General features: G+C 41.5%; 122 protein-coding genes, 1 other RNA gene, 1 pseudogene and 1 riboswitch (1 of these 125 running past the window's edge). Of the genes and pseudogenes, 103 read left to right on the top strand and 21 right to left on the bottom strand.

Going from position 1 to position 115,343, the window contains the following annotated elements; all coding sequences use genetic code 11:
* The 11 genes from aroA to EDD68_RS04195 all read left to right on the top strand — a co-directional run.
* On the top strand, nucleotides 1-876 hold the 3' portion of the coding sequence (gene aroA / locus EDD68_RS04245; protein WP_132371002.1) for a 3-phosphoshikimate 1-carboxyvinyltransferase. Its footprint begins 414 nt before the window's first position; the window shows 876 of its 1,290 coding nt (coding positions 415-1,290); its start codon lies beyond the left edge, outside the window; it ends in the stop codon at nucleotides 874-876.
* A gap of 68 nt (nucleotides 877-944) precedes the next feature.
* Nucleotides 945-1,808: a hypothetical protein gene (locus EDD68_RS04240; RefSeq protein WP_132371001.1), complete on the top strand. Its 864-nt coding sequence runs from the start codon at nucleotides 945-947 to the stop codon at nucleotides 1,806-1,808.
* A gap of 17 nt (nucleotides 1,809-1,825) precedes the next feature.
* Nucleotides 1,826-3,076 (top strand): tetratricopeptide repeat protein, encoded by a 1,251-nt coding sequence (locus EDD68_RS04235; protein WP_132371000.1) that lies wholly within the window; start codon nucleotides 1,826-1,828, stop codon nucleotides 3,074-3,076.
* Between the two features lie 42 nt (nucleotides 3,077-3,118).
* Nucleotides 3,119-3,670: a ReoY family proteolytic degradation factor gene (locus EDD68_RS04230; RefSeq protein ID WP_132371099.1), complete on the top strand. Its 552-nt coding sequence runs from the start codon at nucleotides 3,119-3,121 to the stop codon at nucleotides 3,668-3,670.
* Nucleotides 3,671-3,932: 262 nt separating this feature from the next.
* Nucleotides 3,933-4,394: a DUF2487 family protein gene (locus EDD68_RS04225; protein WP_165902057.1), complete on the top strand. Its 462-nt coding sequence runs from the start codon at nucleotides 3,933-3,935 to the stop codon at nucleotides 4,392-4,394.
* A 138-nt stretch (nucleotides 4,395-4,532) separates the two neighbouring features.
* The gene (locus EDD68_RS04220) at nucleotides 4,533-5,045 is read left to right on the top strand and encodes a Rieske (2Fe-2S) protein (RefSeq protein WP_132370998.1); all 513 of its coding nucleotides are present in this window, start codon (nucleotides 4,533-4,535) and stop codon (nucleotides 5,043-5,045) included.
* Between the two features lie 3 nt (nucleotides 5,046-5,048).
* Nucleotides 5,049-5,723 (top strand): menaquinol-cytochrome c reductase cytochrome b subunit, encoded by a 675-nt coding sequence (gene qcrB / locus EDD68_RS04215; RefSeq protein WP_132370997.1) that lies wholly within the window; start codon nucleotides 5,049-5,051, stop codon nucleotides 5,721-5,723.
* A 33-nt stretch (nucleotides 5,724-5,756) separates the two neighbouring features.
* The gene (locus EDD68_RS04210; RefSeq protein ID WP_132370996.1) at nucleotides 5,757-6,533 is read left to right on the top strand and encodes a menaquinol-cytochrome c reductase cytochrome b/c subunit; all 777 of its coding nucleotides are present in this window, start codon (nucleotides 5,757-5,759) and stop codon (nucleotides 6,531-6,533) included.
* 63 nt (nucleotides 6,534-6,596) lie between these two features.
* Nucleotides 6,597-7,175 (top strand): lipoprotein heptaprenylglyceryl N-acetyltransferase LhaT, encoded by a 579-nt coding sequence (lhaT, locus tag EDD68_RS04205; RefSeq protein ID WP_132370995.1) that lies wholly within the window; start codon nucleotides 6,597-6,599, stop codon nucleotides 7,173-7,175.
* A 64-nt stretch (nucleotides 7,176-7,239) separates the two neighbouring features.
* Complete coding sequence (locus tag EDD68_RS04200) at nucleotides 7,240-8,031, top strand: sporulation protein YpjB (RefSeq protein ID WP_132370994.1); 792 nt, start codon at nucleotides 7,240-7,242, stop codon at nucleotides 8,029-8,031.
* Nucleotides 8,032-8,067: 36 nt separating this feature from the next.
* On the top strand, nucleotides 8,068-8,754 hold the full coding sequence (locus EDD68_RS04195; protein ID WP_132370993.1) for a zinc metallopeptidase: 687 nt from the start codon (nucleotides 8,068-8,070) through the stop codon (nucleotides 8,752-8,754).
* 203 nt (nucleotides 8,755-8,957) lie between these two features.
* On the opposite strand, the gene EDD68_RS04190 is transcribed toward EDD68_RS04195, so the two are convergent.
* Entirely contained in the window at nucleotides 8,958-9,836 is an 879-nt protein-coding gene (locus tag EDD68_RS04190) for a YitT family protein (RefSeq protein WP_132370992.1), read from the bottom strand.
* Between the two features lie 152 nt (nucleotides 9,837-9,988).
* Here EDD68_RS04190 and EDD68_RS04185 point away from each other — a divergent pair, with 152 nt between their 5' ends.
* From EDD68_RS04185 to EDD68_RS04100, 18 genes are all read left to right on the top strand, one after another.
* Entirely contained in the window at nucleotides 9,989-10,351 is a 363-nt protein-coding gene (locus EDD68_RS04185; RefSeq protein ID WP_132370991.1) for a nucleotide pyrophosphohydrolase, read from the top strand.
* On the top strand, nucleotides 10,344-11,138 hold the full coding sequence (dapB, locus tag EDD68_RS04180) for a 4-hydroxy-tetrahydrodipicolinate reductase (RefSeq protein ID WP_132370990.1): 795 nt from the start codon (nucleotides 10,344-10,346) through the stop codon (nucleotides 11,136-11,138). The genes EDD68_RS04185 and dapB overlap by 8 nt, the downstream gene beginning before the upstream one ends.
* 11 nt (nucleotides 11,139-11,149) lie before the next feature.
* Entirely contained in the window at nucleotides 11,150-11,563 is a 414-nt protein-coding gene (mgsA, locus tag EDD68_RS04175; RefSeq protein WP_132370989.1) for a methylglyoxal synthase, read from the top strand.
* Nucleotides 11,564-11,568: 5 nt separating this feature from the next.
* Nucleotides 11,569-12,699 (top strand): N-acetyl-alpha-D-glucosaminyl L-malate synthase BshA, encoded by a 1,131-nt coding sequence (gene bshA, locus EDD68_RS04170; RefSeq protein ID WP_132370988.1) that lies wholly within the window; start codon nucleotides 11,569-11,571, stop codon nucleotides 12,697-12,699.
* Nucleotides 12,700-12,701: 2 nt separating this feature from the next.
* Nucleotides 12,702-13,907 carry a CCA tRNA nucleotidyltransferase gene (locus tag EDD68_RS04165; RefSeq protein WP_165902056.1) on the top strand — a complete coding sequence of 402 codons (1,206 nt, stop codon included), beginning with the start codon at nucleotides 12,702-12,704 and terminating at the stop codon, nucleotides 13,905-13,907.
* A complete protein-coding gene (locus EDD68_RS04160) occupies nucleotides 13,883-14,875 on the top strand; it encodes a biotin--[acetyl-CoA-carboxylase] ligase (RefSeq protein ID WP_132370986.1) in 993 nt (330 codons plus the stop codon). The genes EDD68_RS04165 and EDD68_RS04160 overlap by 25 nt, the downstream gene beginning before the upstream one ends.
* Nucleotides 14,875-15,711: a 3-methyl-2-oxobutanoate hydroxymethyltransferase gene (gene panB / locus EDD68_RS04155; RefSeq protein ID WP_132370985.1), complete on the top strand. Its 837-nt coding sequence runs from the start codon at nucleotides 14,875-14,877 to the stop codon at nucleotides 15,709-15,711. Before EDD68_RS04160 ends, panB begins: the two co-directional genes overlap by 1 nt.
* A 3-nt stretch (nucleotides 15,712-15,714) precedes the next feature.
* Nucleotides 15,715-16,587, top strand: a complete 873-nt coding sequence (gene panC, locus EDD68_RS04150) for a pantoate--beta-alanine ligase (protein WP_132370984.1) — start codon at nucleotides 15,715-15,717, stop codon at nucleotides 16,585-16,587.
* Between the two features lie 12 nt (nucleotides 16,588-16,599).
* Entirely contained in the window at nucleotides 16,600-16,983 is a 384-nt protein-coding gene (panD, locus tag EDD68_RS04145; protein ID WP_132370983.1) for an aspartate 1-decarboxylase, read from the top strand.
* A gap of 246 nt (nucleotides 16,984-17,229) precedes the next feature.
* Nucleotides 17,230-19,977 (top strand): ATP-dependent DNA helicase DinG, encoded by a 2,748-nt coding sequence (dinG, locus tag EDD68_RS04140; protein WP_132370982.1) that lies wholly within the window; start codon nucleotides 17,230-17,232, stop codon nucleotides 19,975-19,977.
* 60 nt (nucleotides 19,978-20,037) lie between these two features.
* Entirely contained in the window at nucleotides 20,038-20,829 is a 792-nt protein-coding gene (locus EDD68_RS04135) for a ComEC/Rec2 family competence protein (RefSeq protein ID WP_132370981.1), read from the top strand.
* Between the two features lie 194 nt (nucleotides 20,830-21,023).
* Nucleotides 21,024-21,191 (top strand): YpmA family protein, encoded by a 168-nt coding sequence (locus tag EDD68_RS04130; RefSeq protein ID WP_132370980.1) that lies wholly within the window; start codon nucleotides 21,024-21,026, stop codon nucleotides 21,189-21,191.
* A complete protein-coding gene (locus EDD68_RS04125; protein WP_132370979.1) occupies nucleotides 21,157-21,681 on the top strand; it encodes a cell wall elongation regulator TseB-like domain-containing protein in 525 nt (174 codons plus the stop codon). Before EDD68_RS04130 ends, EDD68_RS04125 begins: the two co-directional genes overlap by 35 nt.
* A 42-nt stretch (nucleotides 21,682-21,723) precedes the next feature.
* Nucleotides 21,724-22,908 (top strand): pyridoxal phosphate-dependent aminotransferase, encoded by a 1,185-nt coding sequence (locus tag EDD68_RS04120; protein ID WP_132370978.1) that lies wholly within the window; start codon nucleotides 21,724-21,726, stop codon nucleotides 22,906-22,908.
* 15 nt (nucleotides 22,909-22,923) lie between these two features.
* Nucleotides 22,924-24,216, top strand: coding sequence for an asparagine--tRNA ligase (gene asnS, locus EDD68_RS04115; protein WP_132370977.1), 1,293 nt, complete (start codon nucleotides 22,924-22,926; stop codon nucleotides 24,214-24,216).
* Between the two features lie 156 nt (nucleotides 24,217-24,372).
* Complete coding sequence (locus tag EDD68_RS04110) at nucleotides 24,373-25,053, top strand: DnaD domain-containing protein (RefSeq protein WP_243646746.1); 681 nt, start codon at nucleotides 24,373-24,375, stop codon at nucleotides 25,051-25,053.
* 12 nt (nucleotides 25,054-25,065) lie between these two features.
* Nucleotides 25,066-25,728, top strand: coding sequence for an endonuclease III (nth, locus tag EDD68_RS04105; RefSeq protein WP_132370976.1), 663 nt, complete (start codon nucleotides 25,066-25,068; stop codon nucleotides 25,726-25,728).
* Nucleotides 25,725-26,057, top strand: coding sequence for a YpoC family protein (locus EDD68_RS04100; RefSeq protein ID WP_132370975.1), 333 nt, complete (start codon nucleotides 25,725-25,727; stop codon nucleotides 26,055-26,057). The genes nth and EDD68_RS04100 overlap by 4 nt, the downstream gene beginning before the upstream one ends.
* A 175-nt stretch (nucleotides 26,058-26,232) precedes the next feature.
* Here EDD68_RS04100 and EDD68_RS04095 read toward each other — a convergent pair whose 3' ends face one another.
* Nucleotides 26,233-28,809, bottom strand: a complete 2,577-nt coding sequence (locus tag EDD68_RS04095; protein WP_132370974.1) for a penicillin-binding protein 1A — start codon at nucleotides 28,807-28,809, stop codon at nucleotides 26,233-26,235.
* 16 nt (nucleotides 28,810-28,825) lie between these two features.
* Nucleotides 28,826-29,404, bottom strand: a complete 579-nt coding sequence (gene recU / locus EDD68_RS04090; protein ID WP_279388232.1) for a Holliday junction resolvase RecU — start codon at nucleotides 29,402-29,404, stop codon at nucleotides 28,826-28,828.
* A 99-nt stretch (nucleotides 29,405-29,503) separates the two neighbouring features.
* On the opposite strand from recU, the gene EDD68_RS04085 reads away from it, so the two are divergent.
* The 9 genes from EDD68_RS04085 (at nucleotide 29,504) to EDD68_RS04045 (ending at nucleotide 35,113) form a co-directional block, all read left to right on the top strand.
* Nucleotides 29,504-30,454 (top strand): DUF2515 family protein, encoded by a 951-nt coding sequence (locus tag EDD68_RS04085; RefSeq protein WP_132370972.1) that lies wholly within the window; start codon nucleotides 29,504-29,506, stop codon nucleotides 30,452-30,454.
* 328 nt (nucleotides 30,455-30,782) lie between these two features.
* Nucleotides 30,783-31,094, top strand: a complete 312-nt coding sequence (locus tag EDD68_RS04080) for a hypothetical protein (protein WP_132370971.1) — start codon at nucleotides 30,783-30,785, stop codon at nucleotides 31,092-31,094.
* A gap of 10 nt (nucleotides 31,095-31,104) precedes the next feature.
* On the top strand, nucleotides 31,105-31,452 hold the full coding sequence (locus EDD68_RS04075) for a DUF1798 family protein (protein ID WP_132370970.1): 348 nt from the start codon (nucleotides 31,105-31,107) through the stop codon (nucleotides 31,450-31,452).
* A gap of 75 nt (nucleotides 31,453-31,527) precedes the next feature.
* On the top strand, nucleotides 31,528-31,929 hold the full coding sequence (gene cdd, locus EDD68_RS04070; protein ID WP_132370969.1) for a cytidine deaminase: 402 nt from the start codon (nucleotides 31,528-31,530) through the stop codon (nucleotides 31,927-31,929).
* Nucleotides 31,930-32,022: 93 nt separating this feature from the next.
* Complete coding sequence (locus tag EDD68_RS04065; RefSeq protein ID WP_132370968.1) at nucleotides 32,023-32,274, top strand: CotD family spore coat protein; 252 nt, start codon at nucleotides 32,023-32,025, stop codon at nucleotides 32,272-32,274.
* Between the two features lie 75 nt (nucleotides 32,275-32,349).
* A complete protein-coding gene (locus EDD68_RS04060; RefSeq protein WP_132370967.1) occupies nucleotides 32,350-32,892 on the top strand; it encodes an SLOG family protein in 543 nt (180 codons plus the stop codon).
* 85 nt (nucleotides 32,893-32,977) lie between these two features.
* The gene (gene gpsB, locus EDD68_RS04055; RefSeq protein ID WP_132370966.1) at nucleotides 32,978-33,271 is read left to right on the top strand and encodes a cell division regulator GpsB; all 294 of its coding nucleotides are present in this window, start codon (nucleotides 32,978-32,980) and stop codon (nucleotides 33,269-33,271) included.
* 79 nt (nucleotides 33,272-33,350) lie between these two features.
* An RNA gene (rnpB, locus tag EDD68_RS04050) (RNase P RNA component class B) lies at nucleotides 33,351-33,736 on the top strand.
* 237 nt (nucleotides 33,737-33,973) lie between these two features.
* Complete coding sequence (locus EDD68_RS04045) at nucleotides 33,974-35,113, top strand: THUMP domain-containing class I SAM-dependent RNA methyltransferase (RefSeq protein ID WP_132370965.1); 1,140 nt, start codon at nucleotides 33,974-33,976, stop codon at nucleotides 35,111-35,113.
* A 322-nt stretch (nucleotides 35,114-35,435) separates the two neighbouring features.
* On the opposite strand, the gene EDD68_RS04040 is transcribed toward EDD68_RS04045, so the two are convergent.
* Nucleotides 35,436-36,281 carry a manganese catalase gene (locus tag EDD68_RS04040; RefSeq protein WP_132370964.1) on the bottom strand — a complete coding sequence of 282 codons (846 nt, stop codon included), beginning with the start codon at nucleotides 36,279-36,281 and terminating at the stop codon, nucleotides 35,436-35,438.
* Between the two features lie 219 nt (nucleotides 36,282-36,500).
* Here EDD68_RS04040 and EDD68_RS04035 point away from each other — a divergent pair, with 219 nt between their 5' ends.
* Both EDD68_RS04035 and EDD68_RS04030 read left to right on the top strand, forming a co-directional pair.
* Nucleotides 36,501-36,974, top strand: coding sequence for a hypothetical protein (locus EDD68_RS04035; protein ID WP_132370963.1), 474 nt, complete (start codon nucleotides 36,501-36,503; stop codon nucleotides 36,972-36,974).
* Between the two features lie 132 nt (nucleotides 36,975-37,106).
* Nucleotides 37,107-38,609 carry a carboxypeptidase M32 gene (locus tag EDD68_RS04030; RefSeq protein WP_279388231.1) on the top strand — a complete coding sequence of 501 codons (1,503 nt, stop codon included), beginning with the start codon at nucleotides 37,107-37,109 and terminating at the stop codon, nucleotides 38,607-38,609.
* Between the two features lie 49 nt (nucleotides 38,610-38,658).
* Here EDD68_RS04030 and EDD68_RS04025 read toward each other — a convergent pair whose 3' ends face one another.
* The 4 genes from EDD68_RS04025 to EDD68_RS04010 all read right to left on the bottom strand — a co-directional run bounded on the left by EDD68_RS04025 (nucleotide 38,659) and on the right by EDD68_RS04010 (nucleotide 41,804).
* Nucleotides 38,659-40,269 (bottom strand): b(o/a)3-type cytochrome-c oxidase subunit 1, encoded by a 1,611-nt coding sequence (locus EDD68_RS04025; protein WP_243646754.1) that lies wholly within the window; start codon nucleotides 40,267-40,269, stop codon nucleotides 38,659-38,661.
* Between the two features lie 86 nt (nucleotides 40,270-40,355).
* Nucleotides 40,356-40,862, bottom strand: coding sequence for a cytochrome c oxidase subunit II (locus EDD68_RS04020; protein ID WP_132370960.1), 507 nt, complete (start codon nucleotides 40,860-40,862; stop codon nucleotides 40,356-40,358).
* Nucleotides 40,863-40,890: 28 nt separating this feature from the next.
* A complete protein-coding gene (locus EDD68_RS04015) occupies nucleotides 40,891-41,028 on the bottom strand; it encodes a cytochrome c oxidase subunit 2A (RefSeq protein ID WP_132370959.1) in 138 nt (45 codons plus the stop codon).
* A gap of 230 nt (nucleotides 41,029-41,258) precedes the next feature.
* Complete coding sequence (locus EDD68_RS04010) at nucleotides 41,259-41,804, bottom strand: hypothetical protein (protein ID WP_132370958.1); 546 nt, start codon at nucleotides 41,802-41,804, stop codon at nucleotides 41,259-41,261.
* 143 nt (nucleotides 41,805-41,947) lie between these two features.
* On the opposite strand from EDD68_RS04010, the gene EDD68_RS04005 reads away from it, so the two are divergent.
* From EDD68_RS04005 to EDD68_RS03990, 4 genes are all read left to right on the top strand, one after another.
* On the top strand, nucleotides 41,948-42,721 hold the full coding sequence (locus EDD68_RS04005; RefSeq protein WP_132370957.1) for an SDR family NAD(P)-dependent oxidoreductase: 774 nt from the start codon (nucleotides 41,948-41,950) through the stop codon (nucleotides 42,719-42,721).
* Nucleotides 42,722-42,823: 102 nt separating this feature from the next.
* Nucleotides 42,824-43,915: a type III polyketide synthase gene (locus EDD68_RS04000; RefSeq protein ID WP_132370956.1), complete on the top strand. Its 1,092-nt coding sequence runs from the start codon at nucleotides 42,824-42,826 to the stop codon at nucleotides 43,913-43,915.
* A complete protein-coding gene (locus EDD68_RS03995) occupies nucleotides 43,915-44,433 on the top strand; it encodes an isoprenylcysteine carboxyl methyltransferase family protein (protein ID WP_165902055.1) in 519 nt (172 codons plus the stop codon). The genes EDD68_RS04000 and EDD68_RS03995 overlap by 1 nt, the downstream gene beginning before the upstream one ends.
* A gap of 66 nt (nucleotides 44,434-44,499) precedes the next feature.
* On the top strand, nucleotides 44,500-45,333 hold the full coding sequence (locus EDD68_RS03990; protein ID WP_132370954.1) for a sulfurtransferase: 834 nt from the start codon (nucleotides 44,500-44,502) through the stop codon (nucleotides 45,331-45,333).
* Nucleotides 45,334-45,588: 255 nt separating this feature from the next.
* Here the strand turns inward: EDD68_RS03990 and EDD68_RS03985 are convergent, their stop codons facing one another.
* Entirely contained in the window at nucleotides 45,589-46,290 is a 702-nt protein-coding gene (locus EDD68_RS03985) for a queuosine precursor transporter (protein WP_132370953.1), read from the bottom strand.
* Between the two features lie 193 nt (nucleotides 46,291-46,483).
* Entirely contained in the window at nucleotides 46,484-46,684 is a 201-nt protein-coding gene (gene cspD, locus EDD68_RS03980) for a cold-shock protein CspD (RefSeq protein ID WP_132370952.1), read from the bottom strand.
* Between the two features lie 351 nt (nucleotides 46,685-47,035).
* Here cspD and EDD68_RS03975 point away from each other — a divergent pair, with 351 nt between their 5' ends.
* The 3 genes from EDD68_RS03975 to EDD68_RS03965 all read left to right on the top strand — a co-directional run bounded on the left by EDD68_RS03975 (nucleotide 47,036) and on the right by EDD68_RS03965 (nucleotide 50,117).
* On the top strand, nucleotides 47,036-48,493 hold the full coding sequence (locus tag EDD68_RS03975; protein WP_132370951.1) for an NAD(P)/FAD-dependent oxidoreductase: 1,458 nt from the start codon (nucleotides 47,036-47,038) through the stop codon (nucleotides 48,491-48,493).
* A 113-nt stretch (nucleotides 48,494-48,606) separates the two neighbouring features.
* On the top strand, nucleotides 48,607-49,470 hold the full coding sequence (locus tag EDD68_RS03970; protein WP_132370950.1) for a DUF72 domain-containing protein: 864 nt from the start codon (nucleotides 48,607-48,609) through the stop codon (nucleotides 49,468-49,470).
* Entirely contained in the window at nucleotides 49,467-50,117 is a 651-nt protein-coding gene (locus tag EDD68_RS03965) for an HD domain-containing protein (RefSeq protein WP_132370949.1), read from the top strand. The genes EDD68_RS03970 and EDD68_RS03965 overlap by 4 nt, the downstream gene beginning before the upstream one ends.
* On the opposite strand, the gene EDD68_RS03960 is transcribed toward EDD68_RS03965, so the two are convergent.
* On the bottom strand, nucleotides 50,114-51,205 hold the full coding sequence (locus tag EDD68_RS03960; RefSeq protein ID WP_132370948.1) for a C40 family peptidase: 1,092 nt from the start codon (nucleotides 51,203-51,205) through the stop codon (nucleotides 50,114-50,116). The two genes, EDD68_RS03965 and EDD68_RS03960, sit on opposite strands and share 4 nt — an antisense overlap.
* A 216-nt stretch (nucleotides 51,206-51,421) precedes the next feature.
* Here EDD68_RS03960 and EDD68_RS03955 point away from each other — a divergent pair, with 216 nt between their 5' ends.
* The 6 genes from EDD68_RS03955 (at nucleotide 51,422) to EDD68_RS03930 (ending at nucleotide 54,703) form a co-directional block, all read left to right on the top strand.
* Entirely contained in the window at nucleotides 51,422-52,378 is a 957-nt protein-coding gene (locus EDD68_RS03955) for a thymidylate synthase (protein WP_132370947.1), read from the top strand.
* 26 nt (nucleotides 52,379-52,404) lie between these two features.
* The gene (locus EDD68_RS03950) at nucleotides 52,405-52,893 is read left to right on the top strand and encodes a dihydrofolate reductase (protein ID WP_132370946.1); all 489 of its coding nucleotides are present in this window, start codon (nucleotides 52,405-52,407) and stop codon (nucleotides 52,891-52,893) included.
* A 116-nt stretch (nucleotides 52,894-53,009) separates the two neighbouring features.
* Nucleotides 53,010-53,216 carry a twin-arginine translocase TatA/TatE family subunit gene (gene tatA, locus EDD68_RS03945; protein WP_132371097.1) on the top strand — a complete coding sequence of 69 codons (207 nt, stop codon included), beginning with the start codon at nucleotides 53,010-53,012 and terminating at the stop codon, nucleotides 53,214-53,216.
* Nucleotides 53,217-53,244: 28 nt separating this feature from the next.
* Nucleotides 53,245-53,442: a twin-arginine translocase TatA/TatE family subunit gene (gene tatA, locus EDD68_RS03940; protein ID WP_132370945.1), complete on the top strand. Its 198-nt coding sequence runs from the start codon at nucleotides 53,245-53,247 to the stop codon at nucleotides 53,440-53,442.
* A 173-nt stretch (nucleotides 53,443-53,615) separates the two neighbouring features.
* Nucleotides 53,616-54,371 (top strand): twin-arginine translocase subunit TatC, encoded by a 756-nt coding sequence (gene tatC, locus EDD68_RS03935; RefSeq protein ID WP_132370944.1) that lies wholly within the window; start codon nucleotides 53,616-53,618, stop codon nucleotides 54,369-54,371.
* A gap of 110 nt (nucleotides 54,372-54,481) precedes the next feature.
* Nucleotides 54,482-54,703, top strand: a complete 222-nt coding sequence (locus EDD68_RS03930) for a YozE family protein (RefSeq protein WP_132370943.1) — start codon at nucleotides 54,482-54,484, stop codon at nucleotides 54,701-54,703.
* A 15-nt stretch (nucleotides 54,704-54,718) separates the two neighbouring features.
* On the opposite strand, the gene EDD68_RS03925 is transcribed toward EDD68_RS03930, so the two are convergent.
* Nucleotides 54,719-55,051: a YolD-like family protein gene (locus tag EDD68_RS03925; protein ID WP_165902054.1), complete on the bottom strand. Its 333-nt coding sequence runs from the start codon at nucleotides 55,049-55,051 to the stop codon at nucleotides 54,719-54,721.
* Nucleotides 55,052-55,151: 100 nt separating this feature from the next.
* On the opposite strand from EDD68_RS03925, the gene EDD68_RS03920 reads away from it, so the two are divergent.
* From EDD68_RS03920 to EDD68_RS03865, 12 genes are all read left to right on the top strand, one after another.
* Nucleotides 55,152-55,352, top strand: a complete 201-nt coding sequence (locus EDD68_RS03920) for a transcriptional regulator (RefSeq protein WP_132370941.1) — start codon at nucleotides 55,152-55,154, stop codon at nucleotides 55,350-55,352.
* Between the two features lie 121 nt (nucleotides 55,353-55,473).
* The gene (locus EDD68_RS03915; protein WP_132370940.1) at nucleotides 55,474-56,622 is read left to right on the top strand and encodes an exonuclease SbcCD subunit D; all 1,149 of its coding nucleotides are present in this window, start codon (nucleotides 55,474-55,476) and stop codon (nucleotides 56,620-56,622) included.
* Between the two features lies 1 nt (nucleotide 56,623).
* Entirely contained in the window at nucleotides 56,624-59,728 is a 3,105-nt protein-coding gene (locus EDD68_RS03910) for an AAA family ATPase (protein WP_132370939.1), read from the top strand.
* Nucleotides 59,729-59,759: 31 nt separating this feature from the next.
* The gene (locus tag EDD68_RS03905) at nucleotides 59,760-60,008 is read left to right on the top strand and encodes a DUF2584 family protein (RefSeq protein WP_132370938.1); all 249 of its coding nucleotides are present in this window, start codon (nucleotides 59,760-59,762) and stop codon (nucleotides 60,006-60,008) included.
* A 412-nt stretch (nucleotides 60,009-60,420) separates the two neighbouring features.
* A complete protein-coding gene (locus EDD68_RS03900; protein ID WP_132370937.1) occupies nucleotides 60,421-61,119 on the top strand; it encodes a uracil-DNA glycosylase in 699 nt (232 codons plus the stop codon).
* Between the two features lie 166 nt (nucleotides 61,120-61,285).
* Nucleotides 61,286-61,948 carry a VrrA/YqfQ family protein gene (gene vrrA / locus EDD68_RS03895; RefSeq protein WP_132370936.1) on the top strand — a complete coding sequence of 221 codons (663 nt, stop codon included), beginning with the start codon at nucleotides 61,286-61,288 and terminating at the stop codon, nucleotides 61,946-61,948.
* A gap of 82 nt (nucleotides 61,949-62,030) precedes the next feature.
* The gene (gene msrA, locus EDD68_RS03890) at nucleotides 62,031-62,996 is read left to right on the top strand and encodes a peptide-methionine (S)-S-oxide reductase MsrA (protein ID WP_132370935.1); all 966 of its coding nucleotides are present in this window, start codon (nucleotides 62,031-62,033) and stop codon (nucleotides 62,994-62,996) included.
* Between the two features lie 298 nt (nucleotides 62,997-63,294).
* Nucleotides 63,295-64,347, top strand: a complete 1,053-nt coding sequence (locus EDD68_RS03885; RefSeq protein WP_132370934.1) for an AbrB family transcriptional regulator — start codon at nucleotides 63,295-63,297, stop codon at nucleotides 64,345-64,347.
* Nucleotides 64,348-64,349: 2 nt separating this feature from the next.
* Complete coding sequence (locus EDD68_RS03880; protein ID WP_132370933.1) at nucleotides 64,350-64,835, top strand: GNAT family N-acetyltransferase; 486 nt, start codon at nucleotides 64,350-64,352, stop codon at nucleotides 64,833-64,835.
* A 21-nt stretch (nucleotides 64,836-64,856) separates the two neighbouring features.
* Nucleotides 64,857-65,567 (top strand): DNA/RNA nuclease SfsA, encoded by a 711-nt coding sequence (gene sfsA, locus EDD68_RS03875; RefSeq protein WP_132370932.1) that lies wholly within the window; start codon nucleotides 64,857-64,859, stop codon nucleotides 65,565-65,567.
* A 71-nt stretch (nucleotides 65,568-65,638) separates the two neighbouring features.
* On the top strand, nucleotides 65,639-65,845 hold the full coding sequence (locus EDD68_RS03870; RefSeq protein ID WP_132370931.1) for a DUF6501 family protein: 207 nt from the start codon (nucleotides 65,639-65,641) through the stop codon (nucleotides 65,843-65,845).
* Between the two features lie 33 nt (nucleotides 65,846-65,878).
* Nucleotides 65,879-66,250 carry a VOC family protein gene (locus EDD68_RS03865; protein WP_132370930.1) on the top strand — a complete coding sequence of 124 codons (372 nt, stop codon included), beginning with the start codon at nucleotides 65,879-65,881 and terminating at the stop codon, nucleotides 66,248-66,250.
* A 246-nt stretch (nucleotides 66,251-66,496) separates the two neighbouring features.
* Here the strand turns inward: EDD68_RS03865 and EDD68_RS03860 are convergent, their stop codons facing one another.
* The gene (locus EDD68_RS03860; RefSeq protein ID WP_132370929.1) at nucleotides 66,497-67,687 is read right to left on the bottom strand and encodes a M14 family metallopeptidase; all 1,191 of its coding nucleotides are present in this window, start codon (nucleotides 67,685-67,687) and stop codon (nucleotides 66,497-66,499) included.
* Nucleotides 67,688-67,852: 165 nt separating this feature from the next.
* Here EDD68_RS03860 and EDD68_RS03855 point away from each other — a divergent pair, with 165 nt between their 5' ends.
* The 3 genes from EDD68_RS03855 to EDD68_RS03845 all read left to right on the top strand — a co-directional run bounded on the left by EDD68_RS03855 (nucleotide 67,853) and on the right by EDD68_RS03845 (nucleotide 72,864).
* Nucleotides 67,853-68,089: an indolepyruvate ferredoxin oxidoreductase subunit alpha gene (locus EDD68_RS03855; protein WP_132370928.1), complete on the top strand. Its 237-nt coding sequence runs from the start codon at nucleotides 67,853-67,855 to the stop codon at nucleotides 68,087-68,089.
* A 73-nt stretch (nucleotides 68,090-68,162) separates the two neighbouring features.
* A complete protein-coding gene (locus EDD68_RS03850; RefSeq protein WP_132370927.1) occupies nucleotides 68,163-69,128 on the top strand; it encodes a P1 family peptidase in 966 nt (321 codons plus the stop codon).
* Nucleotides 69,129-69,216: 88 nt separating this feature from the next.
* Nucleotides 69,217-72,864 carry a dynamin family protein gene (locus EDD68_RS03845; protein ID WP_132370926.1) on the top strand — a complete coding sequence of 1,216 codons (3,648 nt, stop codon included), beginning with the start codon at nucleotides 69,217-69,219 and terminating at the stop codon, nucleotides 72,862-72,864.
* A gap of 82 nt (nucleotides 72,865-72,946) precedes the next feature.
* Here EDD68_RS03845 and EDD68_RS03840 read toward each other — a convergent pair whose 3' ends face one another.
* Nucleotides 72,947-73,732: a histidinol-phosphatase HisJ family protein gene (locus EDD68_RS03840; protein WP_132370925.1), complete on the bottom strand. Its 786-nt coding sequence runs from the start codon at nucleotides 73,730-73,732 to the stop codon at nucleotides 72,947-72,949.
* A 180-nt stretch (nucleotides 73,733-73,912) separates the two neighbouring features.
* Here EDD68_RS03840 and hisZ point away from each other — a divergent pair, with 180 nt between their 5' ends.
* Genes hisZ through hisC form a run of 9 tightly spaced genes read left to right on the top strand, consistent with a single transcriptional unit; the run spans nucleotide 73,913 to nucleotide 81,591 of the window.
* Nucleotides 73,913-75,184, top strand: a complete 1,272-nt coding sequence (gene hisZ, locus EDD68_RS03835; protein WP_207902534.1) for an ATP phosphoribosyltransferase regulatory subunit — start codon at nucleotides 73,913-73,915, stop codon at nucleotides 75,182-75,184.
* Nucleotides 75,185-75,195: 11 nt separating this feature from the next.
* The gene (gene hisG, locus EDD68_RS03830) at nucleotides 75,196-75,861 is read left to right on the top strand and encodes an ATP phosphoribosyltransferase (RefSeq protein ID WP_132370923.1); all 666 of its coding nucleotides are present in this window, start codon (nucleotides 75,196-75,198) and stop codon (nucleotides 75,859-75,861) included.
* The gene (gene hisD, locus EDD68_RS03825) at nucleotides 75,842-77,128 is read left to right on the top strand and encodes a histidinol dehydrogenase (protein WP_132371096.1); all 1,287 of its coding nucleotides are present in this window, start codon (nucleotides 75,842-75,844) and stop codon (nucleotides 77,126-77,128) included. The genes hisG and hisD overlap by 20 nt, the downstream gene beginning before the upstream one ends.
* 41 nt (nucleotides 77,129-77,169) lie before the next feature.
* Entirely contained in the window at nucleotides 77,170-77,754 is a 585-nt protein-coding gene (gene hisB, locus EDD68_RS03820; protein WP_132370922.1) for an imidazoleglycerol-phosphate dehydratase HisB, read from the top strand.
* Nucleotides 77,755-77,790: 36 nt separating this feature from the next.
* Entirely contained in the window at nucleotides 77,791-78,402 is a 612-nt protein-coding gene (gene hisH, locus EDD68_RS03815; protein WP_132370921.1) for an imidazole glycerol phosphate synthase subunit HisH, read from the top strand.
* Nucleotides 78,399-79,106 carry a 1-(5-phosphoribosyl)-5-[(5-phosphoribosylamino)methylideneamino]imidazole-4-carboxamide isomerase gene (hisA, locus tag EDD68_RS03810; RefSeq protein WP_132370920.1) on the top strand — a complete coding sequence of 236 codons (708 nt, stop codon included), beginning with the start codon at nucleotides 78,399-78,401 and terminating at the stop codon, nucleotides 79,104-79,106. Before hisH ends, hisA begins: the two co-directional genes overlap by 4 nt.
* A gap of 3 nt (nucleotides 79,107-79,109) precedes the next feature.
* On the top strand, nucleotides 79,110-79,871 hold the full coding sequence (hisF, locus tag EDD68_RS03805; RefSeq protein WP_132370919.1) for an imidazole glycerol phosphate synthase subunit HisF: 762 nt from the start codon (nucleotides 79,110-79,112) through the stop codon (nucleotides 79,869-79,871).
* Nucleotides 79,871-80,533, top strand: a complete 663-nt coding sequence (hisIE, locus tag EDD68_RS03800; protein WP_132370918.1) for a bifunctional phosphoribosyl-AMP cyclohydrolase/phosphoribosyl-ATP diphosphatase HisIE — start codon at nucleotides 79,871-79,873, stop codon at nucleotides 80,531-80,533. The genes hisF and hisIE overlap by 1 nt, the downstream gene beginning before the upstream one ends.
* Nucleotides 80,534-80,535: 2 nt before the next feature.
* Nucleotides 80,536-81,591 carry a histidinol-phosphate transaminase gene (gene hisC / locus EDD68_RS03795; RefSeq protein ID WP_132370917.1) on the top strand — a complete coding sequence of 352 codons (1,056 nt, stop codon included), beginning with the start codon at nucleotides 80,536-80,538 and terminating at the stop codon, nucleotides 81,589-81,591.
* A 281-nt stretch (nucleotides 81,592-81,872) separates the two neighbouring features.
* Here the strand turns inward: hisC and splB are convergent, their stop codons facing one another.
* Nucleotides 81,873-82,898, bottom strand: coding sequence for a spore photoproduct lyase (gene splB, locus EDD68_RS03790; protein ID WP_132371095.1), 1,026 nt, complete (start codon nucleotides 82,896-82,898; stop codon nucleotides 81,873-81,875).
* A gap of 55 nt (nucleotides 82,899-82,953) precedes the next feature.
* Nucleotides 82,954-83,148 carry a hypothetical protein gene (locus EDD68_RS03785; RefSeq protein ID WP_132370916.1) on the bottom strand — a complete coding sequence of 65 codons (195 nt, stop codon included), beginning with the start codon at nucleotides 83,146-83,148 and terminating at the stop codon, nucleotides 82,954-82,956.
* A 163-nt stretch (nucleotides 83,149-83,311) separates the two neighbouring features.
* Here EDD68_RS03785 and EDD68_RS03780 point away from each other — a divergent pair, with 163 nt between their 5' ends.
* From EDD68_RS03780 to EDD68_RS03740, 9 genes are all read left to right on the top strand, one after another.
* Nucleotides 83,312-84,688 carry an aspartate aminotransferase family protein gene (locus EDD68_RS03780; RefSeq protein ID WP_132370915.1) on the top strand — a complete coding sequence of 459 codons (1,377 nt, stop codon included), beginning with the start codon at nucleotides 83,312-83,314 and terminating at the stop codon, nucleotides 84,686-84,688.
* A gap of 10 nt (nucleotides 84,689-84,698) precedes the next feature.
* Nucleotides 84,699-85,553 (top strand): MurR/RpiR family transcriptional regulator, encoded by an 855-nt coding sequence (locus EDD68_RS03775; protein ID WP_132370914.1) that lies wholly within the window; start codon nucleotides 84,699-84,701, stop codon nucleotides 85,551-85,553.
* Between the two features lie 125 nt (nucleotides 85,554-85,678).
* Nucleotides 85,679-87,142, top strand: coding sequence for a spore germination protein (locus EDD68_RS03770; protein WP_165902052.1), 1,464 nt, complete (start codon nucleotides 85,679-85,681; stop codon nucleotides 87,140-87,142).
* A gap of 13 nt (nucleotides 87,143-87,155) precedes the next feature.
* On the top strand, nucleotides 87,156-88,232 hold the full coding sequence (locus EDD68_RS03765; protein WP_132370912.1) for a GerAB/ArcD/ProY family transporter: 1,077 nt from the start codon (nucleotides 87,156-87,158) through the stop codon (nucleotides 88,230-88,232).
* Nucleotides 88,229-89,362, top strand: a complete 1,134-nt coding sequence (locus EDD68_RS03760) for a Ger(x)C family spore germination protein (protein WP_132370911.1) — start codon at nucleotides 88,229-88,231, stop codon at nucleotides 89,360-89,362. The genes EDD68_RS03765 and EDD68_RS03760 overlap by 4 nt, the downstream gene beginning before the upstream one ends.
* A 131-nt stretch (nucleotides 89,363-89,493) precedes the next feature.
* The gene (locus EDD68_RS03755; protein ID WP_132370910.1) at nucleotides 89,494-90,177 is read left to right on the top strand and encodes a L,D-transpeptidase family protein; all 684 of its coding nucleotides are present in this window, start codon (nucleotides 89,494-89,496) and stop codon (nucleotides 90,175-90,177) included.
* A gap of 26 nt (nucleotides 90,178-90,203) precedes the next feature.
* Nucleotides 90,204-91,151, top strand: coding sequence for a UV DNA damage repair endonuclease UvsE (uvsE, locus tag EDD68_RS03750; protein WP_132370909.1), 948 nt, complete (start codon nucleotides 90,204-90,206; stop codon nucleotides 91,149-91,151).
* 134 nt (nucleotides 91,152-91,285) lie between these two features.
* Nucleotides 91,286-91,373: riboswitch (cyclic di-GMP riboswitch) on the top strand.
* A 109-nt stretch (nucleotides 91,374-91,482) separates the two neighbouring features.
* Nucleotides 91,483-93,201: a diguanylate cyclase domain-containing protein gene (locus EDD68_RS03745; RefSeq protein WP_132370908.1), complete on the top strand. Its 1,719-nt coding sequence runs from the start codon at nucleotides 91,483-91,485 to the stop codon at nucleotides 93,199-93,201.
* A gap of 121 nt (nucleotides 93,202-93,322) precedes the next feature.
* A complete protein-coding gene (locus EDD68_RS03740; protein ID WP_132370907.1) occupies nucleotides 93,323-94,267 on the top strand; it encodes an FtsZ/tubulin family protein in 945 nt (314 codons plus the stop codon).
* 80 nt (nucleotides 94,268-94,347) lie between these two features.
* On the opposite strand, the gene gltC is transcribed toward EDD68_RS03740, so the two are convergent.
* Entirely contained in the window at nucleotides 94,348-95,250 is a 903-nt protein-coding gene (gltC, locus tag EDD68_RS03735) for a glutamate biosynthesis transcriptional regulator GltC (protein ID WP_132370906.1), read from the bottom strand.
* A gap of 141 nt (nucleotides 95,251-95,391) precedes the next feature.
* On the opposite strand from gltC, the gene gltB reads away from it, so the two are divergent.
* Together gltB and EDD68_RS03725 are read left to right on the top strand one after the other, a co-directional pair.
* Nucleotides 95,392-99,954, top strand: coding sequence for a glutamate synthase large subunit (gene gltB / locus EDD68_RS03730; protein ID WP_132370905.1), 4,563 nt, complete (start codon nucleotides 95,392-95,394; stop codon nucleotides 99,952-99,954).
* An 18-nt stretch (nucleotides 99,955-99,972) separates the two neighbouring features.
* Nucleotides 99,973-101,454, top strand: coding sequence for a glutamate synthase subunit beta (locus tag EDD68_RS03725; protein WP_132370904.1), 1,482 nt, complete (start codon nucleotides 99,973-99,975; stop codon nucleotides 101,452-101,454).
* 587 nt (nucleotides 101,455-102,041) lie between these two features.
* Here EDD68_RS03725 and EDD68_RS03720 read toward each other — a convergent pair.
* The 3 genes from EDD68_RS03720 to msrA (EDD68_RS03710) form a co-directional block, all read right to left on the bottom strand.
* A complete protein-coding gene (locus EDD68_RS03720; RefSeq protein ID WP_132370903.1) occupies nucleotides 102,042-102,521 on the bottom strand; it encodes a spore coat protein in 480 nt (159 codons plus the stop codon).
* A gap of 136 nt (nucleotides 102,522-102,657) precedes the next feature.
* On the bottom strand, nucleotides 102,658-102,924 hold the full coding sequence (locus EDD68_RS03715; RefSeq protein WP_132370902.1) for a hypothetical protein: 267 nt from the start codon (nucleotides 102,922-102,924) through the stop codon (nucleotides 102,658-102,660).
* Nucleotides 102,925-102,956: 32 nt separating this feature from the next.
* A complete protein-coding gene (gene msrA, locus EDD68_RS03710) occupies nucleotides 102,957-103,487 on the bottom strand; it encodes a peptide-methionine (S)-S-oxide reductase MsrA (protein ID WP_132371094.1) in 531 nt (176 codons plus the stop codon).
* A gap of 263 nt (nucleotides 103,488-103,750) precedes the next feature.
* On the opposite strand from msrA (EDD68_RS03710), the gene EDD68_RS03705 reads away from it, so the two are divergent.
* Nucleotides 103,751-104,356, top strand: coding sequence for an alpha/beta hydrolase (locus EDD68_RS03705; protein WP_132370901.1), 606 nt, complete (start codon nucleotides 103,751-103,753; stop codon nucleotides 104,354-104,356).
* Between the two features lie 138 nt (nucleotides 104,357-104,494).
* On the opposite strand, the gene EDD68_RS03700 is transcribed toward EDD68_RS03705, so the two are convergent.
* Complete coding sequence (locus EDD68_RS03700) at nucleotides 104,495-104,713, bottom strand: spore germination protein (RefSeq protein ID WP_132370900.1); 219 nt, start codon at nucleotides 104,711-104,713, stop codon at nucleotides 104,495-104,497.
* Between the two features lie 509 nt (nucleotides 104,714-105,222).
* Between EDD68_RS03700 and EDD68_RS03695 the strand changes: the two genes are divergently transcribed.
* The 14 genes and pseudogenes from EDD68_RS03695 to EDD68_RS03635 form a co-directional block, all read left to right on the top strand.
* The gene (locus EDD68_RS03695) at nucleotides 105,223-105,336 is read left to right on the top strand and encodes a YjcZ family sporulation protein (RefSeq protein ID WP_132370899.1); all 114 of its coding nucleotides are present in this window, start codon (nucleotides 105,223-105,225) and stop codon (nucleotides 105,334-105,336) included.
* Nucleotides 105,337-105,588: 252 nt separating this feature from the next.
* Nucleotides 105,589-105,699 (top strand): YjcZ family sporulation protein, encoded by a 111-nt coding sequence (locus EDD68_RS03690; protein WP_132370898.1) that lies wholly within the window; start codon nucleotides 105,589-105,591, stop codon nucleotides 105,697-105,699.
* A 40-nt stretch (nucleotides 105,700-105,739) separates the two neighbouring features.
* Entirely contained in the window at nucleotides 105,740-105,856 is a 117-nt protein-coding gene (locus EDD68_RS03685) for a YjcZ family sporulation protein (RefSeq protein ID WP_132370897.1), read from the top strand.
* A gap of 805 nt (nucleotides 105,857-106,661) precedes the next feature.
* Nucleotides 106,662-107,066 carry a nucleotidyltransferase substrate binding protein gene (locus EDD68_RS03680; protein WP_132370896.1) on the top strand — a complete coding sequence of 135 codons (405 nt, stop codon included), beginning with the start codon at nucleotides 106,662-106,664 and terminating at the stop codon, nucleotides 107,064-107,066.
* A gap of 333 nt (nucleotides 107,067-107,399) precedes the next feature.
* The gene (locus EDD68_RS03675) at nucleotides 107,400-107,660 is read left to right on the top strand and encodes a hypothetical protein (protein WP_132370895.1); all 261 of its coding nucleotides are present in this window, start codon (nucleotides 107,400-107,402) and stop codon (nucleotides 107,658-107,660) included.
* Between the two features lie 455 nt (nucleotides 107,661-108,115).
* Nucleotides 108,116-108,895, top strand: coding sequence for a class I SAM-dependent methyltransferase (locus EDD68_RS03670; protein ID WP_165902050.1), 780 nt, complete (start codon nucleotides 108,116-108,118; stop codon nucleotides 108,893-108,895).
* 269 nt (nucleotides 108,896-109,164) lie between these two features.
* Entirely contained in the window at nucleotides 109,165-109,536 is a 372-nt protein-coding gene (locus tag EDD68_RS03665) for an iron chaperone (RefSeq protein WP_132370893.1), read from the top strand.
* A gap of 1,009 nt (nucleotides 109,537-110,545) precedes the next feature.
* Nucleotides 110,546-111,460 carry an NAD(P)-dependent alcohol dehydrogenase gene (locus tag EDD68_RS03660; protein ID WP_132370892.1) on the top strand — a complete coding sequence of 305 codons (915 nt, stop codon included), beginning with the start codon at nucleotides 110,546-110,548 and terminating at the stop codon, nucleotides 111,458-111,460.
* A gap of 292 nt (nucleotides 111,461-111,752) precedes the next feature.
* Complete coding sequence (locus EDD68_RS15500; protein WP_243646745.1) at nucleotides 111,753-111,962, top strand: hypothetical protein; 210 nt, start codon at nucleotides 111,753-111,755, stop codon at nucleotides 111,960-111,962.
* Nucleotides 111,934-112,169, top strand: a pseudogene (locus tag EDD68_RS03655) (GNAT family N-acetyltransferase); the annotation flags it as partial. The gene EDD68_RS15500 and the pseudogene EDD68_RS03655, both read left to right, overlap by 29 nt.
* A gap of 55 nt (nucleotides 112,170-112,224) precedes the next feature.
* Nucleotides 112,225-112,566 (top strand): YobA family protein, encoded by a 342-nt coding sequence (locus EDD68_RS03650; RefSeq protein ID WP_132370891.1) that lies wholly within the window; start codon nucleotides 112,225-112,227, stop codon nucleotides 112,564-112,566.
* Between the two features lie 37 nt (nucleotides 112,567-112,603).
* A complete protein-coding gene (locus tag EDD68_RS03645) occupies nucleotides 112,604-113,122 on the top strand; it encodes a hypothetical protein (protein ID WP_132370890.1) in 519 nt (172 codons plus the stop codon).
* Nucleotides 113,123-113,380: 258 nt separating this feature from the next.
* Complete coding sequence (locus EDD68_RS03640) at nucleotides 113,381-114,598, top strand: MFS transporter (RefSeq protein ID WP_165902049.1); 1,218 nt, start codon at nucleotides 113,381-113,383, stop codon at nucleotides 114,596-114,598.
* 180 nt (nucleotides 114,599-114,778) lie between these two features.
* Nucleotides 114,779-115,343: hypothetical protein (locus tag EDD68_RS03635; protein WP_132370888.1), on the top strand; the 565-nt coding region annotated here is incomplete at its 3' end.

The following is a 115,343-nucleotide window of genomic DNA, read 5'->3' as shown; positions in this document are numbered from 1 at the left end:
GATGGGAGAGAAAAGGGGAAATATTTTCCGATCAGCATTCGAGGCACAAACCTTAACCCAATCACTTATACCCTTCCCGTTCACAGTGCCCAGGTGAAGTCAGCTATTTTACTGGCTGGACTTTTTGCGGAAGGTCGCACGACAGTGATTGAGCCCGTTCCTACCAGGGACCATACCGAGAGAATATTGCCTGCTTTTGGAGGAGAAATAAAGAGGAATGGCCAGTATATCTCGATTGAGGGCGGTCAGGAACTTAAGGGAACCCGCTTTACGGTTCCAGGCGATTTATCATCTGCGGCCTTTTTTATAACTGCATCAGCTTTAGTTCAGGGAAGTGATCTCACCATTAAACATGTAGGGCTGAATCCAACCCGTACCGGAATCATCGACCTTTTAAAACAAATGGGTGCACCCGTAGAAACGAAGGTCACCGAAAAAATCGGAGAGGAGCCAGTCGGGGATATCAGGATTCAGGGAAGCCCATTAAAAGGTATGAAAATAGAGGGTGAAGTCATCCCCCGGGTAATTGATGAAATCCCGTTGATTGCTCTTGCCGCCACCCAGGCAAATGGTGTAACAGAGATACGAGATGCAAAAGAGCTCAGATATAAAGAAACCGACCGGATACAGGCAGTTGTCGATGTATTAACAAAAATTGGGGCTGATATTCAAGAACTGAAAGACGGAATGGTGATCAATGGGCCTGTTACCCTAAAGGGGGGGACAGTTTCCTCTTATCATGATCATCGGATTGGCATGATGGCTGCCATCGCCAGCTTTATTTCAGAAGGTCCCGTTACCATTGAACATCCCTCGTGCATTAACATATCCTATCCACAGTTTTTTCATCATCTGAATCAGTTAAAGCAGGAGTAGTTAGCTTCATTCATATTTTTAGACAGGCCTTCATACTCTGTACAAACGAAAGGAAGGGAGTATAGAGTGTGAAGGCATATTACTGGGATCAGGTGCTGGTCTGGAATCAGGAATCGTGGGTGAAGAAAGACCTATTATTTGGCCAGGAACGGTTTTATCCCCCTTCATTCAAGCACCATTTTACGATTCGAGAAATCACTTCATCTCACTTCTTTTTGACCCCTGGAAAAGTTTACACCGATCTGGAGTTTCCTTTTTCTGATCAGAAAAAACGTTTCATGCATGCCCGCCGGTATCTTTACAGGGGAGCCTCTCTTGTTATTGCTATTTATCCTTTGCCAGTCGAAAAAAACATCTGGAAATGGCACTTTCAACAATATATACAGGCACTTTCCGATATCCCAATCGATTACACGGTCGTGCCCAAAATCAATATCAAATTTTTAACCCAGGAAATGATTCGATTTTTCTCCCTTCAAAAAATTCCTTTTATTGCGGTATGGGCAGATTCTGAAGAGGACTTACCGGAAAAATGGGAATGGCTCTATCAGGAACAAAAGCTGTTTCGGATTCCTTTTGCGGTCTTTCAGGATGAATCCCAGGATATGCTAAAAGCATTTTTGAAGGACTGTCAGTTTCTTTTGCTGTCTGACGATCTTTCATTTTTCCCTTTGTCCCGTTCCTCACTGATTCAAACCGGGATTGCACCCCGAAAAGGGGACCTGAACCCAAATGGTTTAACCGACTTTAATTTGTACGAGATGAAATATAAGCATATTGAGACGGATTCCGACAAAGTTTTTTTCCATAAAATTTCACCCTATATTACTATCATGCGGGGAAACATGATAAAATTAAAGCAAACTGTTGATGATAGGAAAGGTGCTGGCCAATTTTTTAAGATATCTTTACCACAACATTTCCAGCTGTAAAAGGAAGGGTGTTATGAATGCAGCAAATTGAACAGGCAATCATGAAAGCCGAACAGGGGGATATTGAAGAGGCCATAAGCTTATTAAGAAATTATCAGAATATAGCCAGTGATGATGAAAAATTTTCAATTGCCCAGGTTTACCAGCAATGGGGGCTCGTCGATCATGCTTTGCCCTTACTTGAGGAGCTGCATGCAGCCTATCCCGAAGAGGAGGAGGTAACCCTCTCTCTTGCTGAAGCATATACGGATTTAGATCAGGATGAAAAAGCCCTTGAACTTTTAAATCGATTTCAGGAAGAAGATGAAGGTTATCTGCAGGCGCTCATTCAGTCGGCAGATCTTTATCAGTCCCAGGGGCTGTTTGAAGTAGCTGAAAACAAGTTGTTTAAGGCAAAAAGGATGGCACCTGATGAGCCGCTTATTGATCTGGCTCTCGGTGAACTGGCCTTCCATACCGGCGACTATAAAAAAAGTATTCCGCATTACGAAAAGGCTATAAAAAAAGGGAGAATGTACGGGGAAGTTGATGTGAAACTCCGTCTGGCAGAAGCCTTCGCTGCCATCGGAGAAATTGAAAAAGCCATAGAGTTTTATAAGGACGTAAAAACAGAATCACCAGATGTATTATTTCGCTATGGATTTACCGCTTATCAGGGAGATAGAAATGAGATGGCTATCGGCATCTGGCAAAAACTTTTAGACAGAGATCCGTATTATCACTCGGTATACCCTTTGCTGGCAAAGGCTTATGAGGAAGAAGGGATGCTTAAAGAGGCCTATGAAACCCTGAAGAAAGGCTTAATCTATGACGAATATAATAAACAGCTGTACTTTCTGGCAGGAAAAATCGCATTAAAATTAAATCAGCATGAACGGGCAATAGAGCTAGTGGAAAAAGCTCTGTCCATAGACCCCGGCTATAAAGAAGCCGTCTTGTTTTTAATTGAACATTATAAAAAGAATGAAAACCATAAACGGATAAAAGAAATGCTTACCGATGTGATCAAAATGGGGGAAGATGATCCCCTGTATTATTGGGAACTTGCCCGGGCAAATTACGAAATAGAAGCGTATGATGATGCATTAAACAACTACCGTGAAGCATATAATTCTTTTACAAACGATGCAGAGTTCCTTAAAGAATATGGGTATTTTCTTGTTGAAGAAGGGAGGATGGAAGAAGCCAAAAACATATTGCATAAATATGTAAACATAGAACCTCACGACAGGGATGTGGAAGAATTTATCAGTCGAATGGAAACTTAATGCTCTAGTTCCGGTCGGATGGAAGGAGGGCTGGTGAAAATCATGACCGTTTCCACTTATGAAAAAAAGAAGTTTATCCAGTGGTTTTTAAATCATTACCAGATGAAGAGGAGAGAAAGCGTCTGGATATTAAATTATATCATGAATCACGAAAAAGTTTTGGAACATGTCCATTTCGTCCAGGAAGCCAGGCTGTGCCCACGGGGTGTAGTGATGTCCACTAAATGTGTCAATGACCCTCCATTTCGATTTTATAAAGAACAAATCATGACGACTGATCCAGAAAAATCATTTCACGATATTCGCCTTAACGATATGGAACCGATCTATATTCAACTCAACTTTAAAAATGCTGCCCGCCATCCCCGTTATGCTGTTGTGCTGGAAGAAAACCCGTTTCTCCCTGATGATTACTATATCACGAAGCAGGACCGAAAATTAGCAGAAAAATTTCTAGATCAGGTCCATTATGATTTCCAGTTAAAACAAATTCAATCAGAGATCGATCGGGCACTTGATGAAGGGGATAAAGAAAAGTTCCATAAGCTGATTGAGAAAATGAATGAGCTGGTTGACCATAAATGTACACCTTAAAACGAGGCCTCCTGAATTTGCAGGGGGTTTTTTACATACCATTAAATCGAAGAAACCTGGTGAATATCGGAAAAAACAAAATGAGCACCCGAATCCCCTAAAATCCTGTCAAGATGGGGAGATGTCGTTAAAGATAACAGAGTTAAGTTATGATATAGTATAGTTGTTCTGAAATCTGCTGATGAACAAAATGAATGAGGAAAAATGGTTGAATAGAATTTTTGAATGGGTGCAGAAAATAGTAAAACGAGGTGTTTTAAAGATGAAATGGACCAGGCAGGATTTGAAAAGCTATATACAGGCTAAAGCGTATGTGGATACCGTTCTTGTTCCGCTGATTCCTGTATCATTTGAGAAAATGGATGAAGACATGATCGCCATCGCCTTCCAGAAAGAAGTTCTTGACATCATGGTCCTTGAGCTGGAAAAAGAGTTTAAAGGAAGGATTTTAGCTCTTCCCCCATATATTTATGAATCCATTGATCAGGATGAGGTCAGACGGCTGAATCGATTTACAGAAAAAATGGACAAGCTTCCCTTTCGCCATATTTTCTACATATCCTTTGATCAGGGGTGGAAAGTGAAAGAAAAAGACCTTGACGGAACATTAATCTGGATCCCGGTTGCAAAAGACGGGGATATTCATGCAAAAGTAACACAAAATATGGTTAAGGACCATATTCAACAGATCAGGGATTTAATCAAAAATTATTGGAATAGTTAAAACATTTGTAAAATCTTTGACAAAATGTGAATTTTATTGACCGGTCTAAAACTTTACGCTATCATGGTAATGTCCTAGTAAACATGTGTACAAATACGACCCTGTTCGTTGCAATACATGAATAGAGGGGGGAAAGGAATGAGCGAAGATAAAAAGAAGCAAGTTTCCCGTCGCCAGTTTTTAAACTATACGCTGACAGGTGTGGGAGGCTTTATGGCTGCTGGAATGCTGTCACCGATGCTTCGTTTTGCAATTGATCCTGTTTTGAAAGCCCAGGGTGGAGGAGATTTTGTAGCGGTTGTTGAAGTCGACAAAATCACGACTGAACCGCAGCGCTTTGATTTCACGATTGAGCAGGTCGATGCCTGGTATGAATCTGAAGTGACAAAATCTGCCTGGGTGTTTAAGCAGGAGGACGGAAGTATTCTGGCCCTGTCACCAATCTGTACCCATCTAGGTTGTGTGGTGAGCTGGGAAGGCAGTGAGAATCATCCGGAGCGTTTCTATTGCCCGTGTCATGATGGCCTCTATTATAAAGATGGAGTCAATGTGCCTAATACGCCGCCTACAGAACCATTACATGTCTATGATTACAAAATTCAAGACGGTATGCTTTATTTAGGTAAAGCCAAGCCAAGAGAGGAGGCGTAATACATGATACAAAAATTATATGACTGGATTGATGAGCGTGTAAATATTACACCGCTCTGGCGAGATATTGCCGATCATGAAGTGCCTGAACATGTTAACCCTGCGCATCATTTCTCTGCATTTGTCTATTGTTTTGGCGGACTTACCTTTTTCGTCGTTGTAATACAGGTTTTATCCGGAATGTTTTTAACCATGTATTACGTGCCTGACATCGAGAATGCCTGGGATTCCGTCAAATACCTGCAGACACAGGTTGCTCATGGACAGATTGTACGCGGAATGCATCACTGGGGCGCAAGTGTAGTCATTGTCATGATGTTTTTACATACGTTGCGTGTTTTCTTCCAGGGTGCTTATAAAAAACCACGAGAATTAAACTGGATCGTTGGGGTTTTAATATTCTTTGTGATGTTAGGACTTGGTTTTACAGGTTATCTGCTCCCGTGGGACAACAAAGCATTTTTTGCCACTCAGGTAGGTTTGCAGATTGCGGAAAGTGTTCCTTATATTGGAGAGCATCTGAAAGTCCTATTAGCCGGAGATCCTGAAATCGTAGGTGCGCAGACCCTCACACGGTTCTTTGCCATACATGTTTTCTTCTTGCCGGCTGCATTATTTGCTTTAATGGCCGTGCACTTTGTTTTGATTCGCCGTCAGGGTATCTCTGGACCACTGTAAGATTGAGATCAGTTCCATAAAGGAGGGAATACTGTGCATAGAGGTAAAGGGATGAAGTTTGTCGGGGATTCCCGTGTCCCTGCAACCAGAGAAAAGTTTATTCCAAAAGATTACTCAGAATATCCCGGTAAAACAGAGCCGTTCTGGCCTAATTTCCTATTAAAAGAGTGGCTGGTAGGGGCTGTGTTTTTGATCGGTTTCCTTACGTTAACGATCGTAGCACCTTCTCCTTTAGAAAAGGAGGCAGATCCAACTGATGCGGCATATATACCTCTGCCTGACTGGTATTTCTTGTTCTTATATCAGTTTTTGAAATATGACTTTGCCAGCGGGGATTATGTCGTCATTGGAACGGTTGTTATTCCGGGGCTGGCTTTTGGAGCATTGCTGCTTGCTCCATTCCTGGATAAAGGAAAAGGACGCCGGCCGCATCAACGGCCAATTGCGGTTAGCATGATGTTAATCGGTGTGATTTCGATCATCTGGTTAACCTATGAAGCTGTTGCCCATGTGAATTGGGAAGAACGGGCAGAGATGGGTAAAATTGTGGAAGAAGTGGAAATTGACCAGACGGATCCGGGATATGAAATATATTCAAACCAGAGCTGTATCAACTGTCACGGAGGCAATCTTGAAGGTTCACCTGCCGGTCCGACACTGGTAGGTACGGGTCTTACTGCCGATGAGATTGCCGATATTGCCGTAAATGGTGTCGGTGGTATGCCTGCGGGACAATTTAATGGTTCTGATGAAGAACTTCAGCAGCTGGCTGAGTTCATCGCAAGTTACAGCGAAGAAGGCGGACATTAATCGTAAGAGAAGCTGACTAATTCTAGTCAGCTTTTCTTATACTTATTTAAAGGAGTTATAGGCATGTTTAGAGGAATTTTGATGGACAAAAGGGTCCTATTTACACTTTTTATGGTAAACTTGCTGGGTACCATTTATGGTTATTACTGGTATCGATGGCAGCTAGAAGCAACACCCCCGGAGTTTTTTATCTTCGTCCCGGATAGTCCAACAGCCAGCCTTTTTTTTGTCATTGTCCTTCTGTTCTTTTTACTTGGTCGCAATGTTCCATACATTGAAGCCCTGGCATTTCTGACTTTGTTCAAGTACGGAATCTGGGCAGTGGTTATGAATGTATTGACGCTATATATTGAAGGTTCACTTGAATGGGAAGCTTATATGCTCATTGTTTCGCATGGTGCAATGGCCATACAGGGACTTTTATATGCTCCTTTTTACCGAATCAAAATGCGCCATTTAACCGTTGCAGCTATATGGACATTGCATAATGATGTAATTGATTATGTATTCGAAATGATGCCCGTCTATCATAGTCTGACGACCTATATGAATGAGATCGGTTACTTTACATTCTGGCTGAGTATACTGTCTATCGCTGTTGTATATTCCTTTTCTGTAAGGCGGACTGTCTTCCGCCATTAGTTCTAAAACCCTCTCCTGAAGCATATTTTGTTAAAGAAGGATCCGGGAGAGGAGTCGTCACAGCATGAATGTAAAGCAGATTTTGTATATCTTGCTCATTGGTATCAGTCTGTTTATGTTAACGAATGAATTTCACACTGTTTTATCTGCTTCTAAAAGACAAGCTGTCGAGGAAAAATGGTATCAGTTTATCGAGTTCGTTGAATCCGGTTCTTTTAAAACGGCTGGAAACATGCTCGATGAAGCCTGGCTCAATGACATTCTGTTATTGTACGGGGATTTATATGAGTCAAAACACCAATATGCAGCAGATGTCTTTCATCAAACGAAAAAAACGTTGTTGAAAACATCAGTTGATCGACAGAAAAAGATGGAGTCAGCGAGAACATTGATCTTAATGCTGTATCCTGCTATGTTTAATGATGGATCCCTGCATACTTTTTGGAAAGATAAAACCACAAATGCTATATACGACGCTCTGGAAAGCCATCCCGACCAATTCCATGAAAAGTTTGTTCGTGCGGCAACATTATATCATCAAATATTCCCATCTTTAGTCATCCAACACCCGCTGGATCGCCTGGATCAGTTTATGAACATTCACTCGAAACTATCAGTGCTCATGAAGAATCCTGATCCTCAAAAACAGGAAAAGATTCTGTTCGATATGCTTCGTACGATGGAGGAAACCGATCATAAAGAAAAAGAAAAGGAGAATTTTTCATTTCTATGGATGATTTTCACAATAGGTGGATTAATTATTTTGACATTAATGTATGCATCATGGAAAAAATATAAAGGAGAAAAAAATCGGGAACAGGACAAAAAAGTTGACTCAGACTATAAATCTGACTAAAATTGACGTTAGATTGATAAAATGGAGGAGTGGCCTATGTCATTAAGTGCATATCTGATTTATTTTGTAATATTGCTCGTTTTGCCGCTATGGGCAAATATGAGAGTAAGAAACACCTATAAAAAATATTCCCAGATTGAAAATTCTTCAATGATGACCGGTGCGCAGGTAGCAAGAAAAATTTTGGATGAAAACGGACTTTACCACGTAAAAATCGAGGAAGTCAATGGAATGCTGTCGGATCATTACGATCCCCGCTCCAAAGTCGTACGATTGTCATCACAAAATTACCACGGACATTCTCAGGCGGCAGCTGCTGTTGCTGCCCATGAAGTGGGACATGCGATTCAGGACGCTCAGGAATATGCTTTTCTTCGTTTTCGTCATGCCCTTGTACCGGTTGCCAATCTTGGTTCCAACATGTCGTTTTTCTTAATTCTTGCAGGTATGTTATTAGAACTGGCTAATCTATTCCTTGTCGGGATTATTTTTATGGCGGCAGCCGTTCTGTTCCAGCTGGTCACATTACCTGTTGAGTTTGATGCTTCCAACCGGGCAATGAATCAGCTTGTTGCAACCGGCGTGATCAGAAGCAATGAGGAGCGGGAGACGAAAAAAGTGCTCAATGCCGCTGCTTTAACCTACGTTGCAGCAGCAGTTGTAGCCTTACTTGAACTGCTTCGTTTTGTACTGATGTTTGTTGCCATGAATAATGAAGAATAGTGAAACCCTGATTGGAATGTATCCAATCAGGGTTTTTTTGTAAGCCAATGTTAAAAGGGATATTCCTCTTGATTTTTCCTAACAGGAAGTCCTCCAGTTCAGACTGAGAGGACAGGCCACTTTAGATCTGATGTGCCCTATTATCCTCTCCGGGAACCCTCCAGTGGACCTGGCCACGGATAGTCAGGTCGCTTCCGCTTTTCTCATTCTGTAATTGGATTTTTATTTTCATCCAGTGTGAATCCTTCTCCGAGTACATCATGTACTGTTCCGACGGCTACAAACGCATGTGGATCGATTTCTTGAATGATGTTTTTCAGTCTGACGATCTCATTTCTGCCTACCACACAATAGAGCACATCTCGTTTTTCACCGGTAAAACTTCCCCGCCCTTCAAGTACCGTTACACCACGGTCCATATCATGGATAATTTTACGGGCAATCTCATCACTGTTTGAGGATATAATGGTCGCTCCTCTGGCAGCATAGGCTCCTTCCTGTATGAAATCAATGACCCTTGCTCCGATAAATACAGCTACAAGGGTATACATTCCTTCAAGGGGCTCAAGGTAAAGCAAAATGGATGCAATGATGACAGCTGCATCAAAAAGAAACATGGTCCGTCCCATGCTCCAGCCGATATATTTATGTACCAGTCTGGCAATGATATCAACACCGCCTGTTGTTCCGCCATAGCGAAAAATAACCCCAAGTCCTACTCCGACAAATATTCCCGCATACAGGGCGGCTAATGTCATATCTTCCTGGAGGGAGATGAGAGATAATGGGTACTTTTGAAAGATCCACAAAAACAGTGACACGGCGAATGTTCCAATTATTGTATAATAAAAGGTATTCCGCCCAAGAAGTTTCCAGCCGAGAATAAAAACGGGTACATTCAACAGGATATTCGTAATGGCCGGATCCCAGCGAAGTAAGTAATACAATAGTAGAGTAATTCCGGTAAAACCGCCTTCAGCTAAATTATTTTGTATATTAAAATGAACGATGCCAAATGAAAAAACAGCTGATCCAATTAATATAAAAATGAGATTTTTCACCTTTAGTCCAAGTACTTTCATGTCTACACCTCCAGTTGTTGCTGACACTTCATTCATTATAGACAATGGGAAAAAAATGAGCAATAATGAATAAATGATTTGTCAAAATACCGCCTTTTGGCTAACATGAAAGATGATAGCAAGATATGGTTTTTAAATGAAAGAGGGATTCGATGGGTGAAAAAAAAACATGTACAACGGAAGACATGCAGAAACGTGTGGATCAATACATATCACAGTTTAAAGAAGGATATTTTTCTCCATTAAGCATGCTGGCTCGATTAACTGAAGAGATTGGAGAGTTAGCCAGAGAAGTCAATCATTACTTCGGTGAAAAACCAAAGAAAACAACTGAAAAAGAAAAATCCATTGAGGAAGAACTGGGTGATTTGATATTTGTCATCGTTTCGTTTGCTAATTCCCTCAACATTGATATCAGTGAAGCCTTTGATCGGTCGATGACAAAGTTTGAAGTAAGGGATCATAACAGATGGACAAGACTCGATGAACAAAAGGAGGACACAACCCATGATTAAAATCATCGTAGCTGGCCCAAGGGGGAAAATGGGAAGCGAAGCATTGCGTTTAATCGAAAAAACGGATCATTTTGAACTGGTTGGGGCCATTGACCGTAAATATAATGGCAGAAAAGTCAAAGAGATTACCGGATTGCCTCCATTTGATGCCCCGATTTATACCAGTGCTGAACAGGCGCTGCACGAGCTGGAGCCTGATGTATTGATCGATCTGACCACACCGGATGCCGGCTATTACCATACACGGTTAGCCCTAGAAAATAACGTGTCACCGGTTGTGGGTACGACGGGATTTTCCCAGGAACAGCTGAATATGCTTGGACATCTCGCTGAAGAAAAAGAAATCGGTGCCGTCATTGCACCTAATTTTGCTGTAGGGGCAGTATTGATGATGCAGTTTGCCAGGTGGGCTGCCAGATATTTTCCGGATGTTGAAATAATTGAAAAGCATCATGACCAAAAACTGGATGCTCCATCCGGAACAGCTGTCAAGACAGCGGAACTGATTCAGGAAGTAAGATCAGAAAAACAGCAGGGTCATCCCGATGAAAAGGAAATCGTAAAGGGTTCAAGAGGAGCAAATATTCATGGTATGCATATTCATAGTGTACGGCTTCCGGGACTTATTGCCCATCAGGAAGTCATTTTTGGAGGTACAGGCCAGACCCTTACTATCCGCCACGATTCGTATCATCGGGAGTCCTTTATGACAGGAGTAAAGCTTGCTGTGGAACAGGTGAGAAAACTCAATGGACTGGTATACGGACTTGAAAATTTATTAGAATAGAGGAGAAACGCATGAAAATTGCTTTAATTGCCCATGACCAGAAGAAAAAAGATCTGATCCATTTTGTAACAGCATACCGTCCGATCTTTGCCGAACATGAGCTGTATGCCACGGGGACAACCGGCAAAAACATTCAGGAGTCCACAGGACTAGACATTCACTGTTTTCAGTCCGGCCCACTAGGAGGCGATCAACAAATCGGGGCGTTGATCGCTGTCGATCAGCTGGACGTTGTCATCTTTTTTCGGGATCCACTGACCGCACAGCCCCATGAACCAGATGTGAATGCCCTTCTCCGGCTGTGTGACGTGTATCAAATTCCGCTTGCGACGAATATAGCAGCAGCAGAGATTATGATACATGGCATAAAACGTGGAGATTTTCACTGGAGAGATATTGTGCATCAGACAAAGGAACAAGGGTGAAGAACATGACAATCAAAATCGGAATAGCCTGTTATGCATCGGTAGGCGGATCTGGAATCATTGCTACCGAACTGGGAAAAATGCTTGCAGAAAAAGGCTATGAAATCCATTTTATTTCTTCAGATATGCCTTTTCGGTTGAATCGGGTTTATTCAAACATCTATTTTCATGAAGTTAAAGTTAACAATTATCCTGTTTTTCAATATCCTCCCTACGATCTGGCACTGGCGAACAAAATGGCAGAGGTCATTGACCGGGAGGAATTGGATATCATACACGCCCATTATGCGATGCCCCATGCTATCTGTGCTATTCTTGCACGGCAGATGATCAAACAAAACATTAAAATTGTAACCACTTTGCACGGTACAGACATAACGGTGCTTGGCATTGATCCTGGTTTTAAAAAAATGATTCAATTCGGAATTGAACAGTCAGACTGTGTTACAGCTGTTTCAAACAGTTTGAAAGAACAGACTGAAGAAATGTTGGACATTGAAAGACCCATTGATGTGGTCTACAACTTTGTCAATGAACAGGAATCTGTACAAAAACGAAATGACGAACTCAAATTCCAGTACGGCATTCAGGAACATGAAAAAGTAGTTATACATATATCCAATTTCAGAAAAGTCAAAAGGGTCCCAGATGTCATCCGGGTATTTAAACAAATATCCGAACACATTCCGTCAAAATTGCTCCTTGTAGGGGACGGACCTGAATTTTGTACCGTCAATCAGCTTGTAAAGAATTTAAAGCTGGAAGAGCATGTTTTGTTTTTAGGAAAACAGGAAAATATATTTGAACTGCTTTCGTTTGCTGATCTAAAACTACTGTTATCTGAAAAAGAAAGTTTTGGGCTGGTTCTTCTGGAAGCCATGGCCTGCGGAGTTCCCTGCATTGGGACGGATGTAGGCGGAATACCGGAAGTGATTGCTCATGGTGAGACAGGATATATTTGCCCGGTCAACGATATTGAAGGGGTAAGTGATAAAGCTTTATCCCTGTTATCGAGTCAGGAATTGTGGAAACGGTTTTCACAGTCCTGTGTTGAGCGAGTAAAGGAGCATTTTCATTCAAACAAAATTATCAGTCAGTATGAGAACATTTATCAGCGTCTGCTTGAGGATGATTGATGATGGAACAACCGTTTAAAGAAGCATTGCCGATCTTGCATCAGCTGGAGAAACAAGGGCATCAAGCCTATTTCGTAGGCGGTTCCGTTCGGGACTATTTGCTGAAGCGTCCGATAGGAGATATCGATATTGCTACAAGTGCTCTTCCCCGGGAAGTACAGTCCATATTTAAAAAAACAATTCCTGTTGGAATAGAGCACGGTACGGTACTGGTCCGTTATCACAATCAGTCATATGAAGTGACCACCTTTCGGATTGATGGTGATTACCAGGATTTCCGCCACCCAGAGCAGGTCGAATTTGTACGGGATATTCAGGAGGATTTAGCCAGAAGGGATTTTACTATAAACGCTATTGCCATGGACAGTCAGGGAAACATTATAGATCCTTTCAATGGCATGAGAGATATGAAAGAGAAGTTGCTGCGAACCGTTCTTCATGCTGATGACCGCTTTCAGGAGGACCCCCTTCGGATGATGCGGGCAGTCAGATTTATCAGCCAGCTTGGTTTTCATCTCGATGATCATACGAAGAAAGCAATGAAAAAACATGGTTTTTTATTGGAGAAAATCGCTGTGGAACGGAAGGCGGCAGAACTGGAAAAACTGTTAAAGGGAACGCACCTGCAAAAATCATTTCAGGTCATAAAGGATACAGGGATACATTTTTATTTACCTGTATTCCAACAGGACTCCGGCCTTATTGACAAGTGTTTGGAGATGATGACTGACCCTGTCGAGACTTTCTATGAAGGTATTGCCAGGTTGCATTTTATCAATACCCGTCATTCTGTTGAAGAATGGATCAGGGAATGGAAATTGTCAAATAAAATTAAAAACCGAAGCAAACAGTTGGCCAGGGCCTATCAATGTTTCAAAAAGAGAAAGCTGGATAATCGATGCTTGTATTTGCTTGATCTGGATATGATCCCTTCGTTTGTTTCTCTGATCAATGCTTTTGCAACTGACGATTCCATGAAGGAAACGGAAGTAAAAAAGAGATATGACTCCCTTCCCATATACAGCCGTAAGGACCTTAAAGTTGATGGCAACCAAATCAGACAATGGCTTCCTGATAAGAAACCAGGCCCCTGGATCAATACAGTCTTAACACACGTGGAAAATAAGGTTCTCACAGGGGAACTAAAAAACGATGTGGAACAGATAAAGGAGTGGGTGTTTCGTTGGAATCGACAAGAAGGAAATTAATTGATTTATTGTCCCGGTATCCTGATGAATTTGTTTCCGGACAGGTTTTATCAGAACAATTAAACATTACTCGTTCAGCAATCTGGAAACATATGAAGGAGCTTGAAAAGGATGGATATGTGATTCAATCGGTTCCGAGGAAAGGCTATCGCATCTTAAAAAATCCGGATAAACTGAGTGCCAATACGATTCAATGGGGATTATCAACAAACTGGCTCGGTTCCAGAGTTATTTTCGAAAAGACAACGGATTCTACTCAGGTGATTGCACATCATCTTGGAAGGGAAGGTGCACAGCACGGCACGGTTGTCGTTGCAGATGAACAGGTGAAGGGAAGAGGACGTCTCAATCGTACCTGGTATTCTAAAAAAGGGGACGGTATCTGGATGAGCCTGATTTTAAGACCGGAAGTCGAACCACAGCAGGCTCCGCAATTGACTCTGTTAAGTGCAGTTGCGATCGTAGAGGCACTCGAAGAAATAACAGATTTGGCATTCTACATCAAATGGCCCAATGATATTTATGTACATGATCACAAGATCGCAGGAATTTTAACAGAAATGCAGGCTGAACAGGATCAGATCAACTATATCGTTCAGGGAATCGGCTTAAATGTCAATCAGAACAGAGAGGACTTTAACATGATATCCGATAATGAGCCGACGTCATTAAAAATAGAAACGGGGATGGCGTGGAATCGGAGACCATTGATACAAGTCATTCTTCAACAGATCGAACGGTTATATGAAAGGTATCTCAAAGAGGGATTCCTTCCAATTAAAACGATGTGGGAAGAAAGGGCTTACAGGCTTGGGCAACCGATCATGGTATCAAGCAAAAATCAAAACTGGCAGGGCATCTTTAAAGGAATCGACCAGGATGGTGCACTGATAGTTACCGATCAGAAAGGCCGGGATCATGTGCTATATTCAGCGGAAATTAACTGGAGATCAGGAGGTCATGAATAATGAAAAACCGGATTAAATTACAAAAAATGAAAGAAAACGGGGAAAAAATTACGATGATCACTGCTTATGACTACCCATCAGCAAAACTTGCTCAGGAAGCCGGGATTGACATGATACTCGTAGGTGACTCACTTGGTAATGTGGTATTGGGCTATGATTCCACGATACCGGTTACGGCAGATGACATGATTCACCATGGAAAAGCGGTCAGACGGGGCGCGGACGATACCTTTGTCGTGATTGATATGCCGTTTATGACACTGCATGTTTCCATGGAAGATTCAATGAAACATGCTAAGCGAATCATTCAGGAAACCAATGCTCAGGCTTTGAAGGTGGAAGGGGCAGACGAAAACGTTCTGGAAGTGATCGAACGGTTGACTAAAGCGGGAATTCCAGTAGTAGGTCATCTCGGTCTGACACCTCAATCTGTTCATGTCCTCGGCGGTTACAGGGTCCAGGGAAAAACAAAAGAAGATGCAGAACAGCTTATCGAGGATGCCCTGAATGTCCAGAAGGCTGGAGCAATCGCTTTAGTGCTCGAATGTATTCCGTATCAACTTTCTAAAATTGTCACAGAAGAACTGTCGATTCCAACCATCGGAATTGGTGCTGGGCCCTACTGTGACGGTCAGGTACTTGTCTATCATGATATGCTCACTTATGGAGTGGATCGGGTAGCCAAATTTGTGAAGTCGTATACTAACCTTAATCATCCTGTTAAGCAGGCGATTAAAACGTATATCAATGAAGTGAAATCAAACGAATTCCCTGATAAAGAATTTTCTTATGCCATGGAGAATGATGATGTAAACGCACTCTACGGAGGTAATTAGACCATGAATGTTTTCCGTAAAGCAGAAGATATGCAGGCCTATTCACTTAAAAAACGAAAAGAAGGAAAATCCATTGGTTTTGTTCCGACCATGGGTTACTTGCATGAAGGGCATATCCACCTGATTCGAAAAGCACGGCAAACAGATGATATCGTAGTACTGAGTATTTTTGTCAATCCGCTTCAGTTTGGGCCCTCTGAAGACTTTGAACGGTATCCAAGAGATGAGAAAAGGGATTTGGAAATGGCTGAACAGGAAAAAGTGGATGCGGTGTTTATTCCCGATACAAAAGAAATGTATCCCGGACCGATGTCCATTCAATTAACGGTTAGAGATCGGACGGACGTGTTATGCGGCAAATCCCGGGAAGGGCATTTTGATGGTGTAGCAACTGTTTTAACAAAGTTATTTCATCTCACCCAGCCCAACCGGGCTTATTTCGGACTGAAAGATGCTCAGCAGGTGGCGGTAGTAGATGCACTGATTCACGACTTAAATTTTCCTATCGAGCTGGTTCCGGTACCGACCGTAAGGGAAGAAGATGGTCTGGCCAAAAGCAGCCGGAATGTTTATTTAAATGGAGAAGAGAGGAAGCAGGCCCCCTATTTGTTTAAGGCCTTAGAACATGGACGTTTCCTTGTCAGAAATGGGGTAAACAACCGTGAGACGATAATAAATGAAGTAAGAAACTTCATAAAAGAGCATACTCATGGTAAAATAGATTACGTTGATTTGCTCACATATCCAGAATTAAAACCTCTGGATGAAATTGATGAGCGTGTGATCCTGGCAGCTGCTGTATATTTTGATAATGCCAGGTTAATCGATAACTTGATTTTTCATCCGGACGGAGAATTAACCTATGATCTAAAATAGGAGGAAAATGATATGTTCCGCACCATGATGAATGCTAAAATCCATCGTGCCCGCGTGACTGAAGCAAATTTAAATTATGTGGGCAGTGTAACGATTGATGAATATATACTGGAACAGGTTGGTATTTTGCCACACGAAAAAGTTCAAATTGTCAATAACAACAATGGAGCAAGACTGGAAACCTATGTTATTCCCGGCGAACGGCATAGCGGTGTAGTATGTTTAAATGGAGCAGCAGCACGCCTCGTTCAAGAAGGAGATATTGTCATTATCATTTCCTATGTTACCCTTTCTGAGGATGAATTAGCCAGTCATCACCCGAAAATAGCAATTATGAATGAAAAAAATGAAATCGATGAACTCATCGAAGCTGAACCGCCTCTTACCGTTAAATAGTTATGTCCGCTTTGTTTTTGCTGAATCAAAAAGATGAACGGTCTGCCCCTTGCTCTTACTTGCAAGGGGTTTATTATTCATGTTAAAAGCCCTATCATGCGAACGGAGACATAACCTGCATCGTGGCATGATCGGCTTTATCCTGTCAGCAGCAAGTGTTTTCCAGATTTATCTCAAATTGTTTTTGCTGCTGTGTCATTGTAGTCAGATTCATTTCCAATGCTGAACTGAAAGCAGGTGAAAAAATTGAATCGATTTGTCGTAGTCGATTTAGAAACCACCGGCCAAAGTCCTGTAAAAGGTGCACAGATTATTGAAGTCGGCATGGTACGGATTCATCGAGATAAAATGATTGATCAATTTTCATCTTACGTGAAACCTGATCACGATATTCCGAATTTTATTACTAGTCTGACTGGTATTACCAATGAACAGGTTAGAGATGCACCGAATTTTGAAGAAATTGCAGAATATATATTGGATTTCATCGATGAGGATGATTATTTTGTCGCCCACCATGTTGAATTTGATCTTGGGTTTTTAAATGATGCATTGAAACAACATGGATTCAGGACTATAGAAAATCGGATTATCGATACTGTTGAGCTGGCAAGGATTTTTGAACCTATGGCGCCGGGATATAAACTGTCGCACCTGGCTGAGCATATGGGGATTGTCCATCAAAACCCCCACAGAGCCTTATCGGATGCCTGTGTTACAGCTGAAATTTTTATACGGTTAATGAAGAAAGTGAAAACATTGCCGGCAGAAACACTGGAACATTTGTACCGAATATCCGGGAAACTGAAAAGTGACCTTTCCTTTATTTTATCCGATTTGACGGACGAAAAGCGCTTTTCCCTGGAGGAACGGAAGGATCTTGAAATCTATCGGGGGCTGGCCATTAAAAAATATACCAGACCGTTAACAACCGAGCGCCATGTTCCATGTACATTTGGAGAACTTCTCGATGATACGTTCAACGAACAGGGGTTGCTAAGCACTCATTTAAACCAGTTCGAAATCCGTGACGGGCAACGCAGGATGAGCGAAATCATCTTTGATGCTTTTATACAACATACCCATGCAATGATTGAGGCGGAAACAGGAACCGGAAAAACACTGGCATACCTTCTTTCTGCCCTGTATTATGCTGTTTACGAAAATACAAGAGTAATCATTAGTACCTACACGACCCAGCTTCAGTCTCAGATTATGGATAAGGAAATCCCTTTGCTGAAAAAGATTTTTCCGATACCTTTCAATGCCGCTTTACTCAAAGGGAAACGACATTATTTGAGCCTGAACAAATTTGAACAGGAATTGCAGAAACCGATTGATGAAGATAACTATGATGTAGTACTCACAAAGGCGATGATACTAGTCTGGCTTACTGAAACAATGACAGGAGATGTTGATGAAATTCAGCTGCCTTCCAGCGGAAAAATATTTTGGAAAAAGGTCAATGCGGAAGCAGACCTTCATATTGATCCGAAATCACCGTGGTTTTCTAAAAATTTTTACCAGCGGGCCAGGGAACAAGCGCAGAAAGCCGATGTGATCATTACCAATCATGCACTGCTGTGTACCGATTTAACAAATGACTATCCGTTTTTGCCACCCTACCGGTATGCCGTCATTGACGAAGCCCACCATCTGGAAACGTCGGCAACCAAACATTTTGGTCTCCAGGTGGATTATGTATCCATTCAATACTTGCTGTCTGAACTGGTTGATCTGGCAGAAAATCATCGCCTGACAGGGACATTGGAAATTCTGGAATACATTCAAATGGGAAAAGAACGTGCTGACGAGCTTTTTAGCTATTTATATCAGTTTGTACTGAATTCCTGTGAGGATCATGTAACATCCAACGATGTGGGGCGTCTTCAATATGTGTTCCAACCGCAACAAATCGATTGCATTCATGATATTCTAGAACTGACCAATCGATTTCTTTCTTCATTGAAACAGATTGAAAAGTGGCTTTTGAAAATAATGGACCAGTCTTTTGATGATGAACAATTGCAGGAAGCGATCGAAAAAAAACGGGATGAGATTTTTTCATTAATGGAACACACAGAAAATTTCATGAAATATGACGGACAGAAACAGGTGAAATGGATTGAAATTGAGGCTACAGGTGCCAAAAACGCCGTATATTTATACAGCGAACCAATTTCAGTCGCTCCGCTGCTGCGGAAACATTTTTTTGATCAAAAGGAAAGTGTCGTTTTAACCAGTGCTACCTTAACAATGAACGACTCATTTACCTTTATGCAGAACCAGTTCGGTCTTTCTGAAGAACAAGTTATGGCCAGGAAAATACCGTCACCTTACCGTTACGACAGACAGGTAAAGCTGATGGTACCGAATGATTTGCCCCATATCAAGTATGATTCTGAGAAGGATTTTGTTGAAGCGGTAAGCCAGTCCATTTATCAACTGGCACAGCTGACACAGGGGAGGATGCTTGTATTATTTACGTCATATCAGATGCTGAAAAAAACGTATTACGCCTTGAAGAACATGATGATGGACCTGGAATTTGTTCTTATCGCACAGGGAATATCAAGCGGAAGCAGGAGCCGACTGCAAAAAAATTTTCAGGCATTCGAACAGGCCATATTATTTGGAACAAGTTCTTTCTGGGAAGGTGTGGATATTCCAGGTGATGATTTAACTTCTCTTGTCATTGTTCGCCTTCCCTTTGATCCCCCTGGTCATCCAGCTTATCAGGCCAGATCTGCTTTTTTAAAAGAAAAGGGGAAAAATCCATTCATGAATCTCGCTTTGCCTCATGCTGTCATACGATTTAAACAGGGATTCGGCAGGTTGATCCGTTCCAGTACGGATAAAGGGGTTGTATTTGTCCTAGATCAACGCATAATTTCCTCAAGATATGGCAAATATTTCATCGATTCCATTCCGGATGTGCCTGTCTTGAAAGGAAGCATCCAGAAACTGTTACAGGAAGTCAAGGATTGGTTATGATATATCATAAGAATCCCGCACACCCTATTTATGTAGAGTAAAGTCAGGGTGTGATCTTATATGAATAAATGGTGCCTATGCCTGATCATTTTGGTGATTTCAGGTTTAATCCCGTTTGAAACAGCTTTGGCAGAGAGTTATACGAAAGAGAATGAGGCTGTTTTTACTTTTTTTTCACTCCCTGATGGGGAGTCGATGCTTATAACCACCAGTGATAAACACATTCTGGTTAATACCGGTTCAAAAAAGAGTGAAAAGGCACTGCAGGAACAGTTAGACGAGTTAAAAATCAAGCACATTGACTCGCTGATCTTAACCACACAGGAATCCGATGTCTGTGCAAATACACAACGTTTGGTGAAACGTTACAATATTAATGAAGTCATCGTTTCTGAATCTTTACGTTCAAACTGCTACCGCCATGGAAATCAACGAATGTTTTCAACGGTAAAATGGAAAAAGGGGAAACATTATGAGCTTAGTCCGGGACTTCTTTTTCGTGTCATGAAGCAAGATGATTCTGAACGCATGTCCTTATATATTACATTCGGAAAAACATCCATCCTTTACATGGCTGAGGGAAATGAAGCGATTGAAAAACAGATTGAAGCACACCCGATTCAAGCTGAAATTATTAAAATCCCCGAATATGCTAGCAAAAATTTTCCCGGGGTTGATTTTCTTCAAAAAATTGACCCCCACATCGCCATCATTTACAGTATTGAAGAGATTCCGTTCAATGAGGCGCTTATTGAACGGCTTAGTGAATCATGGATTGATGTATATGTGCTTAAAAAAGTCGGAACAATCCAGATCAGAAGCGATTTAAATAATTATGAGTTCATGAAATAAGTGCTCACCGGGTTGTGAGCACTTATTTTAAAGATGGGTATGGGTTAGGTGATAAATTTTTAAAATTAGGTTCTTGTACTGAATAAATTATTGTTATAATAATTAAAGTGTGTCACTGTTTTTTCATTCTTAGTTTGTGTTGTAATGACGGATGTATGCCGTGTAAATTTTTCATTGAAAGTGGAGGTTTCATGATGAATGAAAACGTTCAAGTTTTATCCACTGTCCGTGTAAAAAATTCAGAAGATCTTTATAAAATTGTTGACAGTTTAAACCGGACCCTTAAAGAACAAAATTTAATGTTTGGATTAGCATTGGATGATGATGATGAGACAGCAATCTTTACCATTTACCGAACGTAAATTTGTGATCTGGCTGATTGCATTTATTTTTTTCCTTTCTGCCAGTATATTCATTTATTTTTTGGTTATTTCCTTCATGGCAGAGCAGGACAGAGGGGAAACATTTGCTGATTCCGTCAAGTCTGCCCTTGACCGGACAGAGCTGGAGCATGTGGATGAGATCATGAGGTTTAACGGGAAAGTTCCTTATGATGTCATAAAAGGCAAAACGGGTGACGGGGAACACATATTTGTTTTTGTGCCTGTGATGGAAGGGGAAGAAATGAAAGTCATATACGAGGATGATGGATATAGCCGAGAAGAAATCCTTGGAAAATGGCAACAAACATGTCGTGAGTGTGACCTTATACAGCTGACCCCGGGTTATGAAAATGGACAAACGATGTGGGAGTTGATCTATACTGACAACAAGGGTCAATATGTATTTGAGTATTACCATTTTCATTCAGGAAATATGTATGAACAGTTTATTTTAAGACAAACCCAATAACGATATTTCTATTTATTACACAAATAAAGGGGCGTGTATATCATGGAACTGGCAAAACGTGTACAGTCGCTGACTCCATCAAGCACACTGGCCATCACTGCGAAAGCAAAAGCTCTTAAAAACGAGGGGCTGGATGTCATCGGTCTCGGTGCTGGCGAACCGGATTTCAATACTCCAAAATTTATTCTCGATGCTGCTTATAAAGCAATGGAAGAAGGGAAGACGAAATATACTCCTTCCGGCGGTTTACCAGAGTTAAAACAGGCCATAGCTAATAAGTTTGAAAGGGATCAGGGGCTTACATATCATCAAGATGAAATCATCGTTACGACCGGTGCAAAACATGCTCTTTTTACGCTGTTTCAGGTTTTACTAAACCCGGGCGATGAGGTCATTGTTCCTGTTCCGTACTGGGTGAGTTATCCCGAGCAAATTAAGCTGGCAGAAGGTACACCTGTTTTTGTAGAGGCAACTGAAGAAAATGAATTTAAATTAACCAAAGAACAGGTTGAACAGGCGATTACCTCTCGGACGAAAGCGATCATTATCAATTCACCGAGCAATCCGACTGGTGTCATGTATACAAAAGAGGAATTAAAGGCCATTGGTGAAGTGTGTTTACAACATCATGTCCTGATGATCTCGGATGAAATTTACGAAAAGTTAATTTATGGCGATGAAGAGCATACATCCATTGCACAGCTTTCTAATGACTTAAAAGAAAATACCGTGATCATTAACGGGGTATCTAAATCCCATTCTATGACAGGCTGGCGAATCGGGTATGCTGCTGGACCTGAAAAAATCATTAAGGCCATGACGAATCTCGCATCCCATTCCACATCAAACCCGACAAGTATTGCCCAGTATGCAGCACTTGCCGCTTATACTGGTTCAGATGAAGAGATTGAACAGATGAAAGAGGCATTTCAGGAGCGGCTTGAGAAATTATATGAATGGATTATTGATATTCCAGGAATCAGCTGTGTCAAACCTAAAGGTGCCTTTTATTTGTTCCCGAACGCTAAAGAGGCGGCAATCGGCTGTGGGTTCGAATCAGTGGATGACTGGGTCAAAGCGTTGCTTGAAGAGGAGTTAGTCGCACTGGTTCCCGGATCTGGCTTCGGTTCGGCGGATAATGTTCGTTTATCTTATGCCACTTCACTGGATCAGCTAGAAGAAGCAGCAAAACGTATCAAACGATTTGTCAACAAACACTCACGATAATTGGAGGGAAAAACCGTGAAAACAACGATTGATAAGGTACATGAACATGTAGGAGAAGAGGTAACATTAGGCGGCTGGCTTGCCAATAAACGTTCCAGCGGAAAAATAGCTTTTCTTCAACTCCGTGACGGCACAGGATTTATCCAGGGAGTTGTAGTAAAAGCGGAAGTGAATGAAGAAACATTTGAACTTGCAAAGCGCATCACTCAGGAATCATCTTTATATGTCACAGGGACGATTGTGAAGGATGAACGCTCACCGCTGGGCTACGAAATGCATGTCAAGAAACTTGAGCTCATTCATGAAGCTGTGGACTATCCGATTACACCAAAAAATCATGGAACTGAATTTTTGATGGACCATAGGCATCTATGGCTTCGTTCCCGAAAACAGCATGCACTCATGAAGATTCGGAATGAAGTCATTCGGGCTACCTATGAATTTTTCAATGAACAGGGATTCATCAAAGTGGACCCGCCGATTTTAACTGGTGCATCTGCCGAAGGGACAACCGAGCTGTTCCACACCAAATATTTTGACGAGGATGCCTACCTCTCACAAAGCGGTCAGCTCTATATGGAAGCAGCGGCTATGGCATTTGGAAAAGTATTTTCATTTGGTCCGACGTTTCGTGCAGAAAAGTCCAAAACAAGACGGCATTTAATTGAATTCTGGATGATCGAACCTGAAATGGCGTTTATGGACCATGAAGACAGCCTTGAGCTGCAGGAGCAGTACGTCAGCTACATTGTCCAGTCTGTCCTGAAAAATTGTCAGATTGAACTGAAGACGCTGGATCGGGATACGTCTAAACTGGAAAATGTTCAGGCACCTTTCCCGCGGATTACGTATGATGATGCCATTAAACTCCTGCACGAAAAAGGATTTGACGACATCGAGTGGGGAGAAGATTTCGGAGCTCCTCATGAGACCGCAATAGCGGAAAGTTTTGACAAGCCTGTATTTATTACCCACTATCCGGCCAAAATTAAAGCCTTTTATATGAAACCAGATCCGGATCGCCCTGAAGTGGTGCTGTGTGCCGATTTAATAGCACCTGAAGGCTATGGCGAAATTATCGGGGGTTCCCAGCGTATCGATGATTTAGAGCTCATGGAAAAACGGTATGAGGAACATCACCTCCATGGTCCAGCTTATGAATGGTACCTGGAATTAAGAAAGTATGGAAGTGTACCCCATTCAGGATTTGGACTTGGTCTGGAACGTACTGTAGCATGGATTGCAGGCATAGAGCATGTCCGGGAAGCCATTCCGTTCCCTCGTCTCTTAAACCGCCTGTATCCTTAAATGATACATTGCTGAAATGATCCCGGTAAGCGGACAGTCATGATGTCCCTGACCGGGGTTTTATTAATATTAGAGACAAATCAGCTGTACAAAATTTATTTTGTTATCTTTTGTCGGAAACAAAGATGTTATAATGGATGTTGAGGTGAATATCCATTGCAGAACCTATATATGTATGACCGGATTATACAGGATCAGATCAATATTCCAGAACAATTGTTGAGCAAATATTTGGACTTAGGGTTGAACGAAACCGAATTAGTGATTATTTTACATATTTATCGTTTTCATTTGCGGGGAAACGATCTGCCTTCACTTGAGGAACTCAGCCAGTTCATGACACTGGAGGAGCAGGATATTGCCAGATGTTTAAGTCAGTTAAAAAAGAAAGGTTATCTTGATATTATTCGACAAAATCAAGGGAATCTCATTGATGAACGATATACCCTTGAACCTCTTTTCAAAGCGATTTATGCAAACAATGACAAAAAAATTGGGGAAGAAGATCATATAGCAAACCTTTTTATTTTGTTTGAACAAGAATTTGGCAGAATTTTGTCCCCAATCGAAATTGAAACCATTAATCAATGGCTGGACGAGGACGGTTTTCAACCGGCTGTCATTAAAGCAGCTCTAAGAGAGGCCGTATTGATGGGCAAATTGAATTTTCGGTATATTGACCGAATATTAAATGAATGGAAAAAGAAGGGCGTTCAGACCGTCCAGGATGCGAGGAAAGCCAGCAAGGCCTTTCATACAAATTCAAAAGAGAAGACAGGAAAGAAACATAGCAGAGATACATCGGTTTATTATAACTGGCTGGAAGATGATGCATAAGGAGGGAAAAGCATGCTTAACCAAAAACAAATTCGTGACTGCCTGGATCAGATGGGAAAAATGTTTCCGGAAGCAGCATGTGAACTGAAGCATTCCAATCCATTTGAGCTGCTGATCGCAGTTGTCTTATCAGCACAGTCTACCGATGCCCTGGTCAATAAAGTAACAAAAAATTTGTTCAAAAAATATAAACAGCCGGAGGATTACCTGGCTGTGTCTCTTGAAGAATTGCAAAATGATTTGCGTTCCATAGGCCTGTATCGAAATAAATCCAAAAATATTCGTAAATTGTGCGAGATTTTAATTGAAAAGTATAATGGGCAAGTCCCCCAGGAACATTCCGAACTCGTTAAACTTCCAGGAGTGGGCAGGAAAACAGCAAATGTAGTTGTTTCTGTTGCTTTTGGCCAGCCGGCCATCGCTGTGGACACTCATGTGGAAAGGGTATCCAAACGTCTGGGTATCTGCCGCTGGAAAGATTCAGTCCTCGAAGTGGAGAAAACATTAATGAAAAAAGTTCCGAAAGACGAGTGGAGCATTACACATCATCGGATGATCTTTTTTGGCCGGTACCATTGCAAGGCGAAAAATCCAAACTGTGATTCCTGTCCGCTGCTGGATCTATGCAGGGAAGGACAAAAACGGATGCGTAAACAGGAGAAAGCGACCCAATGAATCATGACGTAAAAAAGATTATTGACGAGTGGAAGAAATATGAACATGATTCCAGCGGGAACATTCGTGCCGAAACGATAAACATCTACATCCGAAAGTTTAAACAAGCACTGTGTCTTCTAAATCAACTTCCATTTCCCGAAAATGATTCTTTCGATCCGTTAATTGATCAAATGGACTACAAACCGTTAAACATAAAGGAACGATTATCCTTTATTGAGGGCCGATGCGGACAACGACTATCATATATTCAACTCCGGGAATGTTTCCGTGAGTTAGAAAAGATGGAAGCAAGGGTGAGAGTACTTCATCGAACCAATCCAAAATAGGAAGAAAACAGGCTGATTGACGGGGGCATCAGGATACCCCAAAATATAGCTGACTGTAGATCATAGCAAAACAAGCCTGGGCCATACGCGAAAATGGCTCAGGCTTGTTTTGATTTTGCCTTATGATTTCAGGAGAGGATGGTTAAAAATGATTTGCCGAATATATTTAATTGATTTAATTATGGTTATTTTGGACGTTTTCGTTCGTTGACTGGCCAGATTCCTCATTATCTTCCTGATTCGGTTCATCATCATCGCTTCCGTTATGATCTTCTTCCTGATTGCCGTCCTGACCAGAATCACCGTTATTGTCCTCCTCATTCCCGTCCTCTGCCGGGTTTTCATTCCCTTCATTATGGTCTTGATCACCTGATTGCGAATCGTCTCCATTTATAATATCGTCAATAATCTCTTCAATCGACTCATTATCTGGGACATCGATTTGAACCTGAGAAGGTTCACTGCGGCTATCTGGATTGTCACTGCTGACCACCGTTACTTCAAATGTGTAAGTCTGTCCCGGTTCCACATTGGTAATGAAGATGGACTGTTTTTCAGTTGTTGCAATTACTTTCATCGGTTGTTCGTTCATGGCTGCCTGGATTTCAAAGATATAGTCCTGTTTTTCTTCATCTGAATCATCATTGTACTTCCAGCTTAATTCAATGGCATTTTCTTTCTCGTTGTATTCTGCATTTAGTTCCTTGACCGGGTCTAACTTCCGATACTTCTCTGATACTTCGTCAGGTTCAGTTCCTTTCACAAATAGCTCATATACAATGAGCTCCTGTGGCGTAAATTCTCCGGGCAACTTAGGAGGCCTTGTGCCTTTTTCAATACCCACTTCAACTACGCTATCTGGTTTTGCAAAATCTTTTGTTTCTTTGTCTTTAGAGATTTCGGTCATGATATATTTAAAAAGTATTTCGGCTATTTGTGTGTTTGGTATATTGCGTTCATCCCGATACCCGGTCCAGATGGAAATCGTGTAGTTTGTTGTATATCCACTAAACCAGGAGTCAGGGGTCACGTCATCTCCACGGTTAGTGGTTCCGGTTTTACCTGCAACAGGAAGCCCGTTGATATACGCTTCTGTTCCAGTACCCTGTGTAACGACTGTTTTTAGCATATCTGTGATCATATAGGCTGTTGCATCAGACATAGCGACAACCGGATCTGGTTTAAAGTCAATCGTTTTTCCGTTCTGGAACACCACTTTGCTAACAGCATACGGTTCATTGTAAATGCCCTCGTTTCCAAAGGAGGCATAAGCTCCTGCCATCTCTATCGGTGTGACGTGGATTCGACCGCCGCCGATGGCATCTGCTTCAACAATTCCTTTTTCAGGGATATCAATGCCAAGCTGATTGATAAAGTTTTCGGCATATTCGAGACCAACTTCCTGCAGGGCTTTTAATGCCGGTACATTAATGGAATCCTTTAATGCTTCACGCATGGACATCCAGCCCTGGTGCCGGTCGTTCCAGTTGTGAATAGGGTCGCCATTGGTATACTTATACTCTTCGTCTTTGATTTGGTGATAAGTGGACCATTTCAATTTCTCAATAGCAGGTGCATAATCGATTAATGGTTTCATGGTGGAACCGGGCTGACGTCCGTCTCCATCAGCAGCGAAATTCCAGTCGGCACCGATCCCTTCTTTTCCGTTTCTTCCTCCGCCAATGGCCCGGATCGCACCGGTCTGGGTATCAACTACGGCTATTCCGGTCTGGAATTCATCATCCGGAAATGAAACAGGACTCTCTTCGCTTAGCATGAATTCCACGTATTCCTGGGCCCTGGTATCAAGAGTCGTGTAAATCTCAATCCCGTCCGTATAAATATCCACTTCATCGCCAAGCTTTTCCTTAATTTCGTCTAAAGCAACTTCCAGAAAATCCTCATAGGGTATACTGGTCACATAATCGTCTACGACCAGCTCTTCAACGGTGACTTCTTTTGCTTCTTTCGCCTCTGCTTCACTGATTTTCCCGTGGTGGACCATTAAATCAAGAACAAGATCTTTTCTTTCCTCTGCTTTTTCTGGATTGTCAAAAGGATCATAAACATTCGGCAACTGAGGAATGCCGGCAAGGAGGGCAGCCTCGGGCAGGGTTAACTCATTTAAATCCTTCTTGCCAAAATAAACCTCAGATGCTTTGGCTACCCCATAAATCGAATTTCCATAATAAATTTTGTTTAAATACATGGTTAAAATATCTTCTTTGGAATAGTTCATCTCCAGCTGCATGGCGAGCCAGACTTCCTGGACTTTGCGTTCTAGTTTTTTTTCCCGGGATAAAAAATAATTTTTGACTACCTGCTGGGTAATGGTACTTGCACCCTGGGATCCATATCCGTCTGTGACATTAGCCCATACGGCGGCGCCGATACGCCGGATATCAAATCCTGAATGATCAAAGAAACGGGCATCTTCTGTTGCTATAACCGCATCGATTAAAACATCCGGCAGATCATCGTATTCAATTTTTGTCCGTTTTTGCGTACCTAAATCAGCGATCAAGTTTCCTTCCATATCATAAATTTTTGCAGAGATCGGATCTGATAATTTAGATGCATCCAGTTTTGGAGCATCTGCAATATACGTAATAAAAAGTCCAAGAACCCCCAGACCTGAGATTGTCAATAACGCCAGTAAAGTCAGAAATATCTTCTTTTTATTCCACTTTTGCTTTTTCTTAGCTTTTCTCTGACTTCTCCTCTGTACCCTTGAATGGCCATTATTTGCCATTTTTTATCTCCTCCATTTAAAAATACAGTTTGTTCACAACTGACAAATAATCAACCCTTGCATGAAAACGAAAAGGAACAGGATGTCCGAATCGGTTCACATGATCGTAAGAAAGGGATTTTCTTCCCCCATGAAATTGCCTGTCCCAGGCAGAAAACAAATCATTTGCCGGCAATAAGAACGTTTCTTCTTTTGACGAAAACCTTACCAGCAAGAAGCAGATTCCCCCGTGTTCCTGAACAGCCCTCATATGCTCGATCTGATGCTCATGGATATTGCTGAGGGGCAGGGAAGAGCCTTTTGTTTCTTTAGCTTCAAAGTCGATATATTTTCCTTTATAAATTCCGTTATAGTCTGTTGTTGATGGCTGCTTGAAGTAAGCTTCACGAATGACAGCAGCGCTTCGTTTCGGATAATCTACTGTGACGATCTGTACAGGTGTTGGTTTTTTGTGAATAACAGCCTGATTCGATTCCAGGTAATATTCATTCGTCTGGTTGATATCCTTTTCGAGGGTCATACCGCGATTTCCGTAAGAAGTCGGTTCAGCTGATGGACTGTTAAACGTTTTCTTCATTCCGTTTGGATATTTCAATTTGCTCACCCCATCTGACAGTATCATATCAAATATTAAATCAAAAAGATAAGGAAAAACTAAAAAATATATGAAAGAACCAGATTGGGGGATTCAATCATGAGCAAAGAATTATATAAAAAAATCAGACGCACAACAGATGATCAGAACCGGACCAATATCACGAGAACGAAGGCTTATTTGAATTTTTACCTGCACCACCCCGAAATCAGATGGGCATTTCTTGCAAGTCAGGTATCAAGAAACGCCGGCTGGAACATGACTGATTTAAAATCGGCCACTTACCGAAACTTGCTTTCTGAAAAAATGGCCCGCCATTTATATATGACGTATGAGAGAGCAAATTGGTTCATTTTTTCTGACGCTTTTCCACAATTACTTATATATCATTATTCTGTAAAATATAGAACTCCTGTTTTTGACCTGCTTACGAACTTTCAAGTATCCCGGTTCATGGATGAAGAATGGCGCCGCTTCTATGAAAAGAAGGACCAGAACCGCCTGCTCACAGCCCTGATCATCAATGAACAAAATGTAATCCAAAAACCCGTCATCGAACATCCCCATTACCAGCATGCAGTATTCCGACGTTTGCCCTATTTATTCCAGGATCGCTGCCATCTCAATGGGGTCTTTTTTCCAACTATGCAGGGAGATTTATACGGATTCTTTATCAAAGGATTTACAAAAGTGGACCGGAGAATTGCTACCGGGAAGAAACTTGCGAGCCTTTTATTTCATCCGAATCTTCATGAACAATTTTTCGCATTTGCCACCTCCGTTGAACCTGATGGTCGCAGGAGGGAATATGAACAATTTATGGGTGAAAAAATGATTGAAACAAACCAGCTGGAGAACTTATATTCAGTTATTCCCCATCAAAACCTGGTTCGCAGAGACTGGAGAAATGTACAGAAAGTAAAGGCCAAATGGTGGAAGCCGGAACGGGTAAAAATAAAGAACATAAAAAGGAAATTTTACAGAAAGAGAAAGTTGTTGAGTATCCTTGCTAAAGGGATCCGGGCGATTAAAAAAGTGGATAACCCGTAAAAACTGGTTATCCACCCGAATTCAGGTAGACGGTCGATTTTCTCCTTCTAATTTTTTATTTCCATTTGCATTCCATGGCTTCCAGTCTGGCTTTTCCTTACGAGGCTTTTTTCTGTTCAAATTCTTTTTTGGATCAGTCAAGATCGTCCCTCCTTTCGGTAACGATAGTATTTGTAGTATTGAACAGACAGCTGAAAAAGATGTCCTTTTTCCGTGTATAAAATCGAATGTCATGTTTTATTTTTTCTAGTTTTGTCATGTATAAAGGAATAGGTCTTAATAAAAAAGAATACATGCAATAAGAATATAAAGATGGAGGGATTCTGAGATGAGTACGGCTTTAAAAAATTCATATTTAGTAAATCGGAAGGGAAAGGTGACCAGGTACGAATTTGAAAAGGAAATCTCAAACTTGTATAATCGCCTGCAGGACGTTGAGGACAAATTAACTCAGAAGGCTGATGATGTCGTAATTACTATGGCCTTAAACCACCGTAGAGAGATCGATCAGCTTCAAAAACAATTGAATCAGTTACAAAATGAGCTCAATCGTATTAAAATGGAAAGGGAAATGGATAAATCAAAGGAAAATGTTCAAAAGCCATCCATCTTCAAACGGTTTTTCAGCAAAACAAAATGAGGGTGAAAATATGGATGTATTCGATCTGATTGACCGGCTCGAGACGGATTTGTTAAAAGCGGGCCTTGATCGGTATGAACAAAAGGAACCGGTTGATCGAAAAAACCGCGAATCATTTTTAAAGGTGAAACAGGAGACTGAACCGATCTTTCAGCTGATTCATCTATGGGAAGAGACAGTCGAGAAAGAGATTCACCGGCTTCCGGTGTTTCCCAATCAAATCAAAAATACCAGGGACAATATGGAATTATTATTGATGCACAGTTATTATAAAGATGTAAGAAAAAAACGGTTTATGGAACTGTACCATTCGATTAGATATGTATTTAACCAGATCCAAAAATGCCAGTTAAACTAATAAATACTTTACAGAAATACCATGATCATATATGATAGAATCCCAATTTTTAAAAAGAGAGGTCGGCGTTCAACCATGGACCACGTTCAATTAGTTCAAAAAGCTGTCGAAGCGAGAAATGATGCCTATGTTCCGTATTCTCAATTTGCCGTCGGTGCAGCCATTCTTACCAGTTCCGGAAAGGTTTATCGTGGATGCAATATCGAAAATGCGGCTTATCCTGTCACATGTTGTGCAGAGCGGGTTGCCATTTTTAAAGCGATTTCTGAAGGTGAAACAGACTTTAAGGAACTAGCTGTTGTTGCGGATACAGAGCGCCCGGTCCCTCCATGTGGATCGTGCAGACAGGTCATGAGTGAGTTTTTTAGCAGAGATACTCGGATTCATATCGCTAATCTAAAGGGCGATGTCAGGACAGTTACGATTGAGGAATTATTGCCATTTTCATTTTCTTCTCAGGATTTAATCAAGGAATAGATATCGTAAAAATAGGTTGATGACTTAGTACATGTCTCCTTTCTTTATAATATAGTAGTTAGTGAACCGTCTATTAAGAAAGGAGTTGTTAGGATGCATGCCCATCACAACCCATGTGTACCTCCGTGCAAACAGATTGTGTACCCTACCAAGCATGCAGTAAAAAATAATTATATCCCATACGAAGTAGATCATATTCATCCATCCCATACAACAATAATGAACCACCATGTCGTGCACAATAAACATTATTATCCTCATACCACTTCCGCAGGCAATACATGCTCGAATGTTCATTACAACATGGGTCCTGCCCCACAACCGTATGGGCCAGTGAGAAGATAGGTTGACCAAAATTTTCTAAAGGGCTGAGTACATCTCAGCTCTTTTTTGTTATAATAAAAAAAGGTGAGAAAAACTATGAAAGTATTAACGATAACGGGTTACAAACCACATGAAATTGGCATTTTTCATATGAAGGATCCTAAAATACAAGTCATTAAACATCATATCAGACAACGACTGCAGGCATATATGGAAGAAGGACTGGAATGGGTTTTGATTTCAGGGCAAGCAGGAATCGAACTCTGGGCTGCCGAAGTCGTCATTGCCATTCCTTCCTTAAAACTAGCTGTTATTCCGCCCTTTCAACATCAGGAGGCTGTCTGGAAAGAGGCCTGGCAGGAAAAATACCACTCCATCATACAGCAGGCTGATTTTTTTCGTCCGCTGGTCCAGAAAGGATATGAAAGCCCCCATCAGTTCAGGCAGAAAGATCAATGGCTGATTTCTAAAAGTGACGGGTGTCTTGTGATTTATGATGATCAGCTGGAAGGATCCCCAAAATATTTTATTCAACAATTGGAGAAGATGAAACCTCATTCCGGATATATTGATGAACGCATAACGTTTTTGAATCTGGAAGAGGCAGCGAGGGAACTGAGTGAACAGGAACATTTTTAACCGAATACGGACATGTCATTGACTTTAGGCACATATTTTGAAAAAATATAAGATAAAGTTGTTATACAATCGGGGTGAAAGGTATATGATGGAAAAAACACAATTAAATACAAAAGAAATTTTAGATAAAGATTTTAAAGTATCGATCCGGGGCTATAACCAGGAAGAAGTAGATGAGTTTTTAGATATCATCATCCAGGATTATGAAACGTTCCAGCAGGAGATTGAACGTCTGAAAAATGAAAACGAGCGATTAAGAAAGCAAATGAATCAGCCAAAAAGCAATTCCAGTCAAAGTGCCGGACAGGTGAATTATGACATTTTAAAGCGCTTATCCAATCTGGAAAAAGCGGTATTCGGCAAACGGTTTGCCGATTAATTCCATTGCATTTGAACGTAGATATGATATAATGAGATGTTGCGTTAAAACATAATAACTGTACGGTCAAGGTGAATGAATGCTTGGGTAATCGCTGCGTGGTCTGGCCATGCAGAGGAAAGTCCATGCTCGCACAGGCTGAGATGCCTGTAGTGTTCGTGCCTGACGAAACCATAAGTCAGGGCAGCTCTAATGGAGCTGACGGCAGGGAAGGCTCCTAAGTCCTTTCGGGGATAAGGTGCTTGTACCTTGAAAGTGCCACAGTGACGAAGTTCAGCTGGAAACGGCTGAAGTGGAACGAGGTAAACCCCGCGAGCGAGCAACCCAAATCATGGTAGGGGCACTCTCCTGAGGGAAATGAACCGGCAGGAGAGACAGGCATTTGCCTGTAGATAGATGATTACCACCGGAGTACGAGGCTGACCACCGTTTGCAGTACGAAGGTACAGAACATGGCTTACAGAGCATTCATGGGTCCTTATATCCGTACTGATGTTTACAATCCCTATCTAAGCGCCTGTTTCCCGTTTAGATGGGGATTGTTTTTTGCCTCAGAATTTGTGAGAATAGACGAGAATGGGAACCTTCATGTAAACCACTGTGATGACAACAGTTATGCCGGATTACATGGTTCAAGGTACATCATCAAAAAAATCGAACAAATATATCAAGTCTGAAATTCAAAGAAGGGGAGAATAAGTCATGACCGAACCTTTAACGTTAATTGCAACCTCAGCCATGGGGCTTGAGTCTGTAGTTGGGAATGAGGTAAGAAACCTTGGATTTGACGATGTAAAGGTGGAAAATAGCCGGGTGGTCTATACTAGCGATCTTTCAGGCATTCCCCGAAGCAATTTATGGCTGCGCTCGGCTGACCGGGTCAAGATTCTGGTTGGTGAGTTTACAGCAACTTCCTTTGAAGAATTGTACGACCAGACAAGAGATCTTCCCTGGGAGCATTATATTCCGGAGAATGGAGAAGTACCTGTCATCGGAAAATCTGTTAAATCAAAGCTCTATTCCGTAAGAGATTGTCAGTCCATTACAAAAAAAGCCATTGCAGACCGTCTGATGCAAAAATATGGACTGGCCACCAGACTCCCGGAGGATGGTCCCGTTTATAAAGTTGAGGTGGCTTTGTTAAAAGATAAAGCCACTTTAACTATTGATACATCCGGTCAGGGACTGCATAAAAGAGGTTATCGGGTAAAACAGGGAGATGCTCCATTAAAGGAAACTCTCGCAGCTGCTTTAATCCAACTAACAAACTGGACGCCGGAATATCCCTTAGTTGATCCATTTACGGGTTCTGGAACGATTCCAATCGAAGCCGCTCTAATTGGACAGAATATCGCACCTGGCTTTAATCGGAGTTTTGTTTCAGAGGAATGGGATTTCATTCCGAAAAAGTTCTGGGATGATGCCATCATTGAAGCAGAGGACCTGGCCAATTATGATCAAAAATTGGAAATTTCAGGTTTTGACATTGATCACCGTATGGTTGAAACGGCAAAGGAAAATGCGATGGAAGCAGGACTTGCGGAGCTGATCAACTGGAAGCAAATGCAGGCAGCTGATTTTCATCCGAAAGTGCCAGATGGTTACTTAATCGGTAATCCTCCCTATGGGGAACGAATTGGGGAAAGGAAAAAAGTAGAACAACTGTACAAAGATTTAGGGAAGATCATGTCTGAACACCCGAGCTGGAGTGTTTATATTTTAACTTCCCATCAACACTTTGAGAAATTGTACGGAGAAAAAGCAACAAAGAAACGGAAGCTATTTAATGGATTTATTCGGACCGATTACTACCAGTATTTCGGAAAAAAGACGGAAGGATAAAATGACCGCAAAAAAGCATAAAGGCTAGGACAGACAGCTGTATATGATTTTGCCAGGCCGGGACAAAACTGAAATAAGAAAGAAATATCCGAACAACATTCAATCGTTAGATGAATTTGTTCGGATATATTCACAGTTCTTCATTCTCTTACTTCGCTTCCGCAACAGCTCATCTATTCTGTCTTTAAGGATTTTTCGCAAGAAGAATTCTTCTCATGTTGAATTTGTGAATGTCAGACTGTTCGGCCGTGTTTTTCATTTGTTCATGCTTTTGTGCCCCATCTTCTCAGCTTTTTAATCCTATCCTGTTTCCATGCCGGCCTTAGATTTTACTGGGTTTTGGATGAACCATCGGTATAGTATCGTGGACAGGAAGGGGAGCTGGAAACAAGAAAGGTTTTGGTCCATAAGCCGGGGGACTGGCAACATAGTTGAACAAACCTTTACCATCCATACTTGGCCCATTAGCCCATCGGCCTTTTTTACTTTCCTCTCCCCGGGAAAAGTTATAAAAATCATAGGAGACTTCCTGCTTCTCAAGGGAGCGAGGGAAGGTAGCAGGGACCACCAGATCACATTCCCGCTGTTCAATTTCAGAAATAGCTGCAATCCATTGATTCTGGTGCATCGTATCCCGGGCAATCAGGAAGGAAAGCATGTCTTTGACACCAGAATCATCGGACAGCTCATATAATCGAACAGCCTGCAAGCGGCCGTGGGATTCTTTTGTCAGATTATCCCTAAAATCGGCTAACAGATTCCCACTTGCCCCTACATAACTTCCTGACCAGAAATTTCCTGCACTATCTGCAGGCAGTGCACCGAGTCCGCTGACAATGACATGCTGAGGATTTCTGCCCCCAAGGGCCGCCTCAACCAGCGGGTCTTTGGCTGCTTCTTCCTGTACATCTACCGGTGCGTCATCGAGAAGCCTGGCGATCATCGTGACCAGCATTTCAACATGAGCCAGTTCTTCGGTTGCAGTGTCTAAAAGTAAGTCCCGATATTTTTTATCAGCCCGGCTATTAAGTCCTTGAAACAAATATTGCATGGCCACCGTCATTTCACCATAATGCCCGCCTAGAATTTCCTGCAACTTTTTAGCATATACAGGATCCGGACGTTCAGGGGCAGCGTCATATTGCAGTTCTTTTATATGGAAAAACACGTAATCACTTCCTTTTACTTATTGCTAGGTCAGTGTCATGAACATTTTATGTTAGAAAAATAGTTGTGTGACGATCTATTGGTGCAATGTATAAGGACAGGTACGATCATTGGATTGACAATGATATATAAATTCGAATCGTAAAAGGCTATAATGATAATAGCAGGAACAGGGAAAGAAGGATGATAACGGAGGAAGATTGAAGAAAGGAGGGATTGTGTGAATAGAAAAACACAGTTGATGTGGTTGCCTTCAGCGGGATTTGGAATTGGAGGGATCGTTGCTGCATACAGTGGTGACTTATTGATTTATGGACTTGGAATGATGGGATTTTTGGGAGGAGCAGCTGTAGGTTATGCCAGAATTGGTACGGTTTCATCGGCATTATTGTCAGGGTTATACGGAGCAGTCGGTTTTTTTGTCGGCTTTTATGTTTCTTTCTTATTGGTTTTAGATGTTTGGGAGCCGCCTTTACATTACTTCTTTATGGGAATCATCAGCGGAGCCATCGGCGGGGCATTCATTGGTCTTTCATTGAGACAAAAGAAGGCGATAGTCCGAATAGGATTGGGAGGAGCTCTGGCCTTTGGGGCAGGGCTGTCCTTATTAAATGTTGTTAACAGTCCTATCATTTTTGCTGTTTCGATGATGATTGGCGGAGGGATTTTGTCTTTGTTTTTAAAAGATCTATAGCCACTGGACACAACTCCTCCATTTTTAAATAATGTAGAAGGGTAAAACGTGTTCCTGAAGAATAAATTTGAATAAGAAGGTCTGTTTCAGAAAGGTTTAAAAAGAATCCATCAGAAATAGGGAGTGAGTCTTTTGTCAAAAACGTATACCAAAACGGAAAAAGCATTTTTAACCTACCTGAGAGAAATCAAGGCTTATCATGAAGCATTAAGCCTTATTTTCTGGGATTTGCGGACAAAAGCACCGAAAAAGGGTGTGAAAACAAGGTCAGAAACCATTGGAATCCTTTCCAGCAAAGTACACCGAATGACAACCTCTGATCGTATGAAGGAGTTTATTGATCAGTTAAAGGATGAGACGAAAGATCCAATCATACATAAAGCGGTGCTAGAATGCGAAAAAAAATACGAGAGAAGTATTAAGATTCCAGAAGATGAAAATAAAGAATACGTAACCCTTCAATCTCAGGCTGAGTCAGTATGGGAAGAGGCCAGGGAAAAGTCGGATTTTGAAATGTTTAAGCCTTATCTTGAAAAGTTGGTTGATTTTAATATTAAATTTGCAAATTACTGGGGTTATGATCAGCATATTTATGATACCCTGCTGGATATTTATGAACCTGGAATAACGGTTAAGCAGCTGGATGAAGTTTTCCCAAAACTGCGGACATCCCTTGTCAACCTTTTAGAAAAAGTAAAAAGATCAAAAAACAAACCCGATCCATCTGTTATACTTCAGAAATTCCCGAAGGAGGATCAGAAAAGATTTACGCTGGAAATACTGGAACAGATGGGATATGACTTTGAAGCAGGAAGACTGGACGATACGGTTCATCCTTTTGAAATTACTCTCAACCAACAAGACGTCCGCATTACGACAAGATACGACGAAAACGATTTCCGCATGGCTGTGTTTGGAACAATCCATGAGGGAGGGCATGCATTATATGAGCAAAACATCAGTGATGAACTGGAAGGAACACCCCTCAGCTCGGGAACATCCATGGGGATTCATGAATCCCAGTCCCTCTTCTGGGAAAATTATGTAGCCAGAAGCAAGGCCTTCTGGAAACGGTATTATAACACGTTTAAGCGGTATGCTCCGGAGGAATTTCATTCTATTCCGCTGGATATGTTTTATCAATCCATTAATGAAGTCAGGCCTTCCTATATCCGGATAGAGGCTGATGAAATGACATATCCGCTCCATATTATGATCCGTTATGAACTGGAAAAAGCACTAATCAGTCAGGATATAGATGTCAAAGATTTACCGGAACTATGGAATGATAAAATGGAAGACTATTTAGGGATACGACCTCGGAATGACAGAGAAGGGGTACTTCAGGATGTGCACTGGTCAGGTGGAAGTTTCGGATATTTTCCATCCTATGCATTAGGATATATGTACGGGGCCCAGCTCCTTCATGCTATGAATCAGTCTTTTGATGTCAATCAGGCCATTGAAAATGGGGAATTAAAAAAGATAAAAGAATGGCTGACAGTACAAATTCATCAATACGGGAAGATGAAGGAGCCCCTTGATATTTTGAAAGACGTGACAGGCGAGACGTTAAATCCGGATTACCTCGTCCGTTACCTCGAGAAAAAATATCAGGATATTTATCAATGGTAAAAACCATAAGGCTTTCTCAGTTGAGAAAGCCTTATGGTTTTATGATATTTTAATTGTAGCCAATTGGCCATTTGAATGGCGGTGATCCCGGAGGTGAATTCTGAATAATATCGATAAATGGAATGGTGTAGGCGAAAAGAATTAGAGCAACCGCAAGGCCAATCCACAACTTCCAGTTTTCAAATACCATAGGCGTCGGCAGCGCATCTTCTGCTGTTTCCGCCATTGGAAATTCTTCCTGACCTTTTGGTGCAAAGAATGTCATGTATACGAAAATATAGACCATCAGAAGGATGCCGATGAACAGGATGCTACCTCCGATCGCCTGGGCATACTGATATCCAATCCATTCCATTGCCTGTTCACTGCCGCCGTATTCAGAATAGGAGGAACGTCTGGGAGCACCGAGAAGTCCCGCGATATGCATCGCTCCGGACATGATAAACATGCCGATTGACCATACGATGGTTTGAATAATGCCAAGACGGTTGATATGCGCATTTAACTTTCGTCCAGTCAATACAGGAATAAGCCAGTATGAAATACCAAAGAACGTTAGAATAACAGTTGTTGCCAGGGTTAAATGAAAGTGCCCGGTCACCCAAATCGTATTATGCACCACCTGATTTAACTGGTGAGACGCATTGATTAACCCGCCGGCACCAGCTGGTACAAAAGCAAGCATTCCAACAAACGGTGCAAAAAAGCGAACGTCTTTCCAGGGAAGTCCCCTCATAAATCCAAATAAACCGGTATATCCTTTTGCCCGTCCTGCAGATTCAAAAGTTGCAAACATGGAGAAGGCTGTAAGCAATGACGGAATTGCGACAGCGAATGTTAACACAACCTGAATATATTTCCAGAATGGATCAATACCCGGTTCCAGCAGCTGATGGTGAAAACCTACTGGTATTGAAAACAACAGGAACATAATAAAGGCCAGGCGTGCCAGTGAATCACTGAAAATTTTTCCACCAATAATTTTTGGTATAATGGCATACCAGGCCATATATGCTGGCAAAAGCCAGAAATAAACGAGCGGGTGGCCGAAATACCAGAACAAGGTGCGGCTGACGAGCACATTGATTTCATCCACCAGTCCCAGAGACCACGGGATCAGCTGGATGACGACGGTTGCAGCCACGCCAAGAGTAGAAATAAACCAGATAATCATATTGATAGCTACCATAAAGGCTAACAGTGGAGACACTTCGCCCCGATGCTGTTTTTTCCATTTAAAAAATTGGTGCAGGTTCACAAATACTGCAATCCAGCTCCCAACAACAACAAGTGCTAATCCAATATAAAACAGCGGATGTGCCTGAAGGGGAGCATAAAATGTATATAATACGTTTGCTTTTCCTAATAAAATCATCACAGCTGTTACAACGGTTCCGATCAGCATCACATAAAAACTAATCCATGCCCATTTTCGTTCACCGTCAGACATGCCAACGGTTTTGCTCATCAATGCATACTGAAAACCGATGATGAAAAAAGTGGTTAAAACTAGGGCAAGAATCACTCCGTGTACCGTGAGCACCTGATAATAATCAATTCCAAAAGGAAGGGTCATTTTACCTGTTCTCACCAGTACCTGCAGTAACCCCATTAGTCCTCCGATTAAGAGGGAAATAAAGGCTACGTACATATGAGCCATAGACAGCTTTGCGTCTTTTGCGGGAAGTCCTGCTTTTCGGGCTAAAAGCCCCTGATCAGCCGGTTTTGACGCTGTTGAATGGTTCATCATTCTTCATACACCTCCACAGTCGCATACATTAAGTGGTGACCTGTTCCACAATACTCATTACATATCAGGGTATATGTCCCAGGATTATCCATCGTGGTTTCATATTCACTGATATATCCAGGTTCAAGCATCATGTTTACATTGGTACCTGCCAGTTCAAAACCATGAATGACATCACTGGTTGTGGCCTGGAAAGTGACTTTGGCACCAGCTGGGATCCGAATCGTTTTCACTGGTGCACCGTTTTCATCTTTCCCCAGATCATAGTTAAACGCAGATGCAAGGATATTGACCACATATTCGTTTTCCCCAACCTGATTCAATCCCAGATTTTCCTCTTTGAACGCTTCGTGGGCCTGAACATTTTGCGGATCGATGGTCACCATGCAACTCGGAGGCTGACTGCCCTGGTAAAAGGCCCCGATTCCTAAGATAATCAAGAAAGCAAGTAGGGCACCTGTACCAAAAATAATCCAGATCTTCTCATACCGATGAAGATGCATAAACTTATCCTCCTAACCAAGCATTTTTTTATCTAGCGATGAAAATTCCCCAAACGCCAAACCATGAAATGATAAGAAACGCAGCAACAAACATCACTGCAACCATAGTCCCCTTTAGGTTCGGCTCATGAGCAGAGTTGGACGTTTTGCCCGTTTGCTTTGCCATATACATCCCCCACTCCTTTCAGTTAAAGTACATGTACCATGTTGTACCAGATACATGTTCTACTTTTATCTTACATTTTTCGAGTGATCTGTGGTATGTTTATTGCTAAATATTCACAAATTGTTCAATATGTCGGAGGGAAATAGGGGAAATCATAAATATTTTCATTTGTGCAATCATTAAAAACGGCCAACTCAAGTATGAGTTGGCCGTTGCGGTTAAAAGCTGGCTCAGCTAAGCTCTTTTGCCATATCAGGTACTAAAAGACCTGCTTCCTCAAAAATGGAGCCGAATTTTTCCTGAAAGCTGTCAAATGCTTCTTGAGCTGCCGTAAAGTCAGGCTCAGTCTGGCTTTCGTCAAGTGCGTTTATGCGTTCCTGAAAATAGGTTTTTAAATCTTCTAAAGAGTCTTCCAGAGAGCTCTGCACTTCCTCTGTGTAAGTGCCGGAAACTTCAAAAGACTCCAGTTTGGAAAGAGCTTCTTCAGCTGCGGTTTTAGCTTCTTCGGCAGCCGCTATAAGTGCTTCTTCTTCTGGCTCTTCTTCACCATTCAATAAAGCGTCATATTCAAGTATGGTCTGATTAAGAACACGAAGTTCAGAGATTAAGTTCATCTGAGTATCCAGAAGAGATGATTTCAATTCATTTTCGTCAACTTCCGTCACATCATTATTATCATTTGTCTGATCTTCTTGAACATCTTGTCCTTCATCATCAGCACACCCTGCAAAAAGTAAAGCTGAAGATAAGCCGATAGCCAGTAGTGCTTTTTTCATTATGAATCCCCCTTTTTCTTACAAAACTTGTAACATTGAGTATATTATAAGAATTGACCGTAAAAGTAAATAATTTGTAAAAATGTTATAATAGAATAAATATTTCAAGAAATCAAAATATTTGACAAAGAGGTGTGATTGACATGGAACAATATTTGCCCCATTTTCATTTGCGGGGAAAACTGGCAGCTGTAACCGGTGCTACAAAAGGGATTGGAAAAGCAATTAGTACCGCTTTTGCCGAGGCGGGGGCAGATGTCTTATTAATTTCCAGAAGCGAATCCGATTTAAACCGAGTGAAAGAGGAGTTAAAGCAGTATGGCGGAAATATATATACCATTTCTGGAGACGTCCAGCATTATAAAGCGATCATCGAGAAAATAGAAGAAAAGAGAATTGGCGCATCCATTGATATATGGGTGAACAATGCTGGAATCAATATTCGCAGCAGGGCAGAAGAGGTAACTGAAGATGAGTGGGAAGTTATCGTCAATACAAATATGAAGGCGGCTTTTTTTCTGACCCAGTATGCCGCCAAACAAATGAAAGATAAAGGGTATGGGAAAATTATCAATATCTCCTCAGTTGCAGGACATGTGGCATTGAGAACCGGGGTTGTTTATGGAATGACAAAAGCAGCTTTGATCCAGATGACAAAAACATTAGCTCTGGAATGGGGGAAAGATGGAATTCGGATTAATGCCATTGGTCCATGGTATTTCACGACATCATTAACAGAAAAATTGCTGAAAGATGAGGACTATGTGAATGAGATTATTCACCAGACCCCTTTAAAACGAATAGGGAAACTGAATGAATTAACTGGAACAGCTGTGTTTTTAGCTTCTGAAGCGAGTGATTACATAACTGGACAAACGATTTTTGTTGATGGCGGAATGACGATTTATGGATTTTAATACAAAGGGAAAAATGAATAATTGATTCTGCCGGGAGGGAAAATATATCCAGAATACTATACCTGATAAAGGCACAACGATTTGAAAAAGGATGAGAATTTCATGGCATATATTCTTTCCGCAGGCGTCAGCATCCCTGAGTACCGAATCCGGCAGGAACAGGCAGAAGAAATGATCAAAGATATCTTCCCACGATCAGAAAGGGAGATCGAAAGGCTACTCCCAGCCTTTAAAAATTCACAGATAAAAGAACGGCAGTTTGTCGTACCTCTAGAATGGTTTAAAGAAGATCATGCATTTCATGAGAGAAACCAACTATATGAGCATGAGGCTGTCACACATGCGGTATCGGCTATCCGCAATTGTTTAACCAATAACATATTGTTGAATCAACAGGTGCGTCCTGAAAAAATAGACTGTGTCATCTTTGCATCGAGTACCGGTATAGCGACCCCTTCCATTGACGTCCGATTTATGAATGAATTGAACTTCCGGAATGACACGGTGAGGATGCCTATCTGGGGACTGGGATGTGTTGCCGGGGCGTGCAGTTTATCCAGAGCATATGAATGGCTGCAGGCGAATCCTGAAAAATCTGTTCTGGTAGTATGCCTGGAATTCTGCAGTTTGGCCTTTCAAAAAGACGATCACCGAAAAAGCAACTTTATCGGTACGGTCCTGTTTGGCGATGGGGCAGCCAGTGTCCTTCTCGCTGGTGATCGATCTCCCTTAATCCAGAAGGGAGGAAGGCAAGTTCCAAAAATTATGGCAGCGAGCAGTAAGTTTAAAAAGAATGCCCTCGATGTGATGGGGTGGGAAATCAGAGAAAAAGGATTCTATGTCATATTTGCCAAAAGCATTCCCCGGCTGGTCGAAACGTTCTGGAAACATCATTTTAAGGAATTTCTAAATAAAACTGAAGTGAAAGAGGGGGATCTTTCCTATTTTATCGCCCATCCCGGGGGGATAAAGGTGCTGGAGGCATATGAACGGGTCATGACGGAACCCGGAGATAAGCTGAAATATTCCCGCGAAATCCTGCATCATCATGGGAATATGTCATCCCCAACCGTCCTTTACGTTTTGAAAAAAGTGATGGAAGAGCAACAGATGAAGGGAAAGCAGAGCATCCTGACTGCTCTGGGTCCGGGATTTAGTTCAGAGTTGCTGTTATTGGAGTGGAAGTCAGTATGATGTACATGCTCTTATGGATTGCTGTCATCATACAGCGTCTCACAGAAGTTATGATCGCGAAACGAAATGAGATGTGGATGAAAAACAGAGGGGGCATCGTCATTCATGAACCGCTGTATAAATGGATTGTCACAGCCCATGTGCTATTTCTGATCAGCCTGTTTTTCGAAAGCTATGTTCGTCATCAGCATTCGGCTCCCATTCCCGTTATCTATTTAATCTTTTTCCTGGTTTTGCAGGGGGTGAGAATCTGGTGTTTACGTTCACTTGGGCGATACTGGAACACAAAAATTGTCGTTTTGCCCGGTGCCAGACTGAAAAAAGTGGGGCCATACCGTTTTTTTAAGCATCCGAATTATTTTGTGGTAGGACTTGAGTTCATTGTACTTTCCCTGGTTTTTCATGCTTTTTTGACAGCTGTCTTATTTCCTGTCATTCACGCGATCCTGATGTATGTTAGAATACCGGAAGAAGAAAAGGCTTTAAAGATATATGATAAAGTTGAATATGGAAGGTAGATCCCTTTTTAGCACAAAAAGAAAACCGTAATAATATTATGCAAACTTAAGGGAGAGGTGAAATGGATGAAGGTGGTAAAAGATCTATCCTGGTGCTATGAAAAATGGCGATCAGGGCAAGATGTAGTCTTTGCGGATTGCAGGTTTGACCTCCATGATCCGGACAAGGGTATTGAACGGTATCGAAAGGGTCATATTCCTTCTGCTGTTTATTTTGATCTGGAAAAGGACTTAAGTTCAGAGGTAAAGGAAACAGGAGGTAGACACCCGCTTCCCCGTATGGAAGATTTTGTTGAAACATTACAGCAAGCTGGGATTTCCAGCGATACAACAGTGATTGCCTATGATGATAACCATGCTTTTGCTTCACGGTTTGTCTGGCTTTTAACGTTTCTTGGTCACGAGAACGTCTATCTTTTAAACGGTGGAATCAAGGCCTGGAAAGAGGCCGGATATCCAGTTGATCAGGACATGACACCCAGGAACAAAACAACGTTTAAAGCAAATGTCCATAAAGAGTTCGTTGCTGATCAGGATGATGTGAGAGAACGACTTAACCATGAAAACGTCGCGATAGTAGATTCCCGCAGTTATGAACGATATGCAGGAATACATGAACCGATCGATGCAAAAGCCGGGCACATCCCTGGAGCTTTGAACTATTTCTGGATGGATCTATTTGATGAACGGGGGTTTTGGAAAGAGCCTGAACAACTGAAAGAACATTTTTATCAACTAAACAGTTATGATGAAATCATTGTTTACTGCGGGTCCGGAGTAACAGCTGCACCCAATGTTATCTCGCTATGGGAAGCCGGTTTTCAACATGTCAGGCTATATGTTGGAAGTTTCAGTGACTGGATTTCAAATCCAGAAAACAAAATTGATACCTGTAATTAAAAAGAATCAGGGGAAAAACCAGAAAAAAGAAAGATCCGAGCGATACTCATTTGTCCAGAATATCGTTCGGATTTTTTTCTGGGGTCAACATACTGTGCTTTTCATAGATGTGGCCTCAGGTTTTCCAGGAAACTCATAGGACTTTTTCACACGTACTGTTCCCGCAGAAACCTGTTCATGTTGACTACAATCATATTTACTTTAGCCATTTGGTTTTTGCTCGTCTTTTCCATCGCTACCCGCTTTTATTTACCATTACACCTGCTGTTCATTGGGATTGAATGTTTGGTTATGCATATGTTTGGCGGCGTAAATAAACGGGGTATCGAGGGCAGAGACTATAAATTTGATCAAATAAGTAGATAAAAATATTTCCACCCATATTTGAAGCGAAAACATTCCCCAGAAGGCAATGATGCAAAAGACCGCAGTATCAACGAACTGACTGATCATCGTGCTTCCGTTGTTTCTTAGCCATAAAAATTGATCCGAAGTGAATTTTGATTTTATTTTTTGATACAGCCAGACGTCAAAGTTTTGACTGATGACGTATGCTACCAGACTACCTGCTGCAACCTGGGGCACAAGATCAAACAGTGCTGCAAGGGCTTCCTGAACGGTATCATCTGATGAAGGGATAAACATCAGAGCAATCTGCATCATAACTGTCATGGAGATTAACGTGAAGAATCCAAGCCATACTGCCTTTTTCGCTTCCTCTCTTCCGTATTTCTCATTTAATATATCTGTAGCGAGAAATATGGTGCCATACATGATGTTTCCAAGGGTAGCTGTCACACCGAACAACTCCACTACTTTTAAAACCTGTATATTGGCTACAACAGTAGACATGCCAATCCATACAAACAGACCGGCTTTGCCGAACATCCGATAAATGATCAGAATAAGTGAGAAATTTACTAGAGCAAAGATAAGCCATAGCCATTCATTAAACATGATCTGCGACCTCCTTTCAAGTAAAAGGCGATGTATTGTGACGAATGTAAAAGGGTTTTCCTAACGAACATTCATTTTACTTGAACTTTTCGCATATATCAATATTTGCCTGTCATCATCGTTTTCAATTAAAGATAGCGGCACATAAAAGCGGCAACCGCAAATAGCGGTTGCCGCATCAGTGGTTCAACGTTTATTTTTTTACAACATTAGCTGCTTGAGGACCGCGATTGCCTTCAACGATTTCAAATTCTACTGCCTGACCTTCTTCCAGGGTTTTGAAACCGTCTTCCTGAATAGCAGAGTAGTGTACGAATACATCGTCTCCGCCTTCTACCTGAATAAATCCATAACCTTTTTCAGCATTGAACCATTTAACTACACCGTTTTGCATAAGTAAAATCCTCCTAAAACCTTTCACATAAATGTGGTAATTTCACAAACAAGATGCAGGTTCCAATAAAAAAAGGTAACTCCTATAGAAGTGAAGGACCACAAAATTCATTCACTTCTATAGAAGTTACCTGCCTTTTATGAATCCTTACACCTTCTTTGCTTGATGTAAGTATAGCTTAATAAAAAGGAGGTGTCAAGAAAGAAAGAATCAAAGTTTGACTGGCATCAACAAAGTAAAACACGAACATTAATTTAATATAAACAAAAATAGTTCGTATATAGTGTTGACTTAACTATCCGCCTTTGTTACAGTTACTTCGGAGATATAACGTCGGGAGGCTAGTATGACATGAAAAAATATTACGATGTGATTATTGTTGGAGGCGGACCGGCAGGGATTTTTGCTTCTTATGAGTTGTCTGAAAAATTACCAGAAGCGAACATTTTGCTGATCGACAAAGGGCATAATATTTATAAGAGAAGGTGTCCCATTTTAGAAAAAAAATTATCAAAGTGCCCGCCTGCTGCAGGAAAAAAAGCTTATCCAGGCTGTCTTCCAGCCTGCTCCATAACGAGCGGATTTGGCGGAGCAGGAGCCTATTCAGATGGAAAGTTTAATATAACCAGCGAATTCGGTGGATGGATGACGGATTACCTTTCAAAAGAACAGGTGCTCTCTCTCATTCATGAAGTGGACCAAATGAATTTAAGACATGGCGCTACAAGATCCATCACGGATCCTCTCACTCCAGAAGTGAAAAAAATCGAACGGAAAGCCTATGCAGCTGGATTGAAGCTATTAAGAGCCAATGTCCGGCATCTTGGCACAGAACAAAACCTGCAAATTTTACAGAGCATCTATGAAACCTTGAGAGAGCGTATTGACATGCGCTTTATGACTGAAGTTAAAGATATTATTGTGAATAATCACAACGTTCAAGGTGTGATTTTATCAAAAGATGATGAAACCCTTTATGCGGACCATGTCGTCATGGCTCCAGGAAGAGATGGTTCCAAATGGCTGAGCCGTTTATTGAAAACATATGGCGTTCCCATGAAAAATAATCAAGTTGATATCGGGGTACGTGTAGAAACATCAGATATTGTCATGGAAGAGATCAATGAACATCTGTATGAAGGAAAATTTGTGTTTAACAGTTCGGTTGGAACCAGGGTGCGCACGTTTTGCAGTAACCCGGGCGGTCATGTTGTGGTGGAAAACCATTCAGGGACGATGCTCGCCAATGGTCACTCCTATAAAGATCCCGAGTTAGGAAGTGGCAATACCAACTTTGCCCTTTTGGTATCCCATCAATTTACCGACCCCTTTTATGAACCCAATGAATATGCCCATGAAATCTCCAGGCTGGCCAACTATTTATCTGGAGGAAGCATTATTGTCCAAAAACTGGGTGATTTCATGAAAGGAAGACGATCTACTGAAAAACGGATCCGCGAAGGATTTATTGAACCAACATTGAAAGAAGCTGTTCCTGGTGATCTTGGGCTCGTACTGCCCTATCACACAATGAAAAGTTTGCTTGAAATGATTGAAGCCCTTGATCAGGTGACTCCTGGAATTGCATCCGAGCACACCCTGTTTTATGGAGTAGAAGCAAAATTTTATTCGGCAAGGCCTGAAGTAGACGAACAATTTGAAACGCCTGTTCGTGGACTTTTTGTAGCGGGAGACGGAGCAGGTATTACCAGGGGGCTTGCCCAGGCGGGGGCCAGCGGATTGTGGGTTGCCCGGCAAATTTTAAAACGATTGAGTGTAAGCTCAGGTGAGAATGCGGTAAAATCTTAACTTCTGGGATGGAAGCACCTGTCCGTTCTGGTGCTTTCTATTTCAAAAAGTCCTCTTTTTGGTAAAATAAATAAAAATATGTTTTCAAATGAGGGATTCAGGAGGTTATACGCTTGTCTATACATATCGGTTTAACAGGCTGGGGGGATCATGACTCATTGTATCATTCTAATATATCCCCACAGGAGAAACTGGCGGTATATGCTTCCTTTTTTCCTGTAGTAGAAGTGGACACCGCCTTTTATGCCATTCAGCCTGAAAAAAATTATGAAAAATGGGTGAAAGAGACACCCGAACATTTTTCTTTTGTGATTAAAGCTTATCAAACCCTGACCGGCCATGACCGGAAATCTGTGACAAAGGATGAATTCAGAGCCGTTATGGATCAGTATCGAGAATCCATTGAGCCGGTTTTACAATCCGGGAAGCTGAACAGTATTCTGTTTCAGTTCCCGCCATGGTTTGATCTGAAAAAAGAACACGTAAACAGGCTTCGGGTTATTCGGGATTATTTTTTCGATCTGCCGCTGGCCCTTGAATTTAGAAATCGGACCTGGTTTTCCCCGCAATATCGGCAAAAAACACTGCAATTTATGAAAGAAGAAAAATGGATTCATACGATCTGTGATGAACCCCAGGCCGGGGAAGGTTCCGTGCCTGTTGTCCTGGAACCAACCCATCCGGAACGCACGCTCATTCGTTTTCATGGAAGAAATGTGCATGGGTGGAATCGAAATGGACGGCCGGACTGGCGAAAGGTACGGTTTTTGTACCGTTATAGTATAGAGGAACTGTCTGAATGGTCCAGATGGATTAAACAATTACAAATAAAGACGAAACACATCACGATACTGTTCAACAATAATTCCGGAAAGGACGCAGCAGACAATGCTAAACAGTTGATGAACCTGCTGAATATTCAATATAAAGGGTTAAACCCGAGGCAAATGGATTTATTTGATGGAGGATTAGCATGAATTTCGAGGAAATGTTAGTTCAAACAGAAAAGTGGATGGAAGACGTATTCAGTCATGAACCGACCGGTCATGACATCTGGCATATGAGAAGGGTCAAAAAACTGGCCGAACATCTTGCCCGGCTGGAAGGGGGAAATTTATTTATCTGTCAGATGACGGCTCTTCTCCATGACTACCCGGATGAAAAATGGAATGATGATCCGGATCAAGCCTATCAAGACATCATTCGCTTTTTAAGGAACCTTCAGCTATCTACAAATCGAATTGATCAAATCCTGTTGTCCATGAAAAACATTTCTTATCGGGGAAATCATCGGGTGCCAGAAACCCTGGAAGGAAGAATTGTTCAGGATGCTGACAGACTGGATGCCATGGGGGCCATAGGTATTGCCCGAACGTTTGCGTATGGAGGAAAAAAGGGACAGCTGATTCATCATCCAGCTGTCCCCTTACATCAATTGTCCAATGTTGAATATGGCTCGAATGACACAACCATTCAACATTTTTATGACAAGTTGTTAAAATTACCTAAACTGTTAAACACAGAATCAGCCCGAGCCATCGCCATTAAAAGGCATGAATTTATGAAAAGCTTTTTGGCCCAATTTTACCGTGAATGGGACGGGGAGGACTACCAACCTCTTTAATACTGATTGACTCTTCTGGCTCCAAGATAACGGTTTTTCCAGTATGAATTGCTTAAACTGCTGATTGTTACGCCATCCAGACCGGCATGGATAAACTTTCCGTCTCCTAAATAAATCCCAGCGTGAGAGGGGCCCGGTTTATAGGTTTCAAAAAAGACGAGATCCCCAACACTTGGTCTTTTCAACGGGAGTGTAGAGGACCAGATTTGATCCACCGTCCTCGGGAGACTCACCCCGATGCTCTGGTAAACAAACTGCAAATAACCGCTGCAGTCAAACCCTTGAGGTGACTCTCCTCCCCAGACATAAGGTGTACCTAAATAGGCTCTGGCTGTTTGAATTAATCGGCCGGTACCCTGACTTGCATGAGTTGGAGAAGTGCCGATGTTTCCATTAGTCTCACTGGAAGCACTGGTGTTTGTGGCGGTATTGGTTGCTGTATTTAAATGGTTTGCCAGCGGTGTTATGTTTGATGTTTCTTGATTTTTAAGGAGAATGACTTTTTGTGATATTCGTTTTTGATCACCCGTATAAAGCACCTTGAAAAAATCTTCGTCTACGGTTGATTGAATCGGCAAATCATAAATTGTCTGAAATTGCGTAACGGCTTTTTTTGTCAACGGACCATATATGCCATCGATTTCACCTTCGTATAAACCAAAGTAATAAAGGGCTAACTGAAGACTTTCAACATCTTTGCCCCGGCTTCCGGGATAGATGGGTCCATCAATCGATTTCAAGGATTCCAGATAATAATCTCTTTCCATTTCCATTAATTGATGGATCGTTTCCTTATTCGCACGTCCTGTTATGTCAAGGTTGTATCTTCTTTGAAATTGTTTGACGGCATGCTCGGTTTTAATGCCAAATTTCCCATCTGTTGTGCCTTCATACAATTTGATGCGTTTTAATTTTTTTTGCAGTGCGTGCACCGCTTCATCATGCATGCCAAACACAAGACTTCTGGATTCGGTTAACTGATCATTTTCCTGAAGCGGCCCTGCCATGTAATAGAAAAATGGCTGTGAAAGGGCAAAACTGCATGCTACGGTTCCAAGAACGGCGGGGTGTTTCTGTACAAAAGTCATACAAACACCACCTTTTCACAGAGGATCACTTAAAGTATATGGGACTTTTAAAAAAATATGCTGGATGTGCCCCATGGCTAAAACGTGCTGTGATAAAATAGATGAAAAAGATTTGTCTGGGATACCACCTCTGAAAGGATTTTTTGTAAGAAGCATTTCAATGATGTTACATTTTCATTTCATACATATTTTGTGAATGGTAGAGGAGGACGTTACATGAGTAAAAGTGAACAAGAATATTTGAACTTATGCAGTCATGTGCTGGAAAATGGGCATAAAAAGGAAGATCGGACAAGAACGGGAACGATTTCTGTTTTTGGCTACCAGATGCGCTTCGATCTTCAGGAAGGGTTTCCGCTGTTAACGACAAAGCGGGTTCCTTTTAAGCTGATTGCCAGCGAACTTTTGTGGTTCATCAAAGGCGATACGAATATCCGCTACCTCTTGAAGCACAATAATCATATATGGAACGAATGGGCCTTTAAAAAATGGGTGGAAAGCGATGGATATAATGGTCCGGATATGACGGATTTTGGGCTTCGTTCTCAGGAGGACGAATCATTTAACCGAGAATATGAGAAACAAATGGGCATCTTTACAAAAAGAATTCTTGAAGATGATGCATTTGCCGAAAAATACGGAGACCTTGGGAATGTATATGGAAGCCAGTGGCGAAACTGGAAAACATCATCAGGGGAAACGATAGACCAGCTGAAAGATGTCATAGAAACCATTAAACATCATCCATATTCCAGAAGACTGATTGTCACTGCCTGGAATCCTGAAGATGTGCCTTCCATGGCACTGCCGCCATGCCATACTTTGTTTCAATTTTATGTAGCGGATGGAAAACTGTCCTGCCAGCTTTATCAGCGAAGTGGAGATATTTTCCTTGGCATTCCGTTTAATATTGCCAGCTATTCACTGCTGACACACCTCATTGCCCATGAAACAGGGCTGGAAGTAGGAGAATTCGTGCATACGATCGGAGATGCCCATATTTACTCGAATCACGTTGATCAGGTCAAAACCCAGTTAAGCCGCGCCCCCCGACCATTGCCGACATTGAACATCAACCCTGATGTCCGATCGATATTTGATGTTGAGCTGGATGATCTGTCCATTGAAGGATACGATCCTCACCCTGCCATAAAAGCACCGGTTGCGGTATAATGAGTATGAAAAGGAGAACATGCAAAATGATTTCATTGCTTGTAGCTATGGATCAGAATCGGTTGATTGGCCGTAATAATCAGCTTCCCTGGCATTTACCCGAAGATTTAAGATATTTCAAAAAAACAACGATGGGCCATACGATTGTAATGGGTAGAAAAACGTTTGAATCCATTGGAAAGCCTTTACCAGGACGGGAAAATATGGTGATGAGCAGAAACAGGAACTTTCAGCCAGAAGGATGTGTCGTCATCCATTCCTGGGAGCCGGTCATGGAGAGAAACAGCAGGAATCCGGATCAGGAAATCTTCGTTATTGGCGGCCAGAGACTGTTTGAACAGGCCATAGCATTTGCGGACCGAATGTACATAACCGAAATTGACGAACAATTTGAAGGAGATACGTATTTCCCTGCCTTTGATCCATCAGAGTGGCAGCTTATTTCAAAAACAAAAGGCAAAAAAGATGATCAAAACCCTTACGACTATTCCTTTTGTGTATATGAAAGAAAGTGAACTTTTTGTTAACTTTTAAAAAACATTTGCAAACCGCATTAAAATTCGCGAAAATAGATAGAGACTATTGATCATGTTCAGGACTGTTTAGTTAACGAATTCCCCCACGGAAGGTGATAACAATGCAAGTTGGCGTGCCAGGTTTGATTTTAATTCTGGTTATTGCTTTGATTATTTTCGGCCCGAAAAAATTGCCTGAATTAGGCCGGGCTGCCGGTCAGACGTTAAAGGAGTTTAAACATTCCACAAGGGAACTCACTGGCGATGTGACAGATGAAGTGAAAGAAGTAAGAGATACGATTTCTGACAAAAAGAAATCTTAATGATTATCAAGATTTGAGGTGAAAGAAAATGGCACAAATAGGCGTTCCCGGGTTGATTTTGATCTTAATCATTGCCTTAGTTATTTTTGGCCCATCCAAATTGCCTGAGATCGGAAAAGCCTTTGGATCATCGCTCAGGGAATTTAAACACGCGGCTACAGACACAGCTTCAAATCAAAAAGATGAACAAAAAATATTAGATGCGAAGGAGAAAAACGTAAATTAACGGATACTTGAAGGTGTAAGGTGAATGTAGCCTTACACTTTCTTCTTGTAAATGATCAGGAAGAGTGCAGAGTGCTTTTGAACGGTCTTTCCATCTGTATGGGACAAACATTTGTTCAATTTGATTGGTGCTTTCTTAGCAGCAATTGACCGCAGGATTGGAGGTCATGTGTGATGTCAGACAAACAACGACCTTATGATCAAGAAATGGAAGTGACAGAACATTTAAATGAGCTCAGAAAACGTTTGCTGTGGAGTTTCATGGTCTTTGTTCTGTTTTTTATCATAGGGTTTATCTACGTGGAAGACATCTTTCGTTTTTTTGAGAATGATTCCCAGTTTGAGTTCATTGTATTAGGCCCGGGAGAAATATTGTGGATCTATATGATCATTGCCAGTACGGTGGCAGTTGCCCTGACTCTTCCCTTTTTGTCGCTGCAGATCTGGCTGTTTGTAAAGCCGGGTTTAACGCCAAAGGAGCAGAAAGTCACGGTTACATATATTCCGGTTATTTTTTTGTTATTTGTAGGTGGTCTCCTGTTTGGTTATTTGGTTATCAAAGACTTAATCTTAAACTTTCTGCTGTCCTTAAATGCGGGTATGTTTGAAGAAATGTTCACCGCGGAAAAATATTTTCGCTTTATCATGCAGGTTACTCTTCCTTTTGCGTTTTTCTTTGAAATACCAGTTATTTCAATGTTTCTCACCAGCCTTGGCATCATCAGCCCGATGTTTTTAAAAAAGGTGAGGAAGTATGCTTATTTAGTACTAGTCATTCTAGGAACAATGCTTTCCCCGCCAGACTTTATTCTTCAGCTGGTAGTGGCCATTCCGCTTATTGTTCTTTATGAAGTGGCCATTATGACATCCCAGTTTGTATACCGGAGAAAGCTGGCCGCGGAACAGGAAATGTCCATGGATTCGCAATAGAGAGGCTAGATGCCTCTTTTTTTATGCCTTTTTCACAGCTATATGATTTGCATTTTCGAAGGTTTGTCCATACAATATCCTTACAGCAACCGGGTAAAGGAGAATCAACGTTGCGCTCATTTTATCACTTTATGATGCGGTACAGGGGAAACAAAGAAAATAATGACCAAAAGAAGCTGGCAGACTGGATGTTTCAGGATCACGATTTTCCTAAACACTCCACATCTTATGATGAAATCAGCCGCTACCTGGAATGGAATATCCCGTTTCCCGCTGCCCTGAGTGTATTTGACGGCCTGTGGGAGGAATACCAGGAGAATGAGATAGAATAAGTTTATTGCCCCGGATTAATCCCCGGTGATCTCGAGATTAGTTATATCCCTGAATGGTATGGAATGAACCTGTTCATATGTTTTTAAAACAATGATTTGACAGACCGCATCGATCTTTTCAATCTTTCCTGACAGGGAGTTTTCCCGTCCGTTTTGATACCGGGTTACCTCGATCCGTTTCCCGTGTTCAAAGGCTTCAAGAAGACGTTCGTTGAATTCTTCCAGCTCTTGTTGATCGAGAATGGGCCGGGGTTTTTTTGTTTCATCCTGCCACATTTGTTTTAGTTCCTTCACATGTTCTGGGAGCATAAGGGAAGTCCACTTGATCGTGCCTCGATCTTTCAACATGTTCATCACCTCATCACTTATAATACACGAACAGACATTCGGTTTTCAATTGAAAACGAACGTGCGTTCTTGTATAATATAGCCAGAGGGGGTGACCCGCATGCATGTTTACGCGAAAAAGTGGCAATATGAACTGGCTGACATTATGTACATGAGCAAAAACGGCGAAATCACAAAGCGGCGGATCAAAATTTACGGTGAAAATCGAGAGCGGATTTTTGCCTATTGCTATTTAAGAAAAGGTTTCAGAAGCTTTAATAAGGACCAGATTCTCGCATCAATCCCTGTACGAAAAAGATGACCTCAATCGGCATACCATCCTTTATCAATCCATGATATGATGAAAGAAAGGCCCTCGCCCATATCCCATCGGATTTTTTCGAATTTTTTTGATCAAACATTTGATTAATGGAGTGGAACAGATGAAAATCGTCCATACAGCCGACTGGCATCTCGGCAAAATTATTCATAATGTCTATATGACAGAGGATCAGGAATATGTTTTAAGGCAGTTTTTGGATCGGCTGACTGATATTCATCCGGATGCAGTGATTATTGCCGGGGATTTATATGACCGGGCTATTCCTCCAAAAGAGGCTGTTACGCTACTGAATGATATTCTGACAGCAATGGTTCAGGAAATGAACATACCGGTACTTGCGGTTACCGGCAATCATGACAGTCCGGACCGGATGGATTTTGGTTCAGGTCTTTTAAGGAGACAGCACCTGTATATACAGGCCAGGCTTGACCCGGACCTGAATGCGGTTGTACTGAAGGATGAGCATGGACCGGTATATTTTCACTTAATTCCGTATCTGGAACCCGCTGAAGCCAGGGTCATTCTCGGGGATGAACAAATTAGCAGTCACCAGGAAATGATGGAGGCAATTACAAATCAGATTGCCGACAAATATGACCTGGATAAGGATCGGCATATCTTTGTCGGACATGCTTTTCTTGCTGGTGGCATGGAATCTGAATCTGAAGAACGCCTCTCCGTGATCGGCGGAGCCCCATACGTAGATGCTTCTTTATTCGAAGCTTTTACATATACAGCGCTGGGGCATTTGCATCAGCCACAGAAAGTCAAACATGAACATATCCGTTACTCTGGATCAATTTTAAAGTATTCCTTTTCGGAGGCCAATCACCAGAAATCATTCACGCTCATCGAACTGGATGGCCGAGGAGTTAAACAGATTGAAAAAATCCCCCTTCGCCCATTGCGGGATGTACGGGTCGTAGAGGGCTTCCTGAACGAATTGCTGGATCCGGCTTTAGCGAGCGATGATTACCTTCACCTTCGTCTTCTCGATGACGGTCAAATCATGGACCCAATAGGAAAACTGCGTAAAAATTATCCAAATATTTTACGGCTTGAACGGATGGGGAGGGGAGGTCCATCCCTGAAGCAGCTCGATCAGGTGAAAAAAAGGCAGCAAATGTCCCACCTCGACCTGTTCTCATCCTTCTATGAATATATGAAAAACGAGGAGATCCCAGAAAAGCGAAAAGAAATGGTCGCTGAAGTGATACAGGAAATGATGGAAGCGGAGAGGAGAAAGTAATATGCGGGCAATTCAATTAACCATGTCTGCATTTGGCCCATATAAGGACAAACAGATCATTGATTTCCGTCAGTTAGCAGGCGATTCATTATTTTTAATAACCGGACCGACAGGAGCGGGGAAAACGACCATTTTTGATGCGATGTGTTATGCGTTATACGGGAGGGCATCCGGTAGCGATCGAGATCAGGATTCTCTGCGGAGCCATTTTGCTTCTCCTGATGAACAAACAGAAGTGATGTTTCGTTTTCAGCTTCAGCAGAAAGAATTTGAAGTCATCCGTTCTCCTAAACAAATCAAGCGGAAAGAGCGGGGAGAGGGATTTACCGAACAGCCGCCTAAAGCCGAACTGTATGAATATATTCATGGAGATAAACGCCTTCTATATTCACGGGTCAAAGACGTCAACGAAGCGATTGAGGAGCTATTGCAGCTGGATTATGAACAGTTCCGGAAAATGGTCATGATTCCCCAGGGAGAATTTCGCCGCTTAATTTCAGAGAATAGCCGGGAACGGGAAACCATTTTACAAAAAATCTTTCGGACGTATGTTTATAAAGATATAACCAACCGTCTGGTTGAAAAAAGCAAAGCACTGGAAGCAGAAATTATGGATATCCAAAAAACGGAAAAAGTGGAGATTCAGCAATACGAATGGGGTCTTGAAAAAGGAGAGGATCTTCCCGATTCTGATCAGGCCATCGGTCTCCTTTCAGAATACCAGGAGCAGGAACAGAAACAGCTGAGAACGAAGAAAGAGAAGCTCGATCATACGAGGAAGAAACTACAGGAAAAACAAAAGGATTATTATAAAGCTAAAGAAATCCATCAATTATTTGAAGAGTATGGACAGCTGTCCGCAAAAATCAAAGAGTTAGAAGATCAGAAGGAACAGATCTCTCATAAGCAGGAACGTTTAAAAAGTGCCGGAAGAGCAGAGTTGCTGTCCGGTTATGAAAAACAGCTGAGTCAGCGGAAACAGGAACTTGAACAGCTTGTTGAAAAGGAAAAGCATAAGTCATCAGCAGTGACAGAACTTGAACAAATATTTGCTGAAGTAGCAGAAGCATATGAAAATGAAAAAAAAGCTGAGCCCAATCGGGAAAAGCAAAAGGAACTTCTCAAAAGCCTGGAAGAAGAATATCGACTCATGGATCAGTACCATCAGCTGCAAAAGAATGAACAATTATACCAACAGCAATATCAAAAAGCCCGTAAAGAATATCAAGATCTGAATGAGCAAGTGAAACAAAAGGAAATCAGACTGGAACAGCTGGAGCAGGAAAATCACAGTGATGATGAGCTGGTGCAGGCCCATTATGAGCTGGAAGCCAGCGTAAAGGAATGGAAACAGCTGATTGACCGGGGACAGTATGTCATGAAAGAGCTTCAAAAGCTTGAGAAGTTAAGGGGAGATTATAAAGAAATCAAAAGCAAGTACAGCAATGTCCGGGATGAAAAGGAAAAAATAGATGCCAGGCTGTCTCAGCTTGAGGAACAGCTAAAGCAGCAGCAGGCCGCTATTCTGGCTGGCTCATTGCAACCAGATGAGCCCTGCCCGGTTTGCGGATCTGTTCACCACCCAGCAAAAGCAAAATTTTCAGGTGTATCCGTAACAGATGAAGAGATCGAGCATATCCGTAAGACACTAAATCGCCTGGAAAAGCAAGAAGAGCAATGGCAACGGGAATATTTGCGCATAGAATCTTTGGGACAGAGTCAGAAGCAGCTGATTGAAAACATGGCGGAAGAATTGAATCTGACAAAAGATGACCTCTCCCTGTCAGCGATTCAAGCAATCACGAATGACTGGAACAAAACATATCAGAATAAAATGAACCAATTAGAACAGAGTAAACAGCAGCTAGAAAAACGAAAACAAAAAATAATTGAAAAAAAAGAACTGAGCAAGAAACTGGCTGATGATCGGAAAAGGTTTGAGAAAAAACGGAACGAAGTAAATGATATAAAAGAGATATGGATTCGTCTGGAGTCTCAGATTGAAAATATAAAAACACAAATGACCAATCCGAACTTATCAGGGGAAGAGTTGAAGAAAAAACTCGAACAAGAAAAATCCTCCTATAAGCAAATGATCAATCAATGGGAAACCATTCAGAAACAATACGAGGACACAAAGGAAGAACTTCAAAAGGCCAGGGTTGAACTGGCAGCAGTGCAGGAACAAAAAGGGAACGAACAGGATCAATTCGAAGAAGCTGAGAAACAATTTTACAGGCAGCTGATTGAAAAAGGATTCAAGAACATAGAAGATTATCAACATGCTAAATTAAAGCAGCTCGAACAGGAAAAACTGGAGAAGGAAATAAAAACATACGAAGAGCAATGGTATGCAACGAATGAACGCTATCAGGTCCTAAAAGAAAAATTAAAAGATACAGAGATTCCAGATCTGCTTTCCATCGAAAAGCAGCTTGACGATTTAAATGAATTAATAGACGATCTCATGAAGGAAATCCAGCAAATCGATGGGAAACGGAAACAATATGAGAAAAGCATTCATCGTTTAAAGGAATTGAAGAAGAAAAGGGAAAAGCTTGAAAGAAAATATTTCGATGTCGGTGAGCTGGCCAGGCTCGCCAGGGGGGATAATGATCAGCGTCTTTCCCTGGAGCGTTTTGTATTATCGTCATTTTTAGATGAAATTTTGCTTCAGGCGAATATTCGTCTGGACCGCATGACTGATCACCGCTTTGAGCTGATCAGAAGTGAAGAGGTAGCAAAACGGGGAGCTCAGAGCGGACTGGATTTAGAAGTCATCGACCATTATACCGGACAAAAACGGTCAGTACGTACCTTGTCCGGCGGAGAGGGATTTAAGGCAGCACTGAGTCTCGCATTAGGAATGGCTGATGTGGTCCAGGCCCATGCAGGAGGGGTGGAGCTGGACACGATGTTTATCGATGAAGGCTTCGGCACCCTTGATGAACTCTCAGTGGAGCAGGCCCTGTCCTGCTTGCATGAACTGCAGAATGGCAATCGTATACTTGGCATCATCTCCCATGTTCCAAAACTGAAAGAAGAAATTCAATCAAAATTACACATACAGCCTTCACCTGCAGGATCCATCGTTACAATCCTATGACTGAACCGGTAACATAAAGGAGGGGACTTGAATGTCCGTACCATTTTCAATGGAATGGCGAATCATTACCGGAGGAAAAGAAAAACGAATCAGTGAGAGCGACAACTTGTTTGAAATAGAGTTTGATGGTTATAAGTTATTTCCGATTGACCAGCCTATAGATGTCATGCGTTTTGAATCATCAGACCAGATTGGTACAGCAAAAGTTGTCAAAATCACTCTAACGGATCATCGTACGATATGCACGTATCAATTAATTTCATTGTATAACATCAATTAACGACAGAAAAACTCCGCGTTTACTCGAATTGTTGTCAGATCTATTCGTTTTCTGCGCTTTCCGGGGAAATAATTTGAGCCATTGTCCTGCTGAGGAGACCTGTGGTATGCCACAAAATGATCAAAAAGTATTCAAAAAATCGCCAAAAGTAATCCCCTGATGATATCCATGATTCCTTTATACTAATAGTGAAAGGAATCATTATTGGGGGGATTCATATGTTGGCGACTATGCTGTTAGGGATCATTCTTAGCGGGTTTATCGGAACACTGATTTATGCTGAAGTTACTGCTTAATAGACAGGCAATTGAGTTCTTCATCTGTACAACGATCATCCCTTGCTATACAATTCATAGCAGGGGATTTTTATGTTTATCTAGATATTTCAGCTATACAATGGGGAGGAGATACAGTGGCACCAATCTTAAAAAATGACTGGCATACATATTTGCATAAAGAATTCGAAAAGCCATATTACAAAAAGCTCCGGCAATTTCTGATCCGGGAATATCGGACTAAAACGATCTATCCGGATATGCATGATATTTATAATGCTTTTCATTATACGCCTTATCAGAAAACGAAAGTAGTTATTCTCGGGCAGGATCCTTATCATGGGCCCAATCAGGCACACGGGTTTAGCTTTTCAGTTAAACCCGGAGTTGACATTCCCCCATCTTTAAAAAACATCTATAAAGAACTGCAGGATGATATCGGATTCCAAATTCCCAACCACGGTTATTTGATTCACTGGGCAAAACAGGGGGTCCTTTTATTAAATGCGGTATTAACGGTAAGGTCACATCAGGCCAATTCCCATCGAGGAATGGGATGGGAGATCTTTACCGACCGGGTCATCGAAGTGTTGAATGCGCGTGAAGTTCCTCTTGCATTTATTTTATGGGGGAGAAACGCAAGGGAAAAGGCAAAGGCTGTGGATCGCGATAAACACTTCATCATTGAATCACCACATCCAAGCCCCCTTTCAGCCCACCGTGGTTTTTTCGGCAGCAAACCCTTTTCAAAAACCAATCAGTTCCTCCAGTCAATCGGAGAAAATCCCATCGACTGGCAGCTTCCAATGAATCCGTTACCAGTTGAGACAGGATAAATGAATACAGAGAAGGGATCAGGTCCGCCATTCGCTTCATATGAAACAAACGTTCAAACTAGAATTAGTAAAAATATCGCCCAAATATACATAAATGCCTACACTTCGATCCGAATATTCTCGTACTGTAAAGTAGTACGTTCGCTGAAGGAAGGAGGTAGACATCGTGCCACCAAACATGATGGGGCAAGGACCGATGATGGGGGGAGCAAATCGCGGCGGGGGAGGTTTTTTAAATATCTTTAAACGAAACCCTGGACCCCGGGGCGGACCGCCATTTATGTCAGGACCCGGACAGGGAGGAACAGGGCCATTTGGCTATCCTTACCAGGGGGGAAGACAGGGAAACTTGATTCAGAGACTGTTTCAGGGCTTAGGTTCCAATCCATCTCGATTTACCGGAGGAATGCCCGGACAAATGCCAGGAGGAATGGCCACAGGGGGGATGGGAGGAACGAATACGTTAAATAATATACAACAAGTGCTAAAGCTTGCCCAGCAGGCCGTGCCTATGATCCGGCAATACGGGCCAATGGTTAAAAATCTTCCGGCCATGTTTAAGATGCTGAAAGCACTAAATGAAGCCGATGACCTGGAATCTGAAGAAAACGGGAAAATAGAAGAAGATGACCAAAATAAAGCGGATGAACATCAAAAACAACTTGAGGATGAACCAGTTGTTGAAGAGAAAGACTATGAATATGAAGAGGATGAACTGGAAAAATATTTAGCTTCCATAGAAGTACCTGATGATGGAGAAAAAACCAGGCCTACTCGGCCATCTAGACGCAGAGGAAACGGAGCATCAACACCCAAATTGTTCATATAAAGAAAACACAGCTTGATTTTTCCCTGAAAACAGTGGACAATGACGATAAAAGCTGCAAGTACATGGACCAGAGGAGGGATTCATGTTGACTGAAAACAACCGGGAACTTGCTACATTTGCCGGAGGATGTTTCTGGTGCATGGTTGAACCATTTGATGCCAGGCCGGGCATTTATAACATTGTTTCAGGATATACAGGGGGACATACCGAAAACCCTTCCTATGAGGAGGTTTGTTCCGGGAAAACCGGCCATGTTGAAGCCGTTCAGATTACCTTTGATCCAGACCTGTTTCCATACGAAAAACTGCTAGATCTTTTCTGGCGTTCCATCGATCCGACCGATCCCGGGGGACAGTTTCATGATCGGGGGCCTCAGTATCAAACGGCCATCTTTTACCATAACGAAAAACAAAAACAATTAGCAGAAACATCCAAACAAAAACTTGAAAAGAGCAAAGTATTTAAGGATCCGATTGTAACAGAAATTCGGCCGGCATCGGCCTTTTATCCGGCGGAGGAGGAGCATCAAGACTATTACAAAAAAAATCCGTTTCACTACCGTCTGTATAAAAAAGGATCCGGCCGTCAGGATTTTCTTCTGAACACCTGGGGTCCAAAAAAAGATCGTCAACAGTTAAAGAAGCAATTAACACCTATGCAGTACACCGTCACACAGGAAAATGGAACCGAACCCCCATTTCAAAATGAATACTGGGATCATTTTGAAGAAGGAATTTATGTGGATGTGGTATCGGGTGAACCGCTATTTTCTTCCAGAGACAAATATGACGCCGGATGCGGCTGGCCTAGCTTTACCCGTCCAATCGACCAGTCGCATATCACTGAACGTCTCGATACATCCCATGGTATGAGACGGATTGAAGTCCGAAGTCTTCAGGGAGATTCCCACCTTGGGCATGTGTTTGATGACGGACCGAAAGACAGGGGAGGTTTTCGTTACTGTATCAATTCGGCAGCCTTAAAATTTGTTCCTAAGGAAAAAATGGAAGAAGAAGGCTACGGTCATTTGCTATATTTATTTGATTAAAATTATCATGCTCTTTTCATATATACCAGCACTATATCCTTCGATGATGGGTCCTGGGCTGTCTCAAAGATGTTGCTGTTGAGATGGTCCTTCTTTTTGATAGAAAAAAGAATCACTTCAGCTGTCCGCCGTGGGGCAGAAAACCAGAGAAACTCAAGGGGATGGTCGACGAATCTGGAAAAGCATGCCCTCCATTAACCGATTTTAGCCTATTCGATATATAAAACGAAATCAAATCAACTACCCAACCAACGTGTTATAATTTGATATGTATCTCACATGATTGGAGATCAGAGTCATGTTATCTTGTTCAGGCCGATTGTTTATGACATATTTCACCGGATTGCTGGGCGGAATTATATTTTATTTTCTCCATCTCCCACTTCCATGGATACTGGGTTCACTCATGGCTATGATTGCATATAAGTTCACGTTTTCTCAAAAGGTCATTTATTCGACGTTTTTAAAAAATATCAGCTATGTGATCCTTGGCATCGAGATTGGGAATACCTTTACGGATCATACCTTTCAGCTGATCAGCCCGTATGTGGTTCCATACCTTCTTTTTTCGGTTATGTTAATTGCGATTAGTCTGTTATTCGGTTTTTTGATTTCGAAAATAATTCGGCTGGACGCCGCAACAGGGATGTTAGGTGCTGTACCGGGCGGACTTTCGGCCATGATTGCCCTCAGTGATTCCATCAAAAGCAATACCGTATACGTAACGATTTTTCATACGGTTCGGCTGCTGGCCGTTCTTTTTATTGTTCCGTTTGCAGCCGTTCATTTTTTTGCTCATGGGGAGACTGGCCAAAGAGCATCTCTGGCCATACAAACAGATGATCCGCTTTTCTGGACGGTATTCGCCTATCCGTTATTTTTTTATCTGGCTTACCATTTAAGAAATCGGGTGCCAGCCAATTACATACTCATTCCCATGCTGAGCACAGCTTTTTTAAATATTGCCCATCTGCCAGCATACCCGCTACCGGATGTATTCAGTATCGGAGCACAGGTTATGCTGGGGGTCTATCTCGGTCAATCCGTATCGGTTAAAGAACTGATCAAGTCCGGGCGATATGTTTTGATCTTTTGTTTCCTCTCCATGGTGGTGATCGGCATATCCTTTATATTTGGCTATCTGTTTCATCTCATGACATCCCTGGACATGGCCACATCCATGTTGAGCATTGCACCCGGAGGTCTGGTTGAAATGGCGCTGACGGCTCAAACAGCCGGAGGAGACCCTTCTGTAGTGGGCTCCCTGCAGACAATTCGAGTACTCATGATTGTATTGATTTTGCCGCTTATGCTGCCGCACATACCGGGGATAAAAGGAAGGAGTAGATAAACATGCGATTTATATCGTTTCAAGAATATCAAATGGATCAAATCGAACATTTTTTTATGAGACAGTGGTCATCAGCGGAGATCGTAGTTTCCACAGGAGTCTACCATATCCGCGATCTGGACGGATTTATCTGTCTCAACGATCAGAAAAAGATCATTGGACTGGTTTCTTATCAGTTTCATCAAACGAAAAACACGATAGAAATCATTTCCCTGGATAGTCTGGAAGAAGGAAAAGGGATTGGCAGCAAACTGATCGATCTGGTTGAAAATAGGGCAAAAGAAATGGGATGTGCAGGAATCGAATTGATCACAACCAATGATAACCTGCATGCCGTTCGTTTTTATCAAAAAAGAGGATTTCGCCTGGTAAACGTTCATCTGGATGCGGTCAGCCATGCCAGAAAATACAAACCTTCCATACCCGTGACAGGGGAAAATGGCATACTGATCCAGGATGAGTGGGAATTTTATAAATCACTGGATTAATGGAATATGGGAGGGATCTTATTGTTTATCCCATTTGAAAAAGACTTGCATGAAGCCGTTTTTATAAAAAGGGAAAACCGGTTTATTTTGACCTGTAAGTTAACAGCTAACGGACAACAGGTTACGGTTCACCTGCAAGATCCGGGTCGGCTCAAAGAACTGCTAATACCAGGAAATACGGTTTATCTCTCATATCATGATGTGCCCCACCGAAAGACGAAATGGACAGCGGAACTGGTCCGAAAACCATCCTCTGATGTCCTGGTTTCACTGCGGTCCACCCTGCCCAATCGTCTAATTGAGCGGGCGTTAAAACAGGATAGGCTGCCCGAGTTTTCTCGTTATCAATATCAGAAACGAGAATATACATTTCAAGGGTCACGATGGGATTTTTTGTTGACTCATGGAATACAAAACTATATTCTTGAAATTAAAAGCGTGACCTTTGAAAAGGATGGTATCGGCTATTTCCCTGATGCACCGACGAAAAGAGGTACCCGTCATGTGCGGGAGCTGAGAGAGATTCGAATTCATTCGAATATAAAGACGGGTATTTTATTTGTCTGTCAGCGGGAGGATATAGACACCGTCAGACCGGCCCACTGGATTGATCCGGATTTTACCGCAGCTCTCCAGGATGCCGAAAAAAACGGTGTTGATCTGTATGCAAGAACTTGTCATGTTAGTCTGGAAGGAATCTCATTGCAGAAACCGGTTCCTGTCAGGATTTAAAACAATGAATGATATTTTTCATCATTTATGGTAATTTTATAATGGAATGAACGGGTAAGGAGGAAAGTCTAATGATTCATAAGACATGGTATGATAGCAAAACCATTAAAAAAATCAAATGTATTCATACAGATGCCCCAAAATACATGGTTAAAAACGTACTGACAGCGGGAAAAGTATACGACGTCAAAAATGAAACCGACGAATTTTATTTTATTGTAGATGATTCAGGAAAAATGGCGGGATTCAGAAAAGACTATTTTAAGGAAGTGAAGTAAGTCATTACTCATTCCGGGAAAGGGGTGAGAAAGGTGTCCTATTCATTTAGAGGACTCGATCACATCCAGCTGGCAGCTCCGCCAGGATGTGAAAACGATGCACGCAAATTTTTCCGGGATATTCTAGGAATGGAAGAAATCGAAAAGCCCCAGGCATTAAAGAAAAACGGAGGGGTCTGGTTTCAGTGCGGCACTCAGGAAATACATATCGGGGTGGAGAAGGATTTTCGTCCTGCCAAAAAGGCTCATCCTGCTATTTATGTTGAAAATTTGAAGAATCTCAGGAATCATTTAATCGGACAGGGAATAAACGTAAAGGACGATGATAAACTCCCGGACGCCAAACGATTTTATCTATTTGACCCCTTTGGAAATCGTCTGGAATTTTTAGAGCGAAATCTATAGCTGATCATGATTGTGAAAAGGGCGGCCTCACAAATAGAGACCGCGCTTTTTTATCATGGAATAGGAGCCCACCCCTTAGGAAGCATAATAACTTCCGCATCACAACTGATTTTTTGTGCCCGAGTTCTGTTATTAAAATGGAATCGATTTGCAGATCAATATGGCTGCATGGTGAAGAAATCAGCTTTTGGCTACTCAATAAAGGCTGTTGACTTACGAAACAGCTGAACCCGGTACGAATGTAAACTACAAATACAGATTGGCCAGAAAAATTCCGAGGCTTTCTTCATATATTTCATCAAATTGATCAATTGGCAGAGGATTGGTTCCCCTTCCGAGTTCCACCGTAAATCCTGGTCTGCGAAAGATCTGGATAAACCAGTCCTTATACCCTGCATAACTGTCCACATATTGGATGGGTGTATAACCGCTGACCCTAGAAAATTCGTTCACGATCCTTTCTGATTCAGGGGGCTCCAGACCTAAAAAGCCCCAGAAAATCACTTCTCCCTGGGTATGGAAGGCGAGGGATCTCTGAAAATTTCTGCGACCCGTTAACTCAGCGATTGCGATGGCTTCTGGTTCTGTTAACGGTGCTTCCCCGGGATAGTCCCTTGGAGCCGGGTTTTGGACTTTTCGTCCTTTTTCAATTTCCCAGCGGGCCGGATACTGATTATTTAGATCGACCCCCCTTATATTAGCTTTCCAGCCGGAAAAATCGGTACGGCCATTGTTTATCTGGAGTACCAGATTCCGATAAGGCTGCTCCTGAGGTGGTCCCTGCTGAACGAGATTGACTCCATCGGGATTGACCATGGGGACCAGAGATAAAAGTGTTTGTTCATAGTATGGATAGAGATAGTATCCTCGAATTGGCTGGTTATTGGTGAGTGACAGCAAATAATCATTTAAAAAGGTCATCATGATGGGAGTCGTAATCCATTCATTGGCATGAAAAGAGGCATTTGCATGAACCACTTTTGAGCCTATTCCCACTGTGATCTCGGGTATGGTTTTTCCCATGACCGATTGTCCGATGGAACGAGTACGAATAAATGGATAGATCGTCCGTAATTCATTCATGTCATTGATCATGTCTTCATAGCTGTATACCTGTCTACCCTGCACAACCCGCCAGGTGACCTTTCTTGGAAGAAGAATGGTTTGACCCGGTTGCAACTGATAAGGATTGACCGTTCGATTTTTTAATTGAATCCAGGTTAAAGGTACATTTTGCTGCTGTGAAATATTCCATAATGTATCACCTGGGCGAATGACGTATCTCTCTTCGACAAATCCAGGAATCTTAACTGATCGTCCCACAATCAGGCTTGTTGGGCTAACACCCGGATTAGAATCTATAATCAGCCTGATTGGCACACCGAAAACTTGACTATACAGCCAGAACGTGTCACCAGAAGCGATTGGAATGTCCATGTTTGATTCCTCCTAAAATCTTCTCCTTTACAAAGGTATGTCACAAACATCCATCATATTTGTGAAAAAAATTCAAAAAATGAATTGAAAAAAAGGATTTTCATGTATGTACCGCAAACTATATACTTATATATGTAGTAAAATATTCATAAAGGAGGGCTCACTGTGGCATTTGTTATTACATCACCATGCAAGGACGAAAAAGCAGCAGAATGTGTAGAAGTTTGTCCAGTCGAATGCATTGAAGAGGGCGAAGATATGTACTACATCGATCCGGACATTTGTATTGATTGTGGCGCATGCGAGGCCGTTTGCCCGGTAGAAGCAATTTACCATGAGGACGATGTTCCTGATGCCGAAAAAGAGTACATTGAACTAAACCGTAAATTTTTCCAATCTTGATGGTCAAACAAGAGGCTGTTTCTTACAAAGAGACAGTCTCTTATTAGTTTTCAAGAATTCTGGAGGTGATCAGGTGGAAAAAATCACCATTCATGACATTGAGGGATTTAACATAGGCCATGCTGAGAACAGAAAAGCGTTAACCGGATGCACGGTGATTTTATGTGAAGAGGGGGCAACAGGTGGAGTCGATGTTCGCGGTGGTTCCCCGGGCACGAGAGAAACAGATGTATTAGATCCCCAAAATCTCGTTGAAAAAATTCACGGGGTATTTTTGTCAGGAGGCAGTGCCTATGGGCTGGATGTGGCCGGCGGTGTGATGAAGTTTTTAGAGGAAAAAGGAGCCGGATTTGACGTAACGATAGCCAGGGTGCCGATTGTAACCGGGGCTATTTTATTTGATCTTTATCCTGGAGATCCTGCTGTCAGGCCAGATCAACACTTGGGTTATGAAGCGTGCAAAAATGCCGAAAAAAAAGAAGAGTTAGACGGCAGCAAAGGGGCCGGATTAGGGGCTAGCGTGGGAAAATGTAAGGGGTTTGATTATGCCATGAAAGGCGGTCTCGGTACTTATGCGGTGAAAATAGGAGATTTAAAGATCGGGGCAATAGTGGCAGTAAACGGGTTTGGAGATGTGATTGATCCGAAAACAGGAAAGCCGCTCGCAGGAGCCTATGACCGGGAAAAACAGACTTATTTACATACAGAAGATATCCTGTTGCAACAATGGACTGCCAGCACGAATCGTTTTCAGGGAAACACTACGATTGGTGCGGTCATCACCAATGCTGTTGTAAACAAGGGCCAGGCGAATAAACTGGCATCCATTGCCCACGATGGACTCGCAAGAACGATGCGTCCTTCCCATACATTTGTGGATGGGGATACGATCTTCACAATGAGTACAGGCAAAGTTGAAGCTGATTTAAATGTGGTGAGCTACCTTGCAGCATTTGTTATGGAACATGCGGTTGTAAATGGCATTCAAACGGCAGAGGGTATGGGCGGTCTCCCTTCGTATCAGGATGTCCATGCCTGAGAGCGGTTTTTTCCCCCTTTGACTTGAGGATCGGGCACTTCTTTCAGTAAAATAGAAAAGAATGTAGAGAAAAAGGGGAAAAGATGGAATGACGCTTACAAAGGAAACCGCATTGCAGGATGTAACCATACATCATCTGACAAAACTATATGAAGAATTCAAGAAAGATGGCAATGAGACTCAGGCCGGACAGATCATTGATTTACTTAAAAAAATCAAAACCAGCGAACTGGTCATTGGATTTTCCGGACACTTTTCAGCAGGAAAATCAACGATGATCAATCAGCTGCTGGGAGAGGACATATTGCCGTCAAGCCCAATTCCAACGAGTGCCAATATTGTAAAAATAAAAAAGGGAGCAGGATTTGCCCGAATCTATTATACAGAAGAAGGACCAGTTGATTATGAGGAGCCATATAATCTGGAGTCCCTGAAAGATTTCTGCAAAGATGGGGATTCCATATACAGAATTGATATACACCATTCTGCACTATCGCTTCCCGATGGGATCGCCATTATTGATACACCCGGGATCGACTCTGCCAATGATGCCGATCGGGTCATGACTGAATCAAACATGCATGTCATCGATATTCTGTTTTATGTCATGGATTATAATCATGTCCAGTCAGAAGTGAATCTATCATTCCTATTAGAAATGACCAGAAAGAAAAAACCGATTTACATTGTCGTAAACCAGATTGATAAACACCAGGACCATGAGCTTTCATTTGAAAGTTTTAAGTCCAGTCTCATGGAAACGTTGCAAAAATGGAATATTTCTTATGAGGGCATTTTTTTTACAACCCTGAAACAGGCTGGTCATCCTTACAATGAATATGAAGCTTTGAAAACGAAGATCCATCAGCTGTTTGAGACAAAAGATCAATGGATCCGGCCTACGATCGCGAACGCTGCTCGGAGTCTAATTGAGGATCATATCAAGCATTACGAACAATCATTTGAAAAGGAAATAAACCAACTATCAGACCAAATCCAGAGCCTGAAAGCAGATCAAACGAATGATCAGAATGTGAAAGAACTGCAGGATGCCATCAGAAAGCTGAAAGAAACAGGAGAAAAGCTCGAACTCGAATTTCGTGAGGAACTACAGAATATGTTAAAAAATGCTTATCTCATGCCATTTGATGTTCGGGAACAGGCAAAGCACTATTTGGAGTCCATGCAGCAGGGCTTTAAAGTCGGTTTGTTTTTTTCAGGGAAGAAAACGGCAGAAGAACAGAAAAGACGCCTGGATGAGTTTTACCAGTCACTTGTTAAACAGGCGGAATCTCAGATTCAGTGGCATATCCGTGACTGGTTTGTTCAAAAATCCAAAGAATTTCAGATTTATGACGATACGTTTTCCAAACAGATCCAGCAGTTTGCCGTCGTTTATGATAAGGAAAGACTCAAGCAGCTGGTCAAACCTGGAGCACAGGTTACCGGGGATTACGTACTCGTCTATACGAATGATGTCGCTGACGACATAAAAAATGTCTACAAGTTAGCTGCCCGTCATCTTTTGGACAAGCTTTTAACTATCGTAGAAGCACAAAATCAGAATAGTTTAAAAGAAAAAGAACAGGAACTGGCTAGAGAAATCGAGGCTGAACGTTACCAGAAGAGACTCGAGCAAATGGAACAAGAGCTCAAGAACAAAAACGAGAAATTACACAATTTGTTAAGCAAAGATATCACCTTATCCGGTGAAGAGATTAAGCTCATGGAAGCCGTCATCAATGAGCAAGAACATAACGCCAAAAAAGGAACATGGGAAGTCAAGGAGAAGCGGCTGGAAAATCATAGCGAGAATACCGGAAAAATTTCAGTCGAGGAAATGGATAACCATTCATTAACCGCAGAAGAGATGGTAGCGAGACTCAAGCAAGCTGAAGAACTGATGAACGGGCTGAATAGCTTTCCATCTCTTGTCGCTGATTTAAAGGATAAAAGGGAACGTCTCGTTTACAAACATTTCACCGTAGCTTTGTTTGGCGCTTTTAGTGCTGGAAAATCATCGTTTGCAAATGCTCTGTTAGGCAAATCGATTTTACCCGTATCTCCCAATCCTACTACAGCAGCTATAAATAAAATCAGTCCGCCTGATTCGGAGCACCCGGATCAGTCCGCCCGGGTGACATTAAAAACCGAAAACGATCTCTGGGATGACCTGAAGCTGGCGATGGATCATATTCCAGATTACGTGACCTGCATAGAAGAACTTCATGCATGGCTGGAAAAAACAGATCCGGTCCGAGCCGTTAAAAACCATGAACATGTGCACCTGTCCTTTTTGCAGGCGTTTGTAAAAGGTTACCCGAAAATGAGACCCTATATCGGAAAGGAAATACAGGTAAGCTTAACAGAAAGCAGGAGCTATATAGCAGATGAAGAAAAAGCGTGCTTTGTAGAATCCATTGAGCTTTATTACGACTGTGAACTTACCCGAAACAATATGACACTGGTTGATACACCGGGTGCTGACTCGATTCATGCGAGACATACCGATGTGTCCTTTGAATATATAAAAAATTCCGATGCCATTCTATTTGTCACTTATTACAATCACCCCTTTTCCCGGGCAGATCGAGAATTTTTAAAGCAACTTGGTCGGGTAAAAGATGTCTTTACCCTTGATAAAATGTTTTTCCTGGTCAATGCAGCGGACCTGGCTGAACATGAGGATGATTTGAACCTTGTTCTTTCTTATGTCGAAGGACAGCTGGCGATTCACGGCATTCGCAGTCCCAGAATTTACCCGGTCTCAAGCAAATGGGCGCTGGAAGGAAAGCGAGGAGATGAAACACGACTACACGCATCCAATATAAACACATTTGAACAGTCTTTTTACGAGTTCATCCAAAAGGATCTTACAGGATTGTTTATTCAATCAGCGATGCATGATGTACAGCGAACGTATCAGACCCTGACTCAATTTATTCAGTCAGCATCCCTGGATGAGCGGGAAAAAGTGCAGAGAAGGATCGTCTATCAGGAAAACCTGTCACTGATTACGGAAACAATCACTCAGTTTTCAGCTGATTCTTATGAGGGATTAGTGAAACATGAACTCAAGGAACTCGTGTATTATATCAAACAGCGGCTCTTTCTCGGCTTTTCGGATTTGTTTAAGGAATCTTTTCATCCGTCGGTCATTCAATCTGCAGGTAAAAAAGGCAGAGAAGAGGTGGCCGTTGCCTGTGAGGAGTTGCTTGGGCATATGAAAAAGCAGATCATACAAGAACTGCAGGCGACTACCTTGCGATTAGAGCGCTTTATCATTCAAAAGTTAGCGGATATGAATGAGGAGTTGCTGAAAAAGATTCAGGAAGTTGACCACAGTCTGTCCTTTTCCGGGATGAACGAACCGGATTTTCAGCCCATAACATTCCAGGCAATTCTTGAAAACGTCCAGGGGAATACCTTTAAAAGAATCTTTCGTTTTTATAAAAATCCGAAAACCTTTTTTGAAGAAAATGAAAAAGAGGTCATGAAGGAAGAGTTGAAGAAGGAGCTTGAACCCTATGTCATAGCCGAATTGGACCGGGAAGGTGAAAGGCTTACCGAACATTATGTCCAGGAGTGGCAGCAAAAAGTAGAGGAATTAAAAAATCAAAGAATATATGAAGTTCAGGAGTATGTGAACACTCTTTTGAAAAGTCTATCAGAACAAATCGATGTAGCCGAACTGAAGGATAAGAAGAAAAAGTTCGAACAGCTCATTTTATCCTAAATAACAGGCGCGTGATATCCTGATCCGTCATGAACAGGAATCACGCGTTTTTTTCAGTCCCGTTTGGGTAGCATCACTCGATTTATAGTTTATGAAAGATTGGTTTTTGCTTCTCATAGGTGGTGATGTACGTAAAGCCAATGTCTTTTAACTGTTCTACTGTTTTCTGGTACCCATAGCCGAGGGTATCCGGGGTATGAGAATCGGAACCGATTGTGATGATTTCTCCATTCAGATCTTTATATAGTCTGAGGATGTCCATGTCAGGCATTCCGCTTTCCAGACCGCTTCTGTAGCCTGACGTATTGACCTCAATTCCCTTTCCATCTGTGATCACGGTTTTTAAAATTTCTTCAATCACTTCAAGAAAATGATGAACATTCTGATCATACCGATACCGTTTGACTAGATCGAGATGACCGAGGACCGAATAATTTTTAAACGACTTTATACAGTAATATAGTTCCGTGTAATAGGTTTCATAGGCTTCATTCAGGGTCTTCCCTTCAAAAAATTTCCCGGAATGAAGATCGTAGCCTGCGGTTGAATGCATCGAACAAATGATGAAATCAAAGGATTCCTCGTTTAAGACTTCGTTATAGCGATCGATTAAATGGGGCTGGATCCCGATTTCAACTCCTTTTTTGATCGCAATTTCCTGCCCATAATGCTCCCTCATCTGATGGATGTGCTGATCATATGTTTGAAGGTCAAATTCGAAAATAAAATCAGGGTCCGGATAGTCAAAATCAATATGATCCGTAAAACATATCTCCATAATCCCTTTTTTTAACGCATTCTGGATCATTTTTTCCATTTGGATATCACAATCTGCAGAAAAATGACTGTGTACATGGTAATCAAACATGAGAAAATCTCCTTTCCAGCTGGTTCCATACTTCAACTCGTTCCTGGCCTTAAACATAAAAATAAAGAAACCAGTTGACTTTTTTCCCTTACCTAATATACAATACACTATAACTTCATCTTGATAAAGTGATAAATTGATAAATTGATAATATAATAAAGATGCGATAAAGGGCTGATGATGTTGATGAATAAAGCCTACCATGTTCCGGAGGGAGCAGCAAATCTCCAGGCCAATGAACTTGAATTAAAAGAAAATAAAATTTATGTGATCAATGAACTGTTTAGGCGGTACGGCTATCATCCGGTTGAAACGCCAAGCTTTGAGTATTATGACTTATTTTCCGAAATCGAAGGTACCATAGATGTGGATCAAATGATCAAACTCATTGACCAGAACGGAAAAATTCTTGTTTTGCGGCCGGATGCTACGATTCCGATTGCTCGGATTGCAGCTCAAAATAATGGACATCAACCTTATTATAAATTCTCTTATACCACAAACGTTTTTCGCATGAATGACAGTTTTCAGAGTCCCCAGAGCCGTGAATTTACCCAGTCTGGCGTTGAATTTTTTGGAAAAGAGGGTCTTGAAGCTGATCTGGAGGTCATCACACTGGCGGTGGAAACATTAAAAAGGGCGGATTTAGAGGATATTACCCTGGATATGGGCCAGGCAAAATTTTTCAAAGAATTTATGAAACATATTCAAATTTCCAGACAGGCTACCAATGAAATACAGAAGTTGATCGAACATAAAAATTTCTTTGAACTGGAAAAGAGATTAAGTCAATTAAATATAGAAAACAGGTTTAAAGAAATCATCCTTAAGTTTCCAAAGCTTTACGGGCAGCCCGAAGAAGTGTTCTCCAAAGCAGAGGAGCTTCTAATCAACGACGAGATGAAACAGGAACTGGATAAATTGAAAAATCTGTCCCGGATGCTGGTTGAACTTGGATATGAAAAATATCTTTCCATTGATCTCGGATTAATCAATCATTTGAATTATTATACCGGCATCATCTTTCAGGGGTATGTTCAGGGATATGGAAAACCTGTTGTGGTTGGAGGACGATATGATCATTTGGCGCGACAATTCGGAAGGGATCTCCCGGCTACCGGATTTGCCATTTATATCGATGCCTTGCTGGATGCCCAGCGAAATAGTCAAAACGCACCAATTCATGGAACGGATTTCTGCATTATGTTTCATGAGCGGAATATTAAAAATGGGATGAAAATTGCAAGTCTGCTCAGGGAACAGGGGTTAGTCGTTGAAACTGAGTTTTTAGAAAATGATCGATACGAAGATCACATCGCCAACAGAGAAGGTCGGAATATTCTTTATGAGCTGGCTGTTCTGGATGAAAAGCTGCACCTGGTTCAGCCAGATCGGACACACAAGACCTTTAAAGATGTTGAATCCTTCCTGCAAGATGTTCTGCAGAAATAGGAGGCCATAGGATGGATTATATGAATATAGCATTAGCAAAAGGACGTTTAGCCAGTGAGACCATGGATCTCTTACGTGAGATTGGCATTCAGTTTAACGGGTGGAGTGAAAATAGCAGAAAATTAATTTTCGAAGAACCGGTTCAGAAGTTGAAAGTCGTTCTTGTTAAAGCCAATGATGTCCCCACCTATGTGGAAAAGGGCGCAGCTGATATGGGGATTGTCGGAAAAGACACCTTGCTTGAAAAAGAAGCCGATGTCTATGAAATTATGGATCTCGGATTCGGAAAGTGCAAGTTTTCGGTAGCAGGATTGAACCAGATTCAATCTACCTCCTATCATAAATTGACGGTTGCGTCAAAATATCCAAAAGTGGCGAAGGATTATTTTTATAAAAAAGGAATTGCCGTCGATACAATCTACTTGAGTGGATCGGTTGAACTGGCACCTTTAATGGGACTATCGGACGTCATTGTTGATATCGTGGAAACCGGACGCACCCTGAAAGAAAATGGATTGAGAGTCATTGAGGATATAACAGATATCAGTGCCAGACTCATTGTCAATAAAGCCAGTTTTAAAACGAAATCCCATCGAATTCACCGGCTCGTTGAGGATATGAAACATGTGCTGGCAACAAAGGGGGAAGAGGATCATGATGAAGCTTATCAGAGTTGATGACAAACGAATGGATCAGATCGTATCGGCACATGTTAAAAGGGATTATGATCCTTATGAAGATATCGACCTGGCCGTGCAGAAAATCATCAATGATGTAAGGCAAAATGGAGACCAGGCATTGTTCAATTATACGAAACAGTTTGATGGAGTGACTCTTTCCTCGATTAAGGTTTCTGAAAGTGAAATCGAAGAAGCGCTCCGGCAGGTTTCTGAACAGGAAAAGGCGGTTTTACAAAAAGCAGCTGATAATATCAGACGTTTTCATGAGAAACAGTTAGAGAAGACCTGGCTGGATGATGGGACTCAAGGGATGATCCTCGGCCAGCTAATCAGGCCGATCGAACGGGCTGGTCTATACATTCCCGGCGGAAAAGCGGTCTACCCTTCATCCGTTTTAATGAATGCCATCCCGGCCAAAGTGGCTGGCGTAAAATATGTTGTCATGGTTACTCCTCCGGATCAGTCAGGAAGCGTTAGCCCCTATACACTGGCTGCTGCACAAATTGCAGGTGTAGATGAAATTCTGAAAGCAGGCGGGGCTCAGGCCATTGGTGCTCTGGCCTTTGGTACGGAGACAATCAACGCGGTCGACAAAATTGTTGGGCCGGGAAATATTTTTGTTGCTCGGGCTAAGCGGATGGTTTTTGGCCATGTGGATATTGACATGGTAGCCGGTCCGAGTGAAATTTGTATCATTGCTGAGAGCGGGGCGAATGCGAAATACATCGCTGCTGACCTTCTCTCACAGGCAGAACACGATGAAGAGGCAAGTGCGATATTGATCACAGACTCGCTGCCACTGGCAGAGGAAGTTCAGCAGGAAGTAATCCATCAGCTTGATCAGCTTGAACGCAAAGAAATTGCTGCCGCATCCATGCAAAACCATGGGAAAATTTTTATCGTTGATCATCTGGAATCGGCCTTTCAAATCGCCAATCAAATCGCTCCTGAACACCTGGAACTGATGATTTCTGAGCCAACACTCCATCTGGCAAAAGTCCGGCATGCTGGAGCGGTGTTTCTTGGAGAATACTCCCCTGAACCCCTTGGCGATTATTTTGCAGGACCCAATCACACCCTGCCGACCAGTGGAACAGCCAGATTTTCATCTCCCCTTGGTGTCTATGATTTTCTCAAGAAAACGAGTGTCATTCATTACAGCAGAGAACAACTATATCAGGCAAAGGGAGAAATTACGGCACTAGCGAGAATGGAAGGATTGACCGCCCATGAGAATGCCATCCATATTCGCTTTGACGATTAAAAACGGGCACAAAGGTTAAGATCAACGAAGGGGGAAAAATGATGCGAAAAGCGGATATTAGCAGGCAGACCACAGAAACAAACATTGAAGTAACATTCAACCTGGAAGAAGACAGGCAGCCCAAAATAGATACAGGAATTGGATTTTTTGACCATATGCTGACCCTGTTCGCCAGCCATGGACGGTTTGGCCTAACCGTCACGTGTGATGGTGATCTTTATGTCGATGATCACCATACCGTGGAAGATACAGGAATAGTGCTGGGACAGGCATTTCGGAAGGCCATTGGAACAAAAGAAGGGATCAGAAGATATGCAACTGCCTTTACACCGATGGATGAGTCCCTTTCCGTGGTATCCGTCGATATCAGCGGCAGGCCCTTTCTGCATTTTAATGCGGACATCCCTGTGGAAAAAGTTGGGAAGTTTGATACCCAGCTGGTGGAGGAATTTTTCCGTGCCTTTGTCAATCATTCGATGATTACGTTGCATATTAATGTGCAATATGGGACAAATGGACACCATATGATTGAATCCATTTTTAAAGGGTTTGGCAGGGCACTTTCTCAAGCAAGCAAAATAGACGGAGACCGAAAAGGTGTTCCTTCTACCAAAGGAATGCTGTAAGGAGTGCATTACATTTGATGGAAAGAGGAGAAACGGATGATTACGATTATTGATTACGGTGCGGGCAATTTGAAAAATGTCAAACATGCTTTCGGAAGACTCGGTGTTCAGGCAGAGATCCGTTCAGACCCAGATACATTGAAACAAAGCAGGGCACTTATTTTGCCTGGAGTAGGTGCCTTTAAGGACGCTATGGATACCCTGAGCAGGCTCAATCTCGTAGAACCGATTAAAGAACACGCCGATAAAGGAAAGCCTCTTCTCGGAATTTGCCTGGGCTACCAGCTGCTGTACGAAAAAAGTTTTGAAGACGGAGAATGGGATGGATTAGGAATACTTAAAGGGGAAGTGGTTCCATTTGCCCACGATCTCAAAGTGCCACATATGGGGTGGAATCAATTGATCAAAAATCCAAATCGGTCGGATCCGATGATGAAAAACATTGGCGATGAAGAGTATGTATACTTTGTCCATTCCTATTTTGTCAAACCGAAACAAGAGGACGAGACCCTGTTTTTCACAAAATACGGAATCCCTTTTTCTTCCGCATCGAGAAAAGAACATGTCATCGGCATGCAGTTCCACCCGGAAAAAAGCAGTGAAACCGGCATGAAATTACTGAAAAACTTTGTGGAGTTGATCCCATGATTATTTTTCCAGCCATAGATATTCGAAATGGAAAATGTGTACGTCTTATGCAGGGTCAATATGATCAAGAAGAGGTGTATGGGGACCCGGCAGAAATGGCCAAAAAATGGGCTAGCAAGGGAGGCGAATACTTGCATCTCGTCGATCTGGATGGGGCTTTAACAGGGAAAGCTGAAAATTTACCTGTGATACAATCGATTGTTCAGTCCGTCAATATACCTGTTCAAGTCGGAGGCGGGATCCGTTCCATCGAACAAATCGAAAGCTATCTTGATGCGGGAGTTCGGCGGGTGATCACTGGAACAAGCGCCCTGCAACACGAAAACTTTTTAAAACAAGCTATTCAACGTTTCTCAAGGAAACTTGCCGTATCCATAGATGCTAAAAATGGCTTTGTGGCAACGGATGGATGGACGAAAACAAGTAATGTACGAGCTGTTGATTTTGCCAGAAAACTGGAGGACCTTGGCCTGAAAACAATCATTTATACGGATATCGCGAAAGATGGGATGCTGTCGGGGCCAAATTTTCAGGAACTACAGGCGATCAATGAGGCTGTAAAGATGGATGTTATCGCTTCTGGAGGAATTACCACAAAAAAGGATATACAGACATTGAAACAGTATAACTTATATGGAGCGATTATCGGAAAGGCCCTGTATACCGGAAACATAGAACTGGAAGAAATGTTGAAGGAAGTGTAGCATATGCTGGCGAAACGAATCATACCCTGCCTCGACGTACGAAATGGACGAGTGGTAAAGGGGCAACAATTTAAAAATATCGTGGATGTCAATGATCCGGTCGTTCTGGCCAAACGGTACAGTGAGCTTGGTGCCGATGAACTGGTCTTTTATGACATTACAGCCTCTAACGAAGAACGGGATATTTTTCTGGATGTCGTCGAAAAAACCGCTGAAGAAGTACATATACCTTTTACAGTCGGCGGGGGCATTCGTACAATTGAAGATTTTCGAAAAGTATTAAAGGCTGGTGCAGACAAAGTTTCCATCAACAGTGCAGCTGTGAAGAATCCTGAGATCATCACGGAAGCCGCCAGAAAGTTTGGCCGCCAGTGTGTCGTTCTGTCCATTGATGCAAAGCAGACAGAAGATGGGAGCTGGCACGTGTTTATCAATGGGGGACGGGTCGATACCGAAATGGATGCAGGAGAGTGGGCCGTAAAAGGGGAACAACTGGGTGCCGGTGAAATTGTCCTGAATGCGATGGATACGGATGGAGTGAAAACCGGATACAGCGTTGATATTACAAAAGCGATTTCGGAACGTGTCCGTATTCCGGTTGTTGCTTCCGGGGGAGCGGGCAAAAAAGAACATTTTTTAGAAGTGCTCAAGAATGGCAAAGCGGATGCTGCTCTGGCCGCTTCTGTATTTCATTATGGAGACATTCAGATCAAGGACTTGAAACAATTTTTGTATGATAATGGCGTGGAAGTGAGGCGGGTATAATGGCGTTCGATATCAATGAATTGACATTTGATGAACAGGGACTGATTCCGGCAATTATTCAGGATATTTATTCTGGTAAGGTTTTAATGCTCGGATATATGAATAAAGAATCCCTAACCAAAACCCTGGAGACGAAAACCACCTGGTTTTATAGCCGCAGCAGGCAAAAGCTGTGGAACAAAGGGGAAACATCCGGACATATTCAGGATGTGAAACAAATTCAGTACGACTGTGACAGGGATACACTCCTTATACAGGTAGAACAAAAGGGAGTCGCCTGTCACACAGGAGAGAGAAGCTGTTTTTTCCGAAATCTATATACTCATCAAGATTATGAAACTTATAATCCCGATATTGTTTCGGATTTATATCAATATTTGCTGAACCGAAAGGTAAACCCCGAAGAAGGTTCGTATACGAGTTATTTATTCCGGGAAGGCCTTGATAAAATTCTGAAAAAAGTAGGCGAGGAAACCAGTGAAGTGATCATTGGAGCTAAAAATCATGATAAAAACGAACTGACTTATGAACTGTCCGATTTAATTTATCATTCCCTGGTGCTGATGGTAGAACAGGGAGTGAGCCCGAAAGATTTAAAGAAAGAGCTATCCAAAAGACACGCAGGTAATCAAAAGCCATCAAAAACGGAAGGCGAGGAATAACGTTGAGCAAATACTGGAGTCAACTGGTCAAACAGACCGACCCATATGTCCCGGGCGAGCAGCCTTCAACTTCCGATGTGATTAAATTGAATACGAATGAAAATCCATATCCTCCATCCCCAGAGGTCACACAGGCCATTTCACGGCAGCTGAATGACTCACTCCGCTTATACCCGCCGCCGTCAGTGGATGATTTGCGAGAAACCATCGGGGATTATTACGGAGTGAATAAAAATCAAGTATTTGTAGGTAATGGGTCAGATGAGGTTCTGGCTTTTTCTTTTATGGCTTTTTTTGATCCGGGAAAACCGGTTATGTTTCCCGATATTACGTATAGTTTTTACCCGGTATATGCCCGTTTGTTTCAGCTTGAAGCCAGAACCGTACCTCTTACCGATGATTTTTCCATTCCTGTTGAACCATTTTTTCATGCAAAAGGGGGAGTCATTTTCCCCAATCCGAATGCTCCCACAGGAAAATATTTAAATCTTGAGGCCATTGAACAAATATTGATTCATAATCCCGACAATGTGGTAATTGTAGATGAAGCGTATATTGATTTCGGTGGAGAATCAGCAATAAACCTGCTTGATCGTTATGATCAGCTTCTCGTCATTCAGACGATGTCGAAATCACGTTCACTTGCAGGACTTAGAGTTGGTTATGCCCTGGGACGCAACAATCTGATTGAAGGACTAAACAGGATCAAAAATTCGTTTAATTCCTATACGATTGACAGACTGGCTATCGCAGGTGCCCGGGCTTCTTTTCAGGATGAAGCTTACTTCCAAAAAACTCGTGCAAAGATTATCCGTACGAGAAATCGAGTCACTGATGAACTGAAACAGCTCGGGTTTAACGTGATTGACTCACAGGCTAATTTTATTTTTATAACCCACTCCGGAGTTAACGCAGGACAACTGTATCAACAATTAAAAGCAAACAATATATACGTCCGTTACTTTGACAGGCCCAGAATAAACCATTATCTAAGAGTCAGTATAGGAACCGATGAAGAAATGGACATTTTTTTAAATCAATTAAAAAACGTTTTGTAAAAAAAGAATGATGACAGGGGCCAAACTGAAAAAAATGAAGGATCCGAACAAAATGCAATGGATACATGAATGAGTTCGGATCCTTTTTCTCATTATACTTTGTCTTGTTACTTTGCTTTCCACGGACTCGTCCAGAGGGTTCCCGATCAGCTCATCCCCCTGCCTTCAGGACGTTCTCCTCTTACTATTCTCCAGGGGATCTTCCTATTTTTACCTCGTCCAAATAAGAATGCTTGTTTGCGTTTTTTTTGTCCATGTCTTTATGTCCATCCTCATTCGATTCATGTAAAATATTCGACTCTGGCATCTGGGAAGTAGTCGTGGACAAGTCCAGTAATATGATCCTTGATTTCCTGTGCCTGCATTTTTGGATAGACATACTTCACTCTTCCATATCGTCCGTATTTTTTCTGGCGTTCACTTTCTTCCATACGCAGTTGTGTATTCGGATAACGTTCCTGAATAATTTTTTTGGCGGTCATCGTATAACGGTGCTGAATCAATTCAAAGGTCAGATCATTTTCCGGTTTATATCGAAGTCTTTCCTTCAGTTTCTGAAACAGTGTTTCGTAATCGTTCATCCAGCCGTCGTATCGGATAATCGGTGCGACGATAAATCCGAGGGGATAACCGGCAGCAGCCACTTTGTTGGCTGCTGCCATTCTCCCGTCCATCCTTGAAGTCCCCGGCTCTAGATATTTGATGACATAATCGGTATTGATGCTGAAACGGAAGCGGGTATGTCCATTGTGTTCTGCATCCAGCAGGGAATCCACATGCTCAAACTTGGTGACAAAACGAAGCCGGCCGTTCGTTTGTTTTCCCATAAATTCAATGGCCCGTTTTAAAGATCCGGTGATATGCTCAACACCTACGATATCGGATGTACATGATGCGTCAAACCGGGTGATTTCAGGTTCACGCTCTTGAATATATTGTTCTGCTCGTTTTAAAATGTCATCGACGTTGACATAAACCCTGATATAAGGTTTTTTGCCGAGAGTCGTTTGCAGGTAGCAATAATGGCAGTGGGCCATGCACCCGGTTGCGAGGGGGAGGGCGTATTCAGCTGAAGGAAGGGATGGTTCAAACTTCAGGGACTTTTTTAGCCCTACCACAAGTGTACGTTTGGCATTACGATATTGCTGCAATGCTGTATCGCCAGGGATTCCACGTACTTGATTATGGGATGTAGTTTGCCTGACAGGAATATTTAATTTCCGATAATGCTCAACTAATGTTTCTCCAAGAGGGTAGTTCAATGAATCCGGTTCAAAAAATACCATATCGGGTACAAAGGGTTTCATATTTCCGTCCTCCACTATCTCATCAATGGCGATGAATGTGACACATGTCTGGGTATTATAAATGATTGTTTTGCTGTTTGATTTCATCCCCGGTCACCTGTTCATTGACCGCTTCTAAATCTTTATGGTCCTTGACAGAATCCCCGGGATACGCTTTCCTTCGGTCCGAATATATACCTGTTGCCTGAACATGATATTCCGGCTCTACCGGTGCATTCGTTTTCACTTCTTTCTTTTGATCATTTCTCATCTCTTTTCCTCCTTTTAATTATATCTTTTGCTTTTGATCCATAAATATTATGAAATAAATGTTTCGTAAAGGGTTGATAAATTGAACATAATCATTCATAATGTAATAAATATTTCATAAAATATAAATAAAGAAATGATTTATTTCATTTTTTAGGAGGAGAATGAACGTGGCAAAGGTGTATGAACCGGACCTTTATGGTCAAACCGGAAAGTCTGAGGAGCTGTATTTGCAGGCAAAAGAAGTTATTCCGGGTGGTGTGACAGCGAATATTAAATTTTTTGAGCCTCATCCCATTATGATGGAAAGAGGACAGGGAAGTAAACTGTATGATGTAGACGGCAATGAATATATTGATTATTTGCTTTGCTATGGTGCACTCATACTCGGTCATGGTCACAAGCGAGTATATGATGCGGTATTTCAGCAGATGAGAGAATCCGGAACGACGATTTTTGGTACCCCTCATGTTCTGGAAACCAAAATGGCACAAAAACTGGTGGAGATCATACCAGGGATTGAAATGGTGCGTTATACAAACTCGGGCCTTGAAGCAACGATGCTGGCAACCCGGATGGCTATCGCTTATACCGAAAAACCAAAAATCGCCAAATTCGAAGGTCATTACCACGGGGGAACAAACGAATTTTTACTCAGTGTGAATCCCGATCTGAGTGAAGCCGGATCGGAAACTGAACCTAAAGCAGTCCCGGAATCGAAAGGGATTCCTGATTATTTCAGACAGAACACCATCATTCTTCCATTTAATAATCTGGAAGCGACAGAGCAAATTTTGAGAAAACATAAGGATGAACTGGCTGCCGTCATCTTAGAACCGGTTCAGGCAGGATTTATTCCGGCCAATCCAGAATTTATTAAAGGCATTCGAACCATTACACAAGAACTCGGTATATTGCTCATATTCGATGAAGTCAAAACAGGATTTCGCATGTCAATGGGGGGCGCTCAAAAGGTTTATGACATCGTCCCGGATCTGACTGCGCTGGGTAAAGTGCTGGGCGGGGGATTTCCTGTCGGTGCTGTCGGCGGAAGAAAAGAAATCATGATGATCAGTGCCCCTGAAGACGGAAAGGATATTTTAACAACCGGAAGTAAAAACGGAAAAAAAGAAGTGTTGTTTCATAGCGGAACGTATAATGGGCATCCAACCGTTCTTGCTGCAGGTCTTGCTACCATTGAAGTTCTGGAAGAAGAAGGACAGATGGATCGCCTCATTTCAGCTACACACATGTTGAGAAATCAGCTGGAAATGGTATATGCTAAATATGGCTTTGACATGCAGACCGTTGGGATGGGCAGCATCTTTAATATTATGCTGACGAAAGAACCGATACAAAATTATCGAGATACAATAAAAGCAAACGCAAAAATCCGGAAAGAGATCGATCAAAAACTGCTTCGACTTGGCATATATACGAAACCGCTGAACCGTTATTCCATGTCAGTCGTCCATACAGGGGAGGATATTGCCCGTACGGTTGAAGCCCACGAAACCGTATTGAAACAACTGAGGAGGTAATGGAAATTTCATGAATCATATATACCGTTACATTGCAGAAAAAATTCCAGACATGAGCAAATCACAGGAAAAAATTGCGAAGTACATCCTGAAAAACCCGAATACCGTTCCGTTTTTAACCGTCGGGAAACTGGCCAGGATGGTTGGGGTCAGCCAGGCAACCGTCGTCCGGTTTGCCACCTTTCTTGGCTATTCAGGATTCCCTGAGTTTCAGCAGGATTTGCAGGATTCCCTAAAAAAGCAGATGACCACAACTGAACGTTTGCAGATGTCAGATATGATCTATAAGGGGAATAAGAGCGAAAAGATGATTGTCGAAATTTTTCAGGACGATATCACTAATATTCAGTCAACGATTGAGCAGCTTGACATTCCATCTTTTGAAAAAGCCGTCCAGGCACTGCTTGATGCGAGGAAAATTTATATCGTGGCGAATCGCAGCGCCATGTCACTGGGCATATTTCTTGAATATTATTTAAGAATCATGCTGGATAATGTGGAATTTATTACATCGTATGAATTGATATCAGAAAAATTTAACAACCTGAATAAAAAAGATGTAGTTGTGGGCATCAGTTTTCCAAGGTATACGAAAAGTACGGTGAACAGTTTTGCCTTTGCCAGGGAAAGGGGAGCAACAACCATTGCCATTACCGATAATCTTTTGTCACCTCTCATTCCGAACGCCGACATCCCATTAACCGCATCAAGCCGTATGCCATCATTTATTGATTCCTTTGTGGCACCTTTGAGTCTGTTAAACGCATTGATATCCCAGATCGGACGGAGCAAAAAAGTCGATATCAGCAAAAAATTAGATGAGCTTGAAAACATGTGGGAACATTTTGATATTTTCTATCAGTGAATCAATTATGAAACCTCTGCTGGTAAATCAGCAGAGGTTTTTTAGTGGAAAAAACATTCATAATTTCGTTCAGATACAGAAAGAATAAATGAGGAATAATGACTCTTGCTTTCGGAGTGGTGTGCTTGAAACAGACAAAGTCAATAGATGAGCAAATGAAAGAGATTTTTAACCAGTTTGGAAACACGCAAGATCTTTCATCAAGAAGTTTTGAAACATTAACGGGACAGAAAGGGGCTCTAATATACTTCAATAACATCACTGATCCTAAAGAAATTAATGAAGTGATTTTTCCATGGATTGATGAACAGGGAAAAGAAAAACAGTTAAACAGCCAGCGGATTCAAGAAACCTTTCTCATAAGAGATGTCCAAATAACAGAAGATATACAGATAATCGTTGATAACCTACTTCAGGGGCATGTTGTGCTTCTTTTAGAAAGAGATTCTGCGTATTGTATTTTTCAGGCAGAGAAATTTCCATTCCGAAACCCGGAACAGCCGACAGTGGAAACAACTGTTAAGGGGACAAAAGAAGGATATGTAGAATCCCTTTCGGTAAACATCGGTCTGCTGAGAAGGTATGTACAGGATAAAAATTTTCGCGTAGAGCATATGGAAGTTGGTGCTCTGACAAAGACAAAAGTGGCTATCGTTTATCTTGAACACATTCATCTTCCTGAGGTCCTCGAAGAAGTGAAGCAGCGTCTCAAAGAGATTGAAACAGATAGCATTCTCTCATCTAGTGAACTGAAACAATGGCTGGAAGATAATGAATGGTCCATTTTTCCGTTATCCCGAATAACTGAAAGACCAGATTCCACTGCGCAATCAATTAATGACGGAAAGATAGCGATATTGACGCAGAATTCACCATTTGCCATTCTCATACCATTCACCTTTTTTGAGACGATTCAGAATATGGATGACTACTATGAAAAGTGGTATGTCAGTTCCATGATCCGACTGGTGAGGGTTTTTGCCTTTTTTATCAGTATTTTTCTGCCAGGCCTATATATCGCTCTTATACACTATAACCCGGGACTGATTCCTTCTGATTTATTGGTTTCCATAGCTCAATCTCGAACACAGGTGCCTTTTCCGGTTATCTGGGAACTATTATTAATGGAATTAACGATTGAAATTTTTCGGGAAGCAGGTATACGTCTCCCCAAACCACTCGGCCAAACGGTAGGTATCGTTGGTGGAATTGTGATCGGTGAATCCGCTGTCCAGGCAAATCTGGTCAGCCCCATCACATTAATTGTTGTGGCGATTACGACAATGGCATCATTCAGCTCCCCACAATATTCGATGGCTTATTCGTTTCGTCTTTTGCGTTTTTTGCTTGTAGCTGCAGCGGGATTTCTTGGACTATATGGTTTTGTACTTGGGACAATGGTTTTGACTGTTCATTTAGCCAGTCAGAAAAGTTTTGGAATTCCATACTTAACTCCATTTGCCCCGACCAGTTACAGAAACTGGATTGATCAGTTTTTGTTGTTTCCTCTCCGCTGGAGAACAGTCAAACCATCCTATCTGTCCAGAAAAAAAAGTAAAGGGGACTGGAAACCGCTTAAAAGAGGTTAGGTGAAAAATTTATATGCAAAGATCACTTTCGTTATCAACGACTCAAATTACCTGGATTATCGTAGCCTCCGCCCCAGTCGGAATCAACACATTACCTCGGATGATAAATGAACAGACCGAACAGACGGGGTGGCTGTTTCTCGTGGCTACTGCACTGATCATCTATTTGTACATGCGGTTGATCATCATCCTGCCGGAAAGATATCCCGGGTTGTCCATTTTTGAAATAACGACACACATCCTTGGAAAATGGGCTGGAAGTCTGTTTATTTTATTTCTATCATTGATGATGATTGTAGGGACAAGCCTAAGCTTAAGACTGCTGGCCGATGGGATTATTAATTACATGTTGTTTCACACCCCGGCAATGGTTATCATTTTATTCATGTTGTTCGTTTTGTTTTACACATTAACCCGGGGAACAGAGACCATAGTATATATCAATGAAATATTGCAGCCAATCATTTTGCTGACGATGACCATGATTATGTTTCTTGTCATCAATAAAGCACGTTTTGAAGAGTTGACCCCTATTATTTCTGAACAGATCAATGTCATTCAAGGATCTGCTGTTTCTTTTTACCCATTTTTGTTTATTTTCGTCGTTGTTTATTTCTTTCCTTATGTCAGAAATCACTCATCCTTAAAAAAGGGAATCTTTCTTGGCATATCCCTGATATTGTGGATATCCTTGACACTGTTTATTCTTTCCGTCACGCTATTCGGAACGGTAGAATTGAATTACATTGAATATCCAAGTATAGAATTTGCGCGCTTGATACAATTTCCGATGCTGGAACGATTTCATATTTTCTATTTAATTTATTGGATCATTTACGCTTTTACAGTACATACGGTTACCCTGTACGCAGGAAGCACAGGTATCAGCTATGTTTCAAAGAAGAAAAATATGGTATGGATAGCAGTCGCTTGTACAATTACATTTCTGATATCACTTTATCCTGATAATATTGAAAAGGCTCGAGAATATGCTATGTATTTAAATTATGTAAATCTATGCTTCGTCTTTTTCGCATTCCCTCTTCTGTTACTGATTGATACGATCAAGCGAAAGGTGAATTCTCAATGAAAAACATGTTACTTTCTGTCATCGTTATCACCATGACGGCAATGTTAACCGGATGCTGGGACTTTGAACGCTTACGGGATCGGATGATTATAACTGGACTTGCTATTGCAGAGCATGAAGAGGGTTACCGCATCGGCATTGAATATTTAGCTTTTTCAGGAGGATCCACCAGCCAGCAGGAGGGAAGTGCCGGGCAACAGACAAAGGTAGCTCAGGAGGAAATTGTTCACCCATCAATCGAGATCCCGCTACATTTTGTTCAAACGAAAATCATTGGGGACCCTTTTTATGCGAACTTGCATATTCTGGTGATCGGAAGGGAACAGGCGAAGAAAGGAATCGACAATATTATCAGTCATTTTCTGCGTGATCCCGACATGAGGAGAACAACGCAAGTGATAGTTTCTGCAGGAGATCCGATTGAATTATTAATGATGCAAGAAGTGGGGAACAGTTTTGTATCCAAATATTTAGAGAGTATGATCGAACATACAGAACATTCAGGAAGGGTAATCACGTCTGATATAGGTGACATTTCTCGCTCTATTCACGAGGGCAAAGTATTTTTTGTTCCGCTGGTAGAGGAGAAAGGAGATAAGAAAAATTCTGAAGTTACTGGCACTGCTGTATTCAAAGAAGGCAAATATATTGATTCCTTAAGTCATGATGAGAGCCTGCTTGTTGCTGTTTTATCCAGATCAATTGACCATGCCAGTCTTTATATGAGCTGTCCAAAAACGGCTAAAGGTTCTGTCGCACTCGATGTTATTAAAAATAAACCGGACTTAAAACCTAAAATTGAAGGGGATAAGCTGATCATAAACGGTATGGTGGAATTAGAGGCTTACCTTTCAGAATATACGTGCGGGGACGGCAAGGTTAAGAACAAAATTCCATTAAAATCACTGGAAAAAGAATTTGAGGAAGAGTTTTTAGAACTGATTCAAAAAAGAGTTCCAGTTATGTTGCATCGAACACAATCAGACCTGCTTGAGCTAAGCAGCAAGCTTGAAAAAGAAAATCCAGAACAGTGGAAAAAAATAGGCGATTCCTTTGAGTCCTATTTAAAAAATGCAAACATTCATCCTTCCGTAAACTTCGAGATCAAATTAAAAGGCACGGAAACGTAATCCCTAATACAGATATGAACGATTGTAGACATGGCAGATTCCGTTTTGCGTGGAAGGCAACGCTGGCATACCTGAATACTGTAACTTTATAAACACAAACTAAACAAAAAACAGACAACAAAGGTGATGGTATGAAAAAATGGATCCGGGCTTCCCTCTTACTGTTGTTTGTCATTTCAACAGCTACTCCTGGACATATGGATGCTTCCCGGCAGGAGGATCAGGAAACACTTCATATAGAGGTGAATCTATGGTCAAATACATTGACTTTAAAAAGAGGGGATAACATTCTGAACGACTATCCGATTGCACCAGGAAAAAAGGATACACCGACACCCATTGGAGAATTTATCATTGTTGAAAAATCATCCGGATGGGGAGGAGGATTTGGCTCCAGGTGGCTGGGTCTTAATGTGCCATGGGGAAATTACGGCATACACGGAACAAACCAGCCATGGTTGATTGGGAAAAGGGTCAGCAGCGGATGTATTCGGATGAAAAATATTGATGTAGAAGATTTATACGAAAAAGTACCTGTTGGAACACCTGTTAAAATTACAGGACCCATTCCGTTTCGAAACATATCAAGAGGATCGAAAGGATCGCTTGTTCTGTTAGTTCAGCAACGCCTGAAAGGAGAGGGCTATTATAATGGAAAAGTAAACGGAATTTTTGATTCACAAACGGAAGACAGCGTAAAGCAATTTCAGCGGGATCATCATTTGCCCCAAACAGGCGGAATGACAAAAAAAGAGTTTCGTCTACTGGGCCTCATTGAATCATATGAATCCTACTGCAAAAACTGTAATACATGATGATAATCAACACTTCGGGTGATAAAATGAAAACATTGTTTCGACTTGGTTATGTAGCCATGAGTGTCCATATTAAAAATTGTTCCCCGTCTCAAACGATGACATTTTCCACCTTTAAAAACCTGCCAGATCGAGAAAGTGCCATTTTTCACCTGGAACAAATCGCAAAATCAAATATGGTGAATTCACTGCGTCTGTTGAAACATAACAAAGCCAATGATATTCGTTTTTTTCGGTTAAGTTCCAGACTGATTCCCCTGGCTACCCATGAAGAGCTCTCCGGATGGAATTATTTACATGCGGTCAGAAATGAATTGAACAATCTCGGACAGTATGCTAGAGAACATCATATGCGACTGGACTTTCATCCGGATCATTATGTCGTTTTAAACAGTCACAGAAAAGAAGTATTTAAACAAGCTGTTCAAAACCTTATCTATCACTACCGGCTACTAAAGGGAATGAAGATCGACCCTGTACATCGCTGTGTGATCCATTTGGGAGGAAAACATGGGGGAAAAACGGATGCCCTTGAACGATTAATTGACAACTGGGGGAAAATTCCCCATCCCATTCAAAAAATGATGTTGATTGAGAATGATGATCAAACATATCATGAAGAGGATGTCCTATACATTTGCGAGAAATTAAATATACCGATGGTTTTTGATATTCATCATCATCTGGCGAATCCAGGGAAAAAAAACTGGCATGAAAACTGGGAACGAATCTTAAAGACGTGGGCGAACTCACCTCTTCCGGTTAAAATTCATATATCCAGCCCGAAAAGCAATAAACAGTTCAGACATCATGCAGACTATATCGACCCGGACATGTTTATGAATCTGATTCGGAAAATGAATGGGACAACCGGGCAAGTTGATTGTATGATCGAAGCAAAAATGAAAGACGATGCACTTTTCAGACTGACAAAGGATCTGAAACAATATCACGAAGTCAAATGGATGGATTAGGCGTCGTTTTATTTAACATAATCAAGTTAACCCTATTGGCAACATAAAAAATAAAAATATTCTTAAAATTATTTTGAAAAATCGTCAAAAAGTGGTAAAATAGACCCAGATAACTAGATAAAATGAAATTTGTTCCTGGATAAAGGCAAACCTGTTGAAAAACAGGGACGCAAAACCTACGGACCTAAGGTAAAATTTAACTATGGTGGCCGGGTTGCCGGAGAAGGTGAAGACAGAAGTCCATCTTTTTCGGATGGGCTTTTATTCGTGTGGACAAGTGATTCGAAATGATTGATAAAGGCTCCATATTTTTGTAGTGAAGGGGATCAGAATGCTAAAACAGCTGGAATCCATTATGAATAAAGAGAAGAGAATATCCGCAGTTGCTGTTTTCTTTATGATTTTCTATGTTGCCATCTGGCTGATCCATCAGAACCTGATTATCACTGATTATCTCGGTATACATATTTTTCTACAGTTTTTAAGTATTTCAGTAGCCTTTGCAATCGCGTTTGAAGGCTGGCTGTCCTATCCGTTTTCCTATTCACAGCACAGGCTTTATGTTGCAGCTATGTTTTTTGCGGCAGGCTTCTTTGATTTGTTTTACATCATGACTTTTATTTCTGAACGCCCTTTGATTCTGACTTTTTTGGATGAACCAGACCGAAACTGGCTGTGGGTGATCGCACGTCTAACCGTTGCGATCTTTTTGGCAGTTATTTTTAACATTAAAGATACTGATCGAATTACCATCGGCCGCAACCTCGTTTTTAGCTTAGCTGTTTTATTTATTTTTCTAGTTGTCTTTCTAAATTTTAATCTCAATTTTCCTGATCTTCTCACACAAGATAATCGCCCCACATTTCTAAAAACCGTTCTCGAAGGCGTTACTACTTTCATCTATTTTTTGACCACGATAATCCTAATGCTCCAGTATAGAAAAACAAAAGAAGAAGCGAGATTATATTTTATTTTATCGCTGCTTTTGCTTTCCATAAGTGAGTTTTCATATGTGCTGTCATATGACGTTAGCTGGCTAAATGTTGTGGGGGACGGTTATAAAATCCTCGGGTATTACTTTTTTTTGAAGGGACTCCATACGTCCACGATTAAAGAGCCCTATGAAAAGGAACGGAGGACTCAGGAAGAATTATTTCAGAGCGAAGCAAGATATAAACGGTTAATTGAAGATTCTCCCGATGGAAACATCGTTCACAGAAACGGCAAGATTATTTATGCGAACAAACATGCTGTTCAGCTATTAAAGGCAAATGACCGAACGGATTTAATCGGAAAAACGATCTATGATTTTTTACCTGAAAAATACCATTCAACCATCAAGGAAAATATGGAGAATATGATTATCCATAATCAGTTGTTTGAACAAACGGAACTTGCAGTATACGATTTGACAAATCATAAAATGATTGTGGAAGTTTCAGCTATTCCCACCATGTTTGGGGTAGAGCCGGCTGTTCATATTATTTTCCGGGACATTACAGCCAGAAAAGAACTGGAAAGGGAATTGAAAGAGAAAAATGAAATTTTAAAACACCTTTCCTCTATGGATGGATTGACCGGAATTCCAAACCGGCGGTCCTTTGAAGAAATTCTTGAAAAAGAATGGAAGCGTAATATGAGAGAAAGAAGACCTCTGTCAGCCCTCATGGTAGATATCGACTACTTTAAGTACTATAATGATTTTTACGGTCATCTGGCTGGTGACGACTGTTTAAAAAAGGTGGCACATACCCTAAAAAATCAGTTAAAGCGATCTGGAGATTTCATTGCCCGGTATGGAGGGGAAGAGTTTGTCATTTTGTTGCCTGGTACGGATCAGTCGGGAGCATACATCGTTGCAAAAAAATTGTGCAGGAGCATTGAGGAATTGGGAATTCCCCATGAAAAATCCGAAAGCGGGCCATATTTAACGGTAAGTATTGGTGCAGCCACTCTCATTCCTGAAAATACCCATCAGCCATTGGATTTAATTCAACTCGCTGACCAGTCTCTTTATATTCAAAAACAGAACAGGCCTTCTGAAGTATAGCAGTTGATTTCAAGTTTAAAAACTATTATTCTCCAAAATTAGTCATAACCTTCGGACAGTTCGTGACAACGTTTTCAGTCTTCATTCTATATAATGGAGCTAAAAAAAGTGGTGAACATGTATGAAGGATAGGCACGCTAACGTTTATAAGATCAAACATTCTCAATTGGGGCAGAAGCCTTCCCTGGCAGAAAATCTATCAGTCAATGATATTTGTTTTTATCAGTTTGTCGGCGGAAATGCGGAAGACAATGAACGTTTACTGGAGAGAATCCATACAATCCGGGAACGGTGCGGACTCCTGATTGCAGTTTTCCGGTTCCCGTACCGTTTTGAAGGGAAGCAGCGGGCCCGAACAGCTATTCGTCAATATTACTTAATGAAAAAGTGGTGTGACGGCATGATCTACTACCTCGGCGATGGCATGATGGAAAAGATTGAGCCCGGCACTCCGATGAAAGAAGCCCATGAAAAATTTGTCGCCTTTGAGGAGTCATGTATCCATTCCATGATGGAACTCGTGGATACACCCGGAGAAATGAATATTGATGTCAGCGATATCCAATCGTTTGTAAAAAGAAGCGACGGGCCTCTCTTTCTTCACACCATTGAAGGCGACGTGTTCAACGAACCCTTAAAACATATCATTTCTGAACCCTATTTGCCCTTTGATTTTACAGAAGGAAAAGAGTTGATCCTGAACATTGGCTATACAAAGGATATCGATATGAATAGCTATCAGCAAATCAATCTGCGTATTCATGATTTATTTCATAAAGCGGATCTGGTCAAATTGGGCACGTATTATATGGATGAACCCGGCACCAAACTAAAAATTACGTTATTCGTCAATCATCTTGATGATCCATTTCCACCGGAAGAGAGTCTCCATACTCTGTCCCTAAAGATGTTGCGTGAAAAGTGGAAATCCCTTTTTTATAAAAGAAAACAGGGAGAAGGAGTATATCAAAAAGAGCATGTAACACCAATCCCGCATGAAGAAAACGATCCTGAAACTGTTTCAGAGGAGAAGGAACAATCTTTATTTTATAAGAAAGGACTGTGATACCACAGTCCTTTTAATAATGAAAACAAAAGGAACATCCCCGTTCAATGTCCTCAAGTTTTAAATTAAACGATTCGTTGTTACTGGTAGCGTTCCAGGACGGAGAAGAAGTCTTTTGCAAATTGGTGAAACAACTTAACAGATGGAGCCAGATCCCGATTTTTTAAAACGATAATTCCCACATTCCGTTTAACCTGAGGAATATGGATGGGAAGCTTTATCGTATTTCCCGGCAACGTTTCATGCAAAGCATTTTCCGGCAGCAAAGTGACACCAATTTCAGCTGAAACCAGTCCTTTAATCACGTCCAGATCTTCCCCTACAGAAGTAACATTGGGCCGAAACCCCGCCTGTTTGCATGCATCCATAGCGATCGTCCGTAAAATATATCCTTCTGGAAACATGACAAACGATTCGTTTCTTAATTCATGCAAATCAATGCTGGTTTTTTCGGCGAGTCTGTGATCAGCTGACAAAAGTGCCATAAAGGATTCTGTGAACAGAATATCCCCTTTTAAGTCGGGCTCGTCAGTCGGAACCGGACCGATAAATGCCAGATCAAGGGTCCGATTTTTAATGGATTCTATTAAAAAACGATAGGTTCCCTGACGCAAATGAAAGGACACATTGGGGTGAAGGGTTTTAAAGGCGGATATGACCGAGGGAAGCGTATGGCTGGCAAGACTGGTTGGAAATCCGATTTTGATGGTTCCCCGTTCAGGGTCCAAATATTCTTCGACTTGCTGCCTGGCATAATCAATGGCTTTAAGTGCTGTCTCCACATGGGTCAAAAAATGTTTTCCAATAGGAGTTAACTTGACATTTCTACCTTCTCGAATGAACAGTTCCACCCCTAATTCCGCTTCTAAATTTGCAATTTGCCGGCTGATTGCTGACTGAGCGACATGCAAATCCTTCGCTGCTTCTGATACATGTTCCCTTTTGGCCACCTCAACAAAGTATTCTAGCTGACGAAGTTCCATTCAGATCCCCCCTACGAATCAATTAATCTCAAAATGAGAATGGTTTAATATAAATTATATATTGTTTATATCAATTTTTGAATCTAAAATGATAAGTACAGTCTTTAACGCGATAAATTTAAAAAGAGGGGGGATATGTTAATGACTGATAACCACACTCTGAAGCCCCGGAACCTCTATCGTCCGGAATTTGAACATGATGCCTGCGGAATCGGTTTATATGCACATTTAAAAGGAAAAGCTTCCCATGAGGTGGTCCAAAAAGCACTCAGCATGCTGTGCAAAATGGAACACCGCGGGGGACAGGGAAGCGATGATCAGACCGGTGACGGATCAGGGATTATGCTGCAAATTCCCCACAGCTATTTCCAGTATACGTTAAAGGATATAGAACTTCCTTCTCCAGGAAATTACGGTGTAGGAATGATTTTTCTTCCTCAAGATAAAGTGAAACGCCAATCCATCGAAAACGAAATCGTCCGAACAATTGAAAAGGAAGGACAAAAACTCCTTGGCTGGCGTACCGTTCCGGTTCAGCCTGAAGCAGCCGGTAAGCTTGCGCAGAAAACCCGACCGTGCATCCGCCAGGTGTTTATTGGCAGGAGTAAGAAAATTTTAAGTGAAATCGATTTTGAACGGAAGTTATATGTCATCCGGAAACAGCTGGAAAATCAGTTTAAACACGAACGCGCGGTCTATTTTGCCAGTTTATCCAGCCGCACCATTGTTTACAAAGGTTTGTTAACACCTGAGCAACTAAAACCATTCTTTCTCGATTTACAGGATGAACGGTTTAGGTCTGCATTTGCCCTTGTGCATAATCGTTTCAGTACCAATACGTTCCCCAGCTGGGAACGGGCACATCCGAACCGTTATTTAGTACACAACGGAGAAATTAATACCCTCCGTGGAAATGTGAACTGGATGAGGGCCAGGGAAAAGCAGTTTGAGTCCGTTGCCTTTGGCGAAGACCTTGAGAAGGTTAAGCCCATTCTTGACCTCAATGGCAGTGACTCTTCTATACTGGACAATGCCTTTGAATTTTTTGTTCTTGCCGGAAGAAAACCGGCACACGTGGCCATGATGCTTATTCCAGAGCCATGGAACGAAACAGAAATGGATGAAAAGAAACAATCATTTTATGAATACCATAGCTGTTTGATGGAACCATGGGATGGGCCAACAGCCATTTCGTTTACTGACGGCAGGCAAATCGGAGCCATTTTAGACAGAAACGGGTTGCGTCCGGCCAGATATTACGTAACCAAAGATGACTATCTCATCTTTTCATCAGAAGTAGGCGTTATTGATATCGAACCGGAAAATGTGCTCTTGAAAGATCGGCTGAGCCCGGGTAAAATGCTGCTTCTGGATATGGAAGAGGGACGGATCGTTTCTGATGAAGAAATCAAACAGGAAATGTCCGGAGAAAAACCATATGGAAAATGGGTTTCCGAACAATTGATACCTCAATCAGAACTTCCAAAATCTTGCACAACAGCCAGAACAGAAGACCTGATTACGCTCCAAAAAGCGTTTGGATACACTTATGAAGATTTAACTAAAACGATCGTGGCCATGATTGAAGAAGGGAAAGATCCGATTGGCTCTATGGGGAATGATGTACCACTGGCTGTCTTATCCGATCGCCCGCAAAGTTTGTTTAATTATTTCAAGCAGATCTTTGCGCAGGTCACGAACCCGCCCATTGATGCCATCAGGGAAAAGCTTGTTACGTCAACGATGACGTTACTAGGAAGAGAAGGAAATATCCTTGATCCAAACCCGACCAATGCCCGACGCATTCGTCTGGAAAGTCCTTTTATATCAAATGAACGTCTGGCTGCTATTGAACATAACCCATATGCTGATTTTACATGCACCAGAATTCCTATTGTTTTTTCGGAAAATATGGAAAAAGCCCTGAACGATCTATTTCAACAGGCCGATGAAGCCATTCAAAACGGAGCTTCGATACTCATTTTGTCTGACCGGGGTGTAGATGAAGACCATATCGCTATCCCATCATTACTTGCCGGAAGTGCACTCCATCAGCATCTTGTCCGTCAGGGCACCCGAACAATGGCCAGCATCATCATGGAGACAGGCGAAGTGAGAGAAGTACATCATTTTGCAGCACTAATCGGCTATGGTGTGGATGCGGTCAATCCGTACCTCACGCTAGAAACCATCGAACAGCTTGCTGAAGACGGAACCCTCTCTGTCAACGGGGAAGAAGCCGTTGAAAAATATTTAAGAGTGACCACAGATGGTGTCGTTAAGGTCATGTCGAAAATGGGCATTTCCACGATCCAGAGTTACCGGGGAGCCCAAATTTTTGAAGCCCTCGGAATTGGCGAAGAAGTTATTGAAAAATATTTCACAGGCACGCCATCACAGCTCGGTGGAATTACCCTTGATGTGATTGAAAAAGAAGCAAAACTTCGCCACGAAAAGGCATTTAAAGATCAGAACAGCTTAAAAATCCTGGATACAGGGAGCGAACTGCAATGGAGGAAAAATGGGGAACACCATGCTCTGAATCCGAAGACCATTCATACCCTCCAGCTTTCCTGCCGAAAAAATGATTATCGTCTGTACAAAGAATTCTCAAAATTAGCAAACGAAGAAAGAGTCACATTTTTGAGAAATCTTTTTGACTTTAAAATGCGGAATCCAGTGCCCATAGAGGAAGTAGAATCCGCTGAGTCTATTGTCCGGCGCTTTAAAACCGGTGCCATGTCCTTTGGAGCCTTAAGCCAGGAAGCCCATGAGGCTCTGGCAATCGCCATGAACCGGCTCGGTGGAAAAAGCAACAGCGGTGAAGGCGGGGAAGACCCGAAACGCTATACCCCTGATAAAAATGGCGATTTAAGAAGAAGTGCCATTAAACAGATTGCCTCTGGACGTTTTGGGGTCAATAGCCATTATCTGGTGAACGCTGATGAACTTCAGATTAAAATGGCTCAGGGAGCAAAACCAGGTGAAGGCGGCCAGCTTCCCGGAAAAAAAGTCTATCCATGGGTGGCTAAGGTCCGGGGATCGACGCCAGGTGTGGAACTGATTTCACCGCCACCGCATCACGATATATATTCCATTGAAGATCTGGCGCAATTAATCCATGACTTAAAAAATGCCAACCAGAATGCCCGCATCAGTGTAAAGCTTGTTTCCAGATCAGGCGTCGGCACGATTGCTGCCGGAGTGGCGAAAGGAAATGCCGATGTCATTGTCATCAGCGGATATGATGGGGGTACTGGTGCGTCTCCGAAAACAAGCATTAAACACGCAGGCCTGCCATGGGAGCTCGGTCTTGCCGAGACCCATCAGACCCTGATGCTGAATGGACTCCGGGATCGGGTCATCCTTGAAACCGACGGAAAACTGATGACAGGGAAAGATGTGGTCATGGCCGCCCTGCTGGGAGCGGAAGAATTCGCCTTTGCCACCGCGCCACTTGTGGTTTTAGGATGTGTTATGATGAGAGCCTGTCATCTGGATACGTGCCCGGTTGGCATTGCGACTCAGGATCCTGAACTTCGCAAAAAATTTATGGGCCATCCGGATCATATCGTAAACTACATGATGTTTATTGCTCAAGAAGTCCGGGAAATAATGGCTGAACTCGGTTTCAGAACGCTTGATGAAATGGTGGGCCGTACTGATCTTCTCGAAGTCAGTGAACGTGCAACAAATCACTGGAAGGCAAAATATCTCGATTTATCCAGACTGCTATATCAGCCTGAGGGAATACGTACATTTCAGAACCCTCAGAATCATAAGATTGAAGAAAGTCTTGATGTGAAGCATATTCTCCCGGCGATCCGTCCTGCTCTTGAAAAGAAAATACCTGTTACAGGCTATTTTAAAATTCATAATACTCACCGCGTCGTCGGAACGGTTTCCGGAAGTGAAGTAACGAAACGATATGGGGAAGAAGGTCTGCCCGAAGATACCATTCACCTTCATTTTGCCGGTTCCGCCGGCCAGAGTTTTGGGGCATATGTCCCGAAAGGTATGACTTTACAGCTAACCGGTGATGCCAATGACTATGTCGGAAAAGGGTTATCCGGAGGAAAAATCATTGTCAAAGCTCCGGAAAAGGCAACCTTTAAGCCTGAAAATCATGTCATTATCGGAAATGTAGCTTTTTATGGTGCAACCTCAGGAGAAGCCTATATTCAGGGAATCGCTGGAGAAAGATTTTGCGTCCGAAACAGCGGTGTGAAAGCAGTAGTAGAAGGTGTAGGTGATCATGGCTGCGAATATATGACAGGTGGACGCGTCGTCATTCTCGGTTCTGTTGGCAAAAATTTTGCTGCGGGCATGTCCGGAGGAATTGCCTATGTGTTTACAAATGACAGGGAACAGTTTAAAAATCTGTGCAATCCAGATATGATTCGTTTGGAAAAACTGGAAGAACAGGGTGAAATTCAAGAAGTCAAACAAATGGTTCAACAACATTTTCGTTATACCGGAAGTGAGAAAGCTGCCAGCATACTGGCCAACTGGAATCACCATGTCCAGCATGCTGTGAAAGTGATCCCGAAAAACTACAAGCAAATGATTGAAACGATCGGGCAGATGAAACAAATGGGTCTATCCGATGACGAAGCTGCTTTAGCTGCTTATGAAGCAAGCTTCAAACAACCTGAAGAAAACACAGAAGATCCTGCCAGGGTTGAAGAACCTGTGGCCAATTAAGGAAGGGAGGGGGAGTATATGGGAAAAAAGACAGGATTTATGGATTATACCCGTGAAGAAGAACAGAAACGACATCCTCTGTCTCGTCTTGATGACTGGAAAGAATACAGTCAGCGCTTTTCTGAGGACACACTGAAGATACAGGGAGCCCGCTGCATGGACTGCGGGACCCCATTTTGTCATATGGGATTAGAATTAAACGGCTTAACATCAGGATGTCCGATCAACAACTTGATTCCTGAATGGAATGATCTCGTGTACAAAGGGCGCTGGAAAGAAGCGCTCGACCGGCTTTTATTAACGAACAATTTCCCGGAGTTTACAGGCAGAGTATGTCCAGCTCCTTGTGAAGGTTCGTGTACAGTCGCCATTTCTGAACCAGCTGTTGCGATTAAGGGAATTGAACGGGCCATCATTGATAAAGGATTTGAAGAAGGGTGGATCAAACCTCGTATTCCAGAACGGCGAACAGGTAAAAAAGTGGCGATTGTCGGAAGCGGTCCGGCCGGCCTTGCCTGTGCCGATCAGTTAAATCAAGCCGGACATTCGATTACCGTATATGAACGGGATGACCGTCCAGGTGGGCTTTTAATGTATGGCATTCCGAATATGAAACTGGAAAAAGACGTTGTGGATAGGAGAATCCAGCTACTAGAGGAAGAAGGGATCGAATTTGTTACCAATACCGAAGTAGGCAAAGATGTAGCTGCCGAACAACTTCAGGAAGTATATGATGCCGTTGTACTCTGTACGGGTGCCCAGAAACACAGGGATTTAAATATTGAAGGACGGGAACTCAAAGGCGTACATGATGCAATGGACTATCTAACTGGTACAACCAAAAGCTTACTGAACTCCGGTTTTGAAGACAGTGATTACATTGACACCGAGGGGAAACATGTCATTGTAATCGGCGGCGGTGATACTGGTGCAGACTGTGTCGCCACAGCCCTTCGCCAGAAATGCAAAAGTGTAGTTCAGTTCGGCAAACACCCTCAATTACCGGATCACAGGACAGAAAATAATCCATGGCCGCAGTACCCACTCGTATTTACCCTCGATTATGCTTATGAAGAAGCAGCTGCGAAATACGGAAAAGATATTCGGGAATACTGCATCCAGACAAAGAAAATCGTCGGGGATGAACAGGGGCGTGTCAAGGAGCTTCACACAATCCGAATGGAAAAAACGATTGATGCAAGCGGCAAAGCTGTCTTTCACGAATTGCCGGGAACCGAAAAAGTATGGCCGGTTGATTATGTATTTATCGCCATTGGATTTGAAGGAGCAGAACATCCCGTATTAGAAGCCTTTGGAGTGGAGACAAAAAACAATAAAATACATGCTCCTTATGGAACGTATACAACTAGTGTAGAAGGTGTTTTTGCCGCAGGAGATGCCCGCAGGGGGCAGAGCTTAATTGTCTGGGCCATTCATGAAGGGAGAGAGGCAGCAAGAGAAGTAGATCGCTATCTGATGGGTTCAACAGTCCTGCCTTAATGTTTTCCATGTTACTCCAGACATTGGGAAATATAAGTATAGGGACGATCTCATGACAATCATGCATGATGGGATCGTCCCTATTTCAGTATGTTCAAACCATACCAGGAACAGGGAAGATGAAGGAATTATTAAAGCCGACTGACTACAATGATTAGGGACTGAAAAGGGAACAAACTGAACGATATGGAAAGAGGAATGGATGACCGACCACTTCATGTCAGTTATAACTTGGTTTGTCCGTCATTAGATTGATGACGGACATTTCTGTATTTATTGTGTAGTGTTATGTCTTTCATGACATCGATGAGGGACATTATAAGAAAATTTGTAATGGTATTTGTCCCTCATAGCAACGATGACGGACATTTTTTACCTATGTTCCAAAAAGTTTGTCCGTGAAAAAGCTAGTGATGAACAGGTATATGAAGCTTTCATCATGATCATGTATGGATCTATTCTTGTCAGGGTATGGTATGTACCCAAAAGATCCGCAATAACTGAATATGGACATCTCCTGAGCAAATCAAAAGGAGCTGTTCAACAATTCTGAAACAGCTCCGATCTTATTAACATCCCGAGTTACCTTACATGGATAATGCTTTTTGGGCGAGCTGTACGTCATTCTGTAAAAGCTCCCGTAAATGATAAGATGGGTATAACCCATGATCATACATGTAACGGAATATTTCTCCATGTCCCTTAATAGCGTCGTTTAAATGTCTGGTCAGCATTTCGCGCAAATAGGGGGTAGCGGTTTCCGTCAAAGCAATTGCCGTATTTCTCACTTCCGCCTTTGAAAACGCAAGGAGATCTCCTGCATTAAAAGCCTGATCCACCCGATATTCACTTGAGTCACCAGGCTTCGGAGTAGCTGGATATAATTCCAGTAATTCTCTAAGGCCTGATTCCAGCACGTTTATTTTTCGCTGGTAAATCGAGCGCAGACGGTGATCAGTAATATGCTTGATTCCCTGTTTTAATTTCATTAAGCCAACGGATTTAAATGCAGTAAGTTCATGAATCTCTAACGTTTCATGCCAGGCAAGGGTTTTCTGTTTTTCCATTTCAATTGCTCCTTCATTTCGTTGTCAATAAAGTATATGACGAAGGAGAAATCATGGGTACATATCCATCGAAAAATAGGCGGTAATCTTGCATTCGTTACATATGCCGTTATTGCCTCGCCTACGAGAGAAAAGGCTACGGCTGTTGAGTCACAGGCATTTTCGTAATGACAACAGGGTCACTGAGATTGACATTAGGTAAATGCCGTGGTTCCGATGTGTTTTCCATATAATTAAGGTCCTTTGCCTCCTCAGGGAGGGGATCTTCGACAGAATCAAGCACAATCACTTTTTGTTCATAGATGTCTTCCTGAATATTATCCCATTTTGATCCGTGACCGATCGTATTGCAACCGGCAAGAAGCAATGTCGTGAGTACAATGGTCAATATCATGCGCTTCACACGGCAACACCTCCTTAAAAAAATCACTTTCTTCACATCCAGTGTTGTTCAATAAATTCGTCGCGCCCGGACTTTTCCCGGTCTTTTTTATATTTTTCCGGTTCTTTTTGATAAAACTTCTGATGGTAATCTTCTGCCGGATAAAATGTGGAGGCCGGCAAAATTTTCGTCACAATCGGCTGTTGAAACTTTCCGCTTGCCTCCAATTGTTGTTTCGACAGTTCCGCTTTTTCTTGTTGTTCTTCGGTATGGTAAAAAATCGCTGTCCGGTACTGGGGACCTCTGTCATGAAATTGACCTTCATCATCAGTAGGATCGATCTGGCGCCAGTAAATATCCAGCAGCTCTTCGTAGGAGAATACTTCAGGATCATATGTAATCTGAACCGCTTCATAGTGCCCGGTTGTTCCCGTTTTTACCTGATCGTATGTAGGATGTTCCACATGTCCTCCGGTATAGCCTGATACGACTCCATGAATGCCGTCCCACTGATCAAAGGGTTTCACCATGCACCAGAAACACCCACCTGCGAAAGTTGCTTTTTCTAATCCTTTTCTCGTCATTTCCATACCTCTCTCTGTCTCAAGTACTTTTTTTACAATCATATACTGATTCATGAAACAATTCAATCCAGATATATAACCCTTTTTCCTTGACCCGGATGGGAACGATTTGATACATCTAGTTATAATAAATATAAAACGTTTTTCCTTTTTCGTTCGAAAATTTCTCCAAATGACAGACTGGTATAGCCGGATGCCAAACGGATTGACCGAAGCAAAACTCAGAAACCAGAAGATAACCAACAATCATGGAGGTGATGATCATGAAACATATCTTTCAGCAAGGGAGTCATCCAGAAGCACCGACTTTGCTCCTTCTTCACGGAACAGGAGGGACGGAAGAAGATCTTCTTGCGGTTGGACGATTCATTTCAGAAGGTTCTTCCCTGTTGGGCGTCAGGGGAAATGTTCTGGAAAACGGAATGCCCCGCTTTTTTCGGCGCATCAGGGAAGGGGTGTTTGATGAGGAGGATCTCCTTTTTCGAACGAATGAACTTCATGGTTTTCTCAACGAAGCCGCTGACCAGTATGGGTTTGATCGAAACAATGTAGTCGCTGTCGGATATTCAAATGGAGCGAACATGGCGGCAAGTTTATTGTTCCACTATGAAAAAGCTTTAAAGGGAGCGGTACTCTTTCACCCGATGGTTCCTAGAAGGGGAATAGATCTGCCTGATTTATCAGGGGTGTTCGTTTTCATTGGGGCCGGCAAAAATGACCCCATCTGCGCACCGAAAGAATCAGAGGAGCTGGCAAAGCGGTTAGAATCTGCTCAAGCGACGGTGTCCACAAACTGGTATCATAATGGCCACCAGCTTACCGAGATGGAAGTACGTGACGCTTCCGAATGGTTCAAGCAAACATTTTAAACATAGAGGGATCATCTCCATCCGGTATGAGATGATCCTGTATTATGTCTGATGTAAATAAACAATCATCTTCCTTGCAAAGAGCCCTGCCTACTCTTCTAAACGAAAACGAATTGATAAATAAAACTATAGAAAAACCTAAACGTTTTCCCTGACAATGGAATCTACAACATCAGGATCAACGGCACTGATTGGTGACACACCGTTGTTATTTAAAATATATATTCCAGTGTTAAAAGCTCCAGATCCGGCTACAACCTTACTCGTATTCGTTGGAGATATATAGAATGCGTTCCCCGTTACAATCGTCCCTTCATTGCTATTAATATCAATACCAGGAGTAACATACGACCCCATAAATATCCCTCTCCTTCGTCCAATGTATAAGTATATTATGTTTGACAAGAGCAAGGGAGTTATTACAGATAACTATTCAAATCCAAATATCATCCATATGTCTATAACGAGGTATGTATATGTTTAAACATGTATTGTTATTCTTCATGCGGCAAAAATGCTAACGCTAAAAACCGCTCATTTGATGTCGTTTGAGCAGATAAACGAATAGTGATGTCATCCGGTATCAATATGTTTCCTGATCGTCTTATTCATGAGACAAACAGAAAATTTTTTTTTGGGAAAATATATACTGTTACTCCAAAATCGTTTTAAATGAGTATTAACTGTGTCATTTCTGATTTCGATTTGAAATTACATTCAAGAAAATGAATCATTATTGGTAATCAAAGAATGATAGTTCACTTAAGGTAATCGCATATTTCGTCAATATCTCCTATATGTGCCTTGTCCGTTTATAGAACAGAACATATCAATATAGCAGAATAGATTAAGGGAGGTGAACTGACATGAGTTATGGAGGATTTGGAGGCAACAGTAACAGTTTTATCCTGTTAGTCGTGTTGTTCGTATTGCTAATTATTGTGGGTAACAACTATCCGATTGGTTATGGCTACTGGTAAAGCCATTGGCTATGGCTATCAATAACAACCTGCCATGCATGCGTAGACACTCCCCATATAAGCAAAGAGGAACAGCATATCAATATCAATTGGCTCGAATCCGCCATATATCCTTCTTAATAGGTTCTCTGAGTAGACAGATAAACTGTATAAGTAATCCGCTCATTTTTCAGAAATATTTGATAATCGCCTTGTCCTCCAAAAATCAATCATCATATGGATATAGTAGAAAGATAAAAAGGGGGTGTGACAATGGGTTATGCAGGAGGCTACGGAGGCGACAGCTTTATTTTGCTGGTAGTGCTTTTCGTGCTTCTGGTTATTGTCGGTACTAACTATCCAATTGGCTATGGCTACTGGTAAAGTCATAGTTTAAAAAATCTGAAAAAGGAGTGAGGTATTCATGGGTTACGGCGGCGGTGGATCCTACGGTTCCAATAGCTTTATTTTGCTGGTAGTGCTTTTCGTACTTCTGATTATTGTCGGTAACAACTATCCAATTGGCTATGGCTATCAGTAAAACCCTGCCATTGCATGGGGAGACACTCCCCATGCAATAGCTAAAAAAGAGGCTACTTGATTAACAGGATGATGAGCACAACAATGAGTTAAACCGAATTCGCCATATCCAGTTCCATTTATAACTTTCACCTCCTTAATAGGTTATGAACGGGATGGGTACTTTGATTAGACAAATTACCTGATTTTTATTAGGCAGATGATGATTTCCATCATCTGCTTTTTTCTGTGCGATCAAATCAAACCCGGGAGAATTTTGGCCTAATGTCTATGCTGGAGACTTCCGTGTTCTTCCGCTCTGAATGAAAACGAAGCTGAAAAATTTCCGTGATGGCCAGCAAAAGCCCGGAAAGAAATGCCCCGAAAAATGTTACTTCTGTTCCATCCAAGAACATAGAAACAAAATAAACAATGAGTGTAAGGAGCTTAATTCATTTTTCATTTTTCACAGACTTTCCTGGAAAAGGTCGACAAGCACAACTTTTGCTCCAATTTTCTGCTGTCATCTTTCCAATCCCGCCTGTTCCGCCTGTAATGATAGCCCCTTTTCCCTCTAAACACCCCACAATATCACTCCTACTAACATTTATTAACTGCACTTATCGTTTTTGCTTTCAGTAAGAAAATTAAAACCGAATGGGGGAAACCCAGACAAAAGGTAATCTGCGTTGCCTGGTCAAAAACACCTTGATCACCCTATGAAACGTTCATGTTTATGGTAAAATATTCATGAAAAAGGAGAAATTTTTGATCCATAACATGCCCATGAACCGTTGAAGATCTGAGAACGTAAAAGGAGTGCTGACATGAGCAGTGATGCAGAAATTCGCTGGAAGCAGTTTCTTGAGAATTACGAAAAAGCACTTAAGGAATTAAACAAGCATAAAGACACGGTTTTTGAAAGTAATCTAGAAAAGGCTGGCTACATCCATTATTTCGAAATCGCACTGGAATTTGCCCATAAGGTGATGCTTGCTTATCTAGAGGCAAAAGGAAAGCCAGTTGAAGACCCCCGTGAGGCGGTTATGGAATTAGAGAAGCTTGGTATGGTTCAGAATAAACGCAGCTGGTTCAGGGCGCAGAACCGAAAAAAGTTGCCGCTATATTTACATAAAAACGAGAAATTATTCGATGAACTGATTCACGATATAAATGATACCTATTTGCCGGAGCTGGCGTTCTTATGGAGGAGGCTGTGTGAAATGAAATAGAAGAATCTTGTTTATAAAGAAATGGCTCGGGTTGCGTAAAAAATTTAAAAGGGCAATTGTATTGTCAAAAACATTGAAAAAAATTCCTTTTCAATTTTACCTGGTGTTTCTATTCCTGTTAGTCGTATCCATGGTATATGGTAATGTGTTTGATTTTTAACATACGGGTAAGATTCTTTTTATCAAGTATTAGAACGAAATTTTTGCAACGCGAGTAGGAATTTATATGATTCTGAGTACTCGCAGATTGTATAACCTGTGTATTGCCCTTATATGTAATATGGAAATACATGCATCTCTCAGTTTAAAGACTGAATGTAAGAGGGGGTTTTTATGAACTATCATTCGCATGTCTGGTCCGTTATCATCCATGGTGTTTTGGCAGTGATGTGGTATTGGTATAGCCATTTTATAATGAAATTCGTAGATACCTTAAATCAAGTCTGGGTAGTGGACACACTCGTTTTTTTGGGTAGTATCGCGTTGTTTGCCTTCCTCTATAAAAAATTTTTGCCAAAAAAGTATGAACTGTCTATCGGTTGGTTGGCGGGTTTTTTCCCCGTACTGGCCTTTATTATGTTTTTGATTTACTAGTAAATCGAATAGAATAAACCCGGGATCCAGTAATTTTCGGCAGTTAAATCCTTATAAATGGGTAAAAACAAACGCAATAGATGATGATTGGACATGAATGCTCATCAGATGTAACTGCTAAACTAAAGTGGACAATTTCCGCTAAATAAAAATGAACACTTTTCTGCTTAATTTTATGGAGGGAAGGCATTAGAAAATCTTGTTTAATGATCTTTCCCAGGAAAGCATCTGCTACATAAAACATATTTCCACTTTATCCTTCCTGAGGTGGGATAGTTGGATACACCCGGGTACTGGATGGCATCCTTGAAAAACCAGAAATCCTCCTTGTACGTAGTACCCACCGTTGAAACCATCGGGAATTGCCATCTTCCTTCATCCGCACAAGAATTTTGTACCTCCTAAGTTTAAAAAGAAATATCAATCACAGACTCTATTAGAAGGGAGTGGAAAGATTGACCCTTTATAATGATATTGGAAGGACTTACAATTCTACCCGGCATGCAGATTCCCGTATTACTCATAGACTTGTTCATGGAATTGGCATAAATCCTCCAGCAACCATATTAGATATCGGTGCCGGTACAGGAAATTACAGCTATCAGTTAGCGGACATGGGTTATCGTGTGGTTGCGCTGGAGCCTTCTCAGGTAATGAGAACACAAGGGAAGAAACATAAGAATATGACCTGGAAAGAGGGAGTGGCTGAAAGCATCCCATTGGAAGATCAGTCAGTAAATGGGATTATTTGTACCCTTGCCTCTCATCATTTTCGTAACTTATCCTCCAGTTTTAGTGAAATGGCCAGCGTATTAAAAGAGAAGGGAAAGGCAGTGATTTTTACGTTAGATCCAAGACTGTGCCCACATGATTGCTGGCTCCTGGATTATTTTGAACCCTTATTAAAAGATGCCTATACCATTCACCCGCCAGTCAAAGATTTAGTCAGACTGGCTGAAGAGAAGTTTGGTCGTACTGCAGAAATAAGTCCATTTCCTTTGCCTCATGATTTAGTTGATTTATTCTTCTTCGCCGGCTGGAAAAATCCAGAATTATACTTGAACGAATTCTTTCAGAAAGGAACTTCGCCACTTGCTAAGGGACAACAAGAGATGGTTTCTGAGTGTCTGAATCGGTTAAGGAACGATTTGGAAAATGGCAACTGGCACAAAAAATATGGAGAAATTATTCATTTAAATGAATATGATTGTGGCCATTTCTTTTTACTCGTTTAACTGAGTTTTAAAACCTATAACCTGTATGAAGATTAGAGGGACAAAGGAGAAATTATTCGATGAACTGATTCACGATATAAATGATACCTATTTGCCGGAGCTGGCGTTCTTCTGGAAGAGGCTGAATGAAAGGAAAATTAAACGATAGGGCATCAGGTAGGAAAGCCATCGCAAGTTATTCTGTCTGGACTGTTTCTGTAAGTGAAAGTAAAATGATAAAAAGGATCGCAAATATTTATGACTGCAAATGCATTATAGGGGGGAATCACATGGACGTTTTTAACGATTATATAGCGGAAATAGATCATCCTGAACATCGAACAAGAACGGAAGAAGTATTGAACTGGGTACGTGATCATTTTCCAAATTTAAAACCGGAATTGAAGTGGAATCAGCCTATGTTTACCGATCATGGGACTTTTATCATCGGCTTTAGTGTATCGAAAAAACACCTGGCTGTTGCCCCAGAACGGGCTGGAATTGTCCGTTTTTCTGATGAAATCGTGAAGGCTGGATATGATCACAGTAAGATGCTGATCCGTTTCCCGTGGGATCAACCGGTTGATTATTCACTGCTAAGAAAAATTATCGAGTTTAATATTAGGGATAAGGCTGACTGTACGACATTCTGGAGGAAATAGGAATCACTGATTATATTTTTTACATGCGAGTTCACTGGAATGCCAGCAACCAGCCTGGCATTTGGAAACCATCATACGATAGAGGAACAAGCAGGCGCGTTTCATTGTCTTCCTCAGGTAAAAATAACGAATATCGGGAATAGTTATATATTTTCTGATTTTTTGATAATCGTTTTTAAAAGGTACATGGACATACTTGGATGGAACATGTAGATGAAGTAGCTAGTAGATATTAGAGGAAATGTATTGGGTTACGTAAAAAAAAAGGGTGATACTATTGTCAAAAACATCTGCTCATTTTACCCTGGTATCTCTATTCCTTTTAGTAGTATCAATGGTATACGGTAATGTGACATTTGATTAATTTTCTAAATATAAAACTATAGGTAACATTCTTGTAATCAAACATTAAAGTTAAATTTTTTATGGAGCTTGTCAAAAAATGTTTATAAGACATGAATCCATTGTTGATTCGAAACTAAAACCCACTGTTTGATATAACCGACTTACCTTTTATTACATATTTTTGGTTCATAAAATTATGAAATCATTTAAAAGGGCGTTATCACTAAGGGGAAATTCCCTTTTAATGACTTCTCAAAAGCTGGAGTGTACACGTTAGGCTTTTTTCATTTTGGTAATTGTATTGATTTTTAGGGAAAACCTACCAACAATAGTTTTTAGTGCAAAAAGTTTAGAGGATGCCTTCTCTCCTTCAGACCCAGCCGGGTGAAATAAAAGAGGTTAAGCTGCATAAAGATAATATTGATCATTCATCACTCGTCCCGCACATGAAATCCCGCACACTGGATTATATGAACGCAAAACTTTCACCCCATATGAAACCTTAAAAGACATCTTTATAACCTGTTTGAGAGATAAGCTAAATTTAATAACGAAAAAAATATACTTTTTAATATTGGAAGACTAATAGAGGGCGTTGGTTCGTTGTATAAACAAGAATCTATTTTTAATTGTTGATAATAAAACTTACTGGGAGTGTATATGAATGAAAGCAGTTGTATGTACAAAATATGGGTCACCTAATGTTCTAAAATTAATGGAAGTTGAAAAACCATCACCTAACCCCAAGGAAATACTCATTAAGGTTTATGCCACTACGGTTACATCAGGGGATGTAAGGGTCAGAAAATTTGAAAGTCCAGTTTTATTGTGGATTCCTATGAGATTATTTCTAGGGATTAGAAAACCACGAAAACCTGTTCTTGGTGTGGAATTAGCTGGTGAAGTAGAAGCAGTTGGAAAGGATGTCCGCAGATTTAAAAAAGGAGACAAGGTTTTTGCTATGACGGGGATGAAATTTGGCGCCCATGCTGAATACATCTCCTTAGCTGAGGACAGTACCGTTGAGAAGATGCCTGACAACCTGTCATATGAGGAAGCAGCCGCTGTTCTATTTGGCGGGACTACAGCACTTCATTTTTTAAGAAAGGCAAATCTGAAAGAGGGTCAAAAAGTTCTGATTTATGGGGCGTCCGGTTCGGTTGGGACATCTGCAGTGCAGATTGCCAGACACTTTGGAGCAAAAGTCACAGGCGTATGCAGTGCAGTTAATTTTGATCTGGTAAAATCCCTGGGAGCCTCTCATGTCATTGACTATAGGACAGAGGAATTTACAGAACTGGAAGAACAATATGATGTGATTTTTGATGCAGTAGGAAAAATATCAAAAGCTAAATGCAAGAAAATATTAGCCTCAGATGGATCCTATGTTTCCGTTAAAGGACAGGGAGTAGCGAAAGTGTTAAATGAAGATTTACTGTTGCTTAAAGAGCTGATTGAAACGGGAAGATTCAAATCTGTTATAGACAAAACATACACTCTAGGGGAAATTGCTGAAGCTCACAGGTATGTTGAGCAGGGCCATAAGAAGGGAAATGTCGTGATTTCCGTTCGAAATTAAGTCTAAAATTAGAATTTGTGTTAAAACCATATTTTATTGATGATTCCTCTCTTTAAACTAGGGAAGCGCAGAAAGCCTCTAATCAGGGCTTAGCCATTCGTGCAGCGGGCTACCGGCCGACAGCTAAATAAATTTTAGTAAAGTCTCTTCAGCTGAAGAGGCTTTTTCATGTTATACGTAATCTCCTTTCAACTATAGAACCTATACAAAAAATGGATTTTATGTTTACATAATATTATCATTATTTAGAATCGTTATTTTTGAAGATACTTGAAAAAGGGTGTGCAAACCGATGTTTCAGTTTTTTGATAAAAATAATTTATATCCCTGGATCAATAAAAAACCATTATATGAAGCAATTAAGGAGCAAGTAGACCAGCATGGAAAAGTAGTGGATGACAAACTGCCTGACGATGAGGAATTCTGGTCAGACGAACCGGTTCGCTGGGGAGCAGGCGGCCTGGACAGTATGTTCGGAACTCGGGTACATGCTGCTTCCTGAGTATTGGGGGAAAGGATTTGGGAGCGAGATTGCAGATCTGTTAATTCAGAAAGCCAAAAAAACAGCGATAAACGGCTAACAGCAATCATCGACCCTAAAAACATTCCATCCAGAAAAATACTAATGAATAGAGGATTCCGTTCGGAAAAAGTATGCGAAATCGATGGCTTACCTGGAGAAATCCTGAGCAGGACATTATGTTCATAAATAAGATGTATTTACTTATGTTCTAATCTAACAGGGTGTTTGGGGGAGTGAAGAGATGAAGCGGTTAATGATATTACTCGGTGCAGCTATCATGGCTGTATTTGTATTTTTCACCTGGAATGAACCACCTGAAAGAGAGCCGTATATAGAGGGTTATATTGTTGAAGCAGGCTTTATGAGACAATTGGTTGTTCATGGAATAACTAATGAGCAGGCTGCAGATCTTTCACTTGATGATGTTCTCGAACTTGAGGGCATAGATGCGATCTGGGTTCGTAAGTTTAATTTTTTTCAATATAGAGAGGGACAAAAGGTAAGAGTCTGGGTTGATGGAGGTATTGAAGAATCCTTTCCAGCACAGGCGAAAGGGGATTATATAGAGGTAATTAGAGACTAACATTAAAAGGTTTTTAAATGACCAAAAGGTGGTTTTTATGAAGCTGTTCATCAGCGCATTTCTTTTTGTGGTTCTTTTGATTTCTTCTATGAGATTGACCGTGTTATGGGATATTTATGTTTATGTTGAAGTTTTCATTTTATTTATATTGGTGTTAATGAGTTTAGCAGTTACCCGTTTATTTTATGGATTTTTAGAAAATCAGGAATCTGGCTTTTTGCCGCCTAAAAGAAGGAATGGAGCTTTTGCAGTTTTTGTAATTATTGGGTCATGTATTTTCATGTATAATTATTGGGCTTCTAATAAAGCAATAACACTAACGGAGGCACTGGATATTGAAAAGCAGCCACTCATTTCCGTTCATGCTTATGTTAATCAAGGACCAGGACAATCAGTTGTTCTGAAGGATGAAGATTTTTTGGAAGAATTACATGAAGTTTTTGATAATTACAAAGTTAAAAAAGTAAAGTTTAAAGAATGGCAAACGAAAGAATCAAGAGACGGTATCGCTTTTAATGGTCAGAGACCGGATGATGGAAATGTTTTCTTTATTTAGAAGAGGATAGAGTACAAATTCATTCAAATTATTATGATGTCATAAACGATCCAATTCATATTAGTTATGTTGAATCATTAGTGGAACGGTATAGGAGGAACTAAAAGGTTTTACAGAAAGCTCAAAAACTATAGAGACAGAAGAATTTGAAGAAGGAAATCCCAAGCTTTGCTTTATATCATTCTTGAATTCTTACGATATTACTTTCTTAACAGACATTTATCCAATAAAACTATAATTGTTAGGAGAGGATTCCTGGTGTGGAAAAATCAAAATTTACTTATTCTTCTTGGAGGGTTATTTGTTGCCGAATTTGGTATCTGGTTTGGCGTGATCGGAACGCTGGAGTATTTGCAGCAACATGTTCATTCATTTTTTCTTCAATCTGTAATTTTGGTTTCCGGAATTTTCTTCAGTATAGTTATAGGTCCTTTTGCTGGAAAAGTGGTCGACCAAACATCCAAAAAAACTATTATATTTTTAGTATCAATCATGCGGATTATTGCGGTATGTGCCATGTTTATGGCAATTTGGCAAGAAAGTTATATGTGGGTATTTATGTACAGTATATTTATTGGAGGAGCAGCAGCCTTTTATTTTCCCGCTGTTCAATCTTCCATACCAAACGTTACACAACCGGAACACTTAGTAAAGGCAAATGCACTAAACTTTAACCTTGTCACATTAGCAAGAATATTTGGGGCTGTACTAGCCGGTGTTTTGCTAGTATATGTTTCTGTTACTACTTTGTTTATCATCGCGATTATTGCCTATTTCCTCTTACTAATGTCTACATTGTTTTTACGTATAGAGGAACCTTCCATAACCAGTAGTCATTCATCAGAACAAACAGGTCATAATATAAAACGGAATCGATCATTTTATGAAATTTTACCGGTCATGAATCGTCTCCCTATCATTAAGATGATTCTGATTTTAACAGTATTCCCATTTATTTTTATTGGCGGATTTAACCTAATGGTAATCAATATCAGTCAATTGCAAGATTCATCCTTGATGAAAGGATTGTTGTACGGAGCAGAAGGTTTATCCGTTTTTATTGCTGGTTTAACTGCGAGTCGACTCACGAAAGGTAAAAATTCCGTCCCATTATTATTGATATCGTGTCTCCTCATTGGTGTTGCTCAAATGTCCTTATTCTTAACAGAATGGAGATGGCTTCCTGTGGTTTCTTTTGCTCTATTCGGTTATGTTGTTGGTATTTTCATGCCCTTATCCAACACGGTATGCCAGGAAATAATACCAGACGAATATCTAGGAAGGTTTTTCTCTTTGAAAAGGATGCTGGAAAGCTTTGTTCAACAGGTTTCTTTATTATGTACAGGAGTATTGTTTGATTGGATAGGGTTTCATTTGACCGTTATATTTCTTGGTTTATTAACAATTGCAATTGTTAGTTTTCTATACATAAGACAGCTTTATAAACCGATTCATTATATGCATGAGACAAGGTAAGTCCGTATATAAGTGGCAGAAAAACCGTAAAAGAATTTTTTGACTGGATATACAATGATAAAGATATGTATATAGAACATATAATGCTTTTACTGGAAAAAAATAGATAATCTAAATTAAATTTGTAAAACGGACTAAGATAGATGGTATAAAACCGAATTGATGGGGGAGGTAATAATATTGTTTTTAAACTTTGATGGAATAAATACGGAAGCAAAAGAGATTGTTAAGAAGACTAGTTATATTTATTTCAAACACCTAGAAAAAGATTTAATTGGTATTATACTTCAAGGCTCCGCGTATAAGGGTGGGACAATAAGAAATTGTAGTGACATTGACTTTCAAGTGTTCGTAAATAATAGAGCACTGGACAATAATGGTTATTTGCACTATCAAATTTGTAAGGAAATACAAAAAGAAAAAGAGTTAAGTCGGATTAATATTTCACCATTTAGAAACATTCAGACAGATGTTTTCTCAAAAGAAACATTCCCGTCAGACTATTCCAAACCTATAGAAGGTACTTATAAAATAATTTATGGAAAAGTACCTATTCGAGAAGCTTCACAAGAAGAAATTTTCAATAGTGCGGTAAATACACTAAAGTCAATTGATTTAAACCCAAAATTTGTAACAAATGATTTATTAGAGGTTCTCCGCAACAAAATGTGCTTGATTCTTCCTCTATCGTATGATTGCTTTCAAATGCTAGGCTGGTTGCTGACATTCCATGCGAATACGCATA

The organism is Melghiribacillus thermohalophilus (assembly GCF_004342905.1).
Taxonomy (GTDB): domain Bacteria; phylum Bacillota; class Bacilli; order Bacillales; family Alkalibacillaceae; genus Melghiribacillus; species Melghiribacillus thermohalophilus.
The sequence above is the reverse complement of the archived record's forward strand: the minus strand, read 5'-3'. Positions and strand labels throughout refer to the sequence as shown.

What these genes read in the sequence shown, in the direction of transcription:
- EDD68_RS04235 (WP_132371000.1), top strand. Translation starts at nt 1,826, where the DNA reads ATGCAGCAAATTGAACAGGCAATCATGAAAGCCGAACAGGGGGATATT.
- EDD68_RS04230 (WP_132371099.1), top strand. Translation starts at nt 3,119, where the DNA reads ATGACCGTTTCCACTTATGAAAAAAAGAAGTTTATCCAGTGGTTTTTA.
- EDD68_RS04225 (WP_165902057.1), top strand. Translation starts at nt 3,933, where the DNA reads ATGAAATGGACCAGGCAGGATTTGAAAAGCTATATACAGGCTAAAGCG.
- EDD68_RS04220 (WP_132370998.1), top strand. Translation starts at nt 4,533, where the DNA reads ATGAGCGAAGATAAAAAGAAGCAAGTTTCCCGTCGCCAGTTTTTAAAC.
- qcrB (WP_132370997.1), top strand. Translation starts at nt 5,049, where the DNA reads ATGATACAAAAATTATATGACTGGATTGATGAGCGTGTAAATATTACA.
- lhaT (WP_132370995.1), top strand. Translation starts at nt 6,597, where the DNA reads ATGTTTAGAGGAATTTTGATGGACAAAAGGGTCCTATTTACACTTTTT.
- EDD68_RS04200 (WP_132370994.1), top strand. Translation starts at nt 7,240, where the DNA reads ATGAATGTAAAGCAGATTTTGTATATCTTGCTCATTGGTATCAGTCTG.
- EDD68_RS04195 (WP_132370993.1), top strand. Translation starts at nt 8,068, where the DNA reads ATGTCATTAAGTGCATATCTGATTTATTTTGTAATATTGCTCGTTTTG.
- EDD68_RS04190 (WP_132370992.1), bottom strand. Translation starts at nt 9,836, where the DNA reads ATGAAAGTACTTGGACTAAAGGTGAAAAATCTCATTTTTATATTAATT.
- EDD68_RS04185 (WP_132370991.1), top strand. Translation starts at nt 9,989, where the DNA reads ATGGGTGAAAAAAAAACATGTACAACGGAAGACATGCAGAAACGTGTG.
- dapB (WP_132370990.1), top strand. Translation starts at nt 10,344, where the DNA reads ATGATTAAAATCATCGTAGCTGGCCCAAGGGGGAAAATGGGAAGCGAA.
- mgsA (WP_132370989.1), top strand. Translation starts at nt 11,150, where the DNA reads ATGAAAATTGCTTTAATTGCCCATGACCAGAAGAAAAAAGATCTGATC.
- bshA (WP_132370988.1), top strand. Translation starts at nt 11,569, where the DNA reads ATGACAATCAAAATCGGAATAGCCTGTTATGCATCGGTAGGCGGATCT.
- EDD68_RS04165 (WP_165902056.1), top strand. Translation starts at nt 12,702, where the DNA reads ATGGAACAACCGTTTAAAGAAGCATTGCCGATCTTGCATCAGCTGGAG.
- panB (WP_132370985.1), top strand. Translation starts at nt 14,875, where the DNA reads ATGAAAAACCGGATTAAATTACAAAAAATGAAAGAAAACGGGGAAAAA.
- panC (WP_132370984.1), top strand. Translation starts at nt 15,715, where the DNA reads ATGAATGTTTTCCGTAAAGCAGAAGATATGCAGGCCTATTCACTTAAA.
- panD (WP_132370983.1), top strand. Translation starts at nt 16,600, where the DNA reads ATGTTCCGCACCATGATGAATGCTAAAATCCATCGTGCCCGCGTGACT.
- EDD68_RS04135 (WP_132370981.1), top strand. Translation starts at nt 20,038, where the DNA reads ATGAATAAATGGTGCCTATGCCTGATCATTTTGGTGATTTCAGGTTTA.
- EDD68_RS04130 (WP_132370980.1), top strand. Translation starts at nt 21,024, where the DNA reads ATGAATGAAAACGTTCAAGTTTTATCCACTGTCCGTGTAAAAAATTCA.
- EDD68_RS04125 (WP_132370979.1), top strand. Translation starts at nt 21,157, where the DNA reads ATGAGACAGCAATCTTTACCATTTACCGAACGTAAATTTGTGATCTGG.
- EDD68_RS04120 (WP_132370978.1), top strand. Translation starts at nt 21,724, where the DNA reads ATGGAACTGGCAAAACGTGTACAGTCGCTGACTCCATCAAGCACACTG.
- nth (WP_132370976.1), top strand. Translation starts at nt 25,066, where the DNA reads ATGCTTAACCAAAAACAAATTCGTGACTGCCTGGATCAGATGGGAAAA.
- EDD68_RS04100 (WP_132370975.1), top strand. Translation starts at nt 25,725, where the DNA reads ATGAATCATGACGTAAAAAAGATTATTGACGAGTGGAAGAAATATGAA.
- EDD68_RS04095 (WP_132370974.1), bottom strand. Translation starts at nt 28,809, where the DNA reads ATGGCAAATAATGGCCATTCAAGGGTACAGAGGAGAAGTCAGAGAAAA.
- EDD68_RS04085 (WP_132370972.1), top strand. Translation starts at nt 29,504, where the DNA reads ATGAGCAAAGAATTATATAAAAAAATCAGACGCACAACAGATGATCAG.
- EDD68_RS04080 (WP_132370971.1), top strand. Translation starts at nt 30,783, where the DNA reads ATGAGTACGGCTTTAAAAAATTCATATTTAGTAAATCGGAAGGGAAAG.
- EDD68_RS04075 (WP_132370970.1), top strand. Translation starts at nt 31,105, where the DNA reads ATGGATGTATTCGATCTGATTGACCGGCTCGAGACGGATTTGTTAAAA.
- cdd (WP_132370969.1), top strand. Translation starts at nt 31,528, where the DNA reads ATGGACCACGTTCAATTAGTTCAAAAAGCTGTCGAAGCGAGAAATGAT.
- EDD68_RS04065 (WP_132370968.1), top strand. Translation starts at nt 32,023, where the DNA reads ATGCATGCCCATCACAACCCATGTGTACCTCCGTGCAAACAGATTGTG.
- EDD68_RS04060 (WP_132370967.1), top strand. Translation starts at nt 32,350, where the DNA reads ATGAAAGTATTAACGATAACGGGTTACAAACCACATGAAATTGGCATT.
- gpsB (WP_132370966.1), top strand. Translation starts at nt 32,978, where the DNA reads ATGATGGAAAAAACACAATTAAATACAAAAGAAATTTTAGATAAAGAT.
- EDD68_RS04045 (WP_132370965.1), top strand. Translation starts at nt 33,974, where the DNA reads ATGACCGAACCTTTAACGTTAATTGCAACCTCAGCCATGGGGCTTGAG.
- EDD68_RS04025 (WP_243646754.1), bottom strand. Translation starts at nt 40,269, where the DNA reads ATGGCTCATATGTACGTAGCCTTTATTTCCCTCTTAATCGGAGGACTA.
- EDD68_RS04020 (WP_132370960.1), bottom strand. Translation starts at nt 40,862, where the DNA reads ATGCATCTTCATCGGTATGAGAAGATCTGGATTATTTTTGGTACAGGT.
- EDD68_RS04015 (WP_132370959.1), bottom strand. Translation starts at nt 41,028, where the DNA reads ATGGCAAAGCAAACGGGCAAAACGTCCAACTCTGCTCATGAGCCGAAC.
- EDD68_RS04010 (WP_132370958.1), bottom strand. Translation starts at nt 41,804, where the DNA reads ATGAAAAAAGCACTACTGGCTATCGGCTTATCTTCAGCTTTACTTTTT.
- EDD68_RS04005 (WP_132370957.1), top strand. Translation starts at nt 41,948, where the DNA reads ATGGAACAATATTTGCCCCATTTTCATTTGCGGGGAAAACTGGCAGCT.
- EDD68_RS04000 (WP_132370956.1), top strand. Translation starts at nt 42,824, where the DNA reads ATGGCATATATTCTTTCCGCAGGCGTCAGCATCCCTGAGTACCGAATC.
- EDD68_RS03995 (WP_165902055.1), top strand. Translation starts at nt 43,915, where the DNA reads ATGTACATGCTCTTATGGATTGCTGTCATCATACAGCGTCTCACAGAA.
- EDD68_RS03990 (WP_132370954.1), top strand. Translation starts at nt 44,500, where the DNA reads ATGAAGGTGGTAAAAGATCTATCCTGGTGCTATGAAAAATGGCGATCA.
- EDD68_RS03985 (WP_132370953.1), bottom strand. Translation starts at nt 46,290, where the DNA reads ATGTTTAATGAATGGCTATGGCTTATCTTTGCTCTAGTAAATTTCTCA.
- cspD (WP_132370952.1), bottom strand. Translation starts at nt 46,684, where the DNA reads ATGCAAAACGGTGTAGTTAAATGGTTCAATGCTGAAAAAGGTTATGGA.
- EDD68_RS03975 (WP_132370951.1), top strand. Translation starts at nt 47,036, where the DNA reads ATGAAAAAATATTACGATGTGATTATTGTTGGAGGCGGACCGGCAGGG.
- EDD68_RS03965 (WP_132370949.1), top strand. Translation starts at nt 49,467, where the DNA reads ATGAATTTCGAGGAAATGTTAGTTCAAACAGAAAAGTGGATGGAAGAC.
- EDD68_RS03960 (WP_132370948.1), bottom strand. Translation starts at nt 51,205, where the DNA reads ATGACTTTTGTACAGAAACACCCCGCCGTTCTTGGAACCGTAGCATGC.
- EDD68_RS03955 (WP_132370947.1), top strand. Translation starts at nt 51,422, where the DNA reads ATGAGTAAAAGTGAACAAGAATATTTGAACTTATGCAGTCATGTGCTG.
- EDD68_RS03950 (WP_132370946.1), top strand. Translation starts at nt 52,405, where the DNA reads ATGATTTCATTGCTTGTAGCTATGGATCAGAATCGGTTGATTGGCCGT.
- tatA (WP_132370945.1), top strand. Translation starts at nt 53,245, where the DNA reads ATGGCACAAATAGGCGTTCCCGGGTTGATTTTGATCTTAATCATTGCC.
- tatC (WP_132370944.1), top strand. Translation starts at nt 53,616, where the DNA reads ATGTCAGACAAACAACGACCTTATGATCAAGAAATGGAAGTGACAGAA.
- EDD68_RS03925 (WP_165902054.1), bottom strand. Translation starts at nt 55,051, where the DNA reads ATGTTGAAAGATCGAGGCACGATCAAGTGGACTTCCCTTATGCTCCCA.
- EDD68_RS03920 (WP_132370941.1), top strand. Translation starts at nt 55,152, where the DNA reads ATGCATGTTTACGCGAAAAAGTGGCAATATGAACTGGCTGACATTATG.
- EDD68_RS03915 (WP_132370940.1), top strand. Translation starts at nt 55,474, where the DNA reads ATGAAAATCGTCCATACAGCCGACTGGCATCTCGGCAAAATTATTCAT.
- EDD68_RS03910 (WP_132370939.1), top strand. Translation starts at nt 56,624, where the DNA reads ATGCGGGCAATTCAATTAACCATGTCTGCATTTGGCCCATATAAGGAC.
- EDD68_RS03905 (WP_132370938.1), top strand. Translation starts at nt 59,760, where the DNA reads ATGTCCGTACCATTTTCAATGGAATGGCGAATCATTACCGGAGGAAAA.
- msrA (WP_132370935.1), top strand. Translation starts at nt 62,031, where the DNA reads ATGTTGACTGAAAACAACCGGGAACTTGCTACATTTGCCGGAGGATGT.
- EDD68_RS03885 (WP_132370934.1), top strand. Translation starts at nt 63,295, where the DNA reads ATGTTATCTTGTTCAGGCCGATTGTTTATGACATATTTCACCGGATTG.
- EDD68_RS03880 (WP_132370933.1), top strand. Translation starts at nt 64,350, where the DNA reads ATGCGATTTATATCGTTTCAAGAATATCAAATGGATCAAATCGAACAT.
- EDD68_RS03870 (WP_132370931.1), top strand. Translation starts at nt 65,639, where the DNA reads ATGATTCATAAGACATGGTATGATAGCAAAACCATTAAAAAAATCAAA.
- EDD68_RS03860 (WP_132370929.1), bottom strand. Translation starts at nt 67,687, where the DNA reads ATGGACATTCCAATCGCTTCTGGTGACACGTTCTGGCTGTATAGTCAA.
- EDD68_RS03845 (WP_132370926.1), top strand. Translation starts at nt 69,217, where the DNA reads ATGACGCTTACAAAGGAAACCGCATTGCAGGATGTAACCATACATCAT.
- EDD68_RS03840 (WP_132370925.1), bottom strand. Translation starts at nt 73,732, where the DNA reads ATGTTTGATTACCATGTACACAGTCATTTTTCTGCAGATTGTGATATC.
- hisZ (WP_207902534.1), top strand. Translation starts at nt 73,913, where the DNA reads ATGTTGATGAATAAAGCCTACCATGTTCCGGAGGGAGCAGCAAATCTC.
- hisG (WP_132370923.1), top strand. Translation starts at nt 75,196, where the DNA reads ATGGATTATATGAATATAGCATTAGCAAAAGGACGTTTAGCCAGTGAG.
- hisD (WP_132371096.1), top strand. Translation starts at nt 75,842, where the DNA reads ATGAAGCTTATCAGAGTTGATGACAAACGAATGGATCAGATCGTATCG.
- hisB (WP_132370922.1), top strand. Translation starts at nt 77,170, where the DNA reads ATGCGAAAAGCGGATATTAGCAGGCAGACCACAGAAACAAACATTGAA.
- hisH (WP_132370921.1), top strand. Translation starts at nt 77,791, where the DNA reads ATGATTACGATTATTGATTACGGTGCGGGCAATTTGAAAAATGTCAAA.
- hisA (WP_132370920.1), top strand. Translation starts at nt 78,399, where the DNA reads ATGATTATTTTTCCAGCCATAGATATTCGAAATGGAAAATGTGTACGT.
- hisF (WP_132370919.1), top strand. Translation starts at nt 79,110, where the DNA reads ATGCTGGCGAAACGAATCATACCCTGCCTCGACGTACGAAATGGACGA.
- hisIE (WP_132370918.1), top strand. Translation starts at nt 79,871, where the DNA reads ATGGCGTTCGATATCAATGAATTGACATTTGATGAACAGGGACTGATT.
- splB (WP_132371095.1), bottom strand. Translation starts at nt 82,898, where the DNA reads ATGAAACCCTTTGTACCCGATATGGTATTTTTTGAACCGGATTCATTG.
- EDD68_RS03785 (WP_132370916.1), bottom strand. Translation starts at nt 83,148, where the DNA reads ATGAGAAATGATCAAAAGAAAGAAGTGAAAACGAATGCACCGGTAGAG.
- EDD68_RS03780 (WP_132370915.1), top strand. Translation starts at nt 83,312, where the DNA reads ATGAACGTGGCAAAGGTGTATGAACCGGACCTTTATGGTCAAACCGGA.
- EDD68_RS03775 (WP_132370914.1), top strand. Translation starts at nt 84,699, where the DNA reads ATGAATCATATATACCGTTACATTGCAGAAAAAATTCCAGACATGAGC.
- EDD68_RS03765 (WP_132370912.1), top strand. Translation starts at nt 87,156, where the DNA reads ATGCAAAGATCACTTTCGTTATCAACGACTCAAATTACCTGGATTATC.
- EDD68_RS03760 (WP_132370911.1), top strand. Translation starts at nt 88,229, where the DNA reads ATGAAAAACATGTTACTTTCTGTCATCGTTATCACCATGACGGCAATG.
- EDD68_RS03755 (WP_132370910.1), top strand. Translation starts at nt 89,494, where the DNA reads ATGAAAAAATGGATCCGGGCTTCCCTCTTACTGTTGTTTGTCATTTCA.
- uvsE (WP_132370909.1), top strand. Translation starts at nt 90,204, where the DNA reads ATGAAAACATTGTTTCGACTTGGTTATGTAGCCATGAGTGTCCATATT.
- EDD68_RS03745 (WP_132370908.1), top strand. Translation starts at nt 91,483, where the DNA reads ATGCTAAAACAGCTGGAATCCATTATGAATAAAGAGAAGAGAATATCC.
- EDD68_RS03740 (WP_132370907.1), top strand. Translation starts at nt 93,323, where the DNA reads ATGAAGGATAGGCACGCTAACGTTTATAAGATCAAACATTCTCAATTG.
- gltC (WP_132370906.1), bottom strand. Translation starts at nt 95,250, where the DNA reads ATGGAACTTCGTCAGCTAGAATACTTTGTTGAGGTGGCCAAAAGGGAA.
- gltB (WP_132370905.1), top strand. Translation starts at nt 95,392, where the DNA reads ATGACTGATAACCACACTCTGAAGCCCCGGAACCTCTATCGTCCGGAA.
- EDD68_RS03725 (WP_132370904.1), top strand. Translation starts at nt 99,973, where the DNA reads ATGGGAAAAAAGACAGGATTTATGGATTATACCCGTGAAGAAGAACAG.
- EDD68_RS03720 (WP_132370903.1), bottom strand. Translation starts at nt 102,521, where the DNA reads ATGGAAAAACAGAAAACCCTTGCCTGGCATGAAACGTTAGAGATTCAT.
- msrA (WP_132371094.1), bottom strand. Translation starts at nt 103,487, where the DNA reads ATGACGAGAAAAGGATTAGAAAAAGCAACTTTCGCAGGTGGGTGTTTC.
- EDD68_RS03705 (WP_132370901.1), top strand. Translation starts at nt 103,751, where the DNA reads ATGAAACATATCTTTCAGCAAGGGAGTCATCCAGAAGCACCGACTTTG.
- EDD68_RS03700 (WP_132370900.1), bottom strand. Translation starts at nt 104,713, where the DNA reads ATGGGGTCGTATGTTACTCCTGGTATTGATATTAATAGCAATGAAGGG.
- EDD68_RS03695 (WP_132370899.1), top strand. Translation starts at nt 105,223, where the DNA reads ATGAGTTATGGAGGATTTGGAGGCAACAGTAACAGTTTTATCCTGTTA.
- EDD68_RS03690 (WP_132370898.1), top strand. Translation starts at nt 105,589, where the DNA reads ATGGGTTATGCAGGAGGCTACGGAGGCGACAGCTTTATTTTGCTGGTA.
- EDD68_RS03685 (WP_132370897.1), top strand. Translation starts at nt 105,740, where the DNA reads ATGGGTTACGGCGGCGGTGGATCCTACGGTTCCAATAGCTTTATTTTG.
- EDD68_RS03680 (WP_132370896.1), top strand. Translation starts at nt 106,662, where the DNA reads ATGAGCAGTGATGCAGAAATTCGCTGGAAGCAGTTTCTTGAGAATTAC.
- EDD68_RS03675 (WP_132370895.1), top strand. Translation starts at nt 107,400, where the DNA reads ATGAACTATCATTCGCATGTCTGGTCCGTTATCATCCATGGTGTTTTG.
- EDD68_RS03665 (WP_132370893.1), top strand. Translation starts at nt 109,165, where the DNA reads ATGGACGTTTTTAACGATTATATAGCGGAAATAGATCATCCTGAACAT.
- EDD68_RS03660 (WP_132370892.1), top strand. Translation starts at nt 110,546, where the DNA reads ATGAAAGCAGTTGTATGTACAAAATATGGGTCACCTAATGTTCTAAAA.
- EDD68_RS15500 (WP_243646745.1), top strand. Translation starts at nt 111,753, where the DNA reads ATGTTTCAGTTTTTTGATAAAAATAATTTATATCCCTGGATCAATAAA.
- EDD68_RS03650 (WP_132370891.1), top strand. Translation starts at nt 112,225, where the DNA reads ATGAAGCGGTTAATGATATTACTCGGTGCAGCTATCATGGCTGTATTT.
- EDD68_RS03645 (WP_132370890.1), top strand. Translation starts at nt 112,604, where the DNA reads ATGAAGCTGTTCATCAGCGCATTTCTTTTTGTGGTTCTTTTGATTTCT.